This window comes from Rothia sp. 11254D007BW, assembly GCF_053548195.1.
The window spans coordinates 457,951-569,891 of the sequence record NZ_JBPWPK010000001.1 but is presented as its reverse complement, the minus strand read 5'-3'; the positions used below and the strand labels follow the sequence as shown (position 1 = coordinate 569,891).

The 111,941-nt window shown below is 58.8% G+C and carries 108 protein-coding genes, 7 tRNA genes, 1 other RNA gene and 1 pseudogene (1 of these 117 running past the window's edge); 40 read left to right on the top strand and 77 right to left on the bottom strand.

Annotation, left to right across the window (positions count from 1 at the left end):
- From ACEE43_RS02635 to ACEE43_RS02605, 7 genes are all read right to left on the bottom strand, one after another.
- On the bottom strand, positions 1–347 hold the 5' end (the start) of the coding sequence (locus ACEE43_RS02635; RefSeq protein ID WP_449107107.1) for an App1 family protein. The gene continues 736 nt to the left of window position 1, outside the view; 347 of the gene's 1,083 nt are visible here — the first part of the coding sequence; its start codon is at positions 345–347; its stop codon lies beyond the left edge, outside the window.
- 121 nt (positions 348–468) lie between these two features.
- Positions 469–909 carry a hypothetical protein gene (locus ACEE43_RS02630; RefSeq protein WP_431464640.1) on the bottom strand — a complete coding sequence of 147 codons (441 nt, stop codon included), beginning with the start codon at positions 907–909 and terminating at the stop codon, positions 469–471.
- A 165-nt stretch (positions 910–1,074) separates the two neighbouring features.
- Entirely contained in the window at positions 1,075–2,166 is a 1,092-nt protein-coding gene (locus tag ACEE43_RS02625; protein WP_449107138.1) for a 2,3-butanediol dehydrogenase, read from the bottom strand.
- Positions 2,167–2,432: 266 nt separating this feature from the next.
- Positions 2,433–2,657 carry a hypothetical protein gene (locus ACEE43_RS02620; protein WP_449107106.1) on the bottom strand — a complete coding sequence of 75 codons (225 nt, stop codon included), beginning with the start codon at positions 2,655–2,657 and terminating at the stop codon, positions 2,433–2,435.
- Between the two features lie 127 nt (positions 2,658–2,784).
- Complete coding sequence (locus tag ACEE43_RS02615; protein ID WP_449107105.1) at positions 2,785–4,221, bottom strand: glycoside hydrolase family 1 protein; 1,437 nt, start codon at positions 4,219–4,221, stop codon at positions 2,785–2,787.
- Positions 4,222–4,231: 10 nt separating this feature from the next.
- Positions 4,232–4,687, bottom strand: coding sequence for a 23S rRNA (pseudouridine(1915)-N(3))-methyltransferase RlmH (locus ACEE43_RS02610; protein ID WP_449107104.1), 456 nt, complete (start codon positions 4,685–4,687; stop codon positions 4,232–4,234).
- Positions 4,684–5,895: a class I SAM-dependent methyltransferase gene (locus ACEE43_RS02605; protein ID WP_449107103.1), complete on the bottom strand. Its 1,212-nt coding sequence runs from the start codon at positions 5,893–5,895 to the stop codon at positions 4,684–4,686. Before ACEE43_RS02605 ends, ACEE43_RS02610 begins: the two co-directional genes overlap by 4 nt.
- Before the next feature lie 186 nt (positions 5,896–6,081).
- Here ACEE43_RS02605 and ACEE43_RS02600 point away from each other — a divergent pair, with 186 nt between their 5' ends.
- Positions 6,082–6,786, top strand: coding sequence for a DUF4190 domain-containing protein (locus tag ACEE43_RS02600; protein ID WP_449107102.1), 705 nt, complete (start codon positions 6,082–6,084; stop codon positions 6,784–6,786).
- Between the two features lie 61 nt (positions 6,787–6,847).
- Here the strand turns inward: ACEE43_RS02600 and ACEE43_RS02595 are convergent, their stop codons facing one another.
- A complete protein-coding gene (locus ACEE43_RS02595; protein ID WP_449107101.1) occupies positions 6,848–7,843 on the bottom strand; it encodes an acyl-CoA thioesterase in 996 nt (331 codons plus the stop codon).
- A 225-nt stretch (positions 7,844–8,068) separates the two neighbouring features.
- Between ACEE43_RS02595 and ACEE43_RS02590 the strand changes: the two genes are divergently transcribed.
- The 4 genes from ACEE43_RS02590 to ACEE43_RS02575 all read left to right on the top strand — a co-directional run bounded on the left by ACEE43_RS02590 (position 8,069) and on the right by ACEE43_RS02575 (position 11,307).
- Entirely contained in the window at positions 8,069–8,317 is a 249-nt protein-coding gene (locus ACEE43_RS02590; protein WP_449107100.1) for a hypothetical protein, read from the top strand.
- Positions 8,318–8,322: 5 nt separating this feature from the next.
- Positions 8,323–9,330 (top strand): Clp protease N-terminal domain-containing protein, encoded by a 1,008-nt coding sequence (locus tag ACEE43_RS02585; protein WP_449107099.1) that lies wholly within the window; start codon positions 8,323–8,325, stop codon positions 9,328–9,330.
- A gap of 56 nt (positions 9,331–9,386) precedes the next feature.
- Positions 9,387–10,124, top strand: a complete 738-nt coding sequence (locus tag ACEE43_RS02580) for a hypothetical protein (protein ID WP_449107098.1) — start codon at positions 9,387–9,389, stop codon at positions 10,122–10,124.
- A 94-nt stretch (positions 10,125–10,218) separates the two neighbouring features.
- The gene (locus ACEE43_RS02575) at positions 10,219–11,307 is read left to right on the top strand and encodes an NAD(P)-binding domain-containing protein (protein ID WP_449107097.1); all 1,089 of its coding nucleotides are present in this window, start codon (positions 10,219–10,221) and stop codon (positions 11,305–11,307) included.
- A 25-nt stretch (positions 11,308–11,332) separates the two neighbouring features.
- Here the strand turns inward: ACEE43_RS02575 and ACEE43_RS02570 are convergent, their stop codons facing one another.
- Positions 11,333–12,577 carry an MFS transporter gene (locus ACEE43_RS02570; protein ID WP_449107096.1) on the bottom strand — a complete coding sequence of 415 codons (1,245 nt, stop codon included), beginning with the start codon at positions 12,575–12,577 and terminating at the stop codon, positions 11,333–11,335.
- 40 nt (positions 12,578–12,617) lie between these two features.
- Here ACEE43_RS02570 and ACEE43_RS02565 point away from each other — a divergent pair, with 40 nt between their 5' ends.
- The 4 genes and pseudogenes from ACEE43_RS02565 to ACEE43_RS02550 all read left to right on the top strand — a co-directional run.
- Positions 12,618–13,370: a hypothetical protein gene (locus ACEE43_RS02565; protein WP_449107095.1), complete on the top strand. Its 753-nt coding sequence runs from the start codon at positions 12,618–12,620 to the stop codon at positions 13,368–13,370.
- A 106-nt stretch (positions 13,371–13,476) separates the two neighbouring features.
- Positions 13,477–14,169 (top strand): LysE family transporter, encoded by a 693-nt coding sequence (locus ACEE43_RS02560; protein ID WP_449107094.1) that lies wholly within the window; start codon positions 13,477–13,479, stop codon positions 14,167–14,169.
- A 58-nt stretch (positions 14,170–14,227) separates the two neighbouring features.
- Positions 14,228–14,497 (top strand): type II toxin-antitoxin system RelB/DinJ family antitoxin, encoded by a 270-nt coding sequence (locus ACEE43_RS02555; RefSeq protein ID WP_449107093.1) that lies wholly within the window; start codon positions 14,228–14,230, stop codon positions 14,495–14,497.
- Positions 14,498–14,540: 43 nt separating this feature from the next.
- Positions 14,541–14,651, top strand: a pseudogene (locus tag ACEE43_RS02550) (type II toxin-antitoxin system YafQ family toxin); the annotation flags it as partial.
- Between the two features lie 13 nt (positions 14,652–14,664).
- Here the strand turns inward: ACEE43_RS02550 and ACEE43_RS02545 are convergent.
- Positions 14,665–15,078, bottom strand: coding sequence for an ASCH domain-containing protein (locus ACEE43_RS02545; protein WP_449107092.1), 414 nt, complete (start codon positions 15,076–15,078; stop codon positions 14,665–14,667).
- A gap of 33 nt (positions 15,079–15,111) precedes the next feature.
- Here ACEE43_RS02545 and ACEE43_RS02540 point away from each other — a divergent pair, with 33 nt between their 5' ends.
- Entirely contained in the window at positions 15,112–16,119 is a 1,008-nt protein-coding gene (locus ACEE43_RS02540; protein WP_449107091.1) for a serine hydrolase domain-containing protein, read from the top strand.
- A 45-nt stretch (positions 16,120–16,164) separates the two neighbouring features.
- Here ACEE43_RS02540 and ACEE43_RS02535 read toward each other — a convergent pair whose 3' ends face one another.
- The 4 genes from ACEE43_RS02535 to ACEE43_RS02520 all read right to left on the bottom strand — a co-directional run bounded on the left by ACEE43_RS02535 (position 16,165) and on the right by ACEE43_RS02520 (position 19,763).
- Positions 16,165–16,989, bottom strand: a complete 825-nt coding sequence (locus tag ACEE43_RS02535; RefSeq protein WP_449107090.1) for an AAA family ATPase — start codon at positions 16,987–16,989, stop codon at positions 16,165–16,167.
- A complete protein-coding gene (locus ACEE43_RS02530; RefSeq protein WP_449107089.1) occupies positions 16,986–18,407 on the bottom strand; it encodes a Mu transposase C-terminal domain-containing protein in 1,422 nt (473 codons plus the stop codon). Before ACEE43_RS02530 ends, ACEE43_RS02535 begins: the two co-directional genes overlap by 4 nt.
- 35 nt (positions 18,408–18,442) lie before the next feature.
- A complete protein-coding gene (locus tag ACEE43_RS02525) occupies positions 18,443–19,042 on the bottom strand; it encodes a recombinase family protein (protein ID WP_038573372.1) in 600 nt (199 codons plus the stop codon).
- Positions 19,043–19,268: 226 nt separating this feature from the next.
- Positions 19,269–19,763 (bottom strand): adenylyl-sulfate kinase, encoded by a 495-nt coding sequence (locus tag ACEE43_RS02520; protein WP_449107137.1) that lies wholly within the window; start codon positions 19,761–19,763, stop codon positions 19,269–19,271.
- Positions 19,764–20,015: 252 nt separating this feature from the next.
- Between ACEE43_RS02520 and ACEE43_RS02515 the strand changes: the two genes are divergently transcribed.
- Entirely contained in the window at positions 20,016–20,504 is a 489-nt protein-coding gene (locus tag ACEE43_RS02515) for a hypothetical protein (protein ID WP_449107088.1), read from the top strand.
- Between the two features lie 137 nt (positions 20,505–20,641).
- Here ACEE43_RS02515 and ACEE43_RS02510 read toward each other — a convergent pair whose 3' ends face one another.
- The gene (locus ACEE43_RS02510; RefSeq protein ID WP_449107087.1) at positions 20,642–21,292 is read right to left on the bottom strand and encodes a dienelactone hydrolase family protein; all 651 of its coding nucleotides are present in this window, start codon (positions 21,290–21,292) and stop codon (positions 20,642–20,644) included.
- Between the two features lie 120 nt (positions 21,293–21,412).
- Here ACEE43_RS02510 and ACEE43_RS02505 point away from each other — a divergent pair, with 120 nt between their 5' ends.
- Positions 21,413–21,970 (top strand): NADPH-dependent FMN reductase, encoded by a 558-nt coding sequence (locus tag ACEE43_RS02505; RefSeq protein WP_449107086.1) that lies wholly within the window; start codon positions 21,413–21,415, stop codon positions 21,968–21,970.
- Positions 21,971–21,984: 14 nt separating this feature from the next.
- On the opposite strand, the gene ACEE43_RS02500 is transcribed toward ACEE43_RS02505, so the two are convergent.
- Positions 21,985–22,329, bottom strand: coding sequence for a DUF2200 domain-containing protein (locus ACEE43_RS02500; protein WP_449107085.1), 345 nt, complete (start codon positions 22,327–22,329; stop codon positions 21,985–21,987).
- 103 nt (positions 22,330–22,432) lie between these two features.
- Here ACEE43_RS02500 and ACEE43_RS02495 point away from each other — a divergent pair, with 103 nt between their 5' ends.
- Positions 22,433–22,903 carry a DUF3817 domain-containing protein gene (locus ACEE43_RS02495; protein WP_449107084.1) on the top strand — a complete coding sequence of 157 codons (471 nt, stop codon included), beginning with the start codon at positions 22,433–22,435 and terminating at the stop codon, positions 22,901–22,903.
- A gap of 331 nt (positions 22,904–23,234) precedes the next feature.
- On the opposite strand, the gene ACEE43_RS02490 is transcribed toward ACEE43_RS02495, so the two are convergent.
- From ACEE43_RS02490 to ACEE43_RS02480, 3 genes are all read right to left on the bottom strand, one after another.
- Positions 23,235–23,567, bottom strand: a complete 333-nt coding sequence (locus ACEE43_RS02490; RefSeq protein ID WP_449107083.1) for a DUF952 domain-containing protein — start codon at positions 23,565–23,567, stop codon at positions 23,235–23,237.
- 68 nt (positions 23,568–23,635) lie between these two features.
- A complete protein-coding gene (locus ACEE43_RS02485) occupies positions 23,636–23,983 on the bottom strand; it encodes a type II toxin-antitoxin system PemK/MazF family toxin (protein ID WP_185174621.1) in 348 nt (115 codons plus the stop codon).
- A complete protein-coding gene (locus ACEE43_RS02480; protein WP_237187891.1) occupies positions 23,980–24,204 on the bottom strand; it encodes a ribbon-helix-helix domain-containing protein in 225 nt (74 codons plus the stop codon). The genes ACEE43_RS02485 and ACEE43_RS02480 overlap by 4 nt, the downstream gene beginning before the upstream one ends.
- 122 nt (positions 24,205–24,326) lie before the next feature.
- Here ACEE43_RS02480 and ACEE43_RS02475 point away from each other — a divergent pair, with 122 nt between their 5' ends.
- Together ACEE43_RS02475 and ACEE43_RS02470 are read left to right on the top strand one after the other, a co-directional pair.
- Positions 24,327–25,121 carry a tRNA threonylcarbamoyladenosine dehydratase gene (locus tag ACEE43_RS02475; RefSeq protein ID WP_449107082.1) on the top strand — a complete coding sequence of 265 codons (795 nt, stop codon included), beginning with the start codon at positions 24,327–24,329 and terminating at the stop codon, positions 25,119–25,121.
- A gap of 8 nt (positions 25,122–25,129) precedes the next feature.
- Positions 25,130–25,918: a TatD family hydrolase gene (locus ACEE43_RS02470; protein WP_449107081.1), complete on the top strand. Its 789-nt coding sequence runs from the start codon at positions 25,130–25,132 to the stop codon at positions 25,916–25,918.
- Positions 25,919–25,997: 79 nt separating this feature from the next.
- On the opposite strand, the gene ACEE43_RS02465 is transcribed toward ACEE43_RS02470, so the two are convergent.
- From ACEE43_RS02465 to ACEE43_RS02410, 12 genes are all read right to left on the bottom strand, one after another.
- Positions 25,998–26,073 (bottom strand) — tRNA-Ala (locus ACEE43_RS02465).
- 1 nt (position 26,074) lies between these two features.
- Positions 26,075–26,147, bottom strand: a tRNA-Ala gene (locus ACEE43_RS02460).
- 200 nt (positions 26,148–26,347) lie between these two features.
- The gene (gene rsfS, locus ACEE43_RS02455) at positions 26,348–26,800 is read right to left on the bottom strand and encodes a ribosome silencing factor (RefSeq protein ID WP_135013821.1); all 453 of its coding nucleotides are present in this window, start codon (positions 26,798–26,800) and stop codon (positions 26,348–26,350) included.
- A 59-nt stretch (positions 26,801–26,859) separates the two neighbouring features.
- On the bottom strand, positions 26,860–28,071 hold the full coding sequence (locus ACEE43_RS02450) for a hypothetical protein (RefSeq protein WP_449107080.1): 1,212 nt from the start codon (positions 28,069–28,071) through the stop codon (positions 26,860–26,862).
- 92 nt (positions 28,072–28,163) lie between these two features.
- The gene (gene nadD, locus ACEE43_RS02445) at positions 28,164–28,859 is read right to left on the bottom strand and encodes a nicotinate-nucleotide adenylyltransferase (RefSeq protein ID WP_449107079.1); all 696 of its coding nucleotides are present in this window, start codon (positions 28,857–28,859) and stop codon (positions 28,164–28,166) included.
- A 101-nt stretch (positions 28,860–28,960) separates the two neighbouring features.
- Entirely contained in the window at positions 28,961–29,209 is a 249-nt protein-coding gene (locus ACEE43_RS02440) for a hypothetical protein (RefSeq protein WP_237205317.1), read from the bottom strand.
- 134 nt (positions 29,210–29,343) lie between these two features.
- Entirely contained in the window at positions 29,344–30,627 is a 1,284-nt protein-coding gene (locus ACEE43_RS02435) for a glutamate-5-semialdehyde dehydrogenase (RefSeq protein WP_449107078.1), read from the bottom strand.
- Positions 30,628–30,721: 94 nt separating this feature from the next.
- Positions 30,722–31,831 carry a glutamate 5-kinase gene (proB, locus tag ACEE43_RS02430; protein WP_449107136.1) on the bottom strand — a complete coding sequence of 370 codons (1,110 nt, stop codon included), beginning with the start codon at positions 31,829–31,831 and terminating at the stop codon, positions 30,722–30,724.
- Between the two features lie 215 nt (positions 31,832–32,046).
- On the bottom strand, positions 32,047–33,654 hold the full coding sequence (gene obgE / locus ACEE43_RS02425) for a GTPase ObgE (RefSeq protein WP_449107077.1): 1,608 nt from the start codon (positions 33,652–33,654) through the stop codon (positions 32,047–32,049).
- 172 nt (positions 33,655–33,826) lie between these two features.
- Positions 33,827–34,084: a 50S ribosomal protein L27 gene (rpmA, locus tag ACEE43_RS02420; protein WP_135013898.1), complete on the bottom strand. Its 258-nt coding sequence runs from the start codon at positions 34,082–34,084 to the stop codon at positions 33,827–33,829.
- A 53-nt stretch (positions 34,085–34,137) separates the two neighbouring features.
- Complete coding sequence (gene rplU / locus ACEE43_RS02415; RefSeq protein ID WP_135013897.1) at positions 34,138–34,449, bottom strand: 50S ribosomal protein L21; 312 nt, start codon at positions 34,447–34,449, stop codon at positions 34,138–34,140.
- Positions 34,450–34,846: 397 nt separating this feature from the next.
- Entirely contained in the window at positions 34,847–38,038 is a 3,192-nt protein-coding gene (locus ACEE43_RS02410) for an Rne/Rng family ribonuclease (RefSeq protein WP_449107076.1), read from the bottom strand.
- A 530-nt stretch (positions 38,039–38,568) separates the two neighbouring features.
- On the opposite strand from ACEE43_RS02410, the gene ACEE43_RS02405 reads away from it, so the two are divergent.
- The gene (locus tag ACEE43_RS02405; RefSeq protein ID WP_449107075.1) at positions 38,569–39,195 is read left to right on the top strand and encodes a vitamin K epoxide reductase family protein; all 627 of its coding nucleotides are present in this window, start codon (positions 38,569–38,571) and stop codon (positions 39,193–39,195) included.
- A 77-nt stretch (positions 39,196–39,272) separates the two neighbouring features.
- Here the strand turns inward: ACEE43_RS02405 and ndk are convergent, their stop codons facing one another.
- The 5 genes from ndk to ACEE43_RS02380 form a co-directional block, all read right to left on the bottom strand.
- Positions 39,273–39,689: a nucleoside-diphosphate kinase gene (ndk, locus tag ACEE43_RS02400; RefSeq protein WP_449107074.1), complete on the bottom strand. Its 417-nt coding sequence runs from the start codon at positions 39,687–39,689 to the stop codon at positions 39,273–39,275.
- Positions 39,690–39,747: 58 nt separating this feature from the next.
- Entirely contained in the window at positions 39,748–40,185 is a 438-nt protein-coding gene (locus ACEE43_RS02395; RefSeq protein ID WP_449107135.1) for a DUF4233 domain-containing protein, read from the bottom strand.
- 10 nt (positions 40,186–40,195) lie between these two features.
- On the bottom strand, positions 40,196–41,620 hold the full coding sequence (locus ACEE43_RS02390; RefSeq protein WP_449107073.1) for a bifunctional folylpolyglutamate synthase/dihydrofolate synthase: 1,425 nt from the start codon (positions 41,618–41,620) through the stop codon (positions 40,196–40,198).
- Entirely contained in the window at positions 41,621–44,923 is a 3,303-nt protein-coding gene (gene ileS, locus ACEE43_RS02385; protein WP_449107072.1) for an isoleucine--tRNA ligase, read from the bottom strand.
- Between the two features lie 726 nt (positions 44,924–45,649).
- A complete protein-coding gene (locus ACEE43_RS02380; protein WP_449107071.1) occupies positions 45,650–45,934 on the bottom strand; it encodes a DUF559 domain-containing protein in 285 nt (94 codons plus the stop codon).
- Positions 45,935–46,809: 875 nt separating this feature from the next.
- Here ACEE43_RS02380 and ACEE43_RS02375 point away from each other — a divergent pair.
- Positions 46,810–47,511 carry a GNAT family N-acetyltransferase gene (locus ACEE43_RS02375; RefSeq protein ID WP_449107070.1) on the top strand — a complete coding sequence of 234 codons (702 nt, stop codon included), beginning with the start codon at positions 46,810–46,812 and terminating at the stop codon, positions 47,509–47,511.
- Here ACEE43_RS02375 and ACEE43_RS02370 read toward each other — a convergent pair.
- Both ACEE43_RS02370 and nirD read right to left on the bottom strand, forming a co-directional pair.
- Positions 47,508–47,960 (bottom strand): precorrin-2 dehydrogenase/sirohydrochlorin ferrochelatase family protein, encoded by a 453-nt coding sequence (locus ACEE43_RS02370; RefSeq protein ID WP_449107069.1) that lies wholly within the window; start codon positions 47,958–47,960, stop codon positions 47,508–47,510. The genes ACEE43_RS02375 and ACEE43_RS02370 overlap by 4 nt on opposite strands.
- Positions 47,957–48,289: a nitrite reductase small subunit NirD gene (gene nirD, locus ACEE43_RS02365; protein ID WP_449107068.1), complete on the bottom strand. Its 333-nt coding sequence runs from the start codon at positions 48,287–48,289 to the stop codon at positions 47,957–47,959. The genes ACEE43_RS02370 and nirD overlap by 4 nt, the downstream gene beginning before the upstream one ends.
- Before the next feature lie 129 nt (positions 48,290–48,418).
- On the opposite strand from nirD, the gene nirB reads away from it, so the two are divergent.
- From nirB to ACEE43_RS02350, 3 genes are all read left to right on the top strand, one after another.
- On the top strand, positions 48,419–51,082 hold the full coding sequence (gene nirB, locus ACEE43_RS02360) for a nitrite reductase large subunit NirB (protein ID WP_449107067.1): 2,664 nt from the start codon (positions 48,419–48,421) through the stop codon (positions 51,080–51,082).
- A gap of 128 nt (positions 51,083–51,210) precedes the next feature.
- Positions 51,211–52,251: a uroporphyrinogen-III C-methyltransferase gene (gene cobA, locus ACEE43_RS02355; protein ID WP_449107066.1), complete on the top strand. Its 1,041-nt coding sequence runs from the start codon at positions 51,211–51,213 to the stop codon at positions 52,249–52,251.
- A 359-nt stretch (positions 52,252–52,610) separates the two neighbouring features.
- Entirely contained in the window at positions 52,611–53,513 is a 903-nt protein-coding gene (locus tag ACEE43_RS02350) for a hypothetical protein (RefSeq protein ID WP_449107065.1), read from the top strand.
- Positions 53,514–53,582: 69 nt separating this feature from the next.
- Here the strand turns inward: ACEE43_RS02350 and ACEE43_RS02345 are convergent, their stop codons facing one another.
- Genes ACEE43_RS02345 through ACEE43_RS02325 form a run of 5 tightly spaced genes read right to left on the bottom strand, consistent with a single transcriptional unit; the run spans position 53,583 to position 59,302 of the window.
- The gene (locus tag ACEE43_RS02345; RefSeq protein WP_449107064.1) at positions 53,583–55,316 is read right to left on the bottom strand and encodes a nitrite/sulfite reductase; all 1,734 of its coding nucleotides are present in this window, start codon (positions 55,314–55,316) and stop codon (positions 53,583–53,585) included.
- A 4-nt stretch (positions 55,317–55,320) separates the two neighbouring features.
- Entirely contained in the window at positions 55,321–56,268 is a 948-nt protein-coding gene (locus tag ACEE43_RS02340) for a sulfite exporter TauE/SafE family protein (protein WP_449107063.1), read from the bottom strand.
- 25 nt (positions 56,269–56,293) lie between these two features.
- Positions 56,294–57,589, bottom strand: a complete 1,296-nt coding sequence (locus tag ACEE43_RS02335) for a sulfate adenylyltransferase subunit 1 (RefSeq protein ID WP_449107062.1) — start codon at positions 57,587–57,589, stop codon at positions 56,294–56,296.
- 1 nt (position 57,590) lies between these two features.
- Positions 57,591–58,520, bottom strand: a complete 930-nt coding sequence (cysD, locus tag ACEE43_RS02330; RefSeq protein WP_449107061.1) for a sulfate adenylyltransferase subunit CysD — start codon at positions 58,518–58,520, stop codon at positions 57,591–57,593.
- Positions 58,502–59,302 carry a phosphoadenylyl-sulfate reductase gene (locus ACEE43_RS02325; protein WP_449107060.1) on the bottom strand — a complete coding sequence of 267 codons (801 nt, stop codon included), beginning with the start codon at positions 59,300–59,302 and terminating at the stop codon, positions 58,502–58,504. Before ACEE43_RS02325 ends, cysD begins: the two co-directional genes overlap by 19 nt.
- Positions 59,303–59,565: 263 nt before the next feature.
- Between ACEE43_RS02325 and pdxY the strand changes: the two genes are divergently transcribed.
- A complete protein-coding gene (gene pdxY, locus ACEE43_RS02320; RefSeq protein ID WP_449107059.1) occupies positions 59,566–60,420 on the top strand; it encodes a pyridoxal kinase PdxY in 855 nt (284 codons plus the stop codon).
- Here pdxY and ACEE43_RS02315 read toward each other — a convergent pair.
- From ACEE43_RS02315 to ACEE43_RS02300, 4 genes are all read right to left on the bottom strand, one after another.
- Entirely contained in the window at positions 60,410–61,132 is a 723-nt protein-coding gene (locus ACEE43_RS02315; protein ID WP_449107058.1) for a sirohydrochlorin chelatase, read from the bottom strand. The two genes, pdxY and ACEE43_RS02315, sit on opposite strands and share 11 nt — an antisense overlap.
- Before the next feature lie 98 nt (positions 61,133–61,230).
- Positions 61,231–61,902 carry an NADPH-dependent F420 reductase gene (locus ACEE43_RS02310; RefSeq protein ID WP_449107057.1) on the bottom strand — a complete coding sequence of 224 codons (672 nt, stop codon included), beginning with the start codon at positions 61,900–61,902 and terminating at the stop codon, positions 61,231–61,233.
- A gap of 159 nt (positions 61,903–62,061) precedes the next feature.
- The gene (locus ACEE43_RS02305; protein ID WP_449107056.1) at positions 62,062–62,883 is read right to left on the bottom strand and encodes a hypothetical protein; all 822 of its coding nucleotides are present in this window, start codon (positions 62,881–62,883) and stop codon (positions 62,062–62,064) included.
- Between the two features lie 125 nt (positions 62,884–63,008).
- Entirely contained in the window at positions 63,009–63,803 is a 795-nt protein-coding gene (locus ACEE43_RS02300) for an SDR family oxidoreductase (protein WP_449107055.1), read from the bottom strand.
- A 160-nt stretch (positions 63,804–63,963) separates the two neighbouring features.
- Between ACEE43_RS02300 and ACEE43_RS02295 the strand changes: the two genes are divergently transcribed.
- The 4 genes from ACEE43_RS02295 to ACEE43_RS02280 are packed head-to-tail and all read left to right on the top strand — an operon-like array spanning position 63,964 to position 64,761.
- Positions 63,964–64,227, top strand: coding sequence for an ABC-ATPase domain-containing protein (locus ACEE43_RS02295; RefSeq protein ID WP_449107054.1), 264 nt, complete (start codon positions 63,964–63,966; stop codon positions 64,225–64,227).
- Positions 64,200–64,418 carry a P-loop domain-containing protein gene (locus tag ACEE43_RS02290; protein WP_449107053.1) on the top strand — a complete coding sequence of 73 codons (219 nt, stop codon included), beginning with the start codon at positions 64,200–64,202 and terminating at the stop codon, positions 64,416–64,418. Before ACEE43_RS02295 ends, ACEE43_RS02290 begins: the two co-directional genes overlap by 28 nt.
- Positions 64,334–64,531, top strand: a complete 198-nt coding sequence (locus ACEE43_RS02285) for a P-loop domain-containing protein (protein WP_449107052.1) — start codon at positions 64,334–64,336, stop codon at positions 64,529–64,531. Before ACEE43_RS02290 ends, ACEE43_RS02285 begins: the two co-directional genes overlap by 85 nt.
- Entirely contained in the window at positions 64,501–64,761 is a 261-nt protein-coding gene (locus tag ACEE43_RS02280; protein ID WP_449122294.1) for a hypothetical protein, read from the top strand. The genes ACEE43_RS02285 and ACEE43_RS02280 overlap by 31 nt, the downstream gene beginning before the upstream one ends.
- Positions 64,762–64,777: 16 nt before the next feature.
- On the opposite strand, the gene ACEE43_RS02275 is transcribed toward ACEE43_RS02280, so the two are convergent.
- From ACEE43_RS02275 to ACEE43_RS02250, 6 genes are all read right to left on the bottom strand, one after another.
- Entirely contained in the window at positions 64,778–65,119 is a 342-nt protein-coding gene (locus tag ACEE43_RS02275) for a HepT-like ribonuclease domain-containing protein (RefSeq protein WP_449107050.1), read from the bottom strand.
- A complete protein-coding gene (locus ACEE43_RS02270) occupies positions 65,116–65,433 on the bottom strand; it encodes a nucleotidyltransferase family protein (RefSeq protein ID WP_449107049.1) in 318 nt (105 codons plus the stop codon). The genes ACEE43_RS02275 and ACEE43_RS02270 overlap by 4 nt, the downstream gene beginning before the upstream one ends.
- Positions 65,434–66,370: 937 nt before the next feature.
- Entirely contained in the window at positions 66,371–68,017 is a 1,647-nt protein-coding gene (locus ACEE43_RS02265; RefSeq protein WP_449107048.1) for a hypothetical protein, read from the bottom strand.
- 4 nt (positions 68,018–68,021) lie between these two features.
- Positions 68,022–69,272, bottom strand: coding sequence for a DUF3320 domain-containing protein (locus ACEE43_RS02260; RefSeq protein ID WP_449107047.1), 1,251 nt, complete (start codon positions 69,270–69,272; stop codon positions 68,022–68,024).
- A 79-nt stretch (positions 69,273–69,351) separates the two neighbouring features.
- A complete protein-coding gene (locus ACEE43_RS02255; RefSeq protein WP_449107046.1) occupies positions 69,352–72,210 on the bottom strand; it encodes a class I SAM-dependent DNA methyltransferase in 2,859 nt (952 codons plus the stop codon).
- A 105-nt stretch (positions 72,211–72,315) separates the two neighbouring features.
- Positions 72,316–75,702 carry a helicase-related protein gene (locus ACEE43_RS02250; protein WP_449107045.1) on the bottom strand — a complete coding sequence of 1,129 codons (3,387 nt, stop codon included), beginning with the start codon at positions 75,700–75,702 and terminating at the stop codon, positions 72,316–72,318.
- Positions 75,703–75,976: 274 nt separating this feature from the next.
- Between ACEE43_RS02250 and valS the strand changes: the two genes are divergently transcribed.
- Positions 75,977–78,613: a valine--tRNA ligase gene (gene valS, locus ACEE43_RS02245; RefSeq protein ID WP_449107044.1), complete on the top strand. Its 2,637-nt coding sequence runs from the start codon at positions 75,977–75,979 to the stop codon at positions 78,611–78,613.
- Positions 78,614–78,822: 209 nt separating this feature from the next.
- On the opposite strand, the gene ACEE43_RS02240 is transcribed toward valS, so the two are convergent.
- The 10 genes from ACEE43_RS02240 to ACEE43_RS02195 form a co-directional block, all read right to left on the bottom strand.
- Complete coding sequence (locus ACEE43_RS02240; protein ID WP_449107043.1) at positions 78,823–79,449, bottom strand: mycothiol-dependent nitroreductase Rv2466c family protein; 627 nt, start codon at positions 79,447–79,449, stop codon at positions 78,823–78,825.
- Positions 79,450–79,524: 75 nt separating this feature from the next.
- Complete coding sequence (clpX, locus tag ACEE43_RS02235; RefSeq protein WP_237242601.1) at positions 79,525–80,808, bottom strand: ATP-dependent Clp protease ATP-binding subunit ClpX; 1,284 nt, start codon at positions 80,806–80,808, stop codon at positions 79,525–79,527.
- Between the two features lie 230 nt (positions 80,809–81,038).
- Positions 81,039–81,716 (bottom strand): ATP-dependent Clp protease proteolytic subunit, encoded by a 678-nt coding sequence (locus ACEE43_RS02230; protein ID WP_449107042.1) that lies wholly within the window; start codon positions 81,714–81,716, stop codon positions 81,039–81,041.
- Positions 81,717–81,747: 31 nt separating this feature from the next.
- Positions 81,748–82,368, bottom strand: coding sequence for an ATP-dependent Clp protease proteolytic subunit (locus ACEE43_RS02225; protein WP_272878352.1), 621 nt, complete (start codon positions 82,366–82,368; stop codon positions 81,748–81,750).
- A 168-nt stretch (positions 82,369–82,536) separates the two neighbouring features.
- Positions 82,537–83,292 carry an iron ABC transporter ATP-binding protein gene (locus tag ACEE43_RS02220; RefSeq protein WP_237186140.1) on the bottom strand — a complete coding sequence of 252 codons (756 nt, stop codon included), beginning with the start codon at positions 83,290–83,292 and terminating at the stop codon, positions 82,537–82,539.
- Entirely contained in the window at positions 83,289–84,392 is a 1,104-nt protein-coding gene (locus tag ACEE43_RS02215; protein WP_449107041.1) for an iron chelate uptake ABC transporter family permease subunit, read from the bottom strand. The genes ACEE43_RS02220 and ACEE43_RS02215 overlap by 4 nt, the downstream gene beginning before the upstream one ends.
- Positions 84,373–85,371 (bottom strand): ABC transporter permease, encoded by a 999-nt coding sequence (locus ACEE43_RS02210; protein ID WP_449107040.1) that lies wholly within the window; start codon positions 85,369–85,371, stop codon positions 84,373–84,375. Before ACEE43_RS02210 ends, ACEE43_RS02215 begins: the two co-directional genes overlap by 20 nt.
- A gap of 78 nt (positions 85,372–85,449) precedes the next feature.
- On the bottom strand, positions 85,450–86,472 hold the full coding sequence (locus ACEE43_RS02205; RefSeq protein ID WP_449107039.1) for a siderophore ABC transporter substrate-binding protein: 1,023 nt from the start codon (positions 86,470–86,472) through the stop codon (positions 85,450–85,452).
- A 315-nt stretch (positions 86,473–86,787) separates the two neighbouring features.
- Complete coding sequence (gene tig, locus ACEE43_RS02200) at positions 86,788–88,086, bottom strand: trigger factor (protein ID WP_237209962.1); 1,299 nt, start codon at positions 88,084–88,086, stop codon at positions 86,788–86,790.
- 112 nt (positions 88,087–88,198) lie between these two features.
- Positions 88,199–88,273: transfer RNA gene (locus ACEE43_RS02195), tRNA-Pro, on the bottom strand.
- 167 nt (positions 88,274–88,440) lie between these two features.
- Between ACEE43_RS02195 and ACEE43_RS02190 the strand changes: the two genes are divergently transcribed.
- Both ACEE43_RS02190 and ACEE43_RS02185 read left to right on the top strand, forming a co-directional pair.
- A tRNA-Gly gene (locus ACEE43_RS02190) sits at positions 88,441–88,511 on the top strand.
- 5 nt (positions 88,512–88,516) lie between these two features.
- Positions 88,517–88,587: transfer RNA gene (locus ACEE43_RS02185), tRNA-Gly, on the top strand.
- A gap of 127 nt (positions 88,588–88,714) precedes the next feature.
- On the opposite strand, the gene ACEE43_RS02180 is transcribed toward ACEE43_RS02185, so the two are convergent.
- Positions 88,715–89,464: an HAD family hydrolase gene (locus ACEE43_RS02180; protein ID WP_449107038.1), complete on the bottom strand. Its 750-nt coding sequence runs from the start codon at positions 89,462–89,464 to the stop codon at positions 88,715–88,717.
- Between the two features lie 120 nt (positions 89,465–89,584).
- Between ACEE43_RS02180 and ACEE43_RS02175 the strand changes: the two genes are divergently transcribed.
- The gene (locus ACEE43_RS02175; protein WP_449107037.1) at positions 89,585–90,277 is read left to right on the top strand and encodes a hypothetical protein; all 693 of its coding nucleotides are present in this window, start codon (positions 89,585–89,587) and stop codon (positions 90,275–90,277) included.
- A 79-nt stretch (positions 90,278–90,356) separates the two neighbouring features.
- Here the strand turns inward: ACEE43_RS02175 and ACEE43_RS02170 are convergent, their stop codons facing one another.
- Both ACEE43_RS02170 and ACEE43_RS02165 read right to left on the bottom strand, forming a co-directional pair.
- A complete protein-coding gene (locus ACEE43_RS02170; RefSeq protein ID WP_449107036.1) occupies positions 90,357–91,235 on the bottom strand; it encodes an Fpg/Nei family DNA glycosylase in 879 nt (292 codons plus the stop codon).
- Entirely contained in the window at positions 91,235–91,732 is a 498-nt protein-coding gene (locus tag ACEE43_RS02165) for a ribose-5-phosphate isomerase (protein WP_449107035.1), read from the bottom strand. Before ACEE43_RS02165 ends, ACEE43_RS02170 begins: the two co-directional genes overlap by 1 nt.
- Before the next feature lie 213 nt (positions 91,733–91,945).
- On the opposite strand from ACEE43_RS02165, the gene pepN reads away from it, so the two are divergent.
- The gene (gene pepN, locus ACEE43_RS02160) at positions 91,946–94,483 is read left to right on the top strand and encodes an aminopeptidase N (RefSeq protein WP_449107034.1); all 2,538 of its coding nucleotides are present in this window, start codon (positions 91,946–91,948) and stop codon (positions 94,481–94,483) included.
- A gap of 55 nt (positions 94,484–94,538) precedes the next feature.
- Positions 94,539–95,000 (top strand): globin, encoded by a 462-nt coding sequence (locus ACEE43_RS02155; RefSeq protein ID WP_237194046.1) that lies wholly within the window; start codon positions 94,539–94,541, stop codon positions 94,998–95,000.
- Positions 95,001–95,007: 7 nt separating this feature from the next.
- Here ACEE43_RS02155 and ACEE43_RS02150 read toward each other — a convergent pair whose 3' ends face one another.
- A complete protein-coding gene (locus ACEE43_RS02150; protein WP_449107033.1) occupies positions 95,008–95,700 on the bottom strand; it encodes a transcriptional regulator in 693 nt (230 codons plus the stop codon).
- A 116-nt stretch (positions 95,701–95,816) separates the two neighbouring features.
- Between ACEE43_RS02150 and ACEE43_RS02145 the strand changes: the two genes are divergently transcribed.
- Positions 95,817–96,713 (top strand): acyl-CoA thioesterase, encoded by an 897-nt coding sequence (locus tag ACEE43_RS02145; protein ID WP_449107032.1) that lies wholly within the window; start codon positions 95,817–95,819, stop codon positions 96,711–96,713.
- 230 nt (positions 96,714–96,943) lie between these two features.
- Here the strand turns inward: ACEE43_RS02145 and ettA are convergent, their stop codons facing one another.
- Together ettA and ACEE43_RS02135 are read right to left on the bottom strand one after the other, a co-directional pair.
- Positions 96,944–98,623: an energy-dependent translational throttle protein EttA gene (gene ettA, locus ACEE43_RS02140; RefSeq protein WP_185174575.1), complete on the bottom strand. Its 1,680-nt coding sequence runs from the start codon at positions 98,621–98,623 to the stop codon at positions 96,944–96,946.
- Positions 98,624–98,716: 93 nt separating this feature from the next.
- Entirely contained in the window at positions 98,717–99,286 is a 570-nt protein-coding gene (locus ACEE43_RS02135) for a single-stranded DNA-binding protein (RefSeq protein WP_449107031.1), read from the bottom strand.
- A gap of 279 nt (positions 99,287–99,565) precedes the next feature.
- On the opposite strand from ACEE43_RS02135, the gene ACEE43_RS02130 reads away from it, so the two are divergent.
- On the top strand, positions 99,566–100,138 hold the full coding sequence (locus tag ACEE43_RS02130; protein ID WP_449107030.1) for a DNA-3-methyladenine glycosylase I: 573 nt from the start codon (positions 99,566–99,568) through the stop codon (positions 100,136–100,138).
- On the opposite strand, the gene ACEE43_RS02125 is transcribed toward ACEE43_RS02130, so the two are convergent.
- The 3 genes from ACEE43_RS02125 to mptB form a co-directional block, all read right to left on the bottom strand.
- A complete protein-coding gene (locus ACEE43_RS02125; RefSeq protein WP_449107029.1) occupies positions 100,098–101,030 on the bottom strand; it encodes a serine hydrolase in 933 nt (310 codons plus the stop codon). The two genes, ACEE43_RS02130 and ACEE43_RS02125, sit on opposite strands and share 41 nt — an antisense overlap.
- Positions 101,031–101,134: 104 nt before the next feature.
- Positions 101,135–101,207, bottom strand: a tRNA-Arg gene (locus tag ACEE43_RS02120).
- Between the two features lie 118 nt (positions 101,208–101,325).
- Entirely contained in the window at positions 101,326–102,900 is a 1,575-nt protein-coding gene (mptB, locus tag ACEE43_RS02115; RefSeq protein WP_449107028.1) for a polyprenol phosphomannose-dependent alpha 1,6 mannosyltransferase MptB, read from the bottom strand.
- A gap of 129 nt (positions 102,901–103,029) precedes the next feature.
- On the opposite strand from mptB, the gene orn reads away from it, so the two are divergent.
- From orn to def, 3 genes are all read left to right on the top strand, one after another.
- Entirely contained in the window at positions 103,030–103,656 is a 627-nt protein-coding gene (gene orn, locus ACEE43_RS02110; protein WP_449107027.1) for an oligoribonuclease, read from the top strand.
- Between the two features lie 187 nt (positions 103,657–103,843).
- Positions 103,844–103,916, top strand: a tRNA-His gene (locus ACEE43_RS02105).
- A gap of 71 nt (positions 103,917–103,987) precedes the next feature.
- Positions 103,988–104,566, top strand: coding sequence for a peptide deformylase (def, locus tag ACEE43_RS02100; protein ID WP_449107026.1), 579 nt, complete (start codon positions 103,988–103,990; stop codon positions 104,564–104,566).
- Here def and rnpB read toward each other — a convergent pair.
- Positions 104,567–104,924: RNase P RNA component class A (gene rnpB / locus ACEE43_RS02095), an RNA gene on the bottom strand.
- Positions 104,925–104,956: 32 nt separating this feature from the next.
- Between rnpB and ACEE43_RS02090 the strand changes: the two genes are divergently transcribed.
- Positions 104,957–105,724, top strand: coding sequence for a YaaA family protein (locus ACEE43_RS02090; RefSeq protein ID WP_449107025.1), 768 nt, complete (start codon positions 104,957–104,959; stop codon positions 105,722–105,724).
- A gap of 5 nt (positions 105,725–105,729) precedes the next feature.
- Here the strand turns inward: ACEE43_RS02090 and ACEE43_RS02085 are convergent, their stop codons facing one another.
- A complete protein-coding gene (locus ACEE43_RS02085; RefSeq protein WP_449107024.1) occupies positions 105,730–106,626 on the bottom strand; it encodes a Nif3-like dinuclear metal center hexameric protein in 897 nt (298 codons plus the stop codon).
- Between the two features lie 64 nt (positions 106,627–106,690).
- On the opposite strand from ACEE43_RS02085, the gene msrA reads away from it, so the two are divergent.
- The 3 genes from msrA (at position 106,691) to epsC (ending at position 109,004) form a co-directional block, all read left to right on the top strand.
- The gene (gene msrA, locus ACEE43_RS02080; RefSeq protein WP_449107023.1) at positions 106,691–107,215 is read left to right on the top strand and encodes a peptide-methionine (S)-S-oxide reductase MsrA; all 525 of its coding nucleotides are present in this window, start codon (positions 106,691–106,693) and stop codon (positions 107,213–107,215) included.
- A gap of 76 nt (positions 107,216–107,291) precedes the next feature.
- A complete protein-coding gene (cysK, locus tag ACEE43_RS02075) occupies positions 107,292–108,218 on the top strand; it encodes a cysteine synthase A (protein ID WP_237195160.1) in 927 nt (308 codons plus the stop codon).
- Positions 108,219–108,419: 201 nt separating this feature from the next.
- Positions 108,420–109,004, top strand: coding sequence for a serine O-acetyltransferase EpsC (epsC, locus tag ACEE43_RS02070; protein ID WP_185174564.1), 585 nt, complete (start codon positions 108,420–108,422; stop codon positions 109,002–109,004).
- Between the two features lie 68 nt (positions 109,005–109,072).
- Here epsC and ACEE43_RS02065 read toward each other — a convergent pair whose 3' ends face one another.
- The 3 genes from ACEE43_RS02065 to ACEE43_RS02055 all read right to left on the bottom strand — a co-directional run bounded on the left by ACEE43_RS02065 (position 109,073) and on the right by ACEE43_RS02055 (position 111,853).
- Positions 109,073–109,768 (bottom strand): glycosyltransferase family 2 protein, encoded by a 696-nt coding sequence (locus ACEE43_RS02065; protein WP_237236264.1) that lies wholly within the window; start codon positions 109,766–109,768, stop codon positions 109,073–109,075.
- Positions 109,769–110,089: 321 nt separating this feature from the next.
- On the bottom strand, positions 110,090–111,568 hold the full coding sequence (gndA, locus tag ACEE43_RS02060; RefSeq protein ID WP_449107022.1) for an NADP-dependent phosphogluconate dehydrogenase: 1,479 nt from the start codon (positions 111,566–111,568) through the stop codon (positions 110,090–110,092).
- Positions 111,569–111,667: 99 nt separating this feature from the next.
- The gene (locus tag ACEE43_RS02055) at positions 111,668–111,853 is read right to left on the bottom strand and encodes a hypothetical protein (protein ID WP_237194092.1); all 186 of its coding nucleotides are present in this window, start codon (positions 111,851–111,853) and stop codon (positions 111,668–111,670) included.
- Positions 111,854–111,941 lie beyond the last annotated feature (88 nt).

Below are 111,941 nucleotides of genomic sequence, written 5' to 3'. Positions count from 1 at the left end.
ACGCGGTGGTGTTGGTTGTTGATGTGGATGTCGATGGGGGCGTGGGAGATGGCGACTGAGGTGAAGGAGCGCCAGCCGCGGACGGGTTCGATGGTGGGGTCGCCTTTTTCGACGGAGTCGAAGAATTCTTCGAAGAGGTCGGTTTTGTAGAGGGCGCGGCCGAGGATGCGTACCCAGTTTTTGGTGCCGTAGCCGACGCTGGGTACGATGACGGGTTCTAGGCCGTTTTTTTGTGCTTTGCGTTCGCGGTAGGAGTGGATGTTGTCGCCTATGCGGTAGCCGATGTTGACGGCTTCGTCGGCTGCTTCTGCGACGATGGTGCGGATTTCGTGTGCCCCTGTGGTCATAGCCCTAGTTTTTCATATTTGGGTGGTTGGTGCATGGTATGGGTGGGTGTGGGTGTGTTGTTAAAGGAAGAGGTGGGCACCGTCTTTGGTGCCCACCTGTGTGCGGTGTGTGGTGGTGTTGTTAGTCGATGTTGAGGACGCAGGTGGCGCTGCCAGTGCCGTCTGCTTCGTTGGCGTGGTTGACGTGGTCGCCTTCTTCGAGGGAGTAGCCGGTGCCCTTGATGGCGCAGAAGACCTCGGCTTCGGGGTCTTCGGCGGTGACGGAAACGCGAATCTGGGAGTCTGAGAGGTCTGCCAGGTTGTCGTAGGTGAGCTTGTAGAAGGCTTCGCCTTCGAACTCAGCCTGGTTGCCGTCGAAGCTCATCTGGTCCTGGTAGACGGTGACGGTTGCGGGAACCTCTGCGCCGTTGTGTTCGGCAGTTACCTCAATGGTGATATCGTCGCGGCCGCCCCAGCCGTCAGTTGCTTCAATGCCCATGCCGGGTACGATGGTTTGCGCGCAGCCTGCGAGCAGGGCGGTCGCCGCAAGCGCGGATACTACGGTAACTTTTTTCTTTGCCATACATAAAAATATAGCGTCTTCACAGACTCTTAGGGTAATGCTACGCGCCGGTGGGCGACAGTTTGTGGCTAAAAGTCTTAATGAGAGGTTGGGGGACGTAGTGGGGGCGGGCACTCTCTGGTGTGAGGGTGCCCGCCCGGGGTGTGGCGTCCTGGTGGTTGTGGACTAGTGAGCGTTGTCTAGGCGCTCGGGGTCGGTGGTGACCAGGATTTTGACGGCGGTTTCGTTGCGGTTGATGAGGGTGTCGAAGCCTTCGTCAATGAGGTTTTCGAGGGCGATTTTGCCGGTGATGAAGGGTTTGAGGTTGATTTTGCCTGATTCGACGAGCTTGATGGTGTCGGGGTGGTTGTTGACGTAGGCGATAGTGCCGCGGAGGTCAACTTCCTTGAGGACGAGTTTTTGCATGTCGAGCTGGGCGGGCTTACCCCAGATGGAGACCACGACGATGACGCCTTGGGGTTTGATGGCGTCGAAGAGGGTGTCGAGGACGACGTTAACCGAGGTGCATTCGAAGGCGACGTCGGCGCCGCGGCCGTCGGTGAGTTTTTTGACTTCTTCGACGACATCTACCTCGGCGGGTGAGAGAGCGTAGTCGGCTACTCCGGCGTCGAGGGCCTTTTGGCGGCGGAGGCTGGAGAGTTCGCTCATGACGACGGTTGCGCCCTGGGCTTTGAGGACGGCTGCGGTGAGCAGGCCGATGGGGCCTGCGCCACCGATGAGGGCGACGTCGCCCTCCTTGACTCCCCCGGCTCGTTCAACGGCGTGGTAGCCCACGGTGAGAGGTTCGATGAGAGCTGCTTCGTCGAGGGGGATGTCCTTGGAGATTTTGTGGACCCAGCGGCGCTTGACGGCGATTTTTTCGGCAAGGCCGCCGCCGCGCCCGGCGAGGCCGATGAAGTTCATGTCCTTGGAGAGGTGGTAGTCCTTGTTGCCGGGGCCGGTTTCTACGTCGTCGCGTACGATGTAGGGTTCAACGACGACGTGGTCGCCTACCTCTAGGTCGGTGACGCCTTCGCCGAGGGCTTCGACGATGCCGGAGAATTCGTGGCCCATGGTGACGGGGGCGGTTTCGCCGGAGATGGGGTGCGGGGTGCTGTGGGTGGGGCAGAAGATGGGGCCGTCGAGGTATTCGTGAAGATCGGTGCCGCAGATGCCGCACCAGGCTACCTTGATGAGGACTTCGCCAGCGCCTGCGGTGGGTTCGTCGATGTCTTCGATGCGGATGTCTTTGTTGTCGTAAAAGCGGGCTGCCTTCATGGGAGTCATCACCTGTTTCGATAAGGGGTCTCCCCCGCTACCTGGCTGGGCGGGTAGCGAGGTTTGGTCGTCTATGACCTCTTTCATCCTATCCCCGCAGCACCTGCTTGTGGCGCCAGTTACGCTATATTTCGGCAGGTTGCAGGCATAACCGCTTTAGGCCCTTCCCATCATCAGGCCACCCTCAACGGTAAGCAGAGGCCGCAGGCGGCGCAGCTGCCCCAGTTGATGTGGAGGGTGGTCATGGTGGGCGGGTCTTTCGTTGGTTAGGAGTGGGCGGTGCAGGTGCCGTGGGTGTGGGCTGTGATTTCGTGGTGGTAGGTGGTGAGGGTGTTGGTGATGCTGGTGGACTCAAAGGTGTTGATAGCTGCGTTTGTCTCTGACAGGAGGCCCCGCACAGCGGCGCTCGCCGCAGCCAGGTCTGCCTCACGATCGCTATCAACCAGAAGCTGGGCCGGGGAGGTCCAGACCTGCCAGTTCTCTGCCAGCACAACTAGGAGCCGCTACTGGTGGTGTGGGAGGTGGAACCGGCAAGGGCCTGCCAGGTTTCAGAAGAAAGCTTTGCCTCACCTGCTGGGCAGATGAGGCAAGGCTGACATAAGAAATGAGGTGTTCAGGTTAGAGCGGGTTATGCAGGGAGCGGCCGTTGGTGGCAATCACCTGCTGGTACCAGTCAAAGGACTTCTTGCGGTAGCGTGCTAGGGTGCCTGAGCCATCGTCATTCCGGTCCACATAAATCACCCCGTAGCGCTTAGACATCTGAGCGGTCGACATTGATACCAGGTCAATGCACCCCCACACGGTGTAGCCCAGCAAGTCGACCCCGTCGGCGATTGCTTCTTCAGCCTGGAGCAGGTGCTCGCGCAGGTAGCTGATTCGGTAATCGTCCTCAACTGTGAGCCCGTCCGACCCACCTTCCACCAGTTGGTCAACCGCACCCAGGCCGTTTTCAACGATAAAGAGGGGCTTGCCCCAGCGATCCCAGAAGTCGTTAAGCACCAGGCGCAGGCCCACCGGGTCTATCTGCCAACCCCACTCAGAAGCTTCTAGGGTAGGGTTGGGCACTCCCCCGATGATGTTACCCTCACCGGTATCTGCAGCCCCAGCAGTTTCACACACCGACATGTAGTAGGAGAAGGAGACAAAATCGACGGTATTCAGCAAGTCCTGGCGGTCTTGGTCGGTGATCTCCAGTTCGACACCCAGCTCTGAGAGCTTGCGGAGAAAGTAGCCGGGGTAGGTGCCCCGGCAGTGCACGTCACCAAATACATAGTCATCGCGCGAGGCCACCTGGGCAGCCAGCACATCTGCCGGGTCGGGGGTCAGGGGGTAGCGGGGAACAGCCAGGATCATGCAGCCCACCCGGTTTTGCCCGTCAATCTCATGGGCCAGGCGGGTGGCACGGGCTGAGGCGACCAGTTCGTGATGCACCGCCTGATAGAGCCGCTGCGGCCCAATCTCATCGGGTGTTCCTTCAAGCCCCGAGAAGAAGGGAAAGTGCAGCACGGAGTTAATCTCGTTGAAGGTAATCCAGTAGCGAACCCTGCCCGCAAAATGGGTCATTACAGAGCGGGCGTACCGCTCAAAGAAATCAATCAGCTGCCGGTTAGCCCACCCGCCGTATTCACGAGCCAGATGCAAAGGGGTCTCATAGTGACTCAAGGTCACCAGCGGCTCAATCCCGTGGCGCAGCAGCTCGTCGATAACCCGGTCATAGAAGGCCAGGCCCTCAGGGTTGGGTTCAGTCTCGTCCCCGCGCGGGAAAATCCGTGACCAGGCAAAGGAAAGGCGGAAGACCTTAAAGCCAAGTTCGGCAAAGAGGGCGATATCGTCTGCGTAGCGGTGGTAGAAGTCGATGCCCTCAAGCTTGAGGTTATCGGGGGTCGGCTGGGCTGTGGGAGCGGACGCCAGCCCCCGCGGCAGCACGTCCTGCACGCTCAGCCCCTTGCCACCCTCAGCATAGGCACCCTCAATCTGGTTGGCGGCCGTTGCGCCACCCCACAAAAATCCTTCAGGAAAACTCACCGGCGGCGTCCTTTCAATCTCTGTCTGCATCTTTTCCACCCTACACGTGGTGGTAGGGGCGGCCGGCGGCGATTTCACCGGCCCGATATATCTGCTCCGTGATGATTAAGCGCACCAGCTGGTGGGGGAAGACCAGGTCCGAGAGACTCCAGACGGTATTGGCGCGGCCCCGCACCGAATCGTCCACCCCGTAGGCTCCACCAATCACCAGTACCACCTTCTTAAAGCCCAACTGGGTCTCCAGCAGGCGAGCCAGGGCAGGAGAGCTCAGCATCTTGCCGCGCTCATCGAGCAGCACCAGGTAGTCATCACGGTCAACCTTTTCAAGAATGCGGCGGGATTCCTCCGCCCGCGCAGCTTCTTCTGCCAGGGACGAATGGGGCAGGTACTGCCAGGTAATATCCCAGGGCTTGCGAAGACGAGTTTCGTAGCGGTCAATGCCGTCCTTGACCCACTTTTCGTGTTTCTTACCGATAGCAATAATTTTGATGGTCATAAGTTCTCCTCGGTCAGGGGTGCGCGGGCTGTAAGAACGGTGAAGGTGGGGGTGCGCTCAAGCTGCCGCACCTGTTCAAAGCGCTCTTCAACCTGCTGCCGGTAGCGGGCGTGCGAGTTATGCACCAGGTAGAGCTGCCCACCGGGAGTCAACAGGCGCAGGGCAGCATCAAGCAGCGGGCCCACCAGGCTCAGGTCAACCACGGTTCCGGTGTGAAAGGGCGGGTTAAGCATCACGATGTCGGCTGAGCCCTGCGGCAGACGGGAACCGGCGTCATCCCAGCTCACCTGAACCCGGGCGTCCTGCCCCAGGTTAAGGGCTGCCGACCGGGCGGAGTCCACATCGAGGTCGGTGGCCCAGACCCGGGCAACCTCCACCCCGGCAGGCAGGTGCTCTAGAACTTCGAGGGTCACCGACCCGTTACCGCACCCCAGGTCAACCAGGGTCAGCGGGCGGGCAGGGACCTGCTTCGCTAAGTCGGTAAGGACGTTTGCGGCCAGCACTTGGCCGCCCCGGTCGGGCTTACCACCCGAGAACACGCCACCAACAGCCTGTAGGGCTCCGGCAGGCCGAGGGGCCTCAGACGCCGGGGCCGGCGCTGTAGCAAGCAGGCAGCGGTGCTTACCCTTACCCCGCAGCCCCCTCACTTGCCCGAAGCTGCGGCCCAGAGTCTGGTTGAAGCTGGTGCTCATGTGCTTGGTATTACCACCCAGAATCAGGGTAGTTTCGCTCCCCTGCTCAGCCTGATACCGCGCTAAATCATGGGCGAGGTCGGCGAGCGCGGCGTGACTCTTGGGTAGGTGACCCAGAGCGATGGCACCGTTGAAGCGGTGAGTGGCGAGAGCCTCATAGAGACTGAAAGTTGAGGAATCTACTTCCCCGTTTTGATCGAGCCCTGCAAGGATAAGGCGGGTTGCAGCATCTGGATACTGCGCCCGGAGAGTGCGGTGCAGAGTCAGAGCGTCTGCGTAGGAGCGTTGTCGGCTGATCACCCGGTGGTTGCCGGGAGCGGTGTGTGCTAGGGCCCAGAAGGTTAGGGCGCCGGTGGGGTCATCGAGGACGAGCACGTCCCCGGTAGTAGCGCCGTCGGGGCTGGATGCGGAGACGGCGTCTGCGATGATAAGCCGGTCAAGGGCGGTTGCTGCGCCTGCACTCAGTGAATCGAGGGGCACGAGCTGGGTGAGGTGGTGGGTACTAGATGTGGGCACCCCTCTAGTATCTCACGGGCGATAAGGGGCCTAGGTGGGGCGGTGCGTCCACCGAGTGAGATACCGGTCCGACGAGCGGCGACAGGGGGCTGCGCTCCCGGCCTCTCTATCAGTCCGCTGATAAAATGCTGGGAGTAGGGCGCCCAGGCCCTGCCCCCACCGCACACCTGAAACGAGTAGATTGACATGAGCGAACAGACGCCTTCCTCCTACCCCGCCCCCAATTACAACACCAACCCCTACCAGCAGCAGGCCCCCCAGACCGAGAAGACCAACACCCTAGCGATTCTCAGCCTCGTTTTTGGTTTTCTGGTGAATATCGTCGGTATCGTGCTTGGCTTTGTTGCCCTGAACCAGATTAAGCGCACCGGCGAGAAGGGCCGCGGCCTGGCCATTGCCGGTATCGTCGTGGGCTTCATCAGCCTGATCAGCGGCATCATTTTCGCTATTCTCATGCTTGCTGGGCTCAACGAGGTTGCCAAGTCCGCAGCTGCCTACGAGTCATCGGCTGCCGTTGCAAGCTCGTCCTCTGCTAGCGCCCTGGCTACCGAAGAGGTGAGTGAAGAGGCATCGGCAGCTGCCGACGAGGCGTCCGTCCTGGCCTCCGATGCGGCAACCACCGCTGCCCTTGACCCCGCCTCCCCCTACTGTGTTGCTCTCGATGAGTTCCTGGTTGCCTCTGATGGTATCCAGCAGGATGCCACCACCTTAGATGGTTACCTGGCTTCGCTGACCAAGCTTCGCGACAACGCTCCTACCGAAGAGATGCGGGCTTCACTGACCACCGCTATCGACGCTGTCAATGCCTCTGATGCAGCTACCTTTGAGTCTGCACTGAACGAGGTTGTGTTCGACCTGGGCCTGGACGCCGTCAACTGCGGCATCGAATAAACCCCGCCGCCCCCAACGACAAGGGGCCCCGCACCGTCACGGTGCGGGGCTCCTTTTTGTTTTAGTCGGTCATCTTAACGGTTGCCTGCTGGGGTGCCACCAGGGGCATGGGCTCATATTCAGCGCGCAGGGCTCGCAGACGAGCCACGTGGGCGTGAAGGGCCTTATCTTCATCGGTAGTGGGCGTGAAGGGGCGGGCCGGTAGCGGCTGGCCGTCAAGATCGGTTGCCATGTAGGTCATAGAGGCATGGATAGCTAGGGGTAGCTGGTCGTGGCGTTCCCTCGGGTTACCGGCGCGCAGGTGCACCATCACACCCATGGACCGCGCATCGGTACGTACCAGGCGGGCGGTCACTTCCACCAGGTCCCCGATATGCACCGGCTGGTAGAAGCGAATTCCACCGGCGTAAACAGCGACAGTGCGCTCGCCGCTCCAGGCCATAGTGACGCTGGTGGCTGCTTCGTCAATCCATTCCATGGCGGTGCCACCGTGCACATTCCCGCCCCAGTTCACGTCGGTGGGCTTAGCCAGGAAGCGGTGGGTGACTTCAGGTGCGGTGGACGCGCTCGTGTAGGTCTGAGAAGTCATTTCGGCTTCAATGGCCTTGCGGAGTTCCACGCGAGAGAGCGCCGCCTGCTGCACCCGCTTCTCCTCGTCGGTCACGGGCACATAAGGAGTAACAGGTGTGGGTTTACGGTCTTCGCCCATGGCGACGAAGATGACTAGGCAGTCGCAGGCGCGGGTGAAGTTGCCGTCCCTAGGGTCTGCTGAGAGTACTTCGTTAACGATGTGCATAGTGGAGCGGCCGGTGTAGACAATACGGGAGCGCACCTCGACCATGTGACCTGAGGGTATGGGGCGGGTGAAGTGGATGTGGCCGACGTAGGCGGTGACGCAGTAGGTGCCTGACCAGCCTGCGGCGCAGGCGTAGGCGGCTTTGTCGATCCATTCGAGCACCCGTCCGCCGTGTACGCCGCTTGCCCCTGCGATGAGTACGTCTGTGGGGGCTGCGAGAAAACGTAGGGTGATGGAGGGCTGTGGGTCTAGCTGGGTCATGGCAGGTTTCTTTCTGGTGCAGTGTGGTAATGGTGCGGACGTCGCCTGCCTACTGCCTGCTCTGGGCAAGTGGGGCGGTGGTGGCGTCCTTGCCACCGGGTGATGCCGTTATGTGATTGTTATATCGTACGGCATGCGCTGCGTTGTACCGAGCTGCGTCTCAGCCCTGAGAAAGGTGTCAACCATGGTTGACACCTTTTTCGTTGAGCAACTAAAGTTGACACCATGGAGCTCCCCCACGCAACCCAGCAGGCAGCAGACACCACAGACCCCCGGCGAGGCCTCCTTGCCATAGCTACCCTGCGCTCACTCACCGATAACCTAGAACACCAGCAGGTCGAAGCAGCCCTGCGGGCCGGCATGAGCTGGCAGGCAATAGCCGACTGCCTGGGGGTGAGCAGGCAGGCCGTTCACAAGAAGTATGCCAAACGCATTGATCCCAGCATTCCCCTTCCGCGCAGAAAGGTACCCTAGTAACCATGACTACCGCTACACGCTGGGCTGATTATCTTGCCCTGATCACCGCGGCGCGAACATCAGCATCCACCAGAGGCTCAACGCTCATTGATACCCAGGACCTCTTGATTGCCCTAACACTTGACCCGGGTGCCGTCGGAGCCACGCTGCGCAAGCAGGGGCTCACCCACCACAGGGTCGAAGCAGCCCTCTCATCGCTGGAGCATTCCCTGCTTGCTTCACTGGGTATCCACCAGGCACCAGCCCGTCATTCCCTCCCAGGCCTAGCCGACTTCACTTTCACCGACCGAGCTCAGAAGTTCTTGCACCAAAACCCCACCCCGCAGGCACTTGCCCTAGCACTCCTAGATGAACCCACCGGCGTCATCCAAGAAGTGGTGACCGCCTGCGGACTGACCGCCGAAACGATCCGTCAGAGCCTGAAAAAACTTGGCACTTCTACCCTTTCAGACGCACCCCAGGCACCAGCAGACGAGGCCGACCCCCGCCGCCTCAGCTCAACCCGCACGGTGTTTATCCCTGTTGAGATAGAAAAAGTCTGGGACCTCATCAAGGAACCGCAAGAGCTCGCACGCTGGGTTCCAGCAATTGACCTCGTTGAACCTAACCCCACAGACGGGGTCTGGCTGGGTTACACCACCGAACTTGACCAGGTGAAGAAGTTTGGGCGGGTTCACCAGAATTCCCTAACCCGCAGCATCCGGCAGACCAAGCTGTCCCAGAGTCAAAGCACCCACCGGGTTGCCTATGAGCTGGGCTTTCCCCACCAGCCGAAGTTCAACACCCAGCTCATTGAGGTCACTTTGAACCCCCAGGAGTCGGGAACTCTCGTTCAGGTCACCAGTGGGTGGTTGCGAGCGCCGGAAGCTAACCTGCCGAGGAATATTCGGTGGCTCCGCCGTCCGCTCGGTGCAACTCTGCGCCCTGTAACCCGCTGGGTCGTCACCGTTCAGGCTGAAACCCTGGCAGGTCAGATCCGTAGCGCTGTCACCCAGCGTCACAATACTTGATATTGAAAGTTTTTTGGCGTTAGGCTGGTGTCATCACAGCTTCAAAGGAGAAGACCATGACCCGCATTAAACCAGCCCTCGCAACGGTTGCCGTCCTCGCCCTAGCTGCCTGTAGCTCGCCCCAAGCAGCTCCAGGGAACACCAGCTCACCAGTGCCCAGCAACGCTACAGCAACCGTAGCAACGGGCACTCCAAGCACTCCTAACTCAGCTTCTGGCACCCAGCTAGTTACCGCCACCAGCGACGATTTAGGGGATACCTCCCCCGAAACACCCGAAAATCTCGCCCAGCAGCTAGCTGAGGGTGGGCTGGTTATAGTTCACCGCTACACCGGGGCAACCCGACCCGCTAGCCCAAGCGCAGCGCCTGATGGTTTCATCGATGACGGTCAGCGCATCTCAGAAACCAGCATCGACCGCATGAACCAGCTGGGCGCCAAGTACCGCGAACTTGGCATTCCGGTATCGTCCGCGCTATCCAGCGAGTACTACTTCGTCTACCAGCACGCGGACCAGGCGATGGATACCCCGGTTGAGGTCAACCGTGACCTAACCGGCTCTCTCTACTTCACCGACCAGCAGGAGCTCGAAGAATCCCTCCAGGGTCTGCGTAACCGCACCGTTACTCCCCCACCAGCAGGTACCAACACGGTGCTTTTTACCCACCAGGGTAAGTTTGATAAGGCCTATGGCTTTTATCCGGACGCCGGGTGGACGCTCATCTTCGCCCCCGACGGTAGTGGCACACCACGGCTGATAGCTAGCTTGTCGCTCGATGAATTCTTAGAACTCTAGTTTCTCGGGCACCCCAGGCTAGCCCGCTACCTACGGATGAACCAGACTAAGCTGGATACCAAAACCGCATTGGGATTGAAAGGTAAGAGCACCTATGCATCAGATGGTCCGTTCCGCAACCGTCATCGTTATCGGCGGCGGGCAGGCTGGTCTATCCGCTGGCTACCATCTAGCCCAGCGCGGTTACGCCAACGCCCTCACCCACCCCACAGCCCCACTGACCTATATCGTTTTCGATGCTGCCGAAGGTCCCGGCGGGGCCTGGCGCCACCGCTGGGAATCGCTCACCATGGCCACCGTCAACAACATCTTCGACCTCCCCGATTTCCCCCGCCCACAGGTAGAGCTCACCCAACCCAGCAAACAGACAATACCAGCCTATTTTGCCGACTTCGAGGCAACCCAACAGCTGGCTATCGCCCGGCCGGTAGACGTCCTTTCTGTCACCAGAATCAATGACCCGGCTACCCCCTTTGAACTGACCACCACCAACGGTATCTGGCGGGCGTCCGCGCTGATTAACGCAACCGGAACCTGGAATAACCCCGTTTTGCCCGCCTACCCGGGGCAAGCGTCCTTTCGGGGGCGGCAACTTCACACCCGCGACTACCTGCAGCTCGAGGACTTCGCCGGCCAGCGGGTCGCAATTGTGGGCGGCGGTATCTCAGCGGTGCAGCAGCTTGAGGAAATCTCGCAAGTTGCCACCACCTTCTGGTACACCCGCCGCGAACCGGTCTTCCGCAACACCGAGTTCAACACCGAATACGGGCGCGACGTGGTAGCCCGCGTCACCGCCGACGCTGAGGCCGGAATCCCCACAGGGTCGGTCGTCAGCTACACCGGCCTGGGGTGGACGCCCTACGCCAGGGCCGCCAAAGCCCGCGGCGCCCTGAACCGCCGCCCCATGTTCAGCAGCATCGACGCAACCGGCGTGATTGAGGCCGACGGCAGCCACACCGACCTTGACACTATCCTGTGGGCTACCGGGTTTAAACCGGCGCTCGCCCACCTTGACCCGCTGGATCTGCGCAACGAGCTGGGCGCCATTCAGATGGACGGTACCCAGGTAGCCACCCAGCCCCGTCTACACCTCATCGGCTACGGCCCCAGCCAATCAACGGTGGGGGCTAACCGGGCTGGTCGAATCGCGGTGCGCAAGCTCCACAAGCTACTGACCCGCTAGCGGGCTGATCACCCGCCCCTCGCTGCTACCGACCCCGCCCAGAGACCGACCGGTTAAGAACGAATGAGGGCAGCAGTGCCAAGGCCGAAATACAGGCCAGGGCCGGGAACGATGTCGCTGCCATAATAAATCCCGAAGCCAGGGCAGCGGTGGCCGCGCCCAGGTTGGTGAGAGAGTCCAGGCCACCGGCTGCCCGGGTGCGGCTTTCAGCCGGCAAGGACGCCGCAAAGAGGGCGGAGGCCGCAACAAAGGTTGCTGACCAGCCCACCCCGAGCAGGATTAGGCTAACCACCATGGCAGTTGCCCGGTGCGGGGCAAGGGCACCAAGGGCTACCGCTGCTAGGAGCAGGACGGTGCCGATGAGTATCATGGTGCGCTCCCCCAGCCGGTCTGTGCCCATCCCCATCAGGGGTGAGAGCCCGTACATGCCCAGCACGTGCAGGCTGATAGTCAGGCCGATGATTTCGATACCGGCACCCTGGTGGTTCATGTGCACCGGGGTCATGGTCATCACCGACACCATCACTATGTGCGCACACAGCAGGCTGATGGCGGCAGCCCGAGCCTGCCGGTTGCCCGCAATTTCGCGGGTAAAGGCCCCGATTTTAGCGCCCAGGGTGGGTTTATTCGAGGCGGACGCCCGCTCCCCCTGCCCTGCCCCGGGTAGGCCGGGGGCAGCGTCCTTGCCTGTACCGGGGAGGAGCGTGAAAACCAGCAGGGTCGCGGTGGCCATAGCGATCGCCGCCAGGGCAAAGGCTGCACTGTAAAGGTTGGTGCCCAGGGATGGCGCGAGCGCGGCGGCCGGGGTGCCAATGTTAGGGCCGAGGACGGAGCCGATGGTACCTACCCAGACGATGAAACTGAGGGCTGAGCCGCGGTTGGCGTCGGTGGCGTGGTCGGTTGCCGCGAAGCGGGCTTGGAGGGCGGCGGCAGAGCCTGCTCCCATCAGAAGTAGGCCCAGGGCTACCAGGGTGATGCTGGTGGTGGAGGCGGCGAAGGCCAGCAGGGTGGCGCCAAGGCTTGCGGTGGCCCAGCCGGTAGTGAGGGCGGTGCGGCGGCTGGTGCGGGCTGCGAGGTTGGCTAGCGGTATGCCGAAGAGGGCGGCCCCGAAGGTGGAGGCGGTGCGGGCAATCCCTGCCAGCGCCTCGTTCTGGGTGACCTCGCTAGCCAGAAGCACGCCGATGGAGGGGGCTGCCCCTACGCCGATAGTGCCAAAGACCTGGGTGAGGGCCAGGGCCCAGAGGACGCGGCGCTGCTGGTGGGTGTTCATGTTTATATATTCTAGGGGCGGCTCTGGGTAGACTGGGTTCATGTCTGAGCTCCTAGATTTTCTCGCCCGGGGTCAAGCGGAAAACCTGGTGCATCATCTTCAGGGTGTAGAACCTGAGGAACGCATGCAGGTGTTGGCCCCGCTCAAGTCATTGGCTCAAGCCGTGTTGAGGGGTGCGCCGGGAGAAGTGTCCCAGAAATGGTACGGCCCGCTCACTGAGGAGCACCGTCACGCAGCTGAGGTTGTTATGTTCCCTAATGTGAATTCTTTGCTGCGGCAGGTGCCCTTATCGCATCGGTTCATTGGGGAGTCGATACCTGAGCTTTTTCCGGACGCCCTGGCCCAGGTGTTTGAGGCCTGGAGCGGGCTCTACGTCAAGGCCCCTAAAAACCATGACAGGAGGGCAGCAATTCTCCGAGCCGCCGAGTGGTTTGATGGACGTTATGACGTATCTCTGCCCACTTCACGCGAGGCTGGCTTCGTTTTCTTAACCGGTCGTTTCTACTTGGGGTGGGTGTATGACGTGCTAGTGCAGAACCCGCTGGAGTGCCGCCAGATAGTTAGGGCAGTTTTCCTGGGGCCAAGTGTGAAGGGGCTTTCCTTGCGGCAGGCCGATGAGAGCCGACTCCCGATTCAAACCGTTCGGGGATTCCTGTTACCAGCCCTGTGCCAGGCAGAAATTCTTGACCGCGCCGAGGTCAGAAACTGGTGTGAGATTGCCTTAGAGAGCAAGGAGCATAGCGCTTTTGAAAAGGTATGGTTCCGGCAGGTTTTAGACGCACAAGCTGAATAAACTGTCTGCGGTGGAAACACTAGTGTTTCTTCTTGATGTCTCCGCTGACAATAACTATGAAACACCGCCCCCTCAGCACCTTTGTTTTTCGCTACTATGAGGTGCTATGACCCTTACCCTTTGGCTTTCCCTCGTCGCTGCCTGCCTGGTGATTTCTTTAACCCCGGGGGCAGGTGCGGTGAACACCATGACGACCTCCCTGCTGCACGGCTGGAAGAAGGCCTTTTTCACGGTGATGGGGCAGCAACTGGCCCTGGTGGTTCAGATCGCTACTGTGGCGGCTGGCTTGGGCGTGGTGGTCGCTAATTCGCCGGTACTTTTCGATGTGATTCGCTACGGTGGGGCTGTCTACCTGGTTTACCTCGGGTTACGCATGATTCTTGCCCGCCCTCAAACCCCGCAGCAAGCCCGCGACGAGGCAGAAAGCGGGGCGGGTGCGTCCGCTCCGCAGGGGCAAGGACGCCGCACCCGCCCGGGTGCGCGCCTGCAGCCGGGTGCCCCCTTGGCTCTTTTCAATCGGGGGTTCTGGGTCAATATGTCTAACCCCAAGGCCATTGTTTTTATTTTGGCTTTCATGCCCCAGTTTGTGCGGCCTGATGCCCCGCAGCTGCCCCAGTATCTGGTGCTAGCGGGCACTATGGTGGCCATCGATATTGTGGTCATGTGGGGTGGGTTTGCCCTGGTGGCAAAGACTCTGACCAGGCTGTCGCATTCAGAGCGAGGGCAAAAAACCCTGAACCGGGTCTTTGGGTCCCTCTTCATTCTGGTGGCTGTCCTCATGGTCTTCTCAGGGCACTAGGGTTCCCGACTGGGCATGGAGGGCATAGACTGGTTGTACGACAAAGGAGTGTATTTGTATGACAACATCGACTGTTACTGTGCGAGTTGACGAAGCAACCAAGCGCGAAGCAGCCCGTATTGCCGAAGACTTTGGGTTAGACCTATCGTCCATCACCCGTGCCTTCTACCGCCAGGTAGTACGCGAGCAGCGCATACCGCTCACCCTGGAATATCCCCAACCCAACGCAGAAACCCAGGAAGCCATTTCTGATTCGCTCGCGATGGAAAAGGAGGGTACCAGCAGATTTAAGAATGCCCAGGACATGTTTAATGACCTAGGAATCTAATCGTGCTTCTACCCGAATACACACCAGCTAAGGCAACTGGGCAGGCGCAAAGGAATGCCACGTGGCAAATGCCGGTGACTGGCTATTAATCTGGAGAACAACCAAAACTCACGCATATTTCCTGCGAACAGGAACACACGACGACCTCTTTTGAGCCATCATGCCCTTTATGGGGCTACGAGTTTGAGCCACTGGCAGACCACCAGGTCTTTGGGAGTTACGGGCATGCCCTCATCTCCCTGTGACCAAAAATCCCGGTGGGCACTCCACCACTCATCCCAGCTGTCAAAGCCTTCGCCCTCGGCCCGAACAAATTCGTCGGTAACATCGTGAGCTTCCACGAGTTCCACCCGGGTTGTTTCAAGTAGGCACACGGGCTGACCGGCTGAGTCAATCACCAGCTCGGTCTGCCCCACACCTGGCAGATCTTCGCCGGCTTCTAGGTAGTGCCTGTAAAGAGAAGAGGTTGCTGTTTTCTGCCCGTTCAGAAGCGCTTTCACCAGCTTATCCCTGAGAGTGTGACTTTGTCCGCTAAATGGCGTGACATCTTGATCGCTGTGTGGCGCCCTCAGAGTGTCCACTCGTGAGACGCGTCGCTGGTAGGGTGAACAGGTATGAAACCCACCTGTCTCACAAACGCATCAACGACAGACGGTGACACCGCTCTGGCAGGCCTTCTACTCAACTCCTTGCCGCTCAAGCGTCCCGTCTATGCCGCCTGTCTCGCCACAGTCGGCCCGGCAGGCACTCGCATCGCCACGATCGGGTGCGACCTGCAGAAAACGTTCCACATCGGTTCAATCAGCAAAGCCCTCAACGGCTTGATCTACACCGACATGGTGCAGACCAGGCTGATCTCACCGCACGACCGGCTCGAAGACTACCTCCCCCTGGCCGGAACAGCTGCCGGTGAAGCGACTTTGGAGTCCTGCCTGACCCACACCTCAGGACTGCCTGCCACCGGCGGGGGAATCCGCTCAGCAGCCCGAGCGCTCAGTGCTGTACTGACAGGTGGTGATCCACAACCCGAGAACCTCGCCGATCTGATGAACCAACTTCGCCGATCGCGTGTCCGTCATGCCGGGCGCTTCAGCTACTCCAACCTCGCTGCCGCAGCATTGGGCCACGCGTTAGCGGCCGCCGACGGGGCGGACTACCCGACGCTGGTGCGAAACAGGCTGACGATACCGCTGGGGTGTTCACGCCTGCGCGCTCAGCAACCTGCACAGCGAAACCTCCCGCATGACCTCAACGCTGTCACCGTGTGGGGCACTGACCAACTGCCCTGGACCGGGCAAGGCTATGGACCGGCCGGAGGGATCAGGGGAAGCGCCCATGATTTCGCCACGGTCATGTCAACCCTTCTCGCCGATTACTGTGTCTACGAGGATGCTTTCCGAGTGCGCTTCACTGATGACACTAAATCTGTCGCGGCGGGGTGGTTTGTTGAAGACAGATCCGATCGACCCCTGGTGTGGCACAACGGTTACGCCTCCGGATTCGGCGCTCACATGGTGCTGGATCGCCAGCGCCGACGAGGGGCGTTCATCTCGGTGGTCAGCCCGTATCCCGACGCGGACATCGAGCCCGTCGCGATGACAATGCTGGATGCGGCGGTGTAAGCGACATCCTCTGTACGAGGCCACGACGACAGCAGGACGTTCTCGTCAGTGCCCGAGGACCAGGGTGCTGGCAGCAGCCTCAATGACATCGTCGGTGATGGTCTCCAACTCGTTGATCTTCAACACCCGCTTGATCTGGGGGAACAATCGCTCCACTACGCGGAAGTTGCCGCGGGTCAGTCGCTCGATCGCGGCGATGGCTTGCGCATCTGTGAAGTCCTCCGGGTCCAGTTCTCTACCTAGGCGCTTGTAGTGCCGGTTCAGCACGAACAGCAGCTCGTCTTTGCCCAGGGCACGGTAGCGATGAGAGAACCCAAGCCGGCTGAACAGCTGGGGGTAGTGCCGGAAGCGCTGGTCAATGCCGGGCATGCCGATGAACATGATCGCCACACCGTCACGATCATGGATGTCGCGCAGCATCTCCAGGGCGGTGGGAGGCAATCGTTCTGCCTCATCAATGATGATCAGTTGGGTGAGCTTCTCACCACTGGATCTGCGCATGTGGAGCCTGTCTCGCTGCCAGGTGGCCATCAGATGCTCCATGATGCAGGCATCGAGTTTTCCCCGGTAGAACTCGATGTCCTTGATCAACGTCCGGTACTTCGGTTGTACCTCAGGGGTGTAGAAGATGGTCCGGGTCCGATGGGCCGTCGCGTAGATGGCCAGGTCTGATTCACTGCGTGGCCCCCAGGCGTCGATGAACGTTCCCAGGGTGTCCCAGTGGGCGTACCGGGCGTACCGTCTGGCGGACTGTGTTTTGCCGACTCCTGCCTCGCCGTGGCAGATGCCGATGGTGGTGTCTTTGCGGATGGCGTTGGCGAACTCGACGAAGCGGCGGTGTTCTTTGGTGACGATGAAGTCGCGGCTCATGGTGACAGGTCCTCTTCGTAGGTCCGCAGGCGAGACGCACGGCCACGCAGACGTGGCGTTTCGGCGTTCACATCGGGGTTCACAGGGGCACGGTCTGTTGGGCGTGCCTCGTGGGTGGGGATGCGCTCGTTGATTTCGGCACGTAGTTGACGTCGTCGGCGTCGACGAGCGGCCTGGATATCTGGCAGGCTGTAGCGCTGGTTGGGGTGGTCTTCATCCACGGCGACGCACAGCAACGTGTCGTGGTCGTAGACCCGGATCTCGGAGAGATCCCTCGGGTCGTAGCGGATGGTGACGTCATGGCCGACAAAAGGTGCCAGGGTCGGACTGAGGTAGCGCTGTCCTTGGAAGTGGATGCCGTCTCGCTGCACCCGGCGGTGGGTGGAGACCCGCAGCAGGAGCCCGTCGAGTTCTTCCAGGTTCTCTGGCATCCTGGGAATCCATCCCCGTCCGATCCACGCGGCCTTCGGGCTGGTGTTGATTGAAGAATGCGTGCGTTGGTTATAGCTGCTGATGAACTCGCCGACAGCGGTATCCAGGCTTGTCAGGTCCAATACGGGGTGTGGGTTTCGGACGCCAGGGGCGAGGTGGCCGGGCAGGGTGGTGAGCAGTTCGGTGTTGACGGTGCTGAAGAACCGCTCGATCTTGCCGCGCCCCTGCGGACGGGCAATAGTTGAATGGATGATCCGGATCTTCAGCGCTGTCGTGGTGTATGTGATGTGGCCACTGGTGAAGTCGGAGCCGTGATCGACATAGAGGACGTCGGGAATACCGCACATCGCCCAAGTGGGGTCTGTTTTCCGCCAGATAGCTTGGCGCAGTGCCAGGGCGGTGTTCATCGCTGAGGGCGCGGTGGTGGTGACCATGTAGCCGCACACTGCCCGGGAGTAGTCGTCGATGATGATGGTGAGCCAGGGGCGAGTCGGCGTGCCGTCCGGGTTCTGGATGAGAATGTCGAGTTGGGTGTGATCGGCCTGCCAGATGGCGTTGGGGCGTTCAGCCCGGTGCCGGTAGACGAGTTCGTGTCGATCCCGGTAGGACGTCGGACCCTCCAGAGCGAGGGTGACCATCGCCGGGTCAAGCGCTTGGATGATGCCACGCACCGTGGCGTAGCTGGGTGGTTTCACCGATAGTTGCTGTGCTCGGGAGTTCACCAGGCGGTGCAGGGCGGCCATCGATGGACGTGGCCTGGTGAGCCCGAGGTGTTCTATGTAGGCGACCAGTTCCGCGGATATGCGATGTGCCCCGGCATCGGATCGTGTGGTGGTGCGCAGACCGTGGATTCCGTCGGCCCGGTAGCGGGCAGCCCACCGGGATAGAGTGCGGGTGCTGATGCCGGTGGACCGTGCCAGGTCGGTCAGGGTGATGCCGTCTTCGATGTGCAGGCGAAGGATCTCCCAGCGCTGCATCTCGTCCATCACCATCACCTCACGACCTGGTCATTGTGCCCGCATCAGGCGGGCAGTGCTGACTGTCGTCGTTTAGCACCCTGCAGATGCCGGTACAGTGTTGCCCTCGACCAGCCGACCATGCTCGCTGCGTCTTCGGCACTACGGCCTTTGGCTCTCTCCTCGGCGACGATAGCGAGCTTGCGGTCGACCACCTCTGGATCCACAGGTGGTCGACCGAAGCGGGTGCCCTGGGCTTTCGCTGCGGCGATGCCGGCGTTGACGCGTTCGGTGATCAGTTCTCGTTCGTACTCAGCCAGAGTCCCCAGCATCCCGAGCATCAGCCGACCCGAGGACGTCTCCGGGTCGATGCCGTCAGAGACCGACTTAATCTTCACCTCTCGTTCGCGCAGCAGGTTCACCGTGTTGAGTACGTCGAGCAGGGATCGGCCCAGCCGGTCGATGCGCCACACCACCACCGTGTCACCGGGTTGGGCATAGGCGAGAAGTTTCTTCATTCCGGGACGCTCGATCGCATTCTTCGCCCCGGAGGTGACATCGCTGAAGACATCACGGTTCTGGACCCCGGCGGTGACCAAGGCGTCGTGTTGAAGTGTCGGATCCTGACCGACGGTGGATACCCGGGTGTAGCCCAACAGTCTCATACCCACCATCATGCCTCACTAAATCCCAGCATGGAAGAAGGCGGGACACTTTTCGGTGAGACAGGTTGGTAAGACATTTTTCGTGTTGGTTTCCGCAGGAGCCGCGGATTTTGAGATGCTCGTTGTGCGTGTCTTGTAAACCTTTAGCTTTATGAGGCGATCTCACCTCGAGCCGGGGTGCATACGCCGTTTATATGTTTTTGCGACAAAGGAAGATGTGTAGGGGTCACCACTTAAGGATTTGAATGATCTTCTCGGCAATACCGTCGGGCCGTAGGGTGTCGGTGGCGATTCGGTGAGCGGCGCTTGGAGATCGAGCGTCAAGGAATCGGGCAGCTCGTGCGCTCCTGTCGACGTGGTCTCTCAGGCTGTCACCTTGTTCGCGGCACCCTAGTCTCTCTTCCGTTGTCTTATCGGATGCTTGCAGCAACACGGAGGTTACTTTGGTATCTTTCCCCAGTGCCCGGACTAGCTTGTCTGCTTCCAGAACGCTGACGGTGTTGGTGTAGATCAGTCGGCGATACCCGTCGGCGGCGTAGTTGTTCCATATGGCCCTGAGGTTTCGCTCTGCCATCTGCTGTTTCCACGGTGCCGGATACGCGAGGTCGAGAGCATCGCCCTCGATGACGGCGTGCTGGACGCCACGTGCTGACAGTAGGCCATGGAGGGCGAAGGCCACGGTGGACTTTCCCACGCCGGACCGCCCTCCGATCAGGAGCATGTGCGGGTTGTTCATGGGCTCATGATGACATGTCCGGAGGTTGGAGGACTATCAACGGCTTGCTCATCGTCGAGGCGCTGGTCAACGGTTTCTCCGACTAGTGGTGTCATGATCTTCTCGTGTGTGGCAGCAGACCACTTCGAGTGAGGCAGAGGTATCGAAAGGTAGACTGCGCGCATGCAGCAGACTCAGCCACACGTCATATGGATCAATGGTGCGTTCGGTTAAGGCAAGACAACGGCAGCGAAGTTGTTGGCACAGAAAGTTCCCGGTGCGGTGATCGTGGACCCTGAAGAGATCGGGGCTCTTTTGAGGCCTGTTCTTCAGCCGGTGGTGCCAGTCCAGGACTTCCAGGAGTGGCCCGCGTGGAGGAAACTTGTGGCGTCTACGCTTAACGCTATCCTCCGGGAGTTGCCGGAAGACAGCCCTATGATCATCGTTGTGCCTCAGACTGTGACGGTGGAGGACTATTGGTCGGAGATTACTTCAGACTTTGATCCATCAATCCGACTCACGCCTGTGGTACTGAACATCGACCCGGTAGAACACCGACGCCGCGCAGAAGAAGACACCGAAGAGCCTAATGCTCTGCAATGGCGGCTGAACAATTTCCCAGTCTTTCAACAGTCGGCATGGCTCCAACGCGCGTTTACCGACATCGACGTTTCCTCGTTAACCCAAGAACAGACGGTCGCAGCTATCAGGGCGGTGGCGTTCCCTCCCGACCGTGAAGCCGTGTGAGGGGCAGGGCACGATCGGATACAAAATCTCATGCCCCTTTGTGTAACGCGACCCCGTTTAAGATGACAGCTTTCGGTGCGATGTCGGGCCTGCACGCCACAGAGCGATCGCAGAACCACGCCATTTATCGATCACATTCACACCCTGAGAGGCCCAGGCTCCCCGTACTCCCCCACCGTATCTGCATCGGGCAGACTAAAGCCTTCCCGGCTATGCTCAGGCAGGTCAGCTAACCAGGCCAGGGCACGCTCCATCACCAGGCTAGTCAGCTCCAGTGAATAAGTTGGCCAGGTCGAATCGGTGAAGAGGTGCTCAGCTCCCTCGTAGAAATCGCAGCTGGCTGTAGCTGACGACGTGGTGTAGGCGAGGGCTGCCGGAGCGTCCTCAGCAAACCAGGTATCAGCGCCACCGCCATGAATCGCTACCGGAAAGGAAACCGGCAGGATACCGGGCAGGTAGGTAGGGTCAACGAAGCCCTCCAGGGCGAGCAGGCCCTGGGCGCGGGCGTCCGTCTGGGCCAGGGTCTGGGCGACCATCGCCCCCAGAGACACCCCTGCTACCACAAAGGGGCCGGTGAGTGGTGCTACGGCAGCCTGCGCCCGGGCCAGGACCTTCTCATGAGTAAGCTGCTGGTAATGGGTCATGCCTTCTTCGATGGTGGTGAAGCGGTGCCCGTCGTACAGGTCAGGGGTAAAAACCAGGTGCCTGGCAGCTTCCAGGCGATCAGCGAGCGCGCGGACGCCGTCCGTCAGCCCCGCTGCGTGATGGAAAAGGACGATGGTGGTCATGGCCTTCTTTCTTCCCTGACCTGTGTACCTGGGTCAGCTCGTTTGGTTATACGTTACTGTATAGAAGCCCCACCCCTTTACACTGGGATAAACCGCCCTAATCAAGCTAGAGGAGTTATTGTGGCGCGTATCGGCGGTCTTATTCTTGGTTCTACCCGCCCTACCCGCATTAGCCCGGCGGTGGGCGCCTGGGCCCAGGAGCGTCTGGCTGCCCTGGGCAACCACACCTACGAAATCATTGACCTAGCGGAGCAGAACCTACCTCACTTCAATGAGCCAGCTTCCCCTAAATCTGGGGCTCCTTACCAGCACCAGCACACCCGCGACTGGTCTGAACTGGTGTCTGGCTTTGACGGTTTTGTGGTGGCCCTGCCCGAGTACAACGGGGGTGTGCCTGCCGTACTCAAGAACGCCATGGACTATCTCTTTGCCGAGTGGGAGGGCAAGCCGGTTGCGGTGGTGTCCTACGGTTTTGGGGCCGGGTTGAAATCGGCGGCCCAGTTTGAGCTAGCCTGCCCCAACTACGGCCTGGTGCTGGTGCCAGCTGCCGTCAATATCAAGCTAAGCCGAGCCATGTACGATGCCGAGGGCAAGATAGCGGATGCCGCCACCGCCTTTGCCGCCTACGAGCAGGGCCTGCCCGCCCTGGATGTGGCTTTGAGTGAGGCTCTACAGTAGACCCAGGTGAGAGGTTAGGACCGTAAAATTTTTTCGAGCGGACGGCCCTTGGCTACCTCGTCAACGAGTTTGTCGAGGTAGCGAATCTGCTGCATGAGGGGGTCTTCAATCTCCTGCACCGTATAGCCGCAGATGGAGCCGGTTATCAGGTGCGCGGCGGGGTTGAGCTGGGCTGAGGCGAAAAAGTCACGGAAGGACGTCCGCTCCTCAAGGTGGCGGGCCAGGTCAGCAGGGCTGTAACCCGTCAGCCAGCAGGTAACGGTCTCTACCAGGGCGGTGTCCTGGCCCTTGCGCTCTACCTTGGCCAGGTAGTGGGGCCATACTTCAGCTAGGGGCATGTCAAAGATTTTGTGGGTCATGATCCCAAGCTTAGTGCCCTGCCCCCACCTGCGGTAAACCTGTACAGTAGGTAGCGGTGATAAACCCTTTGCTGTCTATCTTCCATTCACTCTGAAAGGCCCCATGCGACCAGATTCTAAGCCCACCCCTCGGGCGCTCTTCCGTACTTTTGCTACCGCTGAGATGATTACCTGGGCCCTGTTGATTACGGCCCTGATTCTGCGGGGTACCGGCGTGACCAATATTGTGCCCATTGCCGGTGGTATTCACGGGTTTGTTTTTCTGAGCTACTGCGTGGTGACGGTCTTTACCTGGGTGAACCAGCAGTGGAAGGCTCCCGTGGGCATCGCCGGTCTGCTTCTGTCGGTGATTCCCTTTGCGACGGTTCCCTTTGAGCTTTTCCTCGAAAAGCGGGGTCTACTGCGCGGGGGCTGGCGACTGGCACCTGGCGGGGCGGCGCCGTCCGGCCTGCTGGAGAAAGCTCAGGCCTGGGTGCTGGCCAAGCCTGCCCTGGCCAGCGTCCTGCTACTTGCCTTCGTGGTTCTGCTCTTCGTGGTACTCCTGCTGGCGGGCCCGCCCGTGCCCAAGAACTAACAAATACTAAGGCTATCGACAATCGCTACCAGCGCAGCTAGAATCAGAACTAGGTTCAGAAGTGTCGTTACCACTTCTAAACCTCCTCTATTTGATTTTTGAACGTACCGGGCAGATTTGCCCGGTACGTTTTTATCTTAACAGCATCATGCCGCCTCAAATAGACCTAAGTGGTTGATGCTGAATCACCCTTTTTACCCTTGGTTCGTCTTAGGCTATGTTGCCTATCTGACGAAAGTGCGTCATATCGCTGAGCGTGCACATGGCAGGTGCACGCTCAGCGATATGACGCACTTTCGCGTATCACCATCTTTGGATGTGCTTGTATTACCTACTTGCGATGTAAAACTTTGAACAGGCACGGGGGTAGGTGCCCTCCATAAACATGCGGAAACAACTCGGAACTAGGATCAGAAGGGTCTGCTGGTTCCCATCGAACAGTGAACCCAGCAGGCTCTAATTCACGGGGGTCGATTTCAAGGACGAGAATATCTGGCCTGTCACCATAGATGAAGTCTGAAACTCGCTTTACCTGATCCATATCCGCGCAAGCGTGCAAGAATCCCTGCTCGTTGATACTCACTCCACGTGTCGAATGAACCCACACCTTAAGTTTCTGCGCTTGTTCCCAGTCTTCGGGCAAAGCTATGTGATAAATCGTCACTAAAGTTCCTCCGAGAAACGTGCATTACCTGTTTTCAAATACCAGCACCTCTGCCCTGAGCTGACCACTTACAGATTCAAATGAACTTTCAAAGCCTCATCTAGTTCCCAAACTTTATTTCTCGATAAGGTACCTATATAGTCGCCGATACGATCCACAGATACTGTTCTTATAAGTTCTGTTTGGGCTTTTGAGTCGGTAGATAGGCCGGTTTCGTCCTGGGCCAAGAGCACCTGAAACGAAGCAATAAATCTAGTATTAGAGGTCAATGGAACAACCGTCAGCGTCCCTATACCATGATGGGCTACATAAGTATTCGATTCATCTCTACTCACGATGATGGCAGGCCTTTTCTTGTTGGGCTCACTCCCTCGGGCAGGCTCAAAATCTACCCAGTAGACGTCACCCCGTCTCATACAAGACCGTCTCCTGAAGTCTGACCCCACACCTCTTCTTCACCAGACTCTGCCCATTCCCGATGCGCTCTAGCGTATTCATCAGTGAGGTCTACGGATGTCATCTGATCAATGGCTGCTTTAATGGCAGATGACCGAGAAGCAAATTTCCTTTGTGCGATAAAACGGTCGAGAGCCTCAACCGTTTCATCCGCTAAGCTGATACTAATTTTGGTGGTCATACCCCAATCCTACCGACTGGGTTATCTGCTGCTCAAGACCTCAACCCATGAGGCACACACCCTGCTCCCACCCGTGTGGCATAATGACCAGGTTAGACACACTGACTTTCCGAGGAGACCCTGTGGGTGTTGAGAGCGAACGTTTTGCCCGGTTGAAGCTACTGTTTAAGAACGAGGGCCTGCAGAAACTTCAGGATTCCACCGTCATGGTGCTGGGTCTTGGCGGCGTTGGTTCAGCCTGCGCTGAGGCTCTGGCCCGCGGCGGTGTGGGTAACCTGATTGTGCTGGACCGCGACGTCGTAGAAGAAAGCAACATCAACCGGCAGGCCCTGGCCTTTACCTCCACCCTGGGCAAGGTCAAGGCCGAGGTCATGGAGGGCATGATTAAGGAGATCCAGCCCGACTGCACCGTCACCGCCGAGCGGGTCTTCCTTACCCCCGATAACCTGGCTGAGACCCTGGATAAGTTCCCCCGCCCTAACTACGTCATTGACTGCATCGACACCATCACCCAGAAGCTGGCTGTCTACCAGTGGGCTGCTGAGCGGGGCCTGAATCTAGTGGCTTCCATGGGCGCGGCGAATCGTCTTGACCCGACCATGCTGCAGTTCGCCAATATCCGCCGCACCTACAACTGCTCTATGTCTAAGGTGATTCGCTCCGAGTGCCGCAAGCGCCAGATTTACGGTCTTGAGGTACTCTTTTCCACCGAGCTGCCCTTCAAGGTGGAGAAGGCACCGGGCGCAAAGGCTAAGGGGGAAACTCTGGGGTCGATGAGCTACATGCCCCCGATTATGGGGCAGATGTTGGCCGGTAAGGTGATTCGTCAGCTGGCCGGTATGGAAGAGATTCCGGCACCTCCCTACCTGGGTGGGCAGGAATACCAGCAGGACGCTCCTGGGCGGCACACCGCCTAACTCTACCTATGCTGCTCGATACCCATTTTCACTATGACTTCCTGGCCCCGCAGCTTCGGCCTGCCTTTGATCAGGCCCTGCGGACCCAGGACGTCCAGGTTATTGCCCAGACCCTCTTGCCATCAGCTTACCGGGAACTTCGGCAGGTAACTGACCCGGCTGGGCCCTTGCTCTCTCTTGGTTTTCACCCCTGGTGGATGGTCTCACCAGCCCAAGTTGAGGCTGAGCTGGAGGTTTTTGAGGCTGAGGTAGCCAGCTGCCGGTTCATTGGTGAAATTGGGCTAGATTTTTCGCCCCGCCGCCTGGAGGTATCCCCTGCCGACCTGCAGCTGGGGGCCCTGGGCAGTCTTCTGAGTATGGTAAGTGAGGCAGCCGCCGGGCAAACAGAGCAGAAGCCCTATGTGCTGTCCCTGCACGCCGTCCGTGCAACAACAGCCATGCTTGATCTTTTCGAGGAGCTTGCTCTACCCGGCTCCCCCATCGTGCCGGTGATTCACCGCTTTGGGGGCACCAGCGATGAGCTGACCCGGCTGGTGAGGTTGGGCGGCTGCATCTCGGTTCACCCGCAGATGCTTGAGTCTAAGCGCGGACGGGCCTACATCCGCCAGGCGCCCGCAGACCGCCTGCTTTTGGAGACAGATCTGCCCGAGCAGCCTACTGACGCGCTCGATACCCAGCTTTTTGCGCAAGAGGTGGGCGGACGCCTGCGCCGACTTGTCGAGGGCATTTCGGCTGAGCGCGGCGTAGACTTTCTACCGATTCTGCGGGAGAACCAGAGGCGGCTCTATTCTCTTTAGTACCCCTGCCCTGGCTTATGGCCCAGGTTTTCTCGGGGCACAAAAAAGTCTCGGCAACAAGCTGTTACCGAGACCTGAGTGGTGGAGGTAAGGGGATTCGAACCCCTGACCTTCTGCATGCCATGCAGACGCGCTACCAACTGCGCCATACCCCCGTGGAGCTAAGGGGATTCGAACCCCTGACCTTCTGCATGCCATGCAGACGCGCTACCAACTGCGCCATAGCCCCTTATTCACTTATTCCCCGCTCTCGCGGCGACTGTTCTATCTTATGGCACCCACAAGGGCTCATGCAAATCGAGAACCCACCAGTACATATGAACTGCGTCACGTAATATTCATGGACTGTGCAACCTCTGTCCACAAAAGGACGCCCCACCCTACTCCCCTAACATAGGGAAGGAGGGCGGGGCGTCCTCACAGAAGAAACTAGTCTTCGCGCTGGTTCATCAAATCCGCTTCGGGTGTGATGATTTCGAAGTCAGCTTCGGCGCCTTCGGTGTCGACGGCACCGGCTTCGCTGTCTAGGCCCAGGTCGATGCGGGGGGCGTCGCCCCAGAGGCGGTCGAGGGCGTAGAAGGCGCGGTCTTCTTCGTGCTGTACGTGCACTACGATGTCGCCGAAGTCCAGGAGTACCCAGCGGCCTTCTGCGCGGCCTTCGCGGCGCAGGGGCTTGAGGCCCAGTTCTTCACGGAGCTTATCTTCAACCTCGTCAACAATTGCGTTGACCAGGCGTTCGTTGTGGGCTGAGACGACCAGGAAGCCGTCGATCAAACCCATAATGTCAGAAGCGTCGACGGCCAGCAGGTTGGTTCCCTGCATGTCGTCGGCCGCGCGTGCGGCTACCTTCAACGCTTCAATAGACTCTGCAGCTGCAGTCATTTCGCCCTTTCCGAGCAAATCATTCCCCAAACCTTTTGGGGTCTCATTCAACTAAATCTTTAACTGAAGAAAAGGAACCACACGGTGGCCAGTACAAGCACGAGAAGCAGGAGGCCCACGACGGCTACGATTGCGCCGGTGGATCGACCCTCTGATGTTTCTGGGCTGTAGGTTGCTGCTGCTTCTTGTTCTACTTCGGCAAGGTCGCCGGAGGGGGCTTCGTCCGTCTGTTTGACGGTGCCTGCGAAGTTGAAGCGCTGAGCGTCTTCTTCCTGGTCGGGGCCGGGGGCCGCTGCCGGGGTCTCAGGTGCAGACTCGGTGGTCTCTTCGTCCTCTTCTGCCTGCGGCTCGTAGGTGTACCCTTCGGGGGCCTTGGCAGTTTCTTCAGAACTATCAGAGTCTACCGCACCGGTGCTGTCACTGGCTAGGGTGCTGGCGGCTGGGTCAGTCACATCGGCGCTGTCGATTTCGGTGAGGTCAAGGCCCTGGGCGTCGACCGCGCGGACGGGGGCGGGCAGGTCCGGGGTGTGTTGGCCGGCGGTGAAGAGTTCGGTGACGGGCCCACTCTGGGAGTCTTCGGTTAGCTCCGCTTCGGCTTCTTCTTCGGGGTGGGTCGCCCTATATTCATCGTCCTTGGCCTGGGCGCGAGCGATGATAGCGGCAATTGCCTCAGGGTTTGTGGTGACGACGGGTTCCTCGGCCTCAGGCTCTTCTGCCTCATGGCTCTCATCCGCTGCCGCGTCACCCGCTTCTTCAGTAGCCTCGGCCTCTTCTACCTGCAGCTCGCCAACGCTCACGAAGTCACTTTCACCGGTGATTTCGCCGGCGGCAGCGGCGAAGTCTACCTGCTCGGTAGCTTCAGCCGGCTCGGAGTAGTCAGTACCAAGAACCTGCTGGTCAATGTGGGCCAGGGGGTCTTCAACCATGGTGGCGCGGGTGTTATCGAAATCTACGTCGAGCTTCTCGCCCTCACCGGTGCTGATGCTGCCCATCTGTGACAGATCAACCAGGGAGCGGGCGGCGTCCTGCTCTACCTCTACACCCTCGATGGCACCCATAAACATGGGCACCTCGGGCAGCTCTTCATCCCCCCGTTGCAGGGCGCGCAGGTATTCAGCGACCTCTTCGTAGTAGCGGGTTAGACGGCGCGGGCCCATGGGGCGGGTCGGGGGCGGGATTTCTAGCCCGTCCTCGGTGACGTAGCTTTCGGTGAGGTAGGCGGGGGTCTCGTCATTCTGGCCGTCCGCGGCCTGATCGGGTCGTGTGCTCACAGTGTTTCCTTGAGTGGGATGCCTGGTTCTTGTGGTTAATGCTACCAAGCCAGACAGGTGGTGAAGGTTCTTAGCTGAGGTGGTCTTTGGTTTTATTTCAGCCGGGGCAGGCCAGCTACGTAGCCGCCGTCCGGGGTGCCGGTGTCGTCGCCGGTGTAGAGGCTGTATTTATTGATGTACTGCACTACCCCGTCGGGCACCAGGTACCAAACAGGCAGGTCATTGCGGGCCCGGTCGCGGATATCGGTCGATGAGATGGCCATAGCCGGGATTTCGATGACGCGGACGCGCCCCTGCGCTTCTTCGGGCACGGTCAGTTCGTGGCCGGGGCGGGTGACCGCCACGAAAGTGGCGAGGTCCCACATCTTGTGGGCGTCTTTCCAGGTGGTAATTTGGCTCATGGCGTCGGCACCGGTGATAAAGAAGAGCTCGTCGTTGGGGCGCTCGGCTCGCAGGTCGGTGAGGGTGTCGATGGTGAAGGTGGGGCCCTGGCGGTCAATATCGACCCGGCTCACGGTGAAGCGGGGGTTGGAAGCGGTGGCAATCACCGTCATCAGGTAGCGGTGTTCGGGGGCGGTGACCTGTTTGTTGGCCTTCTGCCAGGGGTTGCCGGTGGGCACGAAAATTACTTCATCGAGGCTCAGCACGGCAGCGACTTCGCTGGCTGCAACCAGGTGCCCGTGGTGGATGGGGTCGAAGGTGCCACCCATGACCCCCACGCGGGTGGTGGCGGGGTCGGGTTCGGGGATGCCGAGCTCACGTCGGATTTCATGGGCGGGACGAATCACGGGTCTCCTGCTCGCTTTTGTATGTACGGCTTCGGCGCGGGCCCGCTCCCCCGGTTACCGGGGTGGTGCGGGCACCGCGCCGAAGTGTGGTGGAGAAAAGTTTAGCGCTTGTGCTTGCTCTGGTAGTCGCGCAGGGCCTCGGTCTCTTCGTGGGAGAGGTGGTCTGCTGCGTGGTCGGGGCGTACAACGCCGCGGCCTGAGAATGAGATGGTAATCAGGAAGAGCAGGCCGAAGAAGATGAAACCGATGATGGCGAACCAGTAGGTGGGCATACCGAGCAGTTCGAGCTGGTGGCTACCTTCTTCTGAGGCAAGTACGGTGGCGCCTGATGCAAGTACAGATGAAAACATGTGTGTGTACCTTTCGAGGCTGGGCGGTGTGTGGCCGCGCCAGTGCGGTCAAAGTATGGGTTTATTACCATGCTACCGGGTTTCGCGCTCTATGAGCGGGACTTTACCCGGTAGCAGGTGCGATTTTTCTGCTTTTAGTCGCGGGCGTGCCAGTCGCCGCGCACGATCCACTTGGTGGTGGTGAGCTGCTCTAGGCCCATGGGGCCGCGGGCGTGCAGTTTCTGGGTCGAGATACCAACCTCCGCGCCCAGGCCGAACTGGCCGCCGTCCGTAAACCGGGTCGAGGCGTTCACGTACACTGCCGCGGAGTCAACGTCGCGAATAAACTTCTCGGCGTTGGCGATGTCGTTGGTCAGAATCGCCTCGGAGTGGCCGGTGGAGTATTCACGAATGTGGGCGATTGCCGCCCGAACATCGGGCACGGTCTTAACAGCCAGATCCAGGGAGCCGTATTCGGTGGCCCAGTCCTCGTCGGTTGCCTCTACCGCGTCTACGCCCTCGGGCAGGATGGCGCGGGTGGCGGCGTCCGCATGCAGGGTTACCCCCGCCTTAGCCAGGGCCGCAAGGACGCCCGGGGCGGCGTCCGCTCCCTCGGCCAGGAGCAGGGTTTCTACGGTATTGCAGGTACCGGGCCGCTGGGTCTTGGCGTTGACCAGAATCTCAGCGGACTTTGCCGGATCAGCGGTGACGTCGAGGAAGATGTGGCAGTTGCCCTCACCGGTCTCAATCACCGGCACCTTAGCGTTCTTTACCACCGACTGAATCAGGCTGCGACCACCCCTCGGAATCAGCACATCGATATGCCCGCGAGCCAGCATCAGGGCTGCAGCGCCCTCACGGCCAAACTCGTCCACCGACTGCACCGAGTCAATGGGCAGGCCGGTAGCGTGCAGGGCATCACGGATAATACGAACAATCACCTGGTTGCTCTTGGCAGCAGCTGAACCGCCGCGCAGCATCACCGCGTTACCGGCCTTAATAGCTAAGCCAGCGATATCAACCGTTACGTTGGGGCGGGCCTCATAGATAGCACCCACCACGCCCAGGGGCACCCGCACCTGCTGCATCCGCAGGCCGTTCGGCAGGGTTGAACCGCGCACCAGCTCCCCCACCGGGTCGGGCAGGGCAACCAGCTCACGCAGGGCGTCCGCAAGCTCAACCACCCGGTGCTCGGTCAAACGCAGGCGGTCCAGCATAGCCTCGCTCATACCGGCTTCCCGCTCCCGTTCAAGATCCTGGGCATTCTGCTCGATAATCACCGCCGAATGCTTTTCGAGTGAATCAGCAACAGCCAGCAAAGCCCGGTTCTTCCATCGGGTATCGGCCTTGGCCAGACGTCGGGAGGCGATACGGGCGTCCACCGCCATATCGGTGACCTGCCGCATCACATCGTCACTCACGTGTACCTGCTCGCCCATGAGCATCTCCTTATGTATAGGGGGTTGAACAACCTTGAAACTATCCTACCGGCGCACCCGCGCAAGGGCCCAGTATTACTGGGGCCGGTGATTACTACTGGGAGGGGCCCACCAGCGCAATATTATCGGCGTGCGCTACCGTACCGTCGTAGGTCTCCCCCATGGTGCGCTGAATCTGCTCGGTGTGCAGACCCACCATCTGGGCGGTCTCACCGGCAGTATAAGAACTCAGGGCATGAGCCAGCACTTCGCCACCCTCGTCAACAATCGCCACGGGGCTACCGCCCTCAAACGAGCCCTGAACCCCCAGCACACCGGCTGCTAGCAAAGAACGACGGCGGCGCAGGGCGGCAGCAGCGCCCGCATCCACGGTAATTGAGCCCTCTATATCGGCCAGATGCTCCAGCCAGAGGGTCTGCACCGGGCGGCGCTCGCCAGTGGCGTAGAACCAGGTGCCGACGTCCTCACCGGCAAAAGCGGCGCGGGCGTGAGCCGCGCTCGTTACCAGGGCGGGAATTCCGGACGCCGCCGCCACCTGGGCAGCCTTCACCTTCGTCACCATACCACCGGAGCCCACACCGGCAGACCCCACCGACCCAATCGACAGGCCCGCCAGGTCAGCTTCATTGCGCACGCTACTCACACGCTCGCCGCCCTGATCGGGGTGGCGGGTGTAGAGGGCATCCACATCAGAGAGTAGAAGCAGGGCGTCGGCTTTGACGGTGTGGGCCACAAGGGCTGCGATACGGTCGTTATCGCCGAAGCGGATTTCGCGGGTAGCTACCGCATCGTTCTCGTTGATAATGGGCATGACCCCCAAATCGAGCAGGCGCTCTAACTGGCGGTGGGCGTTCTGGTAGCGGTCCCGCGCCATGAGGTCTTCAGCGGTCAGTAGCACCTGGGAGACGGTGACGCCGTAGCGGGTAAAGATATCGGTGTAGCGGCTCATCAGCAGGGACTGGCCGACGGACGCCGCCGCCTGCTGGGTTGCCAGATCTTTAGGACGGCGCGACAGACCCAGCGGAGCCAGGCCGGCAGCAATAGCGCCCGATGATACAAAGACCAGCTCAATAGAGGGGTGCTCTTTTTTCTTCTTAGCCAGCACATCGGAGATAGTGGCGATAGCCAGCTCGTCCAGGGAGTTCTCGATGGAGGTCAGGGACGAAGAACCCACCTTCACCACGATCCGCTTAGCCCATGGCATGTCGGAGCGTTCGATGATGGGGCTGCGGCGGTGCTTGCTGCGTGACTCGGCACTGGCCTGGAAAGCGTCCTTCAAATCCAATTGATTAGCTCCCTTAAAGTGTTAACTTTAGCTTCTATGAATATACAGCAGAGTCGCCCCGGGCACACTCCCCGGGGCGACTCCTTACACATAGTGAAATAAGAGCGGGGCGAAGAAAACCGCCCTATCCCCTCTTACTCTTCCTCTGCCGCGCGCTTGGCAGCCCGCTTTTCAGCCTTAGCTGCCTTGGCCTTAGCGGCGCGGGCCTCGTCGACAGACTCGGTCCAGATACCTGCCACACGCTCAGCCTCAAGTTCGGCACGGGCCTCAGCCTTGGCGTCCATGCGCTCGTGGAACTCAGCCTTGCGCTGGGCACGGGTGGGGCGAATGATTTCCTCAAGGCGGGCATCGGTACCGCGCGGGGATGAGAGCAGCTCGGCGCCGCCAACCATGGTGGGCTCCCAGTCAAAGACCACGGCGTCCACTTCTTCACCGATCACTACGGCATCACCGGCAACCGCACCTGCCTTGAAGAGTTCATCTTCAACGCCAAGGCGGTTGAGGCGGTCAGCCAGGTAGCCCACGGCTTCGTCGTTGTTAAAGTCAGTCTGCTTAATCCAGCGCTCGGGCTTCTCACCGATCACACGGAAGAGGGGTTCCAGGTTGCGCTCTTCCTTGCGGATGATGAATTCCTGGCGCTTCTTGGAACGGAAGCCCTTGGGCTTGACCACGGCGACATCCTCTGCCGGTGCGCTCTTGCTCTTCTTGCGGGCCTTGCGGTCAGCCTCAACCAGCTCTGCCATGGCAAAGGTCAGCTGCTTGAGACCCTCGTGGGATGCGGTTGAGATTTCAAAGACTCGGTAGCCGCGCTCTTCGAACATGGGGCGGACGAATTCAGCCAGCTCACGGGCTTCGGGCACGTCAATCTTGTTGAGCACAATCAGCTGGGGGCGTTCGTTCAGGGGGACGGTGACGCCGGCAGTGGGATCAACCTCGTAGTTTTCCAGCTCGCCGCGGATGACGTCGAAGTCGCTGATGGGGTCGCGATTGGGTTCTAGGGTGGCGCAGTCAATCACGTGGACCAGGGCGCTTGAGCGCTCAACGTGGCGCAGGAAGCGGTGGCCCAGGCCCTTACCCTCGGAAGCACCTTCAATCAGGCCGGGAACGTCAGCTACGGTGTAGCGAGTATCGCCGGCTTGGACCACACCCAGGTTGGGAATCAGGGTGGTAAAGGGGTAATCAGCGATTTTGGGGCGGGCCGCTGAAATCGCTGCAATCAGGGAGGACTTACCGGCTGAGGGGTAGCCCACCAGCGCGACATCTGCAATGGATTTGAGTTCCAGCACGATATCGCGGGTTGAACCTGGAATACCGAGCAGGGCGAAGCCGGGGGCCTTGCGCTTGGTGGAGGCCAGGGCAGCGTTGCCTTTACCGCCGATGCCGCCTTCAGCTGCAATGAATTCGTCGCCGATGCGTACCAGGTCGGCCAGTACGTTGCCGTCGCGGTCTTTGACCACGGTGCCCTGGGGTACGGGCAGAATCAGGTCTTGGCCGTTGAAGCCGTGGGACATGTCGCCACGCCCGATGTCGCCGTTGGGGGCGCTCTGGTGGGGGCTGTGGTGGTATTCGAGCAGGGTGGTGGTCTGGGCGTCTACGCGCAGGATGACGTCGCCACCCTTGCCGCCGTTACCGCCATTGGGGCCGCCGAGGGGCTTAAACTTCTCACGGCGAACCGAGACACAGCCGTGCCCACCGTGCCCACCGGTTACGTGTAGGACCACGCGATCTACAAATTCTGCCACGAGTGCAAGCTCCTTCAAAAAAGTTTGGTTTGGTTATCTAGTTTACAGGGTCGCCCCGGTGCCGGTCTGTGGCCGGACGCTCCTTGGGCGGCTTTGCGGAGGTGAGGTACGCAAAAGGGCGATTACGAGTTGCCCCGTAATCGCCCTTCTACTGAGGTGAGGTGTTTAGACCTTACTCAGCGGCTGCAAGGATGTTGACTACCTTGCGGCCCTTGCGGGTACCGAATTCGACCTTGCCTGCTGCCAGAGCGAACAGGGTGTCGTCGCCACCGCGGCCTACGTTGTTGCCGGGGTGGAAGTGGGTGCCGCGCTGACGAACGAGGATTTCGCCTGCGTTGACGGTTTCGCCGCCGTAGCGCTTAACACCGAGGTACTGGGGGTTTGAGTCACGGCCGTTACGGGTGGAGCTTGCGCCCTTCTTATGTGCCATTGATGCCTACCTTAGGTCAAAGAATGTTGGGATAAAACCAGTCTAAGCTGAACTTATGCGTTGATCGCGGTGATCTTAACGGTGGTCAGTTCGGCGCGGAAGCCCTGACGCTTCTTGTAACCGGTCTTGTTCTTGTACTTCTGAATAACGATCTTAGGACCGCGGAGGTCTTCGATCTTTTCTGCGGTGACCTTGGCTGAAGCCAGGGACTTTGCATCAACGGTGACCTTGTCGCCGTCAACCAGCATCAGCACGGGCAGCTCAATGGTGCTACCGGGCTCGCCAGCGACGCGGTCAAGGGTAACCAGGTCTCCAACTGAGACCTTTTCCTGGCGGCCGCCAGCGCGGACAATTGCGTATGCCACTTGGGAACTCACTTCTTCTTGACGTCATTTTAATGGTTCAAAACGGGTCTTCCTGAAATGAACTCGGGCTCAACAGCAAGGTGGTGACCCGGTTTGCACAGTAAATACCGGGCGGTTTCAGGTTCTATCGTTTTGAGATGGTTTGGCCTTATTCCGTGTGGAATATGCCTAGCTGAGTCCACGCTAACGCTTGCTTGTGGAAACAGCACCGACTCACCAGTTTACGTGGTGAGTCGGTGCTGAGCAAGATATGTGGTGAACCCCTCAGGAGGTGTGGCGAGCTCGCAGCGAAGCTGCTGGCTCGGCGGCTGGCGTGAATCGCTTGTGAGCGAAGCGAACCAGCGAGAGGGTCGGCAGCGAGCGCGAGCTTGCCATACCTCGTTATAGGTTGTTTCCCTTACTTACCTGCCCGCTTGATCTCTGCAGCTGAGACGCCGACGCCGAGCATGACGGGGGCGTCATCGCTGGATGCTGCGGGCTTGACTGCCTGGTCGATGCTGGCTACCACGGAACTACCGCTTGCAGCCTTGACCTCTTCGGTGCGTACCTCGGTGGAGCCTGCACCTGAGCTGACGGCACGGCGGGAGCGGCGCTTCTTGCGGGGCGCTTCGCTGGGAGCAGCTGCGGGTGCGGACGCCTCGGCCGGGGTTTCGCTGGGTGCTTCGACCTTCTTGCCGGGGGTGGCGACACCGGTGACGGCCGGGTCTGCTGCGACCTCGATGGGGGCGACGTACTTGACGTCGGAGCTTGAGGCGCGGCGGGGCTTGCGAGTACGACCCTTACCTGACTCATCCTGGTTCCGGGCGCCTCGGCGGTCGGTGCGGTCTGCACGGCCGGATCGGCCGGTACGCTCACCTGAGTTTGCTGCCTCTTCACCCTCGCGCGGCTCGTAGTCGCGTCCGGCCTTTTGGGAGGCTCGGGCACGGGCTTCACCGGCGCGGATCGCGTCGAGTCGAGATGAGTTCTGGGTGAAACGGGAGTCAGCCTCGGGGTCTACATCAAGTGAGGCATCGGAGTTAGCTGAAAAATCATCTGCTGAGATCTCTTCACGCTTCTTGCCGCCTCGGCGCTTGGTCTGGTTGCGGGACCGTCCGCGCCCCTCGCTGCGCTCTTCGGTCTCAGCGTCACTATCGGTATCAAAGACCGCAGCCAGAGATTCGAGGGTGAAGGAGCCCTGCTCCCCCATGTTCTCTTCAGTTTCTGGCTCTACACCGGTGGGTAGTTCGATGACCTCGTCGCCGATGGTGAGCACCTGCTCGCCGCGGGCGTCCTGATTCTGCTGGTTCTCCAGCTCCAGGCCGGCCTCGGCGCGGCGGTTGCGCTTGCGGCGCTTGCGCTTACGGGCTGACTTGGACTCGGTCTCGCCCTGCTCGTCCTCGTGGTGGGCGCTGGCGGCAACGATGTTGGCCAGAGCAGCTTTGCGAGCCTCGGTCTTCTGCTCTGTCTCTTCGTCAACTTCGCTGAAGTCGCGGCGGTTCTGGGTCTTCTGGTTGCGGTAGCGCTTGCGGTCATCGCGCTCGGCGCGGTGGATGAAGTCGCTGGCACCACCAGAGCGGCCCTTGAGGGGCTGGTCATGCACGAGAATACCGCGGCCAGCGCAGGCTTCACAGGGTTCTGAGAAGACTTCGAGCAGGCCGGTGCCCATACGCTTACGGGTCATCTGCACCAGACCCAGGGAGGTAACTTCGGCCACCTGGTGCTTGGTGCGGTCGCGTCCCAGGCACTCTACCAGGCGGCGGAGCACCAGGTCACGGTTAGATTCGAGCACCATGTCGATAAAGTCGATGACCACGATGCCGCCGATGTCGCGCAGGCGCAGCTGGCGCACGATTTCTTCGGCTGCTTCGAGGTTGTTCTTAGTGACGGTTTCTTCGAGGTTGCCGCCAGAGCCGGTGAACTTGCCAGTGTTCACGTCCACCACGGTCATCGCTTCGGTGCGGTCAATGACCAGGGAGCCGCCGGAGGGCAGGTAGACCTTGCGGTCTAGGGCCTTAGCCAGCTGCTCTTCAATCCGGTAGTGGTCAAAGAGGTCGTCATCCTCTTCCCACTTCTTCAGGCGGTCCAGCAGGTCGGGGGCAACGTAGGTGACGTAGGCTTCGATGGAGTCCCAGGCGTCGGTGCCCTGCACCATCATGGAGGTGAAGTCTTCGTTGAAGACATCGCGCACGGTCTTGATGGTCAGGTCGGGTTCCTGGTAGAGCAGTTCGGGGGCCAGCACCTTGCGGGATTCGCTCTTGGCCTTGATTTCTTCCCACTGCACGCGCAGGCGGTTGATGTCGTTGCTCAGCTCTTCTTCGCTGGCACCTTCTGCAGCGGTGCGGACGATGACCCCGGCGTCCTCGGGCAGCCGGTCCTTGAGAATCTTCTTCAGGCGCTGACGCTCAACGTCGGGCAGCTTGCGGGAGATACCGGTCATGGAGCCACCGGGCACGTAGACCAGGTAGCGGCCGGGCAGGGAGACCTGGCTGGTCAGGCGGGCGCCCTTGTGGCCGACGGGGTCTTTGGTGACCTGCACCAGTACCGAGTCGCCTGCTTTGAGGGCGTTTTCGATCTTGCGGGGGGCACCGTCGAGGCCGGTGACGTCCCAGTTCACTTCACCGGCGTAGAGCACGGCGTTGCGGCCGCGGCCAATATCGACGAAGGCAGCTTCCATGGAGGGCAGAACGTTCTGGACCTTGCCCAGGTAGACGTTGCCAATCAAGGAGTCCTGCTGGGTCTTGGACACAAAGTGCTCGGCTAAAACGCCATCTTCGAGCACGCCAATCTGGATGCGGTCGTCCTTCTGGCGAACCAGCATCTGGCGGTCGACGGACTCGCGGCGGGCCAGGAACTCAGCCTCGGTAATAATCTGGCGGCGGCGTCCGGTGGCGCGGGTTTCTCGGCGGCGGATGCGCTTGGCTTCCAGGCGGGTTGAGCCGCGGACGCCGGTAACCCGGTTGGTGCTGTGGGAGTCAGACAGGCGGGGGGCGCGCACCTTAACAATGGTATCCTCGGGGTCGCCCTCGGTACCGCCTTCAAATTCCAGGTCGGCGTCCCCGCGGCGGCGGCGACGGCGGCGGTGGGAGGTGATTTCGGGGTCAAGGTCAGCTAGGCGGCGCTCACGGCGCTCAGCTTCTTCGGCCTCGCGGCGGGCCTCCTTTTCGGCCCGCAGCTGCTCCATGATTTCGTCCATGTTGGGCGAGTAGAACAGCAGATTGTTTGAGCTCACAGCGGCGTTGACCTGGGCTAGCTCTTCTTCCTTGAGCTCACGCAGGCTCTTCTGAGGAGCGGCAGGCTCTTCAGCGGTTTCGGCGGGGGCTTCTTCTGCTTCTGCAGACTCTGCCTCAGTTTCTGCTACTTCTTCTGTGGTTTCTTCGGCAGGCTCGGTTTCTGCGGCGGGAGTCTCAGCGGCCTGCTTGCTCTCTTCTGCCTCATCGGGCTGAGCTTCGGTAGTTTCTTCAGCCTGTGTAACGGCCTTCGCTTCGGGGCCCTTGGCCTGGGCCTCTTCGACCTCGGTGCTTACTTCGGCAACCTGTTCAGCGGCTGCGGTAGCTTCTGCAGCCTGGGTTTCTTCGAGGTTTTCTACAACCTCGGACTGTTCGCTGCTCATCAGCGTTCACTCTCCTTGTGTTCGTATGCCCCTGCCGCACCAGTGGTCTTGCCTGTAGTCGGCGGTCCCTACCCTAAGGGGTGGTCCGCCGAAATCCTTGGCTACCCGGCTCAACCGTGAGCTCCTTGGCGTACTCGGCAGGTCAAGGCTTCTGTGCTCCATGCCGAGGGGAACCGGGCCAGCGGCAACAACCCGAGGCAGCGCTAGGGCTGCACTTGATGGGGCTTGACGGTAAGGACGCCTGCGGGTAGGCAGTGCGTCACCGGCCGTTTCGGGGTGCCTGCTGGGTAGCGCTACCGCGTGCGGGCGGCACACTACCACACCCATTCTCTCACACCCGGGCTCTTTTCACCCCATCTAGAACCGAACTCACCCCACACCGGGCCGCCCTGCCCAAACCAGCTCACCCCGGGCGCCCTTACCTGGGAACTTAGTAAAGAAAACCTGCCCCAACCCCGCAAAACCGGGCGGGCTTGAAGCCTGCCCCGTAGTATGGGGAAAGAAAGTTTTATACAGCCTAAGGATTCACTGTGTCTACCCCCGTGAACACCCCCGATACTGAGAGCGGTATCAGCCAGGCCCAGCTCGATCGCAGGCTCGGCTGGTTCACCCTGATTCCCGGCCTGCTGGCCTTCGGAGCCGCCGCCATGCTGGTCTACGAGCGCCTACAGATTTACATGGACGGCGCCCACCGGTCGGTCTGTGATATCAACGCCCTACTCAATTGCGGCACCGTCATGCGCACCTGGCAGGCAGAAGCCTTCGGCTTCCCCAACCCCTTTATCGGTATTGCCGGTTACGCCATCGTCCTTGCTATTTCAACCGCCCTGATTGCCGGTGCATCCTTTGCCCGCTGGTACTGGGTAGCCATGCAGGTAGGCCACACCTTAGCTATGGCCTTTGTGCTCTGGCTCTGGTACAACACCACCTTTGACATCAACGCCCTCTGCCTCTTCTGCATGGTGGTGTGGATTATGCAGACCGCCATTTTCGTCAAGGTCACCACCCGCAATATCCATGCAGGGGTGATACCGGCTTCTGAGAGCATCCGTCAGGCAGCTCCCAACTGGACCTGGTTCTCCATCATCCTGGTCTACATTTTGATTTTCGGCATTATCTTCATCCGCTTCTTCGATGTGATTATGGGAATGTTCTAAACCCCTCCCCACAGCAAAAGGCCGGGGCCCTCAATACGAGGGCCCCGGCTTTTTGTTCTGCTTAGTGGCGGGTCTTTTTAGGCACCGAACCAGAGCGCGATTTCGCGGTCTGCTGACTCTGCTGAGTCTGAACCGTGCACCAGGTTCTTCTGCACGCTCTCGCGCCAGTCACGGCCGAAGTCGCCGCGGATGGTGCCGGGGGCAGCGGTGGTGGGGTTAGAAGATCCCATGAGAGTGCGGGCGCCCTCAAGCACGCCGTTGCCCTCAAGCACGAGAGCAACCACGGGGCCTGAGCCCATGTAAGAGACCAGGGGCTCATAGAAGGGCTTGCCCTGGTGTTCCGCATAGTGCTGCTCAAGCAGCTCACGGGAGGGAACCAGCATCTTCAGCTCAGCAATGCGGTAGCCCTTACGCTCAAAACGGGCCAGCACCTGGCCGGTGAGGTTACGCTCCACACCGTCGGGCTTGACCAGAATCAGGGTACGCTCGGTCATGACAATCTCCTTTGATAGGTCAGGATGAGTTTTCACCCTTACCCTATCAGACAGCCCGCTAGGCGGGGTTAGCCTTCTCCCATTCCTCCTGTTCTTTGGCGCGGACGGCGTTCTCGGCGTCCAGGCGGGCACCGCGCGTCACCCCGTACCAGTAGGCCACAGCAAAAGCCGCTCCCACAAAGAACATGGAGGGCAGGGCAAAACCAACCAGAATCAGGGCAGCCTGCAGACCGTAGCCCAGGTGGTAGCCCCAGGGCTTCTTCAAGAAGGCCGGGGTGACTAGCAGGGCTGCTGCCAGGGCTAGACCCAGCACCCAAATGACCACCTTGACCCAGGTGGGGTCGTTGAAGTGGTGGCCAAAAATTGCCAGGGTTGCAAAGAAGGCAACCAGGGCTTCGAGCGAGAGCACCATCGAGGTAAACATGACCTTGATAGAGCGCTGCTTTTTCGGCTGGCCCGGGCGCCATTCGCGCTGGGCGCGCGTCATTCTCGCCATCATCTCTCCTTTACAGTCCGAGCAGGGTGCTAGCTTCGCCCACCACGGTGATAGAGCCGGTGACCAGTACCGCGGAGTTCAGGTTGGGCACATCGGCTGCTGCCGTCACCGCTGCGGACAGAGCATCGGGAATGTTCTCGTAGGTCTCGATGGCGTCTTCATCAAAACCAGCGTCGAGGGCCAGCTCAGCTAGCTCTTCCGGGGCAATGGCACGCGGGGAGTCTGACTTAGTCAGGTGCAGTACCGTGCGCCACTCTGCCCGATCAACGTACTCGTCAAAGAGCAGGTTCAGCATGGTCGCGGCGTCCTTTTCACCCAGGATACCCACCACCAGGTGCAGTTCTTCGAAACTGAAGGACTCCTTAAAGGCAGCTGCCGAAGCAATGACACCGTGGGGGTTGTGGGCGGCATCGAGCACCACGGGCGGCTCGGTACGGGCTACCTCTAGACGGCCCGGCGAGCGCACCTCGCCAAAGGCCAGCTTGATGAGGTCGAGGCTCAGTTCCTTCTCTCCCCCGCCCAAGAAGGCCTCAACCGCGGCCAGGGCCACGGCGGCGTTCTGGGCCTGGTGGGCACCGAAGAGGGGCAGGGCTATGTCTTCGTAGCGACCAGCTAGCCCCTGGATGGTAAGCAGCTGCCCGCCCACACCGGCGGTGCGGTCGACAGCGCCGAACTCTACGCCTTCAAAGCGGTAGTCGGCGTTGTGGGCGCGGGCGGCTTCGAGCAGGACCTGGGCGGCGGATGGGTCCTGGGCAGCGGAGATGAGGAAGCCGCCGTCCTTAATAATCCCTGCTTTCTCACCGGCAATCTCGGCGAGGGTCTCCCCCAGCATGTCGGTGTGGTCCAGGCCGATGGGGGTAACCACCGATACGGTAGCGTCGGCCACGTTGGTGGCGTCCCAGGAACCTCCGATGCCGACTTCCAGAACCATGACGTCCACCGGCTCGTCCGCAAAAATAGCGAAGGCCAGGATAGTCAGGGCTTCAAAGTAGGTAATGCGGGGGGCACCGGTTGCCTCTAGTTCAGCGTCCACTATCTGCAGGTAGGGCTGAATCTCGCCCCAGATCCGCACAAAGGTGGAATCTGCCACGGGCGCCCCGTCAATCGAGATCCGCTCGGTGACCTTGGAAATATGGGGGCTGGTGTAGCGGCCCACACGGATGTCGTGCGCCATGAGCAGGCGCTCAATCATGCGGGCGGTTGAGGTTTTGCCGTTGGTGCCGGTGATGTGGATGACCGGGGCTGCCTTGTTAGGTTCGCCCAGAATTTCCACGGCACGGGTCATCGCGTCGAGGCGGGGGGCCATCTTGTGCTCGGGGGCACGAGCCAGCAGGTCGGCGTAGACCGAGGCTACGCCGAGGGCGTCGTCAGCGCGAGCGCCCTCGGCAGCAATCTCGGCAAACACGGGGTCAAGCTCCATGTTGTCCTTGGTCATTTATGCCTTCTTCACGGTCGCTGAGAATTCAGCGCCCTCGAGGTAGGTCACAGCCACAGCCAGGGTTTCACCGGCCACCAGTTCCTCATGCTTCTTGATAGCTTCGAGGTCGGCTGCGGGAGCGGTGATGGTCAGCTCGATGCGGTCTGAGACATTCAGGCCGGCGTCCTTACGCTCGGACTGGATGGCGCGGACGGCGTCGCGGGCAGTACCCTCGGCGCGCAGCTCGTCGGTGAGGGTGGTGTCGAGTACCAGGAAGCCACCGCCGGGCAGAACCGAGACGGCGCGCTCTGCAGCGCCGTCGGTTTCTGCGACCACGGTTTCAAGCTCGTACTCGCCCGGCTCCAGAGCCATGTTGTCGGCACCCACCACAACGGTGCCGTCCTCGGTGACCTTCCAGTCCCCGCTCTTAGAAGCCTTGATGGCAACCTGCACCTGCTTGCCCAGACGGGGGCCTGCGGCGCGGGCATTGACCTTGAGCTGCTGGGAGATACCGAAGTCAGCAGGAGCCACCTCGGCAGCGTCCAGAAGCTCAACCGCCTTGATGTTGAGCTCATCAGCGATGATTGACTCAAAGGTGCCGGCCAGGTCCTTGCCACCGGCAACCGCCACGGTCAGGGCGGCCAGGGGCTGGCGCACGCGCAGCTTGTGGGCCTTACGCAGAGCAGAACCGGAAGAAGCGACAGCGCGGGTGGTCTCCATCAGGGCCAGCAGCCCAGCCTCGTCCTTGAAATCCGCAGGTGAGGGCAGGTCGGTCAGGTGAACCGAACGCTCCCCGGTCAGGCCGCGGTAGATTTCTTCGGTGGTCAAAGGCAGCAGGGGGGCCGCCATCTTCACGAAGGTCACCAGGGCGGTGTAGAGCACGTCGAAGGCCTCGGTGTCTTCGTTGAAGAACCGCTCGCGGGAGCGGCGCACATACCAGTTGGTCAGGGCATCGGTGTAGGTGCGCAGAGCCTCGCAGGCGGCAGATACATCGTAGGCATCCATAGCCTCGGTAACCTCGGCAACCAGCTGACGGGTCTTACCCAGGATAAAGCGGTCCATCACATGTTCGGCCTCGGTAACCAACTTGGCCTCGTAGCCTGCACCGCCGTTGGCAGCGTTGGTGTAGAGGGCGAAGAAGTGGTAGACGTTCCACAGGGGCAGCATGACCTGGCGGACGCCCTCGCGGATGCCCTGCTCGGTCACAATCAGGTTGCCGCCGCGCAGAATCGGGGACGACATCAGGAACCAGCGCATGGCGTCCGAACCGTCGCGATCCAGAACCTCGGAGACGTCCGGGTAGTTACGCAGGGACTTAGACATCTTCTGGCCGTCCGAGCCCAGCACGATGCCGTGGGCAATGACGTTTTCAAAGGCGGTGCGGTCGAATAGGGCGGTGGCCAGAATGTGCATGGTGTAGAACCAACCGCGGGTCTGGCCAATGTACTCAACGATGAAGTCTGCCGGGTAGTGGGCCTCGAACCACTCCTTGTTTTCGAAGGGGTAGTGGAACTGGGCGAAGGGCATAGAACCGGAGTCGAACCAGACATCCAGCACGTCCTCCACGCGGCGCATGGTGGACTTGCCGGTGGGGTCATCCGGGTTGGGGCGGGTCAGCTCGTCGATGTAGGGGCGGTGCAGGTCGACTTCGCCATCCTTGTTCAGGGGCAGGCGGCCGAAGTCGGCTTCCAGCTCAGCCAGGGAGCCGTAGACATCGGTGCGGGGGTAGTTGGGGTCATCAGAGACCCAGACCGGAATCGGGGAGCCCCAGAAGCGGTTACGCGAGATGGACCAGTCGCGGGCGTTCTCAACCCACTTACCGAACTGGCCGTGCTTGACGTTCTCGGGAATCCAGTTGATGTCCTCATTCAGCTCGCTCATGCGGCCCTTGAAGTCGGTCACGCGCACGTACCAGGAGGTGATGGCGCGGTAGACCAGGGGGGTGCGGCAGCGCCAGCAGTGGGGGTAGGAGTGAACATAGGACTTCTCGCGAATCAGCACGCCGTCAGCCTTGAGGGTGTTGATGATGGTGCGGTTAGCCTCGAAAATCTGGACGCCGGCGATCTCAGCCAGGGGGGCACCGTCGGCCAGGGAAGAGTCGGCGAAGAGGTCCAGGAACTTGGCGCCCTCGTCGATAGACAGAATCACGGGGATACCGTAACCCTCACAGACCTTCTGGTCGTCCTCACCGTAGGCGGGTGCCTGGTGGACCAGACCGGTACCGTCGGTGGTGGTCACGTAGTCGGCAACCAGAATCTGCCAGGCCTTCTCGGTGCCGAACTTTTCTGCGTCGGTGAAGTAGTCCCACAGGGGTGCATAGCGCACGCCTTCGAGCTGGGCACCGGTGTAGGTGGCCAGGACGGCCTCGCGGGCGGCGTCCGCGGGCTTTTCAGCGTCCGCATAACCCAGGTCCTTAGCGTATTCGCCCAGCAGGTCAGCAGCCAGCAGGAAGCGGCGTCCTTCTAGATCACCAGCGCCGGGCACCACAACGTAGCTGATCTCGGGGCCAGCGGCCAGAGCCTGGTTAGTGGGCAGGGTCCAGGGGGTGGTGGTCCAGGCTAGCGCCTCAACACCGGCAAGTTCGGCGGCAACCTCGGGGTGCTTGGCCAGGGTGGCGTCGTCGGTGATGCGGAAAGCCACGGTGACGGACGGGTCCTGACGCTCCTTGTAGACGTCATCGTCCATACGCAGCTCGTGGTTCGAGAGCGGGGTTTCGTCCTTCCAGCAGTAGGGCAGCACGCGGAAGCCCTCGTAGGTCAGACCCTTATTGTGCAGCTGCTTGAAGGCCCAGATGACGGACTCCATGTACTCCACGTTCAGGGTCTTGTAGTCGTTCTCGAAGTCCACCCAGCGGGCCTGGCGGGTAACGTACTCTTCCCATTCCTTGGTGTACTTAAGCACCGAGGCGCGGGCAGCGTCGTTGAAGTTATCGATGCCCATCTCGATGATCTGCTGCTTATCGGTCATGCCCAGCTGCTTCATCGCTTCCAGCTCAGCGGGCAGGCCGTGGGTGTCCCAGCCGAAACGACGCTCAACCTTGTGGCCGCGCTGGGTCTGGTAGCGGGCGACCAGGTCCTTGACGTAGCCGGTCAGCAGGTGGCCGTAGTGGGGCAGGCCGTTAGCAAAGGGAGGGCCGTCGTTGAAGACGAACTCGTTAGCGCCGTTCTCGCCGGCGTCGCGGTTATCGATGGAGGCCTGGAAGGTGTCATCCTTCTTCCAGTAGTCCAGCACTGCTTCTTCGAGTGCGGGGAAAGAGGGGGAAGCGGCCACAAAACTGGCTCCGCTTGCGCTTGCCTTGGGGTAAACAGGCTTGTTGGTCATGGTTGCGCCCTTAGGTTCTTGTCTGCCTAGTACTTGGGGTGCAAGGACGCCTGCCCTCCCCCGTCCGCTCGACGGGTAAGGAACCTGCGCGGTACCACCTTGCTTACGTCAACCGGCTCGACCCCACCCCGAGCCGCACCGAAAAAGTGCGGGCGGGTATGGGTCTGCGCCGGGGCAGCCTACCGTCTCGTGAGATGAGGTAGGTTGCGCCCAGCGCAGGGTCGAACCGGTTATCAGTCGCTTCATGACAGCTGTTTCGGGCTTACCCGTCCGGGTCTACTGGGGCTATATCTATTCCGCGCACTCCCCTCGTCGCAACGAATTACGGGGGTGTGCAGGTACAGCCTGTTCTTCCGGATTGCTCGCCGGTGATAGCCGGGTCATTGCAACTGTTACCTATTTTAGGGGTAGGGGCGGTGGCTGTCTAACGGGTTTTTTGCTTTTCTGGCAGGTGCCCGCCGGGGCGGGGCGTGAATTACAGGCGTGTGAGCACAAGATGTAGTACAGGTGCGGACGCCCCGCCCCAAGATAGCGGATTACCGCCAGCTGGCAGGGTGAGCAGGGGAACCTAAATTACAATTCTTACCCCCGCCCCTATGCTCACCTTCAGGTCGCACCCGCAGGCGGGCGGCGTCCGCGCACCTCTTCTTCTCCTACTCCGCGAGCGTCCACCAGACTCTCAAAGTGCTTATTCCCCCGGTGGACGCTCCGAGAGTCTGGTGGACCCTAGAGACGGCGGGCACGGCTGAAAGCTCGCTCCATCTTGGTTTTGAGCTCGTGCGGACGCCGGGTGAGCTCGTCCCACGTTACTCGAACCACATCCCACCCCTGCCCCCGCAAGAGAGCCTCACGTTCGTTCTGCCGCCCAAAAACGTCCTCACGCTCACCAAACTGGGTGTATTTGATCTGCCCATCGAACTCAACGATGATCTTGAGATCTGGCCAGGCAAAATCTACCCTGAACTGCTGCCCATATACCCCAATCACGTACTGCTCGACAGGCCGAGGCAAACCACACCTCATCAAGAAAAGCCGCAGCAAACTCTCCCCCGGCGACTCACTGAGAGGGCTTACGATATCTGCAATTATGCGAGCCTGCACAGAGCCACGACCAGACAGCCCCCGTAAGGCCTGGGCCAGTTTTTGGTGCTCAATCTTCCGCAAAGAACTATCCGCAAGCACAAGTGCCTCTTCGAATTTCATCACCCTCATACAGTGAAGAACCGTATCGAGCGGTGCGGTTACATCCACACCCAAACTTTTCTCGGTTTCGTACCGGCCGTTTCTATGCCGTACAACCCGCGGTGAAGGGGTGCCGTGTGCCTGACCCACTGTATGGATAGCAGTAGGTATATGGAGTAGCCACATACCGTGTACCGCTGCCGCTGAATGGTGGGATAGCACCGAGGTTTTGAGCCTGCTTCTGCCATACCCGATGACACGGGCCAGATACTGCTGACTAGGGTAAAGCTGAGAGTGGAAACCACTTTCCATATAGCTTCCATAGCCAAGCCGCTGGTACTCGCCGCGAGCGACCGCGCGAGCGAGGGCGTCCTTGTTCATGCCTCGTGCAAATAGATCCTGTGTGGTCTGCACAGCCAAAGCAATTTCTTCTGGAGATTTCATGGTCAGATTGTGCGCTGATCCGGGCAGATTTCGCTAGATAGGCGCTTCCTGTGGATAGCGCTTTGCGCACCAGTGCACGGTGAGCGCGTTTAAAACGGTGCAGCCGTGACGCAGTATGACGCGGCTGAGCTAAGTGTCCACAAGAATCTTGCACCGCCTATTTGAGACATAAGCACTACGAGAGTCTGATGGGCGCTCAAGATGAACACGCCCCTGATACGCCGCTTGACTTGGGTTCAAGCACTACCCAGGAGAACACCATGCCCCTCATTAATGTCTCGTACGCATCTACTCAGTCTGATGAGAAGAAGGCCGAGCTGATTGCTGAACTCACCCGCACCTATGCCCGGGTGATGGGTGCCAAGGAAAGCTCGGTGTGGGTCATCCTGAACGAGGTGCCACGCACCGATTGGGGCGTGGGTGGGCAGCCTCTAGCAGAGCTTGACGCGGCAGCAGCTCACCAGCAGGACGCCCGTGTAGGGATTCGCCAGGCACAGCAGGAAGACCTGCCCGCCCTGGCCGCCATTGAGGCCGAGTGCTTCCCGGCGGCTGAAGCAGCGAGTGAGAGCGACCTGCGGGCCAGGTTTGAGGTTTTTGGCGAGCATTTCTGGGTACTTGAAGCTAACGGCGAAGTTGTCGCCTTTATCGACGGGCTGGTGACCGACTCCCCCGTTATCTTCGATGACCTCTATGAGAGCCCCCAGGCCCATACTCGACACGGGGCTTACCAGACGGTGTTTGGCATCAACACCCGCCCGGCCCACCGGGGCCGGGGGTACGCGTCCGCCCTGATAGAAAAGCTCATCGACCAGGCACGAGGGCAGGGGCGTACAGGGGTGATTCTTACCTGTAAGAAGGAGCTGATTGGCTTCTACGAGAAACTCGGCTTTGAGCTTGACGGAGTTTCAGAATCAACCCACGGCGGTGCCATCTGGCACGACATGACCCTGCACCTGAACTAGTCCCAGCCCAGCACCCCGGCGATACGGTTGAGCAGAGCAAGGGCTCGCCGCGGGTTACCCCCGCCAGAAACAGCCACCAGTTCATCGCCCCGCCTGCGGTGGGCCAGCGACCAGACTGGGGATTCCTGCGACGCCCCGCCCACTAGGCACCAGATTCCTCGCTCTTCGCAGAACTCAGCGACCCGTGCATTGAGGTCCGGCGAGTCCGTGAGCGCGTAGACCAGCCAGGCCCCGGCAAGATCTTCGGGAGTAAAAGGACGCAGGCGGGCAACAAGACTCCCCTCAGCCAGCAGGTTCTCCAGGTGGGCATCAAGAGAAGGAGCCACCACCTCAACCTGAGCCCCAGCCTCAATGAGGGGGCCTACCTTCCGGGCAGCGACCTGCCCCGCCCCGACCAGGAGGACCCGGCGTCCGCGCAGGTCAAGGGCTACCGGCAGCCGCTGAATCACGCGGGGAGCTCCGCCCAGATGTCACCGTCGCGCACTTCTACGGGGTACACAGGCAGGCGGTAGTCAGCCCCAGAGAGACAGTCGCCGCTGATGAGGGAATAGACCTCTTTATAGAGAGGGGATGTCACGGTGGGCTCGCCGCCCTTCTCTCCCAGGATGCCGCGGGCAATCACCAGGGCCCCGGAGGCAGGGTCCCTGTGGCTGGTGACGAAAATAGAATCGTCTGCGGCACGAAAGACCGCATACTGCTGCCTGTCAATCAGAGCCGCTTCACCCCAGTTAGGCTCCAGGTCGTTCTTGGTGCAGATTCGGTGCCACTGTGCTGTCACGGTGCCCTCCATTTTCTTGCTGTACGTCGTGAGATTGCGTGGGTTTATCTTGTTTACCCTGCCTTTAAGCTAATATTAGCATTATAAATACGCATTAAACCGGCTTAAACCCACACCAGGGAGGCTCCCATGTCCCACACCCCCACTACCTCCAGCCAACGTTCCGTTCTGGTGATTGGAGGTGGGCCCGCAGCCTGGAGATTTGCCAAGGCCTTCCTCGACAAGGACTCCGCTGCCTCCCACCTTACCGTGCTCAACGCCGAGAAACACCTGCCCTATGACCGTGTAGCGCTAGAGAAGATTTTTCACGACACCGCCCGCGACCTCACCCTCGGCGACCCCGAACTCTGGAACAACCCCCACGTCACCCTCGTCAATGGTGTGAGCGCCACCTCCATTGACCGGAAGAACCGAACCGTCAGCGCAACCGACGGCAAGACCTACTCCTACGATGAACTTGTTCTGGCTACCGGTTCTTCGGCAGTCAAAATTCCCATTCCCGGTTCCGACAGCGCCCATGTCTTCCGAACCATTGACGATGTTCAAAACGTGGTTTCTGAGGTCACCCGCCTTACCGACAAGCTAGGACGCCGCCCACGCGCCATCGTGGTCGGTGGCGGCCTGCTGGGCCTAGAGGCGGCTGAAGGTCTGCGAGATGTAGGAGCTGACCCCACCATTCTCGATGTGGCTCCCTGGCTGCTATCGATTGAGGTAGACCAGGGCGGCGGTTTCGCGGTCAACGCCGCAATTCGCGAGGCGGGAATCGCGGTTGAAACCGGTGCTTTTATCTCAACCATTAACAAGGATTCCGCCGGTGAGGTTATCTCGGTGTCGGTGGCAAACGGTATGGGTGATGAAGCCGATGTGCACCAGCTCGATGCTGACCTGGTCATGATGGCTGCCGGCATCCGCCCCAATGATCAGCTAGCCCGGGACGCCGGTTTGCAGGTGGGCGAGCGCGGCGGCCTCGTGGTCTCCCCCAGCTGCCAGTCGGAAGACCCCCATATTTGGGCTATCGGTGAAGTAGCCTGCGTGCTGGGCCGCACCTGGGGCCTGGTGGCTCCGGCTAATCAGATGGCTGAAGCTGTGGCAACTAATCTCACCGGTGGTCATGAAGAGGTAGAGAGCTTCGATATCGCCACCAAACTCAAGTTTTCGGGTCTGGAAGTAGCCGGTTTTGGTGACCGTCGCGGGGTGACCGATAACTGTCTAGAGATCATGTTTGCTGACCCGGCTCGCGGTCTGTATCAGAAGATTGTGACAACCGCCGATGCGAAGACCCTGCTCGGTGGCGTCTTCGTGGGTGATACCGCCCCCTACGATTCGCTAAAGCCGCTGCTGGGCAGGGAGCTGCCCGCGGAGCCGTCCGCCTTTCTCACCGCTGCAGGAAGCGGGGATGGCGTGCCCGATACAGAACTGCCCGACGACGCGGTGCTGTGCTCCTGCAACAATATCTGCTTCGGTGCAGTGCGGGAAGCGGTAAAGGGCGGTGCGCACGATGTAGGAGCGGTCAAGGCTGAGACAACCGCCGGGACCCAGTGCGGCTCGTGCGTACCCATGATCCAAAAGACCCTAGAACAGACCATGAAGAAACTGGGGCTGACGGTCTCAAAGGCCCTGTGCGAGCACTTTGACCTCTCGCGTGCTGAGCTCTTCCAGGCTGTCTACGCTGTGGGTGACCTCGATGATTTCTACTCCGTGCTCAAGCGCTTTGGGCGGGGTACCGACGGCTGCGCCATCTGTAAGCCGACCGTGGCGTCCATCCTTGCATCGACCCGCAAGTCCTACGCCCTGGACGGCGGCCGCGGCGCCCTGCAGGACACCAACGACCGCAACCTGGCTAACATGCAGAAGGACGGCACCTACGGTGTGATTCCCCGTATCCCCGGTGGCGAAATTACCCCGCAGAAGCTGGCGGTTATTGCCCAGGTGGCAGCTGACTATGGGCTTTACACCAAGATTAACGGCGCCCAGCGTATCGGCATGTACGGTGCCCGTCTTGAGCAGCTGCCTGAGATTTGGCAGCGGCTGGTCGATGCGGGCTTTGAGTCGGGTCAGGCCTACGGTAAGTCCTTGCGCAATGTGAAGTCCTGCATTGGTTCTGCCTGGTGCAGGTTCGGTATGCGCGATTCGGTGGCTATGGCGATTGATACGGAAAACCGTTACAAGGGTTTGCGGTCTCCCCACAAGTTCAAGGTGGCAGTGTCTGGCTGTAACCGTGAGTGCGCAGAAGCCCAGGGCAAAGATGTGGGTCTTATTGCCACCACGAACGGCTGGAACCTCTACTTTGCCGGCAACGGCGGCGCTAACCCCGCCCACGGCCGCCTGTTTGCGCAGGACCTCGACCAGCAAACCGCCTACCGTTATATTGACCGTTACCTGATGTACTACATCCGTACCGCGGATAAGCTCCAGCGCACCGCCCGCTGGGCTGAGGACCTCGATGAAAAGTTTGGCGACGCTATCGAGCACCTACGCGAGGTAATTATCGACGACAAGCTGGGCATCTGTGAACAGCTCGATGCCGATATGCAGTACCACATTGACCATTATGAGGACGAGTGGGCTGCAACCCTGCGCGACGAGAAACGCCTGCGCCGCTTTAGGGCTTTTGTGAATGAGCCTGAGGCCAATTCGGCGGGTGACCGCATGTATGTGCTGGAGCGTGACCAGATTCGCCCGGCCACCGAGGCGGAAATCGCTGCAGCTGAGGCCGATGGTGATCTTGAGGGTGAGGACGCCGGCGAGAAGGTTTTGATTGCCGGGGCCAGTTTGCCGGTGCACGCCGGCTAGCTGCCGCCGTGTGACCTCGTGTGACAAGGTTGTGATGTTGCGGTTCATGCGAGGTCACGCAAGTGGGTGAAGCTACCCGCCCCGTGCGAGGATGAAGGGTAAAGAGTTTTCTAGGGAGAGGATACGGCGTGTTCGCTGATCTTGATGTCACCAGTGCCGCGGTGCTGCTCTGCGGAGCATCAGAGCGGGTGGGGCAGGTTGCGCCCAAGTATAAGGCGGCGGCTGAGGTCATGAGTGTCTCCTCTGCTGACCTACTCCCCTCTGTTCTAGAAGATATCTCCCCGTCTGTGGTGGTCATCTGTGCCGAGCAGCCCGATGAGATTGGGAGCTGGCGGCAGGCGATTAAGGCGGCCCTGGGCAGCAGGGGGCTACACACGGTTCTTCTTGTGGATAGCGAACCGGCGCCCCAGCAGGTCGGCAGGGTCTTTTTGATTGGGGCTGGCCCCGGCGATCCCGGCCTCATGACCCGCCATGCCCTTGAGGCACTGAGCCGGGCGGACGTCGTCCTGCTTGACCATCTTGCGCCCCACCAAGACCTGCCCCACTGGGCGCCTAAGGCTGAGATCATTGATGTGGGCAAGATTCCCGGCCAGCACCGGGTGCCGCAGCGGGAGATTGACCGGCTCATGGTAGAGCATGCCCTAGCCGGCCGAACCGTGGCCCGTCTGAAGGGTGGTGACCCCTACGTCTTCGGGCGCGGTGCTGAGGAGCTCTATGTCTGCGAGCAGTCCGGTATACCGGTCACTGTCTATTCGGGGGTGACCTCATCGATCGCGCTGCCCGCTCTGGCCGGTGTACCGATTACCCTGCGCGGTGTGTCCCACATGTTTACCGTGGTATCTGGGCACGCGCCTCTAGGCAGCTCGGAGCTGGATCAACTGGCGGGCCTGCTCAAAGACGGCGGCACAGTCTCCCTCCTCATGGGCGTCAAGTCCCTCCCCCATACCGTTGCCGGTCTGCGCGAGCGCGGGGTGCCGGCGTCCCTGCCCCTGATTGCGGTGCAGGACGGCTTCCGCCCCAACCAGCGCGAAGTGTACGCGACCTTGGGTGACTGCCTCGAAACCCTGGCCGACGTGAAGCCGCCTGCTGTGATTACTCTGGGCGAGGTGTGTGCGGTGGCCGGCCCCCGCCGCGAAGAGGTCATGGCAAGGGCTTTTGAGACCCACTAGGCAGCAGCTGCCACGACGACTTTTCAAGCTGGGGCCGACGTCCTAGCACCAAATTCGACTCCGGGCCCGAGTCCTTATCGTGTCTTCTCTTCATTTCGACGCGTCCGCCGGTTTTCCATGCCTCAACCGTGGAAAACCGGCGGACGCGTCGAAGGTTTAGTGGGGTGCTAGAAATCCGGACGGACGCTCCCGGTGCGGTCCAGACAAGTTGTGCAGACCCCACAGCAGCTAACTTCTATGACGCGTTTATGTCCTTGTGGCGCCTGAAACGTTAGACCCATCCCCACTATAGGGCACAGTTATCCACAAATTCCCCCTTGGGCCTGCGATAAAGGTGCTCAAGGGTGCAATCTAGATGCATGAAAAGCCTGCACGACATCCACCCCCTGGTTCAGACAGCCCAAGATCTGGAGCTACGCGGTTTTACCCGTCATGCTGTGCGTCAAAAAGTGTCCCGCGGCGAGATCGTCAGAATACGCCGCGGGGTCTACGTGCCCTCTCAAAGCTGGTCTTCACTCCTACCGAGTGAACGCTATGTGGCCCGGCTGGTTGCCCATTCAAAAAGTATGGGTGCTCGAACAGTTTTCTCGCACCAGAGCGCTGCGGCTCTCTATGGTTTTGCTCAACTGGCTGTTCCTGACCGTATTCACGTTGCAGCGCCGAACTCTAGGGCTCATTCTTCACCGGGTGTCACCGTGCACGGGCTTACGAGTAAGCCCCAAGAGCTTGCGGGTATTCCCGTAACATCTGCCCTACAGACAGTGGTGGATTGTTGCCGGGTTCTCGACCTACGCCATGCACTCGTACTGGCCGATAGTTCCTTACGGGCTGGGGTTCTTTACCCCGATCTCTTGACGTGTTTACGTCAGGCTAAGGGCCGCGGCAGTAACCGCCTACAGAGGTTGGCTGACCTAGTCAATCCGCTTTCCGAATCTGCTGGTGAAAGTCTGGTGGTCTATTTCTTAGACGAGTTTGGCTTTCCGCCCTGCCAGCAGCAGGTGTGGGTTGAGGGCGGCGGACGGCGCTACCGGCCTGATTTTATGTGGCCTAAGTGCATGATCATTTTAGAGTTTGACGGAAATATCAAATACGCGGGTTCAAACCGTGAACAGGTTTTTGGTCAGCAGAATGAGCGTGAAGCGTGGCTCCGCGGTAGAGGCTACAACGTGGTACGAACCAACTGGCATGAGGTTATCTACCGGCCGCAGTTCTTGGCGGAGAAACTGAAGCGGGCTTTTGCGTCCGCCGGTGTGTACCTATAGCTTCGACGCGTCCGCCGGTTTTCCACGCCTCAACAGTGGAAAACCGGCGGACGCGTCGAAAAGCCAGCCCTATACTAGCTGCTGCTCGTCTGCCTCCAGGGCCCAGCGCGCAAAGGTCTGGGAGGCGTCCGTTCGCTCCGCGAGATAGGTGCGGATTAGGCGTTCAAGGTAGTCTTCCAGCAGGTCAGCCTCTACCTTGAGACCGCGCACGGTGCGGCCGAGGGTGCCGGTGGCGTCGTTCTGGTAGTCGGCCAGTCCGCCGCCGAGGTGAACCTGGAAGCCGGGTACCTGGCGGCCGTCGTCGGTGGTAATGATCTGCCCCTTCAGCCCGATATCTGCGGTCTGAATACGGGCGCAGGAGTTGGGGCAGCCGTTGATGTGCAGGGTCAGGCGGGCAGGCAGCTGGTCAGCCACATCGGCCATACGCTCTTCGAGGTTATCGATGACGCGGGCGGCAGTGAACTTGGTTGCCACGATAGCCAGCTTGCAATACTCGATGCCGGTGCAGGCGATGGTGGAGCGGCGGAAGACGGACGGACGCGCGTAGAAGCCCAGCTTCTCGGCTTCGGTGATAAAGGGTTCAACATCATCTTTTTCGATGTCGAGCACGACCAGTTTCTGGTAGGGGGTGGTGCGCAGGCGCGAAGAACCGTACTTTTCAACCAGGTTGGCCAGGTCAATGAGCTGGCTGCCGCTGATGCGCCCAACGGTGGGGGTCAGGCCGATGTAGAACTTACCGTCTTTCTGAGCGTGTACTCCCACGTGGTCGCCGGTGACAGAGGGGGTCTCGGGGGCGGGGCTGTCGGGCAGGGCATAGCCCAGGTATTCTTCTTCCAGTACCTGCCGGAATTTCTCTACGCCCCAGTCAGCGACCAGGAACTTGAGGCGGGCCTTGTTGCGCAGGCGGCGGTAGCCGTAGTCGCGGAAGATGGAGATAACGCCCTTCCAGACCTCCACAGCCTGGTCCTGGGTAACGAAGACCCCCAGGCGCTCTGCAAGCTTGGGGTTGGTGGAGAGACCGCCGCCGACCCACAGGTCATAGCCGACGCCTAGTTCCGGGTGGGTAACGCCAACGAATGCTACGTCGTTGATTTCGTGCACGACGTCCTGGCTGGGGTGGCCGGTGAAGCAGGTCTTGAACTTACGCGGCAGGTTGGAGAAGGCCGGGTCACCGATGTACTTTTCTTTAATCTCTCGAATCACCGGGGTGGGGTCGATGAGTTCGTCAGCGGCAATTCCTGCCAGGGGTGAGCCCAGAATGACGCGGCTTACGTCGCCACAGGCCTCGGTGGTGTCGAGCCCCACATCTGCCAGGCGGCGCCAGATTTCGGGTACGTCTTCTACCTGGACCCAGTGCAGCTGCACGTTCTGGCGGTCGGTCACATCGGCGGTGTCGCGGGCAAAGTCTCGGGAGATTTCACCGATTACGCGGGTCTGCTCGGTGGTGAGCTGGCCTGAGTCGATGCGCACGCGCAGCATGAAGTACTTGTCTTCGAGTTCTTCGGGGCTCAGGGTTGCGGTACGGCCGCCGTCGATGCCCTGCTTGCGCTGGGTGTAAAGACCCCACCAGCGGAAGCGGCCGTGTAGGTCGTCCGAGTCGATGGAATCAAACCCTTCCTTGGAGTAGGTGTCGATAATACGTTCGCGTACGTGCAGTCCGTCATCTGCCAGCTTGAATTCTTCGTTGGCGTTGAGCGGGGTTTTACCGTCGATTTTCCACTGGCCGTTGGGCTTCTTAGAGACGGGTTTACGGCGGGCCGGTGCGGCTGCCTGGTCGGGGCGGGCGGTGAGGGTCTTAGCCATAGGTTTAGTCTTTCGTGCGTGTGGTGCTGGTGGCGAGCGCGTGATGCGAAGATGCGATAGTTTCACTGTAGCCGGTGGGGCGACTGAGGGTGAGGTTTCGGCTCCGCAGCACTCCTCGGGTGCTCAGGGCGACCCCGGTCAGGGCTGCTCCCAGGGTGAGCGGCAGGCTGTAGGGGGCCAGGGCCGGTACGAGGCCGGTGAGGTAGGGCAGGTGGGTGACGACCAGGCAGGTACCCACAAAGCCTCCGAGGGCGGTGGGATTGATGCGGGTGACCAGCCAGGCGGCAACGGGGGCAGCGAGGACGCCACCGGCCAGCAGAGCGAGGACGGCCAGGAGGTGTTCGGTGAGGTCCTGCCACATGCCCAGTACAAAGCCCAGGCTTGCTGCTAGGGTGACCAGAAATTCAGCGGTATTGACGGTACCTACGATGCGGCGGGGTTCGGTTTTGCCGATGCTCATCAGGGTGGAGCTGGTGACGGGCCCCCAGCCTCCCCCACCGGCGGCGTCCACGAACCCTCCAAAGAGCCCTAGGAAGCCGAGGGTTCGGGGGGTGGCGGGGGCGCCGGTGCCCCGGGCGGTTCTGCGTCCGGTTGAAAAGCGCAGAACCAGGTTGATGCCAATGAGAGTCAGAATGGTTGCCATCACCGGTTTCGCGGTTGCCAGGGAGAGGTTGGAGAGCAGGGTGGCTCCGGCAAAGGCCCCTACCGCCCCGGGCAGGCCCAGGCGTAGTACGACCTTCCAGTCGATATTGTTAAATCGCCAGTGGCTCACGCCCGATGCCAGGGTGGTTCCGAGTTCTGCCACATGAACAACTGCGGACGCGCTGGCCGGGTTCATCGCGGCGAGGGTGAGGAGCAGGGTGGTTGAGGTGACTCCGAAGCCCATGCCGAGGCTGCCGTCGACCAGTTGGGCGAGCAGACCGCCCAGGGCGATGAGAAGTAGTTTGTTCATGGTGGTATTCGTTCTGTGTGGGGCTCTAGCGGACGAGACCCGCGGCTAGGGTGTTGCCATCTGCCTGGTTGATGAGCAGCAGGGAGCCCACTAGACCGCGCCCGGTGTAGGGTTCAACGGGTAGGTCTTCTGCCAGTTGCAGGGTGACGGTGGCGATGTCGTTGAGTTCGGCTGCTTCGCCGGGGTGTTCTTGGTTGGTGTCGATATCGAGGATGGAGTCGATGGAGGTGAGGCGGGCCCGCACCAGGGAGGTGCCGTAACGCAGCTTGACCTTGGCACCCGGGCGCAGCGGGGTATCGGCTAGACCTACCAGGGTGACGGTAAGTTCGCGGCTGCCCTCGGGCCGGTCGGCACCGGCAATCAGGTCACCGCGGGAAAGGTCAATGTCATCTGCCAGGCGCACCACGATGGAATCGCCAACAGAAGCAGTGGCAGCCTCACCGTCTGCGGTATCGATATGGGTGACGGTACTGGTTCGCCCCTGCCCCAGGTGCACGGTATCGCCAACAGCCAGGTGCCCGGCTGTAATACGGCCAGCGTAGCCCCGGTAGTCGGTACCCTGGGGGCGAATCACATACTGGATGGGCAGGCGCAGGCCAAGGTCTGACTCCTGCTCAGCAACGTCGACGGTTTCGAGGTAGCGCAACACGGTCGGCCCGGTGTACCAGGGGGTGTTGGCAGAAGGTTCCACCACGTTATCCCCCTTCAGGGCGCTAATAGGGATCACGGTTACCTCAGCGACGCCCTTGGCCTGCGCCAAAGCCGTGAACTCTTCGCGGATCTGCTCAAAGACGTCCTGGGAGTAATCCACCAGGTCAATCTTGTTGACCGCCAGCACCACCTGGCGAATACCGAGCAGGGAGGCGACCGTCAGGTGGCGGCGGGTCTGGGTGACTACGCCGTGGCGGGCGTCCACCAGCAGCACGACGACCTGGGAGGTTGAAACACCGGTGACGGTATTGCGGGTGTACTGCACATGCCCCGGGGTATCAGCCAGAATAAAGGTGCGTTCGGCGGTGGAGAAGTATCGGTAGGCCACATCGATGGTGATGCCCTGTTCACGTTCGGCACGCAGGCCGTCGACCAGCAGGGAGAGGTCAAGGCCCTCGTGGCCGCGCTCGCGGCTGGTGCGTTCTACGGCTGAGAGCTGGTCGGCGAGTACACTCTTGGTGTCGTGGAGCAGGCGGCCCACGAAGGTTGATTTGCCGTCATCGACGCTGCCTGCGGTGCACAGGCGCAGGGTTTGGCGGGTTGCGAGCTGGGCGGACGCCGGTGAGCCGGTTGCCGCCTCGCTGTCGGTGGGGTGGGCGAGCAGGGTCATCTTAGAAGTAACCTTCCTTCTTGCGGTCTTCCATGGCGGATTCGCTGAGGCGGTCGTCCGCTCGGGTTGCGCCGCGTTCGGTCAGGGTTGAGGTGGAGATTTCGGTGATGATGTCCTGTACCGTGCTGGCTTCAGACAGGACGGCGCCGGTACAGCTCATATCGCCGACGGTGCGGTAGCGTACTCGGCGGGTTTCGATGGGTTCGCCCTTGGTGGGGCCGCCCCACTCCCCCGCGGTGAGCCACATGCCGTCGCGGTTGAAAACTTCACGGTCGTGGGCGAAGTAGATGGGAGGCAGTTCGATATCGCGGGCGCCGATGTATTCCCAGATGTCGGCTTCTGTCCAGTTGGAGATGGGGAAGACACGGATGTTCTCGCCGGGCAGGTGGCCGCCGTTGTAGAGGTTCCACAGCTCGGGGCGCTGGCGGCGGGGGTCCCAGCCGCCGAAGGCGTCGCGTACCGAGAAGATGCGCTCTTTGGCGCGGGCTCGTTCCTCATCGCGGCGAGCGCCACCGAGCACCGCGTCGTAGCCCTGTTCTTCGATGGTTTCGACCAGGGGGACGGTCTGCAGGGGGTTGCGGGTGCCGTCGGGGCGCTCCTGGAGTTCTCCCCGGTCGATCCAGTCCTGGACTTTGGCCACGCGCAGGCGGGCGCCGGTGCGCTCCACCAGGCGGTCACGGAAGTCAATAACTTCAGGGAAGTTGTGGCCGGTATCTACGTGCAGCAGTTCAAAGGGCACGGGTGCCGGTGCGAAGGCACGGCGGGCTAGTTCGTAGACGACAACGGAGTCTTTACCGCCTGAGAAGAGCAGGGCGACCTTGTCGAATTGCCCGGCTACTTCGCGCAGGATGTGGATTGACTCGTTTTCTAGGTCTTTGAGGTGGGGTGAGAGGGTGGCTGATGTAGTGGTGCTCATGTGTGTAGTCCGCATTCTGTCTTGGTGAATCCTGCCCATCGTCCGCTGCGGGGGTCCTGACCCGCTTCTACTTTGGCGGTACAGGGGGCGCAGCCGATGGAGGGGTAGCCTGCCTTGGTCAGGGGGTGAACAATGAGGTTCTTTTCGTCGATGTACCGGTCGGTATCTTCAAGGCTCCAGGTGACCAGGGGCGAGATCTTGAGTCTGCCGTTGGGGTCTATATCCAGTGCCGGGGTGGTGGCGCGAAGCGGTGAATCTGCCCGGCGGAGGCCGGTAATCCAGCCGGTGTAGGGGGCCATGGACGCTGCCAGGGGCTCGACCTTGCGCATGCGGCAGCAGGCTGCGGGGTCGGTGCCGTAGAGGTTGATGCCGTAGCGGGCGTCCTGCTGGGCCACGGTGAGCAGGGGCTTGGCTCTGACCAGGTTCTGGGGGTAGCGGTCCTCTACCTGCTGGGCCACGTCCAGGGTCTCGGGGAAGTGGTAGCCGGTATCGAGAAAGAGGAAGTCGGAGTCAGGCAGGTAGCGGCTAGCCAGTTCGGCGAGCACCGTGTTTTCCATGGAGAGGGTTACCACCAGCTTGCCGGTCACATGTTCGTGGGCCCAGGTCAGGATTTCTTCGGCGCTTGCATCGTAGAGGGATTCCGCATAGCGATCCACGAGTTGCCGGTTGGCTTCTTTCTCGGCGTCTGAGAGCTGGGTTGGCTCGACCGTGCCCTCCGGGCTGATAGCCGGATCTTCTAGCGCTTCGGCCGGTGAGCCGAGACCAAAGTTTTTAAAGCTCACGGGTGAGGGTTCCATAGCGCTCCTTTCATAACAGTTCTTAGGGTCGAATTGTTTGAAAGTCTAGGCTTATGGGGGCGGGGTGGTCGAGTTATTGCGGGTGCCAGGTCACGGGGCGACATTTTTACGTCATAGGTCTTCACCGGGGGTAATTTTTACGGCCCTAGGTTTGCTTGAGGCCCTTGCAGCCCACTACTGTGCGCCACTGGTTACAGGCTTACTTGTCATCTAATGAAACGTGCGTACCGCAGGTAGACCCGGGGCGTGCCACAATGGTGTTTATGCGTATTTTGTCTATTCAGTCCGCTGTAGCTTACGGCCACGTAGGTAATTCAGCTGCCGTTTTTCCCCTCCAGCGTCTTGGCCACGAGGTCATGCCCGTCAACACCGTCCTCTTCTCAAACCACACCGGCTACGGTGCCTGGCGTGGGCCACTGATTTCGGGCGACGACGTCCGAGAGATTGTCACCGGCATCGAGGAACGCGGCGGTCTGACCGATACCGCCCTGGTGATTTCCGGCTATCAGGGTGGCTCCTCTATCGGTGATGCCATCCTCGATGCCGTTGCCAAGGCCCGTGCTGCTAATCCGGGTGTCCTGTACTCCTGCGACCCCGTCCTGGGTAATGCCACCAGTGGCTGCTTCGTTTCCCCCGAGGTGCAGGAACTGATTCGTGACCGCGTGATTCAGCACGCTGACATCATTACCCCCAACCAGTTTGAGCTGGGCTTTGTGACCGGCACCGACCCCCAGACCCTCGATGAGGTGCTTGATTCTGTGGCCGCAGCCCAGAAGATTGGCCCCCAGACTGTACTGGTGACCAGTGTGAACACCCCAGAAACCCCGGAGAATTCAATCCAGATGCTGGCGGTTTCGGGCGATGAAGCCTGGCTGATTACCACTCCTCGCTTGCCGATGAAGGCCAACGGCTCGGGTGATGTTACCCAGGCTCTCTTTGCCTCCCACTTCGCATCGGGCAAGAGTCTGAAGGAAGCACTAGAACTGACCACCGCCAGCGTCTATGAGCTGCTGAAGAATACCCTGGCCTCGGGTCAGCGGGAGCTTCAGCTGGTTGAGTCCCAGCAGGCCTACGTTGAGCCTGCTGAGACCTTTGAGGCGGTAGCGGTTAAGCGCTAAGAGCGGTTAGAGCTTCGGTAGCTCTTTCAAAAGCAACCGAAGCAACTACCGCGGCGGAGGCGGCGTCTCCGGGCAGCACCAGCGGCTCGGCGACGACCGCCTTTTCTGTGCCCTGGTAAGCCTTGGTGAGTTTGCTGTGGAAGTAGCCGCGGGCCAGCAGGTAGGTTGAGATGTATTCGGCCTGGTTACTCTCCCAGGCCTGTTCGATAGTGGGTTCAATGTCAGCCACAAAGCCGTAGGGCACCTGCTGGCTGAGCAGGGTGCTGAAAACTTCTGCCTGATAGAGCACCGCTTCACGGCCGTCCGCCCGGGAGGAACCGGCTGCTGCAAGCGCAATATCGTCGTAGCCGTCCCAGCCTGCCTCTTCGAGGCGCTGACGCTGGAGTTTGGCAAGGGCTGCTGAGGGTCCGAGGGCGCGGGCTACTGCGGTGGTCAGGTGGCTAGCGTCTGCTGCTGCCTGCCTCATATCGTGTTCGGTGTGGTAACCCGGCGAGAGTAGCAGGGGCACAAGGACGGCGGTAGCCCCGGACGGCAACTCCTGCAGCACCTGCGGCAGGGAGGGTTCTTGCACATCAACGTAGGCTTCGTGCACGGTGTAGGTTCCCGGTGCCTGGGCCTCAACCAGGGCGGTGAGCTGCTCCCGGATGAGGTTAACGGCTTCGCGGCCCTGGGGGTTATCGGTTCCGTGGGAGGTGGCGACCAGGTGAATCATGGGGCTCCAGTCTGCTGCCTGCACAGCACAGTGGGTGGGGCTGACCCCACCCACTGTACAGCACAATCAATCGACTGGCAGGTGCGCTTCTCCCGCTTTTATCGTGCTGATTCCTCCGCAAGGGGTTGGCTGACCAGTTTCTCCGCTTCCTCCTTGCTGAGAATCCGTCCGCTCAGTCCACCGCGGTCGTGCCAGGCACCACCGACCTCGATTCTGGAAGCAATGTCCAAGCCGCCAGCCTTGACGGGCTCCCAGCCGCCCAGACGCAATAGGTGGGTAATGCGCTCTTGCGCTACAGGGTCGTCCGTTGCAAAAAGTTGAGCAACCTTTTCACCGCTACCGGTAGTTTCTTTGCCCAGATTAGCCGCGCTCATGGTTCCCAGTGCTTTGACAAAATGAACTCCCTGAGGAAGCAGGGCAGCGTTCTGCTGGCCAGCTGAGGACCCTTCTGGGTTGGCGGAAACCGCCCGGCCATCGTCAGCAACCCGGAAGTTGTTGGATGGATCAACAACAACCTTGTCCACCAACTGTGAAGAGTGTTCCTGTAGCAACTGCTGAGTAACGGGGAACATCGTAGCGAAGACAACTGTGTCTGCCTCGTCAATGACCTGCTCGACGGTACCAGCCCGAATACCTAGCCCCAGTTCTTGAGCTGATTTCTGAGCCGATTCGAGATCTGATGCCGCAACCAGTATCTCTTCTCCCCCGCGGGCCAGACGGAGGGCGACCTGTGAACCGATGCGCCCTGTTCCGACGATTGCTGTAGTCATGACAAGCTCCTTATTTAGTTCATGTATTGACTATTCTCACTTTACTCTCGCGCTCTTAATTTTCAACAAAAGGGGGTTGGGTCGGGTCTTATTTCGACACAAGACGAGCCCCAGCGCTAACGAAGGGAACAATTTAGCCAACAGCCTCACAACCACAACCTAGTGGTCAAAAATGAAACCGCAGTGGGGCTCAGTGCTGGCGCAACTGGTGTAAACGGTCGAGCCCTCTTCCCCTAGCGGCCCCGTAATGCTGACCTGCCTCACTTCTCCGCTGTCGTCCTTCCCCAGAACAAGGTAGGCCCGCCCGTCCGCATCGAGGTGCAGGCCGGCAGCGGGCTCACCGGCATCATCGAAGAAGGGGTAAATCTCGAACCGCGGTTTCTCTACCGGCACGGAGGGTAGGGTACCCTCCTGGCTATACCCGGTATCGGTGGGTGCTAGCACCACCACGGACCTATCCGTTGCCAGATAGATGTTGCCGTAGCGGTCAACGTTGGAGTCCCGCGCAAGATTCCAGGTCATATTGCCCATGACGGTGTGCGCAGAGATGAAGGCGTAGGTATTGCCCAGCCCCTCATAGAAGCCGATGGGTTCGCCGTCCCGATAAACGGCGTAGGCCAGTTGCATCTGGGAAGGGGCTGTCCCCGGGTTCATATCCCAACCATAGGTGCGAATCTCTACCGGCCCGAGGGTGGGGTGGGTGACAGCAATGGTGTCGTAGTTGGTACAGCGGTCTATGCAGGCGTCCTCAACAACCTGATATGCAGCTATCGCTGAAGAGCTTGAGGGTGCAGGGGTGCTTGCTGGTGCGGTCGCAGAGGCAGAAACGGAGGAAGAGGTCTGAGCCGGTGCCTGCGATGGGGTTTCACCACCACCGGCACAGGCGGTCAGAAGTGGTAACAGGGCCACCATTCCGAGGGCAGGACGCCAGATGCCGAGGCGGTCAGTGAGGGCGGGGCGGGTGTGGGGGCTGTACTTCACGGTTATCGTCTCCTTTGACTGATGGCTGGTTGCCACAACAGGCTCCCTCTTCCCACACTAAGTAGGCTGGCTAGTTGCTGTCAAGAAGATGACGCGGGCTCACCCCAGCCCCCTGCCCGCTCCGGCTATGAGGCTGCGGCCCGCCGAATCACCTTGTATTGGGCTGCCTGGGCAACCGGTCGCATGGTGATGTGGTCCAGGTTGATGTGGTGGGGGACGTTCACGGCAAAGGTGACGGTCTGAGCAACGTCCTCAGCCAGCAGGGGCTTGTCCACGCCAGCGTAGACCTTAGCGGCAGCCTCGTCCGAGCCCAGGCGATTGCGAGAGAACTCTTCAGTGTGCACCATGCCGGGGCGTACCTCAATTACGCGCACGTTGTGCTCGGCCTCTTCCAGGCGCAGCGTCTCGGTCAGGGCTCGTTCACCGAACTTGGCGGCGTTGTAACCTGCTCCCCCTTCATAGCCAGCTTCAGCCGCGGTTGAGGTCAGATTCAAAACGGTACCCTGGCCGTTTTCGCGCAGGGCGGGCAGGAAGGCCTTGACCATATTGAGGGTGCCAATCACGTTGAGCTCGAACATGGCCGACCAGCCAGCGGGGTCGGCGTTCGCCACAGAATCAGCCCCAATCGCACCGCCGGAGATATTCACCAGGGCATCGAGACGGCCGCCGGTTTCGCCCAAAATTTCCTGGGCACGGGCGGCAACCGCGCCGGCGTCCGTAATATCGAGGACGACCGGGCGCACCCCGGTTGCCAGAGCCAGGCTTTCAAGGCGGTCTGCTCGGCGGGCCACGGCGTAGACTGTCCAGCCGGTAGCGGCCATCAGTTCGGCGGTAGCCCGGCCGATGCCGGAAGAGGCACCGGTCACCACGGCGATCTTACCGGCCTGGGCATCGGGGGCAAAAGGGTTGGCAGGAATCATGGGCTGGGGCCTTTCGGTAGCGGTTCTTTACCCACCACCCTACCGCCTGGAGGCAGGCTTTGGGGTTTGGTTGGGCTCGTGGGTTTAGATGTTAAGGCAGGCTGTAACAGGGGCTTAGGCTGGGCCTGGGTCTTTGGGGTGGTCTGTGCCAGGCTGGGGCATGTCTGTTGATTCTTTGCGGGCGGCTCTGCGCCGTCTTGATGGTGGTTCCTACGGGGCCTTGAAGTCTTTGGTGGGTTCTTATGCGGGGCGCGGGCACCGACTGGTAATTGACCGGGTTCAGCCTGACCCTTATGCCCCGCCGTCTAGGATTCGGGTGCTGGTGCCACTGGCCACTACTGAGCTTCCGGCTGACCTGCTGGGCACGGTGGAGTATCGGCGGGCGGTGCGGTTGCTGTGCGGGCTGAGGACGGGCGAGCGGTGACCTGCCTGGATATTTCAGCCTTTATTCGGGACCTGCCTACGAGCCAGGATACGCGGCGTTTTTCTACGGCTAATGTTCGGGTTCTACCTCCCAGGCGGCGAATACGGTGGAGGCCCTGGAGGCTGGTTCCCGGCTTCTGTTGCTGGATGAGGATACCTTCGCCACTAATTTTATGGTGCGCGATGAGCTGATGGGTGCCCTGATTGAGAATTCTGCGGAGCCTATCAAGCCCCTGGTGGGGTCTGTGCGGGCGCTGGCTGGGGCCAGGAGCAGGTGCTGTTACCTGCCGGGGACCTGGACTTGAGGGATGTGGCCCAGCTGGTGGATGCCGGGCAGACAGCTACCCTGGCCCTGTTGCTGCCGCGCCTGGTGGCTGAGTTGAGGGAGAGAACTCCCCTAGCCCAGGCCTGCCAGCAGGCTATGAAGGAACTTGAAGCCCAAGGATTTACCGGGCTGGGCGCACCCCGAGGCGACCTAGTCATCTCCCGCCCCTACGAGCTGGCGGCGGCGGTAAACAGGCTGAGAGCGAGCTAAAAATTGAGACAGCGGTTTAGGAATTTTGCAAGGTGGTAATTGCCAGATGCACTGTTGCCTGCAACGGGATGAGGTAGTGTGCCAAAATCTCGTTGATAACATCTGTATCAACAGCAAAATACTCGTGAATGAGAAAGTTTCTGAGGCCCACAATTGCAACCCAGTCTGTTTCTGGGAACTGACATGTTAAAGCTTCGGGTAGGTGATTGACTGCCTCCCCAATGATGCCAAGGTTTCGTTCGATTGCGTCCATGGCCATGTTTGAGAACTTTGGGTCTTGCAGATGTTCTGAGTATTCAAGGCAGGAGCTAATTGCGCTGTTGATATCGTCAAGACATGAGGGGGTAGATTGGCTCATATCGCAACCAACTCTCTTTGAGCCTCTGCTGAGACTTTTTCTCGGAGCACTGAGGGGGTAACTACGTCTACCCTGACGCCGAGAAGTCGGTACAGCGATTCTGAGATTCCGGCCAGTTTCATGATGGTTGCACCCTTAGAGTCTTCGATGTCTACCATGATGTCGATGTCACTGCCGGGGTGGGCGTCTCCACGGGCAACCGAGCCAAAGACCCGAGGATTGCTAGCTCCGTACTTATTGAAGACAGCCCTGATGGCATCGCTGTTATCGGCAAGGAGCTTGTATAGCCTCAGTGAATCTGCGCTTGCTCTCATACCTCTAGTCTAGGCTAGATTTACCTTAATGAACAGGCAATGGTATTGAGCCGCTGGTAGGTAAGTGGCGCTTGGACGAGAGCGAGTACCAGTTTCGTTTGCCACGGGTGGTGGGTTTCAAGATGGTGTCGTTCTTGAGAGTATGCCTGGCAATTTATCCTCAAGGTTTCAGCCTAATGGGACCGTTGTCAAGTGGGGGTTCGTTCTTACTTTTGAATAAGCATCAAAGTCTGCACAAGGAGATTCTCCTCTAGCGTCGTGCCCCCTCATGCAGGGGAAAACAGGCTATCAGAGGCGTACATTTTCCGGGGATTGCAGCAACATGAGGATACGCTGTTGTATAGTCCCCTAAGAAGATTTTGCGGTAGCTTAATCCAGTCTTGAGCGGTTCATCGTAATTCAAATAGGTGTCCACTAATGGGGCAGACCTCATGTCCAGTGGAGAACACACCTAACAATTGGTAGCCAGCGCGTCCAATACAGTCTTTTGCTTTCGCAAACGTAATTCGGATTACATCATCCCGACTCATTGGGTCAGTTAATGGGGCGCCGCTTAGCCTTTCTTCGCTAATAGCTTCACCTACGTAAACCCAGTAATTTTCTTCAGAACAATATTTAAAATCTCTTTGGTTTCCTGAGAAATCCATGTGTCATCAGCGTCCTTGACAACCAAAATAAGATCCCATACTCACTAATATCCATCCTCGTAATTTTTGTTGGGTACAAAGTTAGTTTGGAAAGATATCTTCTTATCACCAGTTCCACCCACGTTTCCATGATGCCTACTTTGTTTTATTTCTCAGATTTTACAATCAGACTGAGTGTCGAAGTAAGGATGTAGCCACAAACAACATTACTACTAAAATACGGAAATAAACTAATATAACACAGCGTTTCCTAGTAAACAAATCTATATTGTGCGAGGAGGAAAGTTTTCCTAGCAACGCAGTTTTTTCTGACTTGGATTATAGGGTGAAATACCCAGCTTTTCAAGCAATCTGGTTTTCTTGAGAAACTGGTATATCAAAATGGTCAGGATTAATAGCCCTAAGAATGCGATTACTCCTATCCACACAAAGTTCCAGGCCTGAGACCAGAATGGATTCTCTCCCCCTCTCATTTCTTTTACAAAAGCTAATCCGTCATTGAGCAATGGAAGGGGAATAGCGATAAAACCGATAATAGCAAGGATCGTTGCAAACTTTTCCTGGCTTTGACTGAGGCGTTCTTGACGATTAGCTTCTGCTTCTTGCACGTCTTGTTGCGCCAATACCGCAATGTCTTCTAACTTGACTCTCATTTGGTCGAAGCGGTTTTGGTAGCCTATAGCTTCTTTGTACTTGCTCAGGGTTACCATACCCATACCAGAGTTCGCAGTTACATCATCCATCCAGTATCGAATGGAGTCTGCAATAAACTGGTGGTGTACTTTGAGCACGCCTTCTGATATGTGTTCAAAGTTGTTGAAATCTCTCTTTCCATGAGGCGTTTTACTCATTTCGCTGACTAGTTTCACTTCGGCATTGCGCAAAATTTGGTCGTGTAGGCGTCCGATGATAAGGGCGTCTATGTGTTCGGCGAGGAAGTAGAGTTCTGAGTTTTTGGTGTAGGCTCTAGAGTCGTTAAGGGTGATAAAGGCAGCGCCGAGTCTGGTGATGAGTGAATATCTTCCTTCAAAGATGGTTCTGATTCTGGCTTTGTAGTAATCCAGTAGGCCTTTTTCGTTGATGAGTTTGTGGAGTTTAACGTTGGCCGCCATGAGACCAAGTATTGCCTGCCAGCTGGGTGTGGATGTGATGAGGTTACCCTTGTTGATGTGCTGGATGATTTCGTCGCAGTCTGTTGAGTCAATGCGCAAGTGCACTGCTGAGTAGATTTTGGCTTCGGTATCGCGTAGGTAGCTGGCGTTGTCGTAGAAGTGGATTCCATCTGTAAACCCTAGCCCACCGAGTTTTTTCTTGAAGTGTTCTGAGTCGAGGTAGTCGTATAGGTGGCTGCCGGGTACGAGTGAGCGGGTTTTTGAGGTGCGGTTTTCTTCTCGTGTTAGAACGCGAAATACTTCCTGAATTTTACCTATGCTGCGGGTTTCTACCTCGGTGTAGAGCACGAATTGCCCGAAGGTAATGTCTTCACTGGTACCGCGATCGTAAAGCTGCAGTTCGGCCCGGATGAAGGTGAAAGAGTCTACGATTTTAGGGTCTTTTGTAAGGTTCCGGGAGGCGATGAGTAGGTTTTTGAACCAGCTGTGAGCATCGTGGTTGATGCGGGTTGAGTGCAGTCGTGGTGTCACTGCGGTTTGTTCGCACCCGGTGGGAAGCGATTTGCCGTACATGACGGGGGCCAGAGTTGAGGGGAAGTAGGCTGAGCGCCAGTCTGCACCGTATTTGACGTGGTAGTCGGGCTTGTTAGGGTGCGGGTCTGGTCCGTCTGACCAGATTTTGGTGTTGAGTTCGTCAGGGGCAACTTCAACGTCCATCATGAAGACGATTTGTGCCTTGTAGTGGTGGCGGTCCTTTGGGGTGATTTCTTTGCGGGACTGGTTCTGTGCAAGGGTGTTGGTTTTAAAGAGTCTGGCGAGTTTCATGGTTTTATTCCCCCAGTTCTTGGCGGGCTGTGTGGATTTGTTGTTGGACGGCTGAGGTGAGGCGGGTGCGGTTGTAGTAGGTCATGACGGCGCGGATTTCGTCTTCGCTGCCGGGGGTAGTGGTATGGGTGGTGCGGTGGTAGCGAATGGCGTTGGCGAGTTCGCGGGGGCTGATATCGGTGATGGGGCGCTGGTAGCCTTCGGGGTCGTACCGGAAGGCGCTGTAGGTTGCGTATGTCTCGGTATCTGGCCACACGAATTTATGGTCGTCGATGAAGAGTTCTTCGGTGGCGCTAATTTGGTGTCTGATGCGTTTACGCATGGTGGAGTTGATACGGGCGATGCCGAAGGCGTAGGCGGTGAGGCGTGTGAGGCGGTCCATGCTGATGGGTGCTTCGTGCTCGGTGATTTCTGCGATGACGCTGCGTACGCGGGCTGCGTGGCCACGGGCTCTGATGCGTTCTAGATGGTCAGGTTGGCCAAGGGATTCAACCTGCCAGGGTTCGTAGAGTTCAGCGTCGATGGTTCCGGCTGCGGCGATGATGTCGTCGAGCTTCTGAGCTCTGGGTTCTGACTTTGGTATTGGTTTGTCTGCGGCGCTCTGAGGCTTTTCTTGTAGGGTGCGGGCTTCGTCGGTGTGTGCTTGTTGTGCTTCTTTGGCGAGTTCGGCTTCTACTTCTGGTGGCAGTTTAGGTTTCTGGTAGTCTGCGGGGTTAGTTAGGCCGAGGTCTGTTGCGTAGGTTGTGAAGAGTTCTTCGACTTGTTGTGCGCCTTGGGGGTCGTTGAGGGCGGTGAGTAGTTCGCGGGCGTTGTCGAGGGCTCGTTTGATATCTTCAGCGCTGTGTTCTTCGAAGTGGCAGTGGTTGTTTCGCATTCTGCCTAGGCTGATACCTAGGTCTGGGATGCGCGAGTTGATGTTTTTGAAGAAACCTTTTTGTAGTGAGCCGGCGTTGTGCATTTTGAGGATTTTGAGCTGATATTGGGGGTCTGCTGGTGAGTAGCGTTTGAAGGTTTGCCGGTTGGGGTCGAACTGAAATTTCTTGTCGCTTGCGGCTTTCATGGATTCCACGATGTCTTGAGCGTGTAGCAGGTCGACCCAGGTGCCGGTGGCTTTTTCTTCAAATATTTTTACACCTGAGTTTTTTAGGACGCCGGAGTAGGGCTGGGTGAGCTTGCTGATGACCTCGTTGAGCCGCTGAGATAGTAGGGCTAGTAAATCATCGGCTGGACGACGCAGGTTGGGTTGGGTGCTCATGGGTGGGGTCTTTCGTGGGTATGGGCTTAGAGTAATGGGGAAGGGGCTGCTTACCCCTTCCCCATATATACTTCTATTTTTATTTTTTCTGGGAGCGAGTGGGCTTTTTCTGAGCTGAGGCAGGTGCCTCTTCCTCAGCGATCATCTTTGCGTACTGCTCAAAGAGGAGCTTCAAACGCTCTTCGTTGGATTTCAGGGGTTCTTTTGCTCCAAAGGCAAGATCAACCAGCTTATCTAGCTCATGGTGGGCCTTGACCAGCACCTCCGGCATGGCATCTGCCTTGTACATCTCAGCTAGGCTCACTGTCTTACCCGCGGTTTTATTAATCTCCTCACGAGCAGCCAGCACTCCCCTGCCAGCCTCAACAATCTGCTCACGTAATTCTTCAGAAATCTTAGGCAACGGAAGAGTATTCCAGACTACTTTCGCAGCAAAACTATGGTCATCTCGCATTCTTCCACCAATTGCAATCTGCCATTGGAGCGTTGCAGATGAAGACAAGATCGCAAAGTCAAAAATTGATTCACCATCGATATAGAAAAGCTTTGCGGAAGGAATTATATTTTTATCCAAATACCCAACTGTCATATAGTCTCTGTTCTGACTAAATGTCTGCGGAATAGCGAGGTAATCGTTACTAGGTCTCCGATTTTCGCCAAAAGCATAAGGGGTTTCAGATGCGCGCAAAGTAGCCTTTCGAGTGCTAAGCAGACGATTTTTTCTAGTCTCTTCTATGATTGTGCGCAGGATGCTTGATTTATCAAGTTCTTCCTGTTTTGGCATAGAGTCCATCCAAAAACAGTAATTTTCTACTACATTATGGATAAACTCTTCACTACCGCTATACTGCTTACGGTATTTAAGAAGAATTGGGTCTTTCTCAACCTCGTTATTATAGTCTTCAGAACCTTTAAGCTTATATTTTAGTGAATCGCTTAAAGGAGTAGATCCCATTACCATCTTTTTCAGCTCTGGACTTAATATCTTTGTTCTATCTTTAACGCGTACAGCCGGAGGCATAGGAAGCAAATAATCAATAATTCCTGGAACCTCGGTTAAGCGCTCATCTGACCAGAATAGCTTCCGTTTTTTCTTCTTACCTTTGGAAAAACCAATAATTACACAGCTAACTTTAGCTCCACCAGACCAAGGAAAAGACCTGTATGCAAAATCTATATTCCATCCCAGCTCATACAGAGGATCGAAGAGCTTGTCTACGCTCATTCCTTGCGTGACTGAATTGGTGGAGACAAAAGCGAACTTATTCGACCGAGAGAGAAAGCGTGCGGCTTTAATGTACCACCCAGTCGAATAATCAAGGTGACCAACCTTAGATGTACCCCAGGCTTTGAATAAACTATCAGACAGTTTCTGGCGTTCTTTATGCCCGAGGAACGGCGGATTACCCGCAATATAAACCTCGTCTTCTGCAGAAGCAGACAGAACCTCACGCCAATCTACCAGCAGAGCATCCGCGTTAACAATGTGAGACTCCTGGCGAATCGGCAGACGAGTCGGCACAAAACCAAACTTCTCAGCCAGCAGCTGGTCGGACTGACGTTCAATCAAAAACATGGCAGTACGCGCAATCGCAGCCGGCCAGGGGTCAATCTCAATACCGTAAAAATTATCAATAACCACCATCGGCTCATACGCGAGCGCCCGTTCTTTCTCACTCTGCTGAGTGGCGACATCCAGCACAAAGCCAGCGTTAAAAGCAGATATCTTGCCAATCTCAACCAAGCGGGAGACAATCGCAGTCTCTAGCGCACGCAACTCACGGTAAGCAATGATCACAAAGTTGCCACAACCGCAGGCAGGATCCATGAACTTAATTTTGGCGATACGTTTACGCAAATTAGTCAGGCGCTTAGCCTCATCAGACTTGTCCCTCGCATTATGGAAGACCTCGCGCAGCTCCTCCAAGAAGAGCGGGTTGAGGGTTTTAAGAATATCCTTCTCAGAAGTGTAATGCTCCCCCATAGCCCGGCGGGTCTTAGCATCACGCACCGACTGAAACATGGAACCAAAAATAGCCGGAGAAATATCAGACCAATCCGTACGGCTGGCCCGCAAAATCGCCTCACGGAAATCCTTACCCACCGTACCTGGCAAAGGCTTCAAATTAGAGAAAATACCGCCGTTCACATACTTAAAACCGGCGAACTCCGGTTTGCCCTCCGCTGCCAGCGCACCATCACGGGCAGGCTTGGTATCAAGAAACTCAAAAAGCTCATTGAGCTTCACCGCAAGATCAGAACCATCCTCAGCAGTCTGCTCAAGAATATAATTCTCAAAGAGGCAAACGCTACCTATGCCCCACATCTCAGTATCATCACCAAACATCACAAAGAGAATACGAGCCAAAGTCTCAGAAATATGATTTTCTTTCATGCCCGCCTTCTGCAGAGCCTCAAAAAGATCCACCATCAAGGTAGAAGCCTTCTTAGTCTCATCAGCAGTCTCAGTCTCAAAAGCAGCCTGAATCCTGTCATACATCTGGGTAACACTCAGGCTCTCACCCGGAGTCACCCTAATCGACTCAAGACGCTTCAACAACTTAGGGTTCTGCAAACCCCGCACATGCTCATGGCTGGTCAGCTTGATACTAGCCTTATCACCACGCAAAACCTGAGCAGGCCAACGCCAGGTCTGGTGAGCACCACCATCATGAAAAATCAAAAAATAATGCGTGCTCTTCTGCCCTACCGAAGTCGCAATCTTCGCCTGAACCGTGCGGCTCGGCAACTGGGCACACACAAAAACACGAATGCCCCTACAAGTAGCAACATTTTCCAAAGAAAAAGCCTGAGAAACACCTGCCTCATCTTCAACAGAGACCTCCAAAGGCTTCGCATAATCACCAGGGTCCCAAAACAGCTCCGCATCAAAAAGCTCCTCATAGCGGTGCTCTTCAACCAACTTCAACATACTCATATCTCTTCCCTCCCAGCCCACACAGCGGCGTCCAAAAATCTAACTAACTTACACAGGCGGGGCAGACTCACATATCCCCTGCCTCCACCCCATCGATCATCAAGGCTAGGGCGCTATAACGCCCAAAGAACATACAACCCGCGCAGGGTCATTCTGAATGCCAGACAGCACCAGCCTGCCTTCCTCATGGAGACGAACCAAGAGGGCAGCTAGCTCAGCTTCGGAAACCTGGGCACGCAAAGCCCTGCGCAATTCATCCTCAGCAGCAGACTGCAGAGGGCTCTCATAAAGAGCGTTCAAAGCCTCATCCGCATTCTCAACAGTAGCCAAAAGCGAATCCATAGAGCCTAAACGGGCACTATCGCTATGGAAACGCCGCCACACCCGCTTACGAGTACCCCTGAGATTACCCGCCGTGACATTCTCCTGGTTCAAAGCAAAACGAACCACCTGGGCATGCATCTCAAAATGATCATCCAAACGATCAAGCGTAGGCGTAGACTCCTCAGCCTCAAAAAAGCGCAAGGCCTCATCAGCCGTCATCAAACGCTCTCGATACTGGGCAGTCTCTGGAACAAACTCACGCACAGCAAAAATATCCAGCCCAGACTCAGTAGAAACATAAGAACCCACATACTTATTACGATCTTGCGGGCGCAACTCACGAGTCGAATAACTCTGATCCTGCATACGCTCAATACGTTTCGCCAACTCAGGCTTATGCTCAAGAACCCAAGACCACACCTCCCAGGCAACCGACGTCGCATCAGCAGAATCATCCTCATCAAGGCTCTCATCAGCCATTCTGCCGTTATAAAAATCATCCAGAATCTGCTTCTCTTGCTCAGTGCCAAAGAACTGCTCATCCGAACCAAAAGCAGACGCAGAATCAACCAAACGCTGCTGAATACGCGAACGCAAGCTCAACTGATGCTCAATATTCTCATGAGAAATCAGATAAATATTCACCGTAGGAGACAACTGCCCTACACGATCAACACGACCTGCCCGCTGAATCAGGCGAATAATTGCCCAGGGGAGGTCATAATTCACCACAATATGGCTATCCTGCAAGTTCTGCCCCTCAGAAAGAACATCGGTAGCAACCAGAACATCAATCTCGTTCTCAACCTCATCACCTTGTAGGACATCTTGATTAGACAGCGGCGAAAAACGCTGAGCCAAGGAGGCCGGATCTTCAGTATCACCACTGACAGCCTCAACCCTTTGCACACCCAGCTGTTTGAGTCCCTGCGCTAGATAATAAGCGGTGTCCTTGTACTCAGTAAAAATAAGAACCTTCTCGCCCTCATGCTGCTTCACAAAGTCAGCTAGAACCTTGAGCTTAGAATCTGTCTCAACAGTGATGTTGCCAAAAGCAGCAAGCATGTAATCTAGCGAATCGATATCATGCTGCAAATCCTTACGCAAGGAACTCTTAAAAATCGTAGAGCTCACCCACTTAGTCTCCCGCGGAGCACTCCTCTGCAAGGCATCATAACGAAGCTTCGAACTCTCAGAGACCGGAAGGTCAGGCTCAATATCAAGGTCAGAGCCAAACTGGACCTCGCTAAAAGAACCAAGAGGCAACTTTAAACCGTTATCCAAGGCATAAAGAAATACCTCGTTACGACTCTTCTGCCGCTTCAAAGATTCCACAAAAGAAAAACCCGAAGAACTCAAACGCTTAAACAAACCAGTGCGAACAAAGCCAGCCACGTTACCGCGCCCACTCGCCACATTCTTCATAATCTCTTGATCCTCATCAGTATGAGGTTTACGTTCATCATGATAGGTATGCAAGCTATAACGGGGCAGTTTCAAATTCTTCAAGGCATCAAGAGTCTCTTCAGACTCCATCACAGATGCCGGATCGTCAGAAGTAAAATCATGACTAATCACCTCAGACACACGATTCGGGAAGAAAAAGCGTTCCTTCTCTTGTGAGTCCCCCCGCGTGAACTCCATATACTCACGCATCTCAGGATCACCATTAGGCAATAAGACCGGCGTACCATCAGCCAATACCAGCGGGGCCCGCTTCGCCGTTTTACGCACAAAAGACCGAGTACGGCGCACCAAATGATCGCTCATCAAACGCTTCCAGTCTTCTGGCTCATTAGACTTCATAAAGGCTGAAAGATAAGTTAGCTTACCATCAACCTTTGCCTCAAGCGAGGGATCTTTTTCTAGTGCAACCGTGGGAGAAATACCCAAATCATAATCATCGTCAATATAGAGTGCCAGCTGATTGCCAACGTCCTCAAAAGACAGATTAAAGGGGGTTGCTGTAAGGAGCAGAACCTTGCAATCCCACTCAGAAATGAAATCCTTAATTGCCTTGTAAACCCTGATGCTGCTGTTACGCAGATTATGGGACTCATCGCAAATCACAAAATGATAGCGACGGCGCAGCTCGCCCAGCTCCCTATGGGCCATAGAATAAGACACTACCGCGCCCTCGATCTCATAATCAGCCAAAGCCTGCTTCCACATTTCCACAAGGTTCTTTGGGCAAAGCACCAAGGTACGATACTCTTCAGCATTCTGTAGCATCGCCGCAGTACCAATCGCAGTCAAAGTCTTACCCAAGCCAACCACATCACCCAGCATCGTGCCACCACGACGCACAATACGACGCGCCAAAATCTTCACCGCAGTCTTCTGATAATCCAAAAGCTTCTTCTCAAGAACCCGCGGCAAAACATAACCAGACCCATTACGCATATCCTGCGACAGAGAATAACAAACCTTTAAATAAATCTCATACGGAGATGCCTGCCGATTCACCCAAGAATCCTGCAAAATCTCAAGAATCTCCTGCGTAATAGGCAACGAACGCTGATCATCCCAAAGCCCAGAAAACCACGTGCTCAGCTTCTGACACTGATCCTGATCCTCAACCTCAACATTGAGCTCAAGATTAGATGTAAGACCAGCACGCGTAAAGTTTGAAGAACCCACATAAGCCGTATGCTGGTGGTAAGAGCCACCCCTAAAGATATAGGTCTTGCCGTGCAAAGGCTCAACAGTATAAACCTTCATCTGCACTCTACCCGAGGCTAAATGCTCACCCAGAGCCTTCAGAGCCTGCTCAGCCTCATGGGTCGGCAAACCGCGCGTCAGCTGATCACGCAGATGCCGCACCAAACCATCGCGCGCAGCATTACGCTCATCATGCATCAAACGGCGCGGGGGTTCATCAGAACGCACATCATGCTGTAGCTGTTCTAGCATTGCTTGGGCATCTGAGCGAGCCACCATACCCACCAAGATACGAGCTATAGGTGCGCCGCTCTCAGCGTCAAAAGGCTTGGTTGCGACCTGCTCAGCAATCTCACCCCAACCCCGCAAATCGATGTAACCAGTTGCAATATCAATCGAAGTAAAATGCTTGAAAGAGCGGCGCAAACCACCGGCAAGAGCCATGGTTCGAGTATCAATATCAAGCCCCTGCACAGCGATGGATTTGTTGTCGTAAATCTGCGCCAACGCGACTCCTCTGGTAGAAAGTGAATAATCATTCCCATGATATAACTCGGACGCCTCTTTGACTCAGTACTAAGTGAGTCGGGGCGCAAGGTTACATGTGTGGGCTGGAGGGCTACTGCGTAGACCGACCACTAAGCGAGGCACCCGGAGTGCCGCAACCCTGCTAAACGAAAGACTGACCCACCAACTAAGAAAGTGGGCGGTACTTTTCCTTACTACTCCACCGCCTCCTCTCCCCCTGAAACCTAGACCGAAACATGAGATAATGGCCCTTATGGCAGAAAACATCCTGGGCACAGACACGCCCGCAGAAAACACCGTAGAAATTACCGTCCCCGCGAAGCCCGGCCTTGAAGGCCTCGAAAAGAAGTTCACCGAGAACTGGGCCGCCAACAAGACCTACGCATTCGACCCCAACACCACCCGCGAGCAGGTCTACTCCATCGATACCCCGCCGCCCACAGCGTCCGGCTCCCTGCACGTCGGTCACATGTTCTCCTACACCCAGACCGACGTCATCGCCCGCTACCAGCGCATGAAGGGCAAGAACGTCTTCTACCCCCTGGGCTGGGACGACAACGGCCTGCCCACCGAACGCCGCGTGCAGAACTACTACGGCGTACTCTGCGACCCAGCTATCCCCTACGACCCCGATTTCAAGGCTCCCGAAAAGCCCGCCAAGAACCAGCGCGACTGGCCCCGCATCTCCCGCCAGAACTTTATCGAGCTGTGCGAGATCCTGGCGGTAGAAGACGAAAAGGTCTTCGAAGAGCTCTTCACCACCCTGGGTCTGTCCGTCGACTGGTCACACACCTACCGCACCATCGACGCCCACTCCCGCAAGGTCTCCCAGCTGGCCTTCCTCAACGACCTTAAGAGCGGCGATGCCTACATGGCAGAGGCCCCCACCATGTGGGACGTCACCTTCCGCACCGCGGTGGCCCAGGCAGAACTGGAAGACAAGGAACGCCCCGGCGCCTACCACCGCATCTCCTTCCACCGTGAGAACGGCGAGAAGGTCTGGATCGAGACCACCCGCCCCGAGCTGCTGCCCTCCTGTGTTGCCCTGGTCGCCCACCCCGACGATGAGCGCTACAAGCCCCTCTTCGGCACCAAGGTCACCTCTCCCCTCTTTGGCGTTGAGGTCGAGATCAAGGCCCACCCCCTGGCCCAGCCCGACAAGGGCGCCGGTATCGCCATGATTTGTACCTTCGGCGACACCACCGACGTCACCTGGTGGCGCGAGCTCCAGCTGCCCACCCGTGCCTTGATTGGCCGCGACGGCCGCTTCGCCACCGACACCCCCGAGTGGATTACCTCCGCCGAGGGCCGCGAGCGCTACGAGCGCATGGCAGGTGCCACCGTGTTCACCGCCCAGAAGACCGTCGTTGAGATGCTGGTTGAAGCCGGTGAAATGGATGGCGACCCCAAGCCCATCACCCACCCGGTTAAGTTCTACGAAAAGGGTGATAAGCCCCTTGAAATCGTGGCCTCCCGCCAGTGGTATATCCGCAACGGTGGCCGCGATGCCTACCGTCGTGAGGCCCTGGTAGAGCGCGGACGTGAAATCACCTGGCACCCCGCCTTCATGCGCTCCCGCTACGAGAACTGGGTCGAGGGCCTCAACGGCGACTGGCTCATTTCCCGCCAGCGCTTCTTCGGCGTGCCCTTCCCTGTTTGGTACAAGCTGGATGCCGACGGCGAACCTAACTACGATGAGCCCATCGTCCCCAGCGAAGATATGCTGCCCGTTGATCCCGCGTCGGACGCCGCCCCCGGCTACACCGAAGACCAGCGCGGCGTGCCCGGCGGCTTCATCGCCGACCCCGACGTCCTGGACACCTGGGCCACCTCATCGCTGACCCCCCAGATTGCCACCGGCTGGGCCGTGGACGAGAACCTGCACAAGGTCACCTTCCCCATGGACCTGCGCCCCCAGGGTCACGACATCATCCGCACCTGGCTCTTCTCCACCGTGGTTCGCTCCAACTCCCTGGAGAACTCCGTCCCCTGGACCGACACCGCCCTTTCCGGCTGGATCCTGGACCCGGACCGCAAGAAGATGTCCAAGTCTAAGGGCAACGTCGTGGTCCCCAACGAAGTTCTGGAAAAGTACGGTTCGGACGCCGTTCGCTACTGGGCTGCCAGCGCCAAGCTGGGTGCCGATACCGCCTACGATGAAGCCCAGATGAAGATTGGTCGCCGTCTGGCCATCAAGCTGCTGAACGCCTCCAAGTTCGTCCTCGGCCTAGGTGCCACCGCCAACTCGGTCATCACCGACCAGGCCGCGGCAGGCGTCCTCACCAACGAGCTCGACCGTTCCCTGCTAGCCCGCCTAGCTGCCCTGGTTGAAGAAGCCACCGCCGCCTTTGAGAACTACGAGTACGCTCGTGCCCTGCAGATCTCAGAGACCTTCTTCTGGCACTTCACCGACGACTTCGTCGAACTCATCAAGGACCGCGCCTACGGCAACGTCGGTGAAGCCGAACAGGCCTCCGTCTTGGCAGCCTTGGCCACCACCCTCGACGCCATGCTGCGCCTCTTTGCCCCCTTCCTGCCCTTCGTTACCGACGAAATCTGGTCGTGGTGGCGAGCAGGCTCCGTGCACCGCGCACCCTGGCCCACCACCGACGGCTTTGCCGCCGCCGTGGCGGACGCCGACCCCGCAGTCCTGCCCACCGTAGCAGCTGCCCTGGGCGGCCTGCGCAAGGCCAAGTCAGAGGCCCAGGTCAAGCAGCGCACCGAGGTCGAAACCGCAACCATCACCGGTTCAGCCGAAGATATCACCCGCATCCGCGGCGGTCTCGGCGACCTCAAGGCAGCAGGTAACGCCCGTGACCTCACCCTCACCGAAGCAGAGGGCGAGCTGGCCGTCACTGACGTTGTGCTGATTACCGAAGAAGAAAGCTAATGTTACTGGGCCTGCATACCCCCCTAGACGGCTAACCTTCTTGAGCTCGCGCTGGTGCGCTCGCGCAATTCATGCCAGCCCCAGCCAGCCGCCTTCGGGGGTATGCCGGCCCGGTACAGCTGCATCAGAAGATTAGGCCCGGTTCCAGACAATCTGGAACCGGGCCTTATCGTGTATTCAGCAGCTGGGCGTTCAGTGCCAGCTCGTTACTATTGTTCGATGTTAAAAATCGGGCCAACGTTGCGGGGGCGCTTAATCTCAAAGAAACCGGGGTAAGAGGCCAGAGCCACAGCGCCGTCGAAGACCTTAGCTGCTTCTTCACCGGTGGGGGCAGGTGACATCACGGGGCCAAAGAAGGTCACACCGTTGATGCTCATCAGGGGCACGCCGATGTCATCGCCACCGGCAGAGTCTAGACCTGCACGGGTTGAGGCCCGCATCTGCTCGTCGTACTCCTCGGTAAAGGCAACCTGGGCTAGCTCAGCAGGAAGACCCACCTCAGCCAGGGCAGCTTCAATAGCCTTCTCGAAATAGGTGCCCTCTTTGTTCTTCTGGTGGTGAATCTGCTCGCCCAGGGCGGTGTAGAGTTCATCGAGTTTCTCCTGGCCGTACTGCTCTGCCACGGCGGTAGCCACGCGGGCAGGGCCCCAGGTGTTGTCGATGTGTTTGCGGTAGCCCGGGTCAAGGTCGCGGCCCTCGTTCAGGACGGCGAGTGAGAAGGGGTGCCAGGTGACGGCAACATCACGCTGGGTCTCAACCTCTTTAATCCAGCGGGAGGTCATCCAGCACCAGGGGCAGGTAGGGTCAAACCAAAAATCAACGGTATTTTCAGCCACGGGGTTACCTTTCAGTTAGGGGTGACATAGAAGAGCCCGCTGCCGGCATGTACAAGCACCGACAGCGGGAACGTTTTAGGCAGATTTTTTCTCGGGGGCTTCGAGCACCAGAATCGGGTCCTTCTCCCCCGCCACAACAGCCTCGTCAATAATGACCGAGGTGACGTCTGAGCGACTGGGTACATCGAACATGACCGGCTGCAGAATCGACTCCATGATGGAGCGCAAACCGCGGGCGCCTGTATCTCGCTCAACAGCCTGGCGGGCAATAGCTGCCACGGCGGCGTCCTCAAAAATCAGCTCGACCCCGTCGAGGGCAAACATGCGCTTGTATTGCTTGACAAGGGCGTTCTTAGGCTCGGTCAGAATCCGCTTGAGGTCAGATTCGGTGAGCTTACCCAGGGTTGCCAGCACGGGCAGGCGGCCAATAAATTCAGGAATCAGACCGAACTTAAGTAGGTCCTCAGGCATGAGCTTGGTGAGAATATCGCTCTCTTTAGCGGCCTGGTCAATAGATGCGCCAAAGCCGATGCCCTTGCGGCCCACTCGCCCGCCCACAATCTCTTCGATACCGGCAAAAGCACCGGCGACGATGAAGAGGATATTGGCGGTATTAATCTTGAGGAAGTCCTGCTGGGGGTGCTTCCGCCCGCCCTGCGGGGGCACAGCTGCCTCGGTGCCCTCAAGAATCTTGAGCAGGGCCTGCTGCACACCCTCACCCGATACGTCCCGGGTGATGGAGGGGTTATCAGCCTTACGGGAAATCTTGTCGATTTCATCAATGTAGATGATGCCTCGTTGGGCCTTTTCAATATCTCCGTCGGCAGCCTGGATGAGCTTGAGCAGAATGTTTTCAACGTCCTCGCCCACGTAACCGGCCTCGGTCAGGCTGGTGGCGTCGGCAACGGCAAAAGGTACGTTGAGTTTCTTAGCCAGGGTCTGAGCCAGGTAGGTCTTACCCGAGCCGGTGGGGCCAACCAAGAGAATATTAGACTTGGCAATCTCTACGTCTTCGCCCTCGGTGGCTAAAAGCTCCTTGGCCTCAAAGGCAGGGCTCTGCTGGGCCCGAATACGCTTGTAGTGGTTGTAAACGGCAACAGATAGAGCACGCTTGGCGGCCTCCTGGCCAATCACGTACTCCTGCATGTGGTCAAAGATTTCACGCGGGGTGGGGAGCACTTCAACGGCACCCAAATCTTTCACATCGGCGAGCTCTTCTTCGAGAATCTCGTTGCACAGTTCAATGCATTCATCGCAGATGTAAATGTTGGGGCCGGCGATCAGTTTACGAACCTGTCGCTGGTTCTTCCCACAAAATGAGCATTTGGGAAGAGTGGTGCTATCGCCTAGGCGAGCCATAGACCCTACCTTTCCTTGGGTTCCTCTACCTAATCTACCGTGAAAACCTGCCTAGCCCAACATGTGACGGTTCAAGCAAGGTTACGTCTTTATGACTTAACAGTTGAACCAGGCGGGCTATTCCTTCTCTACCGCTCGGCAGACAGAAGGACGCCGCCCCTGCCCTTCCCTGCCTTTGGGCAGGTGGGGCGGAAGGCGGCGTCCGCACCGAGTCTGAACGTGAGCAGTGCTTAGTCGTGCTTCTCGGCGGTGTTGAAGGAGGGCTTGACGGCCTTACGGGATTCAAGCACCTGGTCAACGATGCCGTATTCCAGGGCGCCCTTAGCGGTCAGGATGTTATCGCGCTCAATCGACTTATCGACCTCTTCGAAGGTCTTGCCGGAGTGCAGGGCCAGGGTCTGGGCGGTCCACTCGCGCATACGCATAACCTCGTTAGCGTGGATCTCAATATCAGAAGCCTGGCCACCCTGCTGACCCGAGAGGGCGGGCTGGTGAATCAGCACGCGGGCGTTAGGCAGAGCAAGGCGCTTACCGGGGGTACCTGCTGCCAGGAGGACGGCGGCAGCTGAGGCAGCCTGGCCCAGGCAGACGGTCTGAATTTCGGGGCGGATGTACTGCATGGTGTCGTAGATAGCAGTCATCGCGGTGAAGGAGCCACCGGGTGAGTTGATGTAGAGGGTGATGTCGCGGTCGGGGTCCTGGGACTCAAGCACCAGCAGCTGGGCCATGATGTCGTCAGCTGAGGCGTCGTCGACCTGCACGCCCAGGAAGATGATGCGGTCTTCAAAGAGCTTGGCGTAGGGGTCCTGGCGCTTGTAGCCGTAGGGGGTGCGCTCTTCGAAGTTGGGGAGCACGTAGCGGTCGGTGGGCATACCGGCAGGTGCGGTTGTTGAAGGAAGGTGAATCATTCGTTTCTCCTGTAAAAAGTTCTGTGCCGGTTTACTTGTCGGTGGCGCTGGTGGCCGGGCCGATTTTGTCGAGAATCTTGTCGAAGAAGCCGTAGGCCAGGCCTTCTTCGGCGGTGAACCAGTTATCGCGGTCGTTATCGCGCAGGATGGTTTCAACGGTCTGGCCGGTGCGCTCTGCGGTGATTTCGCTCAGGCGCTTCTTCATGTCGAGAATCAGCTGGGCCTGGGTGCGGATGTCGGAGGCGGTGCCGCCGATGCCACCGGAGGGCTGGTGCATGAGGATGCGGGCATTGGGGGTGGCGTAGCGCTTGCCGGGGGCACCTGCGGTGAGCAGGAACTGGCCCATGGAAGCTGCCATGCCGGTCACCACGGTGACAACGTCGTTGGGGATCAGCTGCATGGTGTCGTAGATGGCCATGCCTGCGGTGACGGAGCCGCCGGGTGAGTTGATGTAGAGGTAGATATCTGCCTCGGGGTCTTCAGCTGAGAGCAGCAGGAGCTGGGAGCAGATGCGGTTGGCGTTGGAGTCGCGCACCTCGGAGCCCAGCCAGATGATGCGTTCCTTGAGCAGGCGGTTGTAGACGTAGTCGTCCTGACCGCCCATGGGGGTTTCCATGGCGGGGGCCTGGTGTGCTTCAGGGGTGAAGGACATGTGTTCCGCTCCTTGTGTCGGTTGCAGCACCCGCGCGGACGCCGGTGCCAAAGATTTGCTTGACACTTAGGTTATCGCTTTTGGGGCTCCAAAAATTGCCTTTTGCCCTTCAGTTCGCTGTTGGCATGTGCCCGCTACGCTGTGAGCAAGAGCGAGCGGGCACGGTGCCTAGTGGTAGCAGGCGATGGGGCCGTTGGGGCCCTGGATCACCTGGATGGGGGTGTTGAAGATATCGGTGAGCAGGTCATCTTGCATGATCTCTGCAACGGTTCCGAAGCGGGCTAGTTTGCCGTCCTTGATAGCGCAGATGTAGTCGGCGTAGCGGGCGGCGAAATTGATGTCGTGCAGCACCACGATGATGGTGCGGCCCAGGGTGCGGGCGGCGTTGTGCAGGTGCTGCATCATCTGCACGGAGTGCGAGATATCGAGGTTATTGAGGGGCTCATCAAGAAGCACATAGTCGGTTTCCTGGCAGAGCACCATAGCTACGTAGGCCCGCTGCCGCTGGCCGCCTGAGAGTTCATCGAGGTAGCGGTTTTCGAGGGTGGTGAGGTTAAGGAAGTCGATGTAGCGGGAAATAATCTCTTCGTCTTCAGCGGTGAGTCGGCCCCCGGTGTAGGGGAAGCGCCCGAAGCCCACCAGCTGGCGCACGGTGAGTTTGGTGACGAAGTGGTTTTCCTGCCGCAGAATCGAGACGACTTTGGCCAGGTCTTTGGACTTGGTGGTGGCCACATTCAGGCCACCAATTTCGATGGTGCCTGCGTCAATATCGAGTAGACGGCCCACCATCGTGAGCAGGGTGGACTTGCCGGCACCGTTAGGGCCGACCAGGGCGGTGATTCCGCCTGCAGGCAGCTGAACATCGACCGGGCCGATGTTGGTTTCACCGGAGTAGCTTTTAGCAACCTGGTGGAGGGTGATCATAGTTTGCCCTTTCGAAGAATCACGATCAGGAAGGTGAGGCCACCGATGAGCTCGATAATAATGCCTACCACGCCCTGGGCTGAGAAGATGTGGTTCATGATGAAGTAGGAGACCGCCAGAATGGCAAAGGAGAGCACTGTTGCCATGGGGAAGAGGTAGCGGTGGTCGTAGGTGTCGGCGAACTGGTAGGTGAGGGTTGCTACCAAGAAGCCGAGGAAGGTCAGCGGGCCGACCAGGGCGGTGGAGACCGCCATCATGATGGCGACGATCACCAGCACGATAATGGATTCGCGGCGGTGGTTGATTCCCAGGTTGGTAGCCGCGGGTGCGCCCAGGGAGAGGGCGTTGAGGGTGCGGGATTTTGCGTAGAGCACCGCAACGCTCAGGACGACCAGGGGCAGGGCTACCGGGTAGTAGGCGGGGTCGGCGTTGTTGACCGAGGCGAAGAGGCGGGCGGTCAGGATATCAAACTCGCTGGGGGTCAGCATGCGCTGCATGAAGGTTGAGACTGACCCCAGTCCCCCACCCAGTACCACACCGACCAGGAGCATGACGTGCATGTTGGCCCGTTTGCCGGTCAGCAGCCAGGAGTAGAGCAAGAGGCTCAGGGCCACCATCATGACCAGCTGGAAAATAAAGGTGTCGAGGGTGCGGGCAGCAATCAGCCCGGCTGCCCCGGCGAAATAGATGGTTGCCGTGTGAATCGCGGCGTAGAGGGCCTGAAAGCCCAGAATACCGGGGGTGATGATGCGGTTGTTGGTCACCGTCTGAAAAGCCACCGTTGCTACAGCCTGGCAGACAGCGGCTACAGCCATCGCGATCAGGGCGTTGGAGCGGCGCTCAGCAATGAGCCACCACTTGGGGGTGCCGGTTTCAAAGGGGTTTCCGTAGGCCAGCAGAGCGAAGGCTGCCAGCGCAGCGGCAGCTGTGAGTGCAGCCAGGAGCACCCAGTAAGTGCGGGCAGAAGCAGGGGTCTTGAAAGCCCCTGCGCTCCGGGAGATGCCTGCCCTGCGGGAGGTGGGGCGGGCGTCCGCGCCTGTGGTCATCTCGGGCAGAGCGGACGCCCCCACCCGGCTTTCCTTACTTGCCTGCTGATACACGAGGGCGCCCCTTCACAATCAGACCAATAAAAACAAGAGCACCCACGATACCCAGAATCACCGACACCGGGATTTCGAAGGGGGCGATAATAGTGCGCCCAATCAGGTCGCAGACAGTCACAACCCCGATACCGGTCAGGGCAACCCAGGGCAGGTTGGAGCGCAAATCATCGCCGCGGAACATGCTGACGATGTTGGGAACAATTAGTCCCAAGAAGGGCAGGGACCCGACCACCACGGTCACCACACCGGTGGCGATAGCAATCAGGGCGGTACCTACCAGCATAATCTGGGCGTAGTTGAGCCCTACGTTCGTGGCAAATTCCTGGCCCAGACCAGCGACGGTCAGGCGGTCGGCATACCAGAAAATGACGGCGACCACCAGGAGCACCAGCCAGAGCACCTCGTACTGCCCCTTAATCACAGACGTAAAACTGCCCGCGAACCACACACCAAGGTTCTGTAGCAGGTTGGTCTGGAGGGCAAAGAAGGTGGTGAAGGCCGAAACAACGGCACCCAGCATCATGCCCACGATGGGAACAATCAAGGATGACCTGAGTGAAACCCGGCGCAGGAAGAGGAAGAAGACCATCGACCCGATAAAAGCAAAGACGATTGCCGCCGTCATCTGCTGCAAGAGGTTTGCTGCCGGGAAGAAATAGAGCATAAAGAGCAGGCCCAGACTTGCCCATTCGGTGGTACCGGTGGTGGTGGGTTCCACGAACTTGTTCTGGGTCAGCATCTGCATCACCAGACCGCACATAGCCATGGCTGCCCCGGCCAGCACCAGGGCAATGGTTCGAGGTATGCGGGTGATGGAGAACATGGCAGCGCCATCAGCCTTGTTGAAGATGTCGTACTCCCCAGTAAACAAGGAGAGCACGAGCAGGGCAACAATTCCCAGGCTGGCTAGCAGGAATTTGCCGCTGACCAGGGAGTTCCTGGTGCGGCTAACTCGGGTGGTTTCGGTGGTCGTCATAAAAGCCCTCAAGGAGTCACCCCGCCGCGAGGGCAGGATGACTCCTTTTTCATCGGTTATAGGGTCTCAGCCAGTGCCTTACTTGGCGGCTTCGAACTTATCGGCAAGATCGTTGAGGATCTCGGTGTAGGTGATGATGGATTCGTTGGTGTAGGTATCAGCCGGAGCGTAAGCAATCTGGTCCTTGGTGATTGCGGTGACGTTAGCCAGGGCTGAGCTACCGGCGATGACGTCTGCGGCAGCGGGTGAACCTTCATCGGTGCTGGTGCCAGCATCGCGGTCAAGAACCAGCAGCCAGTCGGGGTTGGCTTCTGCAATGGCTTCAACCGAGATATCGTCACCCTGGTGGTTGTCAGAGGAGCCTTCAACTTCGAGGGCGGGCTTGAGGCCCAGCATGTCGAAGACGGGGCCGTAGGTGCGGCCGATGGAGGGGGCAATGTAGCCGATTTCGCCGCCGGAAACGTTGACGGCCATGACGGTGGACTCGCCGTCGTAGGCAGCCTTAGCGCGGGCTAGAGCGGCGTCGAAGTCTGCGATGAGCTGATCAGCTTCGGCCTGCTTACCAAAGACCTCACCCAGTACAGTAACCTGGCGCTTAAGCTCTTCATCCAGGGGCTGGCCCTCGCGGGGTTCAAGTTCGAGGATGGCGGCCTGGGGATTCAGTTCCTTGATGGCATCGTAGTGCTGTGAGAAGCGCTGGCCGTTGACGATGAGGTCAGGTTCTTCGGCGGCCAGTAGCTCCAGGTTGGGCTCACGGTGGGTGCCGATATCGGTGATGGAGGAGTCGTTCTTATAGGTCTCTACGGTTGCAGGAACGAGGGTGACAGGAGCGGCAACCAGGTCAACGCCCCAGGCTTCGAGTACCTCAAAAGTGCGGTTATCGGTGGCTGCTACCTTCTGGGGAGGTACAGTAACGGTGACCTCACCGTAGTTATCGGTAACAGTGACGGTGCCAGCGGTCTGGCTCGCTGATCCAGAAGCGGTGGTGGAGGTAGAGGCACTCGAGTCATTGGAGGCATCAGTGGTGCCTGCACCACAGGCAGTTAGCGCCAGTGCTAGAACGGAAGTGGCTGCAAGCAGGGAGATACGGTTGGCCTTCACGGGTTTTCCTATATCTGGTAGTGGTGTGTACTTGGTAAGCCTCAACATCGTGTAAGGCTTGACTTACCTAAGATTAGTTAGCCCCACCTTACTTATGCAACCCCAAAACCCCTATTACGGAATATTTATTTAACTTATTTCCTGTATTTGACTTCCCAATGCCCAGGTCAGCCACTTTCACCCGCGGACGCCGGAGGCCGCGTCCGCCTCTTCCCACGAGTTTTAACGCAGGCAGCACAAAGCCCCCGTCAGAACCCAATCAGGGTCTTGCGGGGGCTTGCGCTAGAAAAGTTTTAGAGCCTCAGCGGTGCTAACTTATTCAGCGTCTGCGGTCTCGCCCAGGAAGGATGAGAGGTCAACGGTCTTGCCGTCGGCGTCCTTAACCTCAGCCTGAGCCAGAACAGCTGCCAGAGCCTTTGAGCGGCGAACCTCGCCGACGATCATGCCGGACTGGCCTGAGCCGTCGAGCATCTGAGCGAACTGGTTGGGGTCCATACCGTACTGCTGGCTCATAGTGATGATGTAATCAATGAGCTCAGCCTGCTCGACAGAAACTTCTTCCTTCTCAGCAATAGCGTCGAGGATGATTTCGTTCTTGAAGGCACGCTCGGTGTTCTCGCGAACCTCTGCGCGGTGCTCTTCGGTGTCGTGGTCATCGTCCTGGCCGGGAGCGTTGAAGTGCTGAGCCAGCTGGTCTTCGATGACCTTCTCGGGAACGGGGATTTCAACCAGTTCAACCAGAGCGTCGAGGACCTTGTCGCGTGCTTCTGCACCCTGCTCGGCGACCTTGGAATCAGCAGCCTGCTTCTTCAGGTCTTCCTTCAGTTCGGCAATGGTGTCGAATTCTGAAGCCAGCTGAGCGAAGTCGTCGTCAGCCTCGGGCAGCTCGCGCTCCTTAACAGCGGTGACCTCAACCTTAACGGTTGCCTCTTCACCGGCGTGCTCGCCACCGGCAAGCTTGGTGACGAAAGTTGCATCTTCGCCGGCAGACAGACCAAGAACAGCCTCATCCAGGCCGTCCAGCATAGTGCCGGAGCCAACCTGGTAGGACAGGTCGTTAGCGGCGTCAACCTCTTCGCCGTCAATTTCAGCGGCGATGTTGATGGTCAGGAAGTCTTCGTCAGCTGCGGGGCGGTCAACAGCCTTCAGGGTGCCGAAGCGGCCGCGCAGGGCATCGAGTGCCTTCTGCTCGTCTTCTTCGGTGACCTCTACGCTTGCAACCTCAACCTTGATACCTGAGTAGTCAGGCAGTTCAATCTCGGGGCGGACGGTGACCTCAATGGTCAGCTTTACGTCAGCTTCACGGTTGCCTTCTTCAGGCTTAGAAACGATGTCGAGCTCGGGCTGCGCCAGGGGGGTCAGCTCGTTCTCAGCGAGAGCCTGTGAGTAGTAGCTGTTCAGAGCATCGTTCAGAGCGTTCTCGACAACAAAGTCAAAGCCTGCACGCTGATCGATGAGAGCCTTGGGGGTCTTACCCTTACGGAAACCGGGAACCGAAATCTGGTTAGCCAGTGACTTGTAGGTACGGTCAAGGTAGGTCTTGAACTCAGCGAAGGGAACCTCGACCTCAATCTTTGCGAGGGTCGGGTTGATCTTCTCGACGGCAGTCTTCACGTCCGTTGATCTCCTGATAACTTGATTGGAACCGCCACCCGGAAAAGAGTGGGGCTAGATATAACGTTCTATAGAAAAACCCGCCGTTTCCGGCGGGTCGTTCTATTTCACGTCGGGGTGACAGGATTCGAACCTGCGATCTCCTGCTCCCAAAGCAGGCGCGTTAGCCAAGCTACGCCACACCCCGATTTGCACGGAAGGCACCACCCAGTTTAGCGGTTCCAGCTCCCAAAACCTAACTCACTCCCCGATTACGCCCAGGGCGTGTTGGGAAACGCCGACGTCACCTTGATTTGACAAGGCCCCGTTCGACCAGGTTTACTGGAACACGTCCACAACACTGGGCACCCATTCGGGGATGTAGCTTAATGGTAAAGCCTCAGTCTTCCAAACTGATTACGCGGGTTCGATTCCCGTCATCCCCTCTCACGCGGCTGTAGCTCAATGGTAGAGCGCACGCTTCCCAAGCCTGATACGCGGGTTCGATTCCCGTCAGCCGCTCGCTATCGCTCGGGAAGACGGAAGTCATTCCAGCACCTCTTGAGTGCTCGCGCACTCGCACACGGTGCCTCCATCCCGTCAGCCGCTCGCTTCATGGCCACTCTTCCGAGTGGCCATTTTTGCATCCCTAGAAAAACCTGCGAGCAACTGGGGCAGGTACATTCAGTAGCTCCACCAAGTCACGTACCTTCACGGTCCCGCGCGGTAACTTCTGGCCACGACGATGACGGTTCACCCAAGCAGCCTGCAAGCCCGCTCGAGCCGGGGCAGCGACGTCCGCAATGTAGTTATCACCCACATGCACCGCAAAAGCCGGGTCCACCTCCAACTGAGCACACACAAATCTGAAAAGCAAGGGGTCAGGCTTACTCATACCCACGCGCTCTGAAGAAAAGAGGGGCATATCGTGCAAGCCGATAGCATCCAATTTTTTCTGCTCTGTTAACTGTGACCCGTTGGAGATAACTGCCACCTCTAGGTGCCCGAACTGCCTACCTAGTTCTTCAAAGAACCTATCAAGCTCGGCAAATGGGGCCCAGGCTTTGCGGGTTTCCTCCTGCAAGGTTGTCAGAAACTTCTGAGCCCGGTCGGCGCTCTGTTGCTCACCCGTCATGAGGTGTAAAAGACTTGAGGTACGAAATAATCGGTTTTCATCGAAGACTTGTTCACCGGCCAGATAGCGCTGAAAATCCTCGCGCTGAATATCGGCCCATGCCTGAAAGTAGCTCTGGGTGTCCTCGATTTCCCCCTCAAAACCAAAGTCCCGAACAGCCCGATTAAATCCCACCGCGGTAGCGGTATCGTTGTCAAGCAGGGTGCCATCTAGGTCGAAGAGCACCAGGTTAGCCTGGTCCAGTAAGTGTCCGGTATCGCGCATAGTAGCCCTTCGATGTCATGATGGCTTTTTCTCTTCACAAGAAGAACCTTTCATACCCGAGCCCCCTCCCCTAATATTGGGGTATATAACCGTACTTTTTACCGCAAGGTTGATTTCTTCATGGCTTTAGCACCCCTATCTGCTCGATTCATTCCGGTGAGCGCCCTGCTCGCTACCGGCGTCCTAGCACTTGTAGGCTGCGGGAGTAACCAGACCACCGCTGCCCCCGCTGAAACTGACGTTAGCGCCGCAAGCAGTGCGACCACTGCCCCGTCCGAAAGTAGCACCCCCAGCCCCACCGCTGAGCCAACAACAGAAACTCCCAGCGCAGAACCTTCTGCGGTTGAGACCGCAGCACCCTCCCCTAGCGCCACGGCACTGACTCCCCCGGTCAACGACGGCTTTACCATCGACCCAGTTTCTCTGGTGACCACCGATCTTGTAACGGGAACCCCGGTGGCTGACCTTGCAGCTTATAGTTTTGCGGCTGCCGACCAGCCCTCCGTTGTCTTCCAGACTCCTGACCCCCAGATAGCCTGCCTGATGCAGACCTACGGTGTATTTTGCATGACCGATGACTCAAAGAACTGGGTCTTGCAATCGGTATCAATGGGGCCCGGTGATACCCAGCCCCGCACGGTGCAGGCCCGCGGGCGTGCTGCCACCCACGACTGGTTCAAGACCAACACGGTACTGCCCGAGGGGCAGTCCATCAGCTGGATGGGCATGACTTGCACGACTACCGGCCCGGTGAGTGTACAGTGCACCGACGGTACCACCGGTTTTAACCTCTCTGACCTGACAGACCGCTAGCGCACATCAACGAGAACGGCCCCCGGTAATCACCGGGGGCCTTATGTGTATCGTTTGACCGTGTAGCTAGGCTAGTTATCTAGTGCTGGCAGCCCGGGCACCAGTAGAGCTTACGACCGGCAACTTCTTCCATCGCAATAGTTGCCCCGCAGCGGGGGCATGCCTGGCCCTGGCGGTGGTACACGTAGTTAGCGTAATCCGGCCAGGCCTCGGTTTCCGGGATGCCAGGCCTGTCGGCGGGCTCAGTGGTAATGATGCGACCTACGCGCACGCCGATTTCCAGTAGGTGCTTGTTATCGTTCCAGAGGGCTTCAAGCTGCTGGCGGCTGCATTCTTTAGCCGGGGTAAAGGGGTCGATGCCGGTGCGGTAGAGGGATTCTGCGCGGAAGATGTTTCCTACCCCCGAGATAGCCTTCTGGTCCATAAGAACTACGCCGATAGGCCGACTGGTCTTGGCCGCCGCAGCGTAGAAGGCAGCCGGGTCGGCGTCCCGATTCAGGGGATCGGGGCCCAGTTTTGCGCGTACTTCCCCCACTTCCTCGGGGGTGAGGGTTCGGCAGATGGTGGGGCCTACCAGGTCTGCCCAGCCGTGCCCTGAGACTAGGCGGACGCGGGTGGTCGGCCGGGGTGCAGGAGGTTCAGCGGAGAGTTCAGTACGGTGGTCCTCTTGCTCACCAATTTTACGGGGAGCACCAATCGAGGAGGCCCCCGTAAAGTGCTCGTCTCCCCCGAAGGTGAAGGCACCGTAGATTCCCAGGTGGACGTTGAGGTAGAGCTCGTTGGAGAAACGGGCGAAGAGGTGCTTACCGTGGGCGAAAGCCGAGTCGAAGGTATGACCGTCGAGCAGGGCTGCGCCGTCCGCAAATCTTCCCTGGGGGCTGGTGACCGCCAGCTGGGCACCGGCAAATACGTCGGTGAGCTGGCGGGCCAGGCGGTGAATTGAGTGCCCTTCTGGCATTAGTCCTCGTAGCTGTCGATCTGCTTGCCGGCTATTGCACCGGTCTGCTCGTATTCTGCCATCTGACCGATGCGGCGGGCGTGGCGCTCTTCGTTAGTCCACTCGGTGGTGAGGAAGACCTTGATGATGTCGAGGGCTTCTTCCTTGGTGTGCTGGCGTCCGCCCACTGCAACGACCTGGGCGTTGTTGTGTTCGCGGGCCAGGGCTGCGGTGTCGTGGTTCCAGGCCAGAGCAGCGCGGATGCCTTCAACCTTGTTAGCGGCCATCTGCTCACCGTTGCCGGAGCCACCCAGCACAATGCCCAGGGAGTCAAGTCCCGCTGCGCGGTCTGCGCGGACGGCGAGCGCCGCATTGATGCAGAAGCTGGGGTAGTCGTCGAGGGCGTCGTATTCAGCGGGTCCGTGGTCGACCATTTCGTAGCCGGCCTCGGTGAGTGCTTCGATGAGGTAGTGGCTGAGTTCTAGGCCTGCGTGGTCGGTTGCGATGTGTACACGCACGGTGTCTCCTTTGGTCGTGGTGGGTGGGGGCCGGTTGACCGCACTGAAATTTAGTTATGTGAATCACTGGCAAGCACATAGAATTGGGAAGGTATGTGCTGTGTATTGCCCTATATACGATTGTAGGTCACGTGCAGCTCCCCTGTGGCTTGTTTTCTGTGGTTTACAGATGGGCAGGCCTCTAACTTCAGATTTGATTGACAAGGATTCCTCATGCCTGGAATGAATTTGACCCGTGCCGAAGCTGAGAAGAGAGCGTCTGTGGTTCAGCGTGTGCATTCGTACACGGTTGAGCTTGATCTAACGCGCGGTGAGCGGGTCTTTGGTTCTCGTACGGTGGTGCGTTTTGATGCGGTTGCCGGGAGTGAAACCTTTATCGATGCGATTACCGATACGGTGCACAGTATTGAGCTCAATGGTGAGTCGGTGCCGGTGACCGCTGCTGACGGTGTGCGTATTGCCCTGCCGGCGTTGGCTGAGAGCAATGAGCTGGTGATTGATGCCGATATGCTCTACACCAATACTGGCGAGGGTTTGCACCGCTTTGTGGACCCGGTGGACGGCGAGGTCTACCTCTACTCCCAGTTTGAGGTACCCGATTCCCGCCGCGTGTACCCGGTCTTTGAGCAGCCTGATTTGAAGGCTGAATTTGAGTTTATTGTGACGGCCCCTGCCCACTGGGTTGTGGTGTCGAACCAGCCTGAGGCGTCTGTTGAAGAAGTGGCGGACGGCAAGAAGTGGGCTTTTGCGCCTACCCCGCGTATCTCGTCCTACATCACCGCGATTATTGCTGGCCCCTATGCTAGCGTGCATTCCTCACTCACCAACAGTGAGGGCCGCGAGGTGAAGCTGGGTTGCTACGCACGTCAGTCCTTGATGGAGTACCTGGATGCCGATGAGGTCTTCCACATCACCCGCCAGGGTTTTGAGTTCTTTGAAGAGCAGTTCTCGACCCCCTACCCCTTTGAGAAGTACGACCAGCTCTTTGTTCCGGAGTTTAACGCCGGTGCTATGGAGAATGCCGGTGCTGTGACCTTCTTGGAGAACTACATTTTCCGCTCTAAGGTGACCGAGGCGATTGTTGAGCGCCGCGCTATCACCATTTTGCACGAGCTGGCCCACATGTGGTTTGGCGATTTGGTGACCATGAAGTGGTGGAACGACCTGTGGCTTAACGAGTCTTTCGCTGAGTTTATGTCAACTCTGGCCGCTGCTGAGAACACCCGCTTTGCACCTGAGGCCTGGGCTACGTTCTCGGCTTCAGAGAAGACCTGGGCCTACAACCAGGATCAGCTTTCCTCTACTCACCCCATTGTTGCCCCGATTCGTGACCTGCAGGATGTTCAGGTCAACTTCGACGGCATCACCTACGCTAAGGGCGCTTCTGTGCTGCGTCAGCTGGTGGCCTGGGTAGGGCAGGATAACTTTATGGCCGCCCTCAAGGTCTACTTCGAGAAGCATGCCTACGGCAACACCGTGCTCGATGACCTGCTCGATGAGCTGGAGGCGACCAGCGGACGCGACGTGCGCACCTGGTCTAAGCTCTGGCTGGAGACCGCCGGGGTCAACACCCTGACCACCGAGGTCGAAGAGGCAGAGGATGGCACCATTACCCGCCTGGCCCTGCGCCAGACCTACGCTGAGGGCTTTGAGACCCTGCGCCCCCACCGTCTGGTCATTGGTTTCTACAATCTCGACGGTGAGGTGCTCACCCGCACCGACCGCCTAGAAATCGATGTGGATGGCGAGGTTACCGAGGTTCCCCTGGCCGTTGGCGCCAAGCGCCCCGATTTGATTCTGGTGAACGACGAAGATTTGGCCTACGCCAAGATTCGCCTCGATGAGCGCTCCCGCGCCACCGCCGTTGCCCACCTGGGTGCCATTGACTCATCTGTTGCCCGCGGCGTGGTCTGGGGTTCGCTCTGGGATACCGTGCGTGATGCCGAAATGCCCGCCCGCCAGTTTGTTGAACTGGTTCTGGGTAATATCGGGGCAGAGACTAACTCCACCGCCGTCCGCACCCAGCTTCTCAACCTTGAGAACACCCTGCGCGCCTACCTGAACCCCGCCCATGCTGAGGCTGTTCGAGCTGAGGCCGCTGACCGTATCTGGCAGCTGGCTCAGGCAGCTGAGGCCGGTTCTGATAACCAGTTCCAGCTTGTAGGTACCTTCGCCCGCCTGGCCCACACCTCAGACCAGCTCGATGCTGTAGCAGCTCTGCTCGATGGTGCTACCGTTCTGGAAGGTCTGGAGATTGATACCGACCTGCGCTGGAACCTGCTGGGATCTCTGGCTGCGGGCGGACGCGTCACCGCAGCTGAGATCGATGCAGCCCTGGCTGAGGACAACACCTCCAACGGCCAGCAGGCTGCTGCCACCGCTAAGGCTGCTATCCCCACCGCTGAGGCCAAGGCAGAAACCTGGCGGGCCGTGGTGGAGACCGGCGAGCTCTCTAACATCGTGCAGCGCTCCGCTATTCTCGGCTTCTACTGCGGTGCTCCGAAGTTCTCAGAACCCTACATTGACCGCTATTTTGAGGCTATTGAAGGAGTCTGGCGCGAGCGCTCCCACGAGATCTCAAGCCAGATTATCGGCGGGCTCTTCCCCCGCTTCTACACTCAGGAGGTCCTGGATAAGGCCGAGGCCTATCTCGCTGCCCTGCCTGAGGACGCAGCCGCCCTCAAGCGTCAGGTAGCAGAAGGACGCGACTCCCTGGCTCGCGCGCTGAAGGTTCAGGCCGCAGACCGCTAGGTTCTGAGCCATGAGGTAACTGCAGACGATAAGGGGCGGGAGTAGACTGGTGGGTATGAATTTACCCAACCCAGCCTTCCGCCCCTTATCTGCGCCCGGCGAGGCCAGCGTCCAGACCTCACCCGCGACCGAAGCGGTCGATGAGCGTTCTTTCTACTACCAGGTAGGCGGGCGACCGGTTTTTGAGAAGCTCTGCCGCGAGTTCTACTCCCGTGTAGCAGCTGACCCAGAATTTCGTGCCATGTACCCCGAGGAAGACCTGGGGCCGGCAGAGCGTCGGCTCTTTATGTTCTTGGAGCAGTACTGGGGCGGGCCCAAGACCTACCAGGCAGAGCGCGGCCACCCGCGTCTGCGCATGCGCCACAACCCCTTCTATATCGGCCCCAAAGAACGCGATACCTGGCTGAAGTACATGCGGGAGGCCATGGACACCCTAGAGCTAGCTCCCCTGCACGACGCCGAAATGTGGGCCTACTTTGACCGTGCAGCCCACGCCATGCAGAACCGGGCCCAGTAGCTAAGTTTTAGACTGAGGCAGCCGAGTAAACCAGTACATGCCCTGCCCGGGCCGAGATACGGGCCCAGCGTCCGCTGGCAAAAACGGGCATAGGTTCGGTAGCCCGCGGAGGCAGGAACCCGAGTACCTCAAGGCCAAAAGCAGCCCCGGTGGGTAGGCTCACCGCCGTATCGGGGGCCTGCAGGGGTGAAGACCAGATACGGGAGCGGACGGTTGCCACCACCGCGTGCCCCGGGTTAGCGGGCAAGGCCCCGTCTACCGCGGCAATACCTTCCTGGGCTGCTGCTCGGGCATGGTCGGATAGGTAAAACCCTTTCTTCTCCCAACCACTACGTGGAACGGTTCGCCCAACCCAAGGAGCGGTAACAGTCACCGGGGGCAGAGCCAGCGCTAGTCCTGCTTCCTCGATACGGGCTAGCCGGTCGAGAAGAGCTGCCGCCTCAACCGTAAGATCAACCTCGGCAGGCTGGGCCAGTTTGATAGCGCGCAGACCGATGATTGTCGGGGTTGAATCAAGTAGGGTCTCAGGCGCAAGCACACACACCGAAATCCCCAACACATCGCCGTTAGCCTGCAAACGAACGGCAGCCTGAGGATCCACTGAACGGGCCCGAGTCAGGTAGGTCGCCATATCCCGGGCGGTCCTTGCATCGGGTAGGTAAATATAATCGGTGTAGTCAGATAGCTTGGGCTCGGTCATTTCACAGGCTTCCGGAAATCAAAGGGACGGTCTATTCACACACCACCCTATCGCAGATGATGGGCTGCATTCCCGGTGAGATGAGAAATAGGGACTACCTGTGAGAGAGTGGAACTATGAGTCACGAAACCCTAGAAAGCCTCTCCTCCACCCAAAAATTACTGGCCATGCTCAACCTAACCCCAGGTGGCGCGTCCGCCCACGAGCATGTCTTTAGTGCCCTGACCCTCACCAAAGAATCCCCGCGTATCTTCGGTGGGCAAGTACTTGCCCAGGCGATCATGGCAGCTGCCCATACGGTAGAGGGCAAAACTCTGCATTCCCTGCACGGCTACTTCCTGAGGCCCGGTGATGTAGAGGGCGATCTTTCCTACGGGGCAGAAGCGCTCAACGATGCTAGATCGTTTTCGACGCGCAGGGTGCAGGCCTACCAGGGTGGGCAGCCAATCTTTTCGTGTATTGCTTCTTTTCAGGTGCCTGCTCCGGGGCCAGACCACGGCGCCAGTATGCCGCAGGACGTTCCCGCGCCGGAGAGTCTGCCCACCGCAGCGGACCTGCTGGGTCATCTACAGGTCCCCATTGCCCAGAAGGTTGCCTTCTCCCGCCCCTTCGACGTGAGGCATGTGACTTCCCCGCTGTACACCACTCCTGGCCAAGAGAAGCAGCCGGTGAATATGGTCTGGTTTAAAACCTTCGAGCCCCTGCCCGATGACCCTGCCCTGCATCAGGCTGCCCTGGCCTACGCATCGGACTACACCCAGCTTGAACCGGTTCTACGGCAGCACGGCAAGACCTGGCTTGAACCCGGCATGAAAGTGGCGTCACTGGATCACGCCATATGGTTCCACCGCCCTGCCCGCGCCGATGAGTGGTTGCTGCTGGTTCAGGAATCCCCAAGCGCCCAGGACTCCCGCGGCCTCTCTGTGGGTAAGGTCTTCACCCGCGACGGTCTGCACGTAGCCACCGTAACCCAAGAAGCCATGATTAGGTTGCCCGAGTACCGCAATCAGTAAACAGGTAAAGAAAATCCCTCCCGCCGGTGAAGGTGGGAGGGATTATTAGCTAGCTCACCGAATTCGCTCCGCGCATAGGTTCACATTCGCTCGCCTCTTGCGTGCTCGCGCGCTCGCACCCGGCTAGCTCATCGAGTCAGCTTGCGGTGATGGAGCATGATTTTCCGAGCGCGCGAGGAACCAAAAATCATGCGGAATCGTTCACCGCACTCAAACTGAATTAGTTCGATTTATCGCGTCAGCTTACGGTGAACGACGCGGTGCGGCTTCGCAGCCTCGGGGCCAAGACGCTCAATCTTGTTCTTCTCGTAGGACTCGAAGTTACCCTCGAACCAGTACCAGTTGTCGGGCTGTTCGTCGGTGCCTTCCCAGGCCAGGATGTGGGTGGCTACTCTGTCGAGGAACCAGCGGTCGTGGGAGACCACGACGGCACAGCCGGGGAATTCCAGCAGGGCATTTTCGAGGGAGGTGAGGGTTTCGACGTCCAGGTCGTTGGTAGGTTCGTCGAGCAGCAGCAGGTTGCCGCCCTGCTTGAGGGTCAGGGCCAGGTTGAGGCGGTTACGCTCACCACCGGAGAGCACACCTGCCTTCTTCTGCTGGTCGGGTCCCTTGAAGCCGAAGGCTGAGACGTAGGCGCGTGAGGGCATTTCTACCTGGCCTACCTGGATGTAATCCAGACCGTCTGAGACAACCTCCCACAGCGACTTTTCGGGGTCAATGTTGGCGCGGTTCTGGTCAACGTATGAAATTTTGACGGTCTCACCGATCTTCAGGTTGCCGCCGTCGAGGGGTTCAAGGCCAACGATGGTCTTGAAGAGGGTTGACTTACCCACACCGTTGGGGCCGATGACACCGACGATGCCGTTACGAGGCAGGGAGAAGGACAAGCCGTTGATGAGGGAGCGGCCGTCGAAGCCCTTCTGCAGGTTTTCTGCTTCGATAACGACATTACCCAAGCGGGGTCCCGGGGGAATCTGGATTTCTTCGAAGTCTAGCTTGCGAGTCTTCTCAGCCTCAGCAGCCATCTCTTCGTAGCGGGCCAGACGAGCCTTTGACTTAGCCTGACGGCCCTTGGTGTTGGAGCGAACCCACTCGAGTTCTTCTTCCAGACGCTTAGCGAGCTTGGCGTCCTTCTTACCCTGCACTTCGAGACGGGCGCGCTTCTTATCCAGGTAGGTGGAGTAGTTACCCTCGTAGGGGTAGAGGTTACCGCGGTCTACTTCTGCGATCCATTCTGCAACGTGGTCGAGGAAGTAGCGGTCGTGGGTAATGGCGATCACTGCGCCTTCGTAGGACTGCAGGTGCTGTTCCAGCCAGAGGACGGATTCGGCGTCCAGGTGGTTGGTAGGCTCGTCCAGCAGAAGCAGGTCGGGCTTCTGGAGCAGGAGCTTACAGAGCGCTACGCGGCGGCGTTCACCACCGGAGAGGTGGGTAACGGGTGAGTCGCCGGGAGGGCAGCGCAGGGCGTCCATGGCCTGTTCCAGCTGGGAGTCAATGTCCCAAGCGTTAGCGGCGTCGATAGCTTCCTGCAGCTTGCCCATTTCTTCCATGAGCGCGTCGAAGTCAGCATCGGGGTTGGCCATCTCTTCTGAGATTTCGTTGTAGCGAACAATCTTTTCGTAGATTTCGCCGACGCCTTCCTGGACGTTACCCAGGACGGTTTTTTCTTCGTTCAGCGGGGGCTCCTGCATGAGGATGCCCACGGTGTAGCCTTCTGAGAGTCGTGCTTCGCCGTTGGAGGGGGTATCGAGACCCGCCATGATTTTCAGAATGGTTGACTTACCGGCACCGTTGGGGCCGACCATACCGATTTTTGCACCGGGGAAGAACGACATGGATACGTCGTTAAGGATGACTTTGTCGCCTACAGTTTTGCGGGCTTTGGTCATGGTGTAGATAAATTCTGCCATGCATTTAAGCCTACCGGTTGATGTCAAGCTGTTGGGGGTTTAGGGCAGGGCATCTGCCAAGAATCTTGGTGTGAGTTTGCCCTGCCCCGCCCTCTAGCTGGTCAGAGCCTCAACAGCCTCATCGTCTGCTGCCTTATCGGTGAGCCCCTGGTCAGAAACTTGATGGCCATTTTCGGAAGAATGGCTGTACTGGGGTTCTTCTTCAACAGCAGATAGAGAGCTATAGCCGTGGTTGAGTTTTTGTTCCCCGGCTACTTGTTCGTTGAACTTACGGTCGGTCTCATCGACATCCGGTTTCCGATCGGTGACACGGGCAAAATTTGCAAGACCGTAGTTGAGGTCGTGGCCAATGCTGGTGGCGTCTACTTCGATGCTGGTGCCGGGTGAGCCGTCTGCCCGTTCAAACTGTTTGACGCGCAGGCGTCCGGTAACCAGCACCGGGTGCCCTACTTGCAAGCTCCGGGCGCTGTTATACGCCAGGGCTCTAAAGGAGTTGACGGTGTACCAGTTGGTTGTGCCTTCTTTCCAGGTGCCGCTGGTGGCATCGAACCAGCGGGGTGTGGAGGCAATACGGAAATTTGTTACCGGGATATTGCTGTTGGGTAGGAACTTTTGGGTGGGCGCCGTTGCGATAAAGCCTCGGATGGTGACGGTGTCGGTCATGACTCCTCCTTGAGTTGTTGGGTAAACCGGGTGCCTCAAGGGTTACATCAGCAGAGTCTTATGAGCCAGAAAAATGGTGGCTGTGGATAACGTATGCGCTGCTATTGCACGGTGGAGGTTAGAAAATTGGTGTAGCTGTGACGCGAGCAAGAGCTTTCATGACGGTTTTTGTTCACATCCCTGTTGTTTGCCGCTCATATCCTTCTAGGCTCATACCACCTGCCCCGCTAAGGCACCGGGGCGGGCGTCCGCAGCTACCAGCGAGAAGGAGACAGCACAGTGATCGATACATTTGTTCCCGATGAGCCTACCTGGGTGCGAGATGACCGTACCCGCACCTACTTTGAACAGGAATGGCAGAATGTGCCGCGTACAAACGAGGCCCTGTTTGAGCACATCTGCCTACTGGTGTTTCAAAGCGGCCTGTGGTGGTCGACGGTATTAGCAAAACGGGAGGAATTGAACCGGGCCTTACACGATTTTCAACCCGAGCGTTTAGTTGCCATGACTGAGGACGATATCGCTGGTTACCTTGAAGGCGATATCGGAATTAGGAACCAGTCTAAACTCAGGGCCTGCATCAATAATGCGAGAGTGTTGAAAGAGTCCCGGGTAAATCTAGCAGATTTCTTTGCTGAGGCATTTCCAGAGGAATTATTGTTCCCGTGTGCCGAAGCGCTCCCCCGCACCACCGCTGAAACCGATACCCTGGCCCGCGAGTTACGGGCACTCGGGTTTCAACGCTTAGGGCCGGTGGTTGTATGCGCGGTGGCTCAGGCCGCTGGCTATATCAGGTTAGAAACCCACACTCTTAGCCGGCGTGGTCAAAGTAGGCTTGCACTGCCTGGCTAGCTACCTCGTACCCTACCAGCTGGTCCTCGAACCCCTTGCTCAACAGGGCAATGGAGTAGGTAGAGCTTTCGGTTCTGACAACACCAACAGAGTTGATGTGCCATTCGCCAGTATCTTCCTGGGTCCAGCCATTTTTAACCGATACGTCGGTGACGAGTTCTCCCAGTACAGTCTGCCCGTATTGGGAGCCTACGCCCCAGGTTTGTGACCAGTCGAGCGGAACCATTTTTTCGAGAAGGAACTGGGCGTCGGCAGCGTTGACCCATTCAACGGTATCGACGATGGCACGCATGATGCGTACCTGGTCCTCGGCCCAGGTTTGGTTATCGCCCCAGGTTCCGGCAGATCGGGTCTCCGTTACCCCCAGCAATTCATAGGTCTTGTTGAGGGATTCAGCACTAGCCAAGGATTCTCCGTCATCAGATCCAAATCTACGATAAATCTCAATCGTTGCGTTGTTATCGGAGTAGGTTATAGACGCTTCAACGAGGGCTTTTTCATCGTCGGTTAGTTCGCGCTCTTCAAAGGCTGCAAGCCTGAGCAAAGTGAGAGAAATAGGGACTTTGACGATAGAAGCTTCGTAGGTCCACTGGTCACCCTTGTGCAAAAAGAGACTGTCGGTAGCGTGGTTATAGACCGCCAGGCTGAGAGTAATTCCGTGGTCTGCTTCAAGCTGGTCGAGTGCCTGGTTGATGTCTACGTCGTGGGCCTCGTTGGTGTGCTCATCACCGGTGGCGGTGGGCTGTATTTGTTCTTCAGCGGGGCCGCAAGCAACGAGTAGGGTGCTCAGGGCTAGAGTAAGCCCGGTTCCTGCCAGCACTGTTCGGCGGGGCAGGACAGGAGCGGACGCGGGTGCGCCGCTGAGCGTTTCAGGCAGGTTGGCTGTAGACATGCCCTCTAGTGTATTCCGAAAGTATTTGATTTTCCTGTGCGAAAGCCACATTTGATAATAAAAAATACCCCCCACTTGTTTTACCAAGTGAGGGATATGTTGCGCGCCCCAGGAGGGAGTCGAACCCCCGACCAAGAGATTAGAAGGCTCCTGCTCTATCCACTGAGCTACTGAGGCTAGCCGCTGTTTATACTATCGATTCCTCGGCTAAAAGTCATCTCAGCGCCCAAAAGGGCATCGAACCCCCGACCAAGAGATTAGAAGGCTTCTAATTTCATCTGACCTCATCTGGAAGCTAGATACTGACTTCGTAGAGGGACGATCGCTGGCCACGGCGGAGCACTCGGCGGGTTGCCGGGTCGAAGAAGACCAGCCAGAAGGCATAGGCCACGCTGAGCACAGCCGCAATGAGACGGCCCATGTTCTGATCAAAGTTATCGAGATAGGGCGAGACGGCAAGCTGATCTGAGACCCCGTACATAACAAAGAACAGGGTTGTCAGGAAATAGAAATCTAGCTGCCAGTCGGTACGCACACCTGCCACCACAAACAGCGGGATGAACCAGAGCAGATACCAAGACTGCAACATGGGTGAAAAAACCACAACCATAGCTAGGGCCAGGCCGGTGCGGCGGATGAGGTTTTCGTCCTTTCCCACAAACATGACGACTACGGCCAGCAGCATGCCGGCTAGTTTCCCCAGAGAGAAGAAGGTATCGCGCACCGAATTCGCCAGGGCATTATCGCCGGTGATAGATACCAGGATTTGGTTGATTTGTAGCCCCAGGAAGCCAATGGGGGTGAACCAGATGTACTGGCCGCCGGTGGTAGCTAGGGCTCCAATCCATCCAAAGCCCAGGTCGGTCACAGCACCTAGCACCCAGAGCTCCGCCATGGAGATAGCCAGTGTCATAGCCCAGAAAATAAAGCGGCGGGGCCAGCTGGCTCCCCTACCGGCCCAGAACAGCCCGATAAAAGGTAGGGCGACCAGGGCAATGGGCTTGACAGCTACGGCTGCGGTCACCAGGGTAATTCCCAGTAGGCCGCCCATCGTATTGCGCCGGGCTGCCGCGTGGTAGACGCCTGCCAGCACCAGGCCGGTCATCAGGGCATCATTATGGGAAGAGGTGATGAAAGCGGCGATAAAGAGGGGGTTGGCCAGCACCAGCCAGTTAGCACGTATGCCATTGATGCCGTGGAGCTTCGCTAGCTTGGGCACGTAGTAGGCAATAAGCCCCACCCCGATAAGAGCAACCAGCCTAAAGAGGTAGAGGGCGGTATCTACGGAGTCACCGGCGATTTGGGCTACCCATTTTTCAATGAGCAGGAAGATGGGGCCGTAGGGCGGAGCCGACTCAGACCACATCTGGTCAGCACCGTACTGAAAGAAGTTATTGACAGAAGAAACCCCGTACTCATAGGGGTTAAGCCCTGATGCCATGACGCGTCCCTGAGCAAAGTAGGAGAAGACGTCACGGCTATAGAGGGGGAAAGCAAAAAGCTGGGGAAGCATCCAGCAGATAATCGCTGCGGTTGCCCAGCGTTTTGCACGCTGATCCCAAACGAGCAGCTTCTGCACCATGCGCAGCCATTCACGGCAGAGCATCATCGACCCCACAACGAGCAGGGCGATACAGGTAATTAACCCGGGTGCTGTGTAGCGCAGCGGGATAATCCAGTCCACGCGGCGGAAAGGTGAGGCGTCTGCGAGCCACCCCACCCCAAAGGATGCAAACATCACCAGCAGAGAACCGATGGTTCCAAAGATGAGGGTTCGCAGGGGGCTACCCGAAACATAGTGAGCTGTCTTGGGGCTATACCGGTGCACCGGGATGCTGTCGGTGTGGGTTTGCGCTGTTCTGGGGCTCATGGTCCTCCTGGCCGAGCAAATGAGTACACCTGATTTTACCCGTCGGCTGAGTGGCACAGGCAGGTCTTAGACCTTCTGCTCTCTGAAAATCTGCTGTGGGTTAGGCCCCTAAAGGGGTAGATTGGTTCTGTGTCTATTTCAAATGAACGTATCGTATGGATTGATTGTGAGATGACCGGCCTCTCTCTTGAGAAGGACGCCCTAATCGAGGTCGCCGCGCTGGTGACTGACGGGGATCTCAATATTTTGGGTGACGGCGTGGATGTCGTCATTAAGCCCGAGCCCGAGGCGCTTGAGCAGATGGATGATTTTGTGCGCAACATGCACACAGTCTCTGGTCTGCTGGACGACTTGGATCAGGGCATTACCATGGCTGAGGCCCAGCAGCTGGTGCTGGATTATGTGAAGCAGTGGGTCCCCGAGCCGCGCAAGGCTGTGCTGGGTGGTAATTCTGTGGGCACCGATAAGACTTTTTTGGTGCGCGACATGCCCGAGCTCGTGGACTACCTGCACTACCGCGTGATTGATGTATCTACTATCAAGGAGCTTTCCCGCCGCTGGTTTGAGAAGGCCACCTATAACGCTCCTGCGAAAACCGGCAACCACCGGGCACTGGGCGATATCCAGGATTCTATCGACGAGCTGCGCTACTACCGCGGCACGGTTTTTGTACCCTCCCCCGGGCCCGATAGCACAGCCGCCCAGAAGGTTGCCCAGGAGGTTGCAGCAACCCGCCAGCAGATTAATCCCGCCTAGGGGTTCAGGAGGCACGGACGCCACCCGCAGCCGGGCAGCGTCCGGCCGGCCCCCAGCCCCAAAAGTTCGTGAGCACAGTCACCCTGTATAACCTCATTTTCGATTTGCAGGGAATCAAAACTGTGTGTAAGCTAGTATCCGTTGCCAAAACAAGCCGGTGAAAGAAACGGTAGTTTTTGTAAACATGGTGGTCGTAGCTCAGTTGGCAGAGCGCCTGGTTGTGGTCCAGGAGGTCGCGGGTTCAACCCCCGTCGATCACCCCGAGTAGAAGGGTCGCTACGATTTTTATCGTAGCGGCCCTTTTTGTTTACCCTGCGTGAGAGGTTATGTCATGACTGTTTTGCCCATTGTTATTCACGGTAACCCGGTTTTGCACCGCCCGGCTGCCCCGGTGACGTCCTTTGATGATGAGCTGCGCAAGCTGATCGACGATATGTACGAGACTCAGGATGTCTCGAACGGTGTGGGCCTGGCGGCCCCCCAGGTGGGTGTGGGCCTGCGCCTGTTCACCTATAAGTTTGAGAATGAGGACGGAGTGCCCCCGCTGGGCGTGGTGGTTAACCCCGTGCTGACTCTGGGCAAGATTTCGACAGCTGATCCCGACCCCTACGATGAGGTTGAGGGCTGCCTATCCTTCCCCGGTTATTCTTTCCCGCTCAAGCGCGCTGACTGGGTCACGGTCAACGGGTTCGATGGTGAGGGTAACCCGCTGAAGTTTGAGGCGACCGGCTGGTTTGCCCGCGTCATGCAGCACGAGACTGACCACCTTGATGGCAAGCTCTACGTGAATCGACTGAACGCCAAGTACACCAAGAAGTACAAGAAGGTTGTTAAAGCTGAGGGCTGGACTGCCGAAGGTAACACCTGGATGCCGGGCGTCGACCCCGACCCCTTTGGTCACGGGGAGTAAAGAACGGGACGCCCGATAAGCCGGGTTCTGTACCTACCCGAGGGTAGGCGGCAATCATCCATCTAGACCCGTCGTTGCCGGCGGGTTCAAGCAGCCTACCCGGGCGCTTCACCGCACTGGTTACTGGCGCGCCCTGTTTGGCCTTGCTCCGGGTGGGGTTTACCGAGCTACCGCAGTCGCCTGCGGTACTGGTGAGCTTTTACCTCACCTTTTCACCCTTACCCCGTGGTGGGGCGGTTTGTTTTCTGTGGCACTGGCCTGCAGGTTACCCTGAGTCGATGTTATCGACCACCCTGTGCTGTGGAGCCCGGACTTTCCTCGAAGCGTTTGTGCGCTGCGCGATTGCCTGGGCGTCCCGTTCTGGGGTTCTACTTTACTACACTGGTGGGTATGTTGATTTTGTTTCCGCCGTCTGAGGGTAAGACTCCTGCCACATCTGGCTCCGGGGTTGAGTTGGGTGAGTTGTTGGCTCCTGAGTTGACGGGGGCTCGTGAGGCTGTGGTGGATGAGTTGGTGCGGGTGAGCGGTTTGCCCGATGCTGGGCAGCTGCTGAAGGTGGGTCCGTCCTTGCTGGCTGAGGTTGAGCGGAATACTCGGTTGTGGTCGGAGCCGGCGGCGCCTGCGTCCGAGGTGTATTCGGGGGTTTTGTTTGAGGCTTTTGGGTACGGTTCTTTGGGGGCGGACGCGCGGGCGCGGGCTGATAGGGCTGTTGTGGTGATATCTGCAGCCTGGGGTGCAGTGGGTCTTACCGATATGATTCCGGCCTACCGGCTGTCGATGGGCACGAAGCTGGGTGAGATTGGGGATCTGGCTAAGTTTTGGAAGAGCGAGCTCAAACGCCCCTTGGATGATTTGGCCGGGGGCCAACTGGTGGTGGATGGCCGCTCTGCCGCCTACGCGAAGGCGTGGACACCCGCCCCGCAGCGCCATCTGCTGGTTCGGGTGGAGAGGGTGGCGGCTGACGGTAGTCGCAAGGTGGTCTCGCATATGGCTAAGCATTACCGGGGCCTGCTGGGCCGCTACCTGGTGCAGGAAAATCTGACTGAGATTGAGGACGCCGGTGAGCTGGCAGAGGCGCTTGCCCCCGATTTTGAGGTGGAGCTGCTCTCCCCCACCGAGAAGAAGCCAGGTACCCTGACTCTTCTGGTGAGGGAGTAGGGTACCTAGCGGGTGGAGGCTGAGCCCGCTACCTGCCCGGTGGAGACGGTGAAGTCCCAGGGGTCGGTGTTGAGGGTCGAGACGTAGGTGTCGATGGTAAAGCCCCGTTCCTCCAGTTTTTCGGTGATAAGGCGGGCGGCCCCGTCCATCCAGAGCCATTCGCTGGCGTAATGGGAGCAGTCAATCAGGGCCGGGGTGCTGCCGCTAATGAGGGCCTGCTCGCGGGCTTCTGAGGCCGGGTGGTGGCGCAGGTCGGCGGTGATGTAGACGTCCGCACCCGATGCGCGGGCATCGCCAAAGAGGGAATCGCCTGCCCCGGTGCAGAGGGCAATTTTTTGGACGCTCTGGTCGGGCCGGCCTGCGATGCGTAGACCGCCGGCGGTTGCCGGCAGAAAGTCAGCAATTTTTTCAGCCAGTTCCTTGAGGCTGACGGGGGCAGGCAGACTGCCAACGCGCCCGATGCCGACGCGAACGTCCGCCCCATCAATCTGTACGGTCTCTTCCTCTGCCAGAATCTCGGTGTCGGTGATGCCCAGCTTGCTCATGAAGACCTCGTTGGTGCCGTGCGGGGCCGAGTCTACGTTGGTGTGGGCGCCCAGCAGGCCGCAGCCAGCCTCAATGAGGGTGTGCACGATTTCGCCCTTGTAATCACTATCGGGCAGGAAGGACGCCCCGCGCAGCAGCAGGGGGTGGTGAGTAATGAGCAGGCCCGCGCCTTTTTCTGCGGCCTCGCGGGCAGTTGCCACGGTGGCGTCCACCGCGAAACCAACGGTGGTGACGGGGGCATCAGCGCGCCCGACCACCAGACCAGCAGCGTCCCACTTCTCGGCAAGAGTGGGCGGGAAAATATCGTGGAAGGCCCGGGTTACATCGTTCAGGGTGGGAGTTGAAAGTTCAGTCATGCCCCTATTGTGTCATGAGCGCCGGGGCGGGAATAAGACTGGGGAGCCTACGGTTACCCAAAGTATGCAAAGTTTTGTTGTAGGCGGCGGATGCTTCTGGTGCATCGACGCCGTATATCGTCAGTTTGAAGGAATTACCGCCAGTATCAGCGGCTACACCGGTGGGCACGTCGATAACCCCACCTACCGGGAGGTCTGTTCAGGTAGCACCGGTCACGTTGAGGTGGTCAAGGTCGAGTTCGATGAGACCGTCATTCCGGCCGAAACTGTACTCGATATCTTCTTTGCCTCGCACGATCCCACCAGCTGGGATAGGCAGGGGGCGGACGCCGGCCCCCAGTACCGCTCGGCCCTCTACTACGAGAACGAGGAGCAGAAGGCCCTCTTCGAGGCCGCCATTCAGCGGGCCTCTCAGCTGTGGGACCAGCCCATCGTGACGGTGGTAGAACCCCTGGGCACCTTCTATGAGGCTGAGGACTACCACCAGAACTACTACGCCCTTAACCCCTACCAGGGGTACTGCATGGCCGTCATCAACCCCAAGCTGGCTAAGGCTAGGCAACATTACGCCAAGTTTCTTAGAAGTTAAGCCCTCCCCCTTTGTTTCGTAAACTAGAGGGCGAACCATTCATCGCTTCCACCTGAAAGGTGCACTCGTGTCAAAGATGTACAACAATATCACCGAAGTTGTCGGCCGCACCCCCATCGTCCGCCTCAACCGCCTGGATGCTGACCTGCCCGGCAACGTCGCAGTCAAGCTGGAATTCTACAACCCCGCCAACTCCGTCAAGGACCGCATCGGTGTAGCTATCATCGACGCCGCTGAGAAGTCCGGCGCCCTCAAGCCCGGCGGCACCATCGTTGAAGGTACCTCAGGCAATACCGGTATCGCCCTGGCCATGGTGGGTGCTGCCCGCGGCTACAAGGTCATTCTGACCATGCCCGAAACCATGAGCAACGAGCGTCGCGTCATGCTGCGCGCCTACGGTGCTGAAATCGTGCTGACCCCCGGTTCTGAGGGTATGCGCGGTGCTGTTGAAAAGGCCAAGGAAATCGTAGCCTCCACCGAGAACGCTATTCTGGCCTCCCAGTTCTCCAACGAAGCTAACCCCGAGATTCACTACAACACCACTGGCCCCGAGGTCTGGGAAGCAACCGAAGGCAAGATTGATATCTTCGTAGCTGGCGTTGGCACCGGCGGTACCGTCTCTGGTACCGGCAAGTACCTCAAGGAGCAGAACCCTAACATCAAGGTCGTTGCGGTCGAGCCCAAGGACTCCCCCCTGCTGACCGAGGGCAAGGCTGGCCCCCACAAGATCCAAGGTCTGGGCGCTAACTTCGTACCCGATACCCTCAACCGCGACATCTACGATGCCGTCACCGACGTTGCTATCGACGACGCCGTTGCTACCGCCCGTAAGCTGGGTACCGAAGAGGGCATCCTGGGCGGCATCTCCTCCGGTGCAGCCGTCTGGGCCGCCCTGGAAGAAGCTAAGAAGAGCGAGAACGCCGGCAAGCTGATTGTCGCTGTCGTTCCCGACTTCGGTGAGCGCTACATCTCCACCCTGCTCTACGAAGACATCCGCGGCTAAAAGCTACCGCCGCACAAGCCGGGCACCCCGCTGGTTGGCAGCGGGGTGCCCGTGTGTCTATGTCTGGTAGCCCGCGCGGACGTCCGCCCTCAGCTTGACGTAAATATTGTGGGTGAGACGGAATATCGTTCTAGCCGTGACTGTTGTAGAGTTCAGCAAGAGCGCCCGCCGCGCTCCCCTGCCTAGATTGTGAGGAGAACCATGAGTTTCCGAGCGCGCCTGCGTGAAGACTTAGACACCGTCAAAGCACACGACCCCGCAGCCCGCGGTGATGTGGAAATCATGATCAATTACTCGGGTATGCACGCCATCTGGGCTCATAGGCTAGCCCATAAACTGTGGCAGAAGGACTCTACCCGCACACTAGCCCGCACCCTCAGCCAGTTTGCCCGCTTCATGACGGGGGTTGAGATTCACCCCGGCGCTACCATTGGCCGCCGCTTCTTCATCGACCACGGCATGGGCGTGGTGATCGGTGAAACCACCGAAATCGGTGACGATGTCATGATTTACCACGGGGTGACTCTGGGCGGACGTTCCCTGGAGAAGGGGAAACGCCACCCCACTATCGGCGACCGTGTGACCATCGGCGCCGGTGCCAAGGTCCTAGGCCCGGTTCTCATCGGTGCTGACTCGGCTATCGGCGGTAACTCGGTGGTGGTACACGACCACCCCGAGGACTCCATCATTACCGGTATTCCTGCCCGCTCGCGTCCGCGCACCCCCGAAAACAAAAAACCCCTGGTCGACGCCGTCGAGTACGTGGACCCGACCATGTGGATCTAGAGACCTTTACGTCAAAGGGCCCGGTACTCCTTCGTGGAAGGAGTACCGGGCCCTTTGATGTAAACAGCTTATAAGTTACCTCGCTGAGGGCCCCACTTACGGGCGAGAACCTGGCGAGAAGATTCAATATCGTTGCGGTGCTTTGAGAAGGTTTTGAGCCAGGGAGTACGTCCGTGATAGATCTGAATTTCGGGGTCCTGTACAAATACTAGCTTCCCGCTGGCACGGCTGAAGAAATCACTGTGCTCAATCACGCGTAACTCTTCGTCCCAGCCACCGATTGAGCGAATTGACTCGGTACGGGCTAGAAAGATGTTCGGGGTTTTGACACGCACGGGCAGCCCGTAAAGGTCATGACCGGCCTCGTAGATAGGTTTGTCTGCCCCGCGGTACAGGGCGAGGTCGCTGGTACCGTGGATATGCGTTTTGAAGGTGGGAACTTCAACCTGAGTTGCGGCAACACCATCAACATCGGGGTGGGCTTCTAAGTAATCGTAGGCTTTTTGCCAGTTGGTCAGACGGGTAAAGACAAAATCGTCATCGGTCAGTAGGACGTAAGGAGTCTCGACCCGTTCTAGGGCTCGGTTGCGCCCTGCAGAAATACCAACGTTAAACGGTAGCTGCAGTACCTCTACCTGGGGGTCACGGGTTGACCAATATTTCTCAGAGTCATCAGCGACCAGAACTTTACCGGTAAACGTTGCCTCCCGGATCGATGAGAGCAAACGGTCCATAGCCTTGGGGCGGGAAAAAGTTTTTGCCACGATAGTGACGTCCCTGTTAAGTTCTGCACTGTAGGGGGCCAAGCCACGTCCGTTTCTGCGGGCGGCAAATCGCAGGTAACGGATATAGTTATTGACTACAATCCCATAAACGTATCGTAAAGGCTGCCCTTTGTCGCTGTCGAACAGGGCTAAAAGACGTTCTTTAGAAACCGGAAGTTTTGGCACGGAGCGCTCTCTTTCTGCGGTGCAGGTGTTGGCTACCAGTGTACCGGGTCGCCTCGAAAAACATTTGGTTCTGTAGAGAATTGTGCCCCGCTTGCAACAGCAGGCGGGGCACAGGCGACTTAGCTTCAGAAGAGACTAGTGGGTGTGGGAGTCCTCAGCGTTGATTTCGCTGCGGTCGCCGCTCCACTCGGTGTGCCACATGCCCTCGGAATCAACGCGGCCGTAGGTGTGAGCGCCGAAGAAGTCACGCTGACCCTGAATCAGGGCAGCGGGCAGGCGCTTGCGGCGCAGACCGTCGTAGTAGCTCAGGGATGACGCAAAGACGGGGACGGGCACGCCCTCGGCGGTTGCCTTAGCAACCACGCGACGCCAGGAAGGAACGAGTTCTTCCATGAGCTTCTTGAAGCCGGGAGCCAGCAGCATGTTGGCGGGGGTTTCATCCTTGTAGGCGTTCATGATTTCGCCCAGCAGTTCTGCACGGATAATGCAGCCTGCGCGCCAAAGACCTGCGATGACGTCGAGCTTGAGATCCCAGCCGTACTCGTCGCCGGCCTTAGCCAGCATGTCGAGACCCTGGGCGTAGGAAACCAGCTTGGAGGCAAACAGGGCCTTGCGGACGTCCTCAATAAACTCTTCGTCGCCGTTAGCAACGGCGGTGGTTGCGATCAGGCCTGCGGGTAGCTCTTCCTGGGCCTGCTTGCGGGCATCAGAGTTGCTAGAAGACAGGGCACGGGCAAATACTGACTCTGCAATACCGGAGACGGGGGCACCCAGATCAAGGGCTGCCTGGACAGTCCAGCGGCCGGTACCCTTCTGACCAGCTTCATCGACGATAACGTCAACCAGGGGCTTGCCGGTCTTAGCATCGACCTGAGCAAGAACCTCAGCGGTGATTTCGATGAGGTAGGAGTTGAGGTCGGTGGTGTTCCACTGCTTGAAGATTTCTGCCTGGGCAGCGGGTTCTAGACCTGCCACGGTGCGGAGCAGGTCGTAGGCTTCACCGATAACCTGCATGTCGGCATATTCAATGCCGTTGTGGACCATCTTGACGAAGTGACCAGCACCGTCGGTTGAAATCCAGGCGCAGCAGGGATCACCGTTGGGGGCCTTAGCTGAGATTTTTTCGAGCAGGGGGCCGAGGGATTCGTAGGACTTAGCGGAGCCACCGGGCATGATGGAGGGGCCATTGAGCGCGCCTTCTTCGCCACCCGAAACACCGATACCGACGAAGTGTAGACCCTTTTCGGCCAGGGCACGCTCGCGGCGGATGGTGTCGGGGAAGTGGGAGTTACCGCCGTCGATGATGACGTCGCCTTCATCGAGCAGGGGTTCGAGCTGTTCAATGACGGCGTCGACGGGGCCGCCTGCCTTCACCATAATCAGGATGCGGCGGGGAGCTTCGAGAGAGTCGACCAGTTCCTGCAGGGTCTCGGTGCGGATGAAGTCACCTTCATCGCCGTGGGCTTCAAGCAGGGCATCGGTTTTTTCAACGGAACGATTGTGCAGGGCTACGGTGTAGCCGTTACGGGCCAGGTTGCGGGCCAGGTTTGCACCCATGACAGCCAGGCCGGTTACACCAATTTGCGCCTTACGAGCAGTATTGTTTTCAGTCATGCCTTAAGCCTACGCTGGTCTGCTCTATTTATGCTTCAGGGCCGGGTGAGATGAAGCAAACTCTCACATTATGGGAGAGCAGTAGGGATCATGGGTTTTTTAGGAATCGTAGGTATCGGTAAACAGCACCCACACTGCCGCAGCCCCGATAACCAGAGCCACACACGCAAAAATCGACCATAGGGTCACCATGGTTCCTTGAGTGAGGAAGAAGATAGAGATGAGTAGCCAGGTTACGGACAAGAAGACTGCGGTAAAGTTTCGAGGCTTAAAGTTTCTGTTCATCAAAGGGCTACTCCTCGTAGGCGTTTATGTATCGAGATTATTGGCTCGGCAGTTATCCCTCAAAGAATACTGTACGGTCTGGTAGCGG

Excerpts from the sequence above, each read along its gene's own strand:
- ACEE43_RS02630 (WP_431464640.1), bottom strand. The coding sequence starts at position 909 with ATGGCAAAGAAAAAAGTTACCGTAGTATCCGCGCTTGCGGCGACCGCC.
- ACEE43_RS02625 (WP_449107138.1), bottom strand. The coding sequence starts at position 2,166 with ATGAAGGCAGCCCGCTTTTACGACAACAAAGACATCCGCATCGAAGAC.
- ACEE43_RS02615 (WP_449107105.1), bottom strand. The coding sequence starts at position 4,221 with ATGCAGACAGAGATTGAAAGGACGCCGCCGGTGAGTTTTCCTGAAGGA.
- ACEE43_RS02610 (WP_449107104.1), bottom strand. The coding sequence starts at position 4,687 with ATGACCATCAAAATTATTGCTATCGGTAAGAAACACGAAAAGTGGGTC.
- ACEE43_RS02600 (WP_449107102.1), top strand. The coding sequence starts at position 6,082 with ATGAGCGAACAGACGCCTTCCTCCTACCCCGCCCCCAATTACAACACC.
- ACEE43_RS02595 (WP_449107101.1), bottom strand. The coding sequence starts at position 7,843 with ATGACCCAGCTAGACCCACAGCCCTCCATCACCCTACGTTTTCTCGCA.
- ACEE43_RS02590 (WP_449107100.1), top strand. The coding sequence starts at position 8,069 with ATGGAGCTCCCCCACGCAACCCAGCAGGCAGCAGACACCACAGACCCC.
- ACEE43_RS02585 (WP_449107099.1), top strand. The coding sequence starts at position 8,323 with ATGACTACCGCTACACGCTGGGCTGATTATCTTGCCCTGATCACCGCG.
- ACEE43_RS02580 (WP_449107098.1), top strand. The coding sequence starts at position 9,387 with ATGACCCGCATTAAACCAGCCCTCGCAACGGTTGCCGTCCTCGCCCTA.
- ACEE43_RS02575 (WP_449107097.1), top strand. The coding sequence starts at position 10,219 with ATGCATCAGATGGTCCGTTCCGCAACCGTCATCGTTATCGGCGGCGGG.
- ACEE43_RS02570 (WP_449107096.1), bottom strand. The coding sequence starts at position 12,577 with ATGAACACCCACCAGCAGCGCCGCGTCCTCTGGGCCCTGGCCCTCACC.
- ACEE43_RS02565 (WP_449107095.1), top strand. The coding sequence starts at position 12,618 with ATGTCTGAGCTCCTAGATTTTCTCGCCCGGGGTCAAGCGGAAAACCTG.
- ACEE43_RS02560 (WP_449107094.1), top strand. The coding sequence starts at position 13,477 with ATGACCCTTACCCTTTGGCTTTCCCTCGTCGCTGCCTGCCTGGTGATT.
- ACEE43_RS02555 (WP_449107093.1), top strand. The coding sequence starts at position 14,228 with ATGACAACATCGACTGTTACTGTGCGAGTTGACGAAGCAACCAAGCGC.
- ACEE43_RS02540 (WP_449107091.1), top strand. The coding sequence starts at position 15,112 with ATGAAACCCACCTGTCTCACAAACGCATCAACGACAGACGGTGACACC.
- ACEE43_RS02535 (WP_449107090.1), bottom strand. The coding sequence starts at position 16,989 with ATGAGCCGCGACTTCATCGTCACCAAAGAACACCGCCGCTTCGTCGAG.
- ACEE43_RS02530 (WP_449107089.1), bottom strand. The coding sequence starts at position 18,407 with ATGGACGAGATGCAGCGCTGGGAGATCCTTCGCCTGCACATCGAAGAC.
- ACEE43_RS02525 (WP_038573372.1), bottom strand. The coding sequence starts at position 19,042 with ATGAGACTGTTGGGCTACACCCGGGTATCCACCGTCGGTCAGGATCCG.
- ACEE43_RS02520 (WP_449107137.1), bottom strand. The coding sequence starts at position 19,763 with ATGCTCCTGATCGGAGGGCGGTCCGGCGTGGGAAAGTCCACCGTGGCC.
- ACEE43_RS02510 (WP_449107087.1), bottom strand. The coding sequence starts at position 21,292 with ATGACCACCATCGTCCTTTTCCATCACGCAGCGGGGCTGACGGACGGC.
- ACEE43_RS02500 (WP_449107085.1), bottom strand. The coding sequence starts at position 22,329 with ATGACCCACAAAATCTTTGACATGCCCCTAGCTGAAGTATGGCCCCAC.
- ACEE43_RS02495 (WP_449107084.1), top strand. The coding sequence starts at position 22,433 with ATGCGACCAGATTCTAAGCCCACCCCTCGGGCGCTCTTCCGTACTTTT.
- ACEE43_RS02485 (WP_185174621.1), bottom strand. The coding sequence starts at position 23,983 with ATGAGACGGGGTGACGTCTACTGGGTAGATTTTGAGCCTGCCCGAGGG.
- ACEE43_RS02480 (WP_237187891.1), bottom strand. The coding sequence starts at position 24,204 with ATGACCACCAAAATTAGTATCAGCTTAGCGGATGAAACGGTTGAGGCT.
- ACEE43_RS02470 (WP_449107081.1), top strand. The coding sequence starts at position 25,130 with ATGCTGCTCGATACCCATTTTCACTATGACTTCCTGGCCCCGCAGCTT.
- rsfS (WP_135013821.1), bottom strand. The coding sequence starts at position 26,800 with ATGACTGCAGCTGCAGAGTCTATTGAAGCGTTGAAGGTAGCCGCACGC.
- ACEE43_RS02440 (WP_237205317.1), bottom strand. The coding sequence starts at position 29,209 with ATGTTTTCATCTGTACTTGCATCAGGCGCCACCGTACTTGCCTCAGAA.
- ACEE43_RS02435 (WP_449107078.1), bottom strand. The coding sequence starts at position 30,627 with ATGGGCGAGCAGGTACACGTGAGTGACGATGTGATGCGGCAGGTCACC.
- proB (WP_449107136.1), bottom strand. The coding sequence starts at position 31,831 with ATGCCATGGGCTAAGCGGATCGTGGTGAAGGTGGGTTCTTCGTCCCTG.
- rpmA (WP_135013898.1), bottom strand. The coding sequence starts at position 34,084 with ATGGCACATAAGAAGGGCGCAAGCTCCACCCGTAACGGCCGTGACTCA.
- ACEE43_RS02410 (WP_449107076.1), bottom strand. The coding sequence starts at position 38,038 with ATGAGCAGCGAACAGTCCGAGGTTGTAGAAAACCTCGAAGAAACCCAG.
- ndk (WP_449107074.1), bottom strand. The coding sequence starts at position 39,689 with ATGACCGAGCGTACCCTGATTCTGGTCAAGCCCGACGGTGTGGAGCGT.
- ACEE43_RS02395 (WP_449107135.1), bottom strand. The coding sequence starts at position 40,185 with ATGGCGAGAATGACGCGCGCCCAGCGCGAATGGCGCCCGGGCCAGCCG.
- ACEE43_RS02390 (WP_449107073.1), bottom strand. The coding sequence starts at position 41,620 with ATGACCAAGGACAACATGGAGCTTGACCCCGTGTTTGCCGAGATTGCT.
- ileS (WP_449107072.1), bottom strand. The coding sequence starts at position 44,923 with ATGACCAACAAGCCTGTTTACCCCAAGGCAAGCGCAAGCGGAGCCAGT.
- ACEE43_RS02375 (WP_449107070.1), top strand. The coding sequence starts at position 46,810 with ATGCCCCTCATTAATGTCTCGTACGCATCTACTCAGTCTGATGAGAAG.
- nirB (WP_449107067.1), top strand. The coding sequence starts at position 48,419 with ATGTCCCACACCCCCACTACCTCCAGCCAACGTTCCGTTCTGGTGATT.
- ACEE43_RS02350 (WP_449107065.1), top strand. The coding sequence starts at position 52,611 with ATGAAAAGCCTGCACGACATCCACCCCCTGGTTCAGACAGCCCAAGAT.
- ACEE43_RS02345 (WP_449107064.1), bottom strand. The coding sequence starts at position 55,316 with ATGGCTAAGACCCTCACCGCCCGCCCCGACCAGGCAGCCGCACCGGCC.
- ACEE43_RS02340 (WP_449107063.1), bottom strand. The coding sequence starts at position 56,268 with ATGAACAAACTACTTCTCATCGCCCTGGGCGGTCTGCTCGCCCAACTG.
- ACEE43_RS02335 (WP_449107062.1), bottom strand. The coding sequence starts at position 57,589 with ATGACCCTGCTCGCCCACCCCACCGACAGCGAGGCGGCAACCGGCTCA.
- cysD (WP_449107061.1), bottom strand. The coding sequence starts at position 58,520 with ATGCGGACTACACACATGAGCACCACTACATCAGCCACCCTCTCACCC.
- ACEE43_RS02325 (WP_449107060.1), bottom strand. The coding sequence starts at position 59,302 with ATGGAACCCTCACCCGTGAGCTTTAAAAACTTTGGTCTCGGCTCACCG.
- pdxY (WP_449107059.1), top strand. The coding sequence starts at position 59,566 with ATGCGTATTTTGTCTATTCAGTCCGCTGTAGCTTACGGCCACGTAGGT.
- ACEE43_RS02315 (WP_449107058.1), bottom strand. The coding sequence starts at position 61,132 with ATGATTCACCTGGTCGCCACCTCCCACGGAACCGATAACCCCCAGGGC.
- ACEE43_RS02310 (WP_449107057.1), bottom strand. The coding sequence starts at position 61,902 with ATGACTACAGCAATCGTCGGAACAGGGCGCATCGGTTCACAGGTCGCC.
- ACEE43_RS02300 (WP_449107055.1), bottom strand. The coding sequence starts at position 63,803 with ATGATTCCTGCCAACCCTTTTGCCCCCGATGCCCAGGCCGGTAAGATC.
- ACEE43_RS02295 (WP_449107054.1), top strand. The coding sequence starts at position 63,964 with ATGTCTGTTGATTCTTTGCGGGCGGCTCTGCGCCGTCTTGATGGTGGT.
- ACEE43_RS02275 (WP_449107050.1), bottom strand. The coding sequence starts at position 65,119 with ATGAGCCAATCTACCCCCTCATGTCTTGACGATATCAACAGCGCAATT.
- ACEE43_RS02270 (WP_449107049.1), bottom strand. The coding sequence starts at position 65,433 with ATGAGAGCAAGCGCAGATTCACTGAGGCTATACAAGCTCCTTGCCGAT.
- ACEE43_RS02265 (WP_449107048.1), bottom strand. The coding sequence starts at position 68,017 with ATGAAACTCGCCAGACTCTTTAAAACCAACACCCTTGCACAGAACCAG.
- ACEE43_RS02260 (WP_449107047.1), bottom strand. The coding sequence starts at position 69,272 with ATGAGCACCCAACCCAACCTGCGTCGTCCAGCCGATGATTTACTAGCC.
- ACEE43_RS02255 (WP_449107046.1), bottom strand. The coding sequence starts at position 72,210 with ATGAGTATGTTGAAGTTGGTTGAAGAGCACCGCTATGAGGAGCTTTTT.
- valS (WP_449107044.1), top strand. The coding sequence starts at position 75,977 with ATGGCAGAAAACATCCTGGGCACAGACACGCCCGCAGAAAACACCGTA.
- clpX (WP_237242601.1), bottom strand. The coding sequence starts at position 80,808 with ATGGCTCGCCTAGGCGATAGCACCACTCTTCCCAAATGCTCATTTTGT.
- ACEE43_RS02230 (WP_449107042.1), bottom strand. The coding sequence starts at position 81,716 with ATGATTCACCTTCCTTCAACAACCGCACCTGCCGGTATGCCCACCGAC.
- ACEE43_RS02225 (WP_272878352.1), bottom strand. The coding sequence starts at position 82,368 with ATGTCCTTCACCCCTGAAGCACACCAGGCCCCCGCCATGGAAACCCCC.
- ACEE43_RS02220 (WP_237186140.1), bottom strand. The coding sequence starts at position 83,292 with ATGATCACCCTCCACCAGGTTGCTAAAAGCTACTCCGGTGAAACCAAC.
- ACEE43_RS02210 (WP_449107040.1), bottom strand. The coding sequence starts at position 85,371 with ATGACGACCACCGAAACCACCCGAGTTAGCCGCACCAGGAACTCCCTG.
- ACEE43_RS02180 (WP_449107038.1), bottom strand. The coding sequence starts at position 89,464 with ATGCGCGATACCGGACACTTACTGGACCAGGCTAACCTGGTGCTCTTC.
- ACEE43_RS02175 (WP_449107037.1), top strand. The coding sequence starts at position 89,585 with ATGGCTTTAGCACCCCTATCTGCTCGATTCATTCCGGTGAGCGCCCTG.
- ACEE43_RS02170 (WP_449107036.1), bottom strand. The coding sequence starts at position 91,235 with ATGCCAGAAGGGCACTCAATTCACCGCCTGGCCCGCCAGCTCACCGAC.
- pepN (WP_449107034.1), top strand. The coding sequence starts at position 91,946 with ATGCCTGGAATGAATTTGACCCGTGCCGAAGCTGAGAAGAGAGCGTCT.
- ACEE43_RS02155 (WP_237194046.1), top strand. The coding sequence starts at position 94,539 with ATGAATTTACCCAACCCAGCCTTCCGCCCCTTATCTGCGCCCGGCGAG.
- ACEE43_RS02150 (WP_449107033.1), bottom strand. The coding sequence starts at position 95,700 with ATGACCGAGCCCAAGCTATCTGACTACACCGATTATATTTACCTACCC.
- ACEE43_RS02145 (WP_449107032.1), top strand. The coding sequence starts at position 95,817 with ATGAGTCACGAAACCCTAGAAAGCCTCTCCTCCACCCAAAAATTACTG.
- ettA (WP_185174575.1), bottom strand. The coding sequence starts at position 98,623 with ATGGCAGAATTTATCTACACCATGACCAAAGCCCGCAAAACTGTAGGC.
- ACEE43_RS02135 (WP_449107031.1), bottom strand. The coding sequence starts at position 99,286 with ATGACCGACACCGTCACCATCCGAGGCTTTATCGCAACGGCGCCCACC.
- ACEE43_RS02125 (WP_449107029.1), bottom strand. The coding sequence starts at position 101,030 with ATGTCTACAGCCAACCTGCCTGAAACGCTCAGCGGCGCACCCGCGTCC.
- mptB (WP_449107028.1), bottom strand. The coding sequence starts at position 102,900 with ATGAGCCCCAGAACAGCGCAAACCCACACCGACAGCATCCCGGTGCAC.
- def (WP_449107026.1), top strand. The coding sequence starts at position 103,988 with ATGACTGTTTTGCCCATTGTTATTCACGGTAACCCGGTTTTGCACCGC.
- ACEE43_RS02090 (WP_449107025.1), top strand. The coding sequence starts at position 104,957 with ATGTTGATTTTGTTTCCGCCGTCTGAGGGTAAGACTCCTGCCACATCT.
- ACEE43_RS02085 (WP_449107024.1), bottom strand. The coding sequence starts at position 106,626 with ATGACTGAACTTTCAACTCCCACCCTGAACGATGTAACCCGGGCCTTC.
- msrA (WP_449107023.1), top strand. The coding sequence starts at position 106,691 with ATGCAAAGTTTTGTTGTAGGCGGCGGATGCTTCTGGTGCATCGACGCC.
- cysK (WP_237195160.1), top strand. The coding sequence starts at position 107,292 with ATGTACAACAATATCACCGAAGTTGTCGGCCGCACCCCCATCGTCCGC.
- epsC (WP_185174564.1), top strand. The coding sequence starts at position 108,420 with ATGAGTTTCCGAGCGCGCCTGCGTGAAGACTTAGACACCGTCAAAGCA.
- gndA (WP_449107022.1), bottom strand. The coding sequence starts at position 111,568 with ATGACTGAAAACAATACTGCTCGTAAGGCGCAAATTGGTGTAACCGGC.
- ACEE43_RS02055 (WP_237194092.1), bottom strand. The coding sequence starts at position 111,853 with ATGAACAGAAACTTTAAGCCTCGAAACTTTACCGCAGTCTTCTTGTCC.